The sequence below is a fragment of the Streptomyces sp. NBC_01803 genome (assembly GCF_035917415.1).
Classification (GTDB): Bacteria; Actinomycetota; Actinomycetes; order Streptomycetales; family Streptomycetaceae; genus Streptomyces.
The window spans coordinates 569,092-684,434 of the sequence record NZ_CP109073.1 but is presented as its reverse complement, the minus strand read 5'-3'; the positions used below and the strand labels follow the sequence as shown (position 1 = coordinate 684,434).

Sequence of the window (115,343 nt, the reverse complement as noted above, 5' to 3'; positions counted from 1 at the left end):
GAGTGCCGGAGCCCCTGGACTCGCTGGCGGCTCCGGGGCGCCTCGACCGGGACGGACTGATCGGGTTCGCCGCCTCCCGCGCGTCGTGGCTCGCGGACTTCTTCGCCGATCTGCGCAGGCTGAGCGAGGACGAGTCCGCGCCGCAGCTCGTCGTCGTTGAACGGGACAGCGCCGCCGTGGCCCGGTGGATCGCGCTGGCCAGCACCGTACTGCCGCGGGAGAACGCTCACCGGCTGACCTTCACCACCTACACGCGGCGGCCCCAGCTCGCCCGGCAGCAGATCCTCGGGGTACTGCCCGAGGACGGCCGGGACCTGGCCGCGCACGACCATCGCTACCGCGTGCACGACTGCACCGGCCGCGCGTCCAGCACGCGGACGGCGGACGCCTGGGCGCGGATCGCCGCGCGCGTCTGGCTGGGCAGGGCACCCGAGCTGTTCAAGGCGGCGGCCGCGCTGCCGGACGGCCACTTCGCGCCCGGCCCGCTCGCCGTCGAGGCACTGTGCGCCGGCCTGGAGCTGAACGCCGACGGCCGCACCGCGGCGGCCGACTGGGCACAGCACCACGCGGACACGCTGGGCGGCAACCGGCTGCACCGGCTCGTGAACGCGCTGGGCGCGCCCACCGGGAACCGGACGGCGGCAGAGACGGCTGCTCTGACGCGGCTGTTCGCGGCGCTCGACGGCAGGCTGCCGGTCAGCACGATCGCGCCGCTCGCCGCCCTCGTGCTGACCGTCGCCGTCCGCTCGCCCGGCGCCGGGACGGAGGCCGGGACCGGCCTCGCGGTCCTGCGGCGAGTCACGCTCACCGAGGATCTCAGGCGGCGCCTCGCCGCCGAGCTCGGCCCCGATCTGCGCGCGGGCGTCGCGGACACCGGCAACCGCTCTTCGCGGTCGGCGGAACTGCTGTGCGTCGCGGACACGCTCGGCGTGGACTGTGCGGACCTTCTGCCCGACGTGGCGCATCGGCTCTCCGTCGCCCTGCTCGCGGACCCGGACTCGGCGCGCACGCCCGCCGTACGCTTCGCGCTGGAGGACCGCTTCGACCTCCGCGCCGCGTTGCTGGCCGAACTCGACTTCCTCGCCCAGGGCGACCCGCCCGCCGCCGCCCGGCTGCTTGCCAGGGTCCCGTTGCCGTTCACCGAGAGCCAGGCCCTGCCGCACCTGCGGATGTGCGCTGAGGCTCCTCGGGTGGCGGCGGCCCGCGGCGACCGTGTCACCGTCCTGAACGCCGTCCTGCGGGCCGGCCGGGTCTCCCCGATCGCCGAGCCGACGATGCTGCGCACCGCCGTCCGACTGGTGTGGGACGGCGATCCGCCGACCGCGCGTGAGGCGAGGCTGATGCTGGGCGAGACCGGCTCCAGCGCGCACCTCGCGGCCGGCACCTGGTCCGACCTCGTCAAGGCGGCGCTCCAGGGCCCCGCCGACGATCCCGACGTACCCGATCTCGCCCACGATCTGCTGCACGCCATCTCCGACGACCTGGAGCCGCGCGAGCGCCGGGCGCTCCAGCTCCTGGAATTCGCCCGCGAACTCCGGGACGGCTCGGCGGCCCCCAAGGGCTGGATCGACCGGGCTCTGACGCTCCGGGCGGTCGCGGAGCCCGTGGAACCCGCCGTGCTCGAACGGGCCTACGGGGCGCTCGCGCGCCGGCTGCTCTCCGAGGAGCGGCCGGACGGAGAGTTGCGCGCGCTGATCCTCAGCGGTGACGCCGATCTGATCGCGGCATACGGCCGGGCCGCCCAGTCGAAGCGGGTGGGGGACCGGCTGCGCGTCGTCCCCGCCTACGTGGCCGACTGTTTCGCCGTGTGGAGTTCGCACCCGCAGGCGAGCGTGGCCTGGCAGGAGACCCGTTCCCACCTACTCGACCGGGTGCTGCGCCCCATCGTCCGGGCGCTGCCCGACGCGGACCTTTCCGCCGTCGAGAGGCAGTTGGAGCGGGCCGGAGCGCGCTGGGCGGAGGAGTTCCAGGCATTCAGCCGACCGGGGGCGTTCGGGCGGTTCGGCAGACGCCTCACCGGCCGGGGCCGCAAGGACACTGCGGCGGGACCGCGCTGGGGCGATGTGGAACCACCCCGCAAGGGTGGCCGCCCGTGAGTGAGACGACCCTGATGACGGCCGCGCTCTGGGTCACCGGCGTGGTGGCGGTGCCGCTCTGCCTCGGCTACACGCTCTGGCTGTTCCTCGGCAAGTCGATTGAGGCCGCCGGAAGGGTCCTCGGCCCCTGGCGGGTCGGCGCACCGGATCCGCGGCTGCCGGGCGTCACCCCCGGCGAGCCCGTCCACCGCGCGTACTGGTCACGGCAGATGTGGCTGGACGCCGGGTCCGCGGCACGTACCGCCCTGCGCGACATGTGGTACCGGCTGACCATGCAGTGGCTGCAGCACTGGGCCGCGCGGCTCTTACAGGGCCGCGACCCGGCCACCGGACGACCGGGTGAGAACTGGTTCACCCGTACCGTGATGCGCCTCCTGGCCCCGGGAACGGCGGCCGGGGCGGTCCTGGGAGCGCTGCTCGCGGCGCTGCTCACCTCCCTGATCATGATCGTCTTTGGGCTGTTGCTCGGCCTGATGTGGCTGTTGGCCGCGACAGCCGTCCTCGCCCTCCGCAGTACGGAACGGCTCGGGGTACTGCTCCGCCGTATTCGGATGAAGTGCCCGTATCCCGGCTGCTACCGTCCGTTCCCGCTGGCCGTTCACCGCTGCCCGAACTGCGACGTCGCGCACGGCGAGCTGCGCCCCGGCCGCTACGGCGCGCTGTGGCACGTGTGCGCGTGCGGGCGGCGTCTTGTCACCACGTCTCTGGCGGGCCGGGCGCGCCTCGCTGCCCGCTGTCCGCACTGTGACCAGCTGCTTCCCGAGGCGGTCGGCAGCACACGGGTGGTCCATGTGCCCCTGATCGGCGGCCGGTCCTCCGGCAAGACCATGCTGATGGCGGCGATGGCGGCGGGGCTGCAGTCCTGGTCGCGGCGGAGCCGGCTGACCGTCGAGTACGCTTCCGCGACCGATCAGCGGGACGCCGGGATGCTCAACCAGCAACTGAACCAGGCTGGTTGGGCGCTCAAGACGCAGGGCGGCCAGCCCCGGGCCTTCATGCTGCTCATCGGCCACGGCAGGCGACGGCGGCTGCTCTATCTGTACGACCCGATGGGCGAGTCGTTGCGCGACGCCGGGTCCCTACGCGAACAGCAGTATCTGGCCCACGCCGACGGGGTGATCCTGGTCGCCGACGTACTCGCCGAACCGCAGGTGCGACGCGCGCTGGGGGCGGCCGACGCCGAACTCGCGGCCGACGCCCGCCCCGCCGACCTGGGGCCGATGGACACCTACCAGCGCCTGACCGGCGAACTCGCGGCACTCACCGGGCGGCGTCGGCGTATACCGGTGGCCACGGTGGTCACCAAACGGGACGTCCTTGACCGGATCACCTCATTGCCCGTACCGGGCGCCAGGATCGACACCTGGCTGGAGAACATCGGCCTCGGCGCGCTGGTCCGGGGTCTGGGCCACGACTTCGGCGCGGGCCGCTACTGGGCGGTGAGCGCCTACGCGGCGACCGGAGCGGGAGCGCTCGACAGTGAGCAGCGCCGGGCCGCGGAGCCGGTGCTGTGGGTGTTGGCCCGCTCGGGGCTGCGCGGTGCGGCCGTACCCGATCGGCCGGGGCGCTGACGTGGGCACGACGGTGGTACGGAACGGGGACAACGGGATCCGAAGAAGCGACAGCCGGGAGGCGGCATGACGACGGTGGTGCCGCACATCGCGCGGGGACGGCGCCTCGTACTTGGCCTGTTCATCACCGCGGTGGTGATCACGACAGTCGTGGTCGCGGCGGTGGCCGCGTTCGGGCTGATCAGACTGGCCGGCTGAGGCGGCGTCCGCGCGGAGACGACGAAGACGACGGAATCGAAGACAACGGAATCGAAGCCGACACAACGGAGGGCACAGAATGAGTGACATCCCGGGTGGGCCGATGGCGAACCGGCCGGTCCACTTCATCTGGCTGCTGGACTGCTCGTACTCCATGCAGGGCGAGAGAATCGGCCAGCTCAACTACGCGATCCGGGAGGCGATCCCGGAGATGCGCTCGGTCGCGCACGCCAACCCCGCGGCCCAACTGCTGGTGCGTACCATCACCTTCTCCACCACCGCACGGTGGCTGCACAAGGACCCGGTTCCGGTCGACGACTTCGCCTGGCAGGACGTCCAGGTGGACGGGGTGACCAATCTGGGCGAGGCGCTGCAGTTGGTGGCGCGTGAGCTGCAGACCCCACCGATGCCGCAACGTGCGCTCAAGCCGGTGCTGGCACTGGTCTCCGACGGCGTGCCCACCGACGACTGGAAGATCGGGCTGAAGGCTGTCGACGCCACGCCGTGGGGCAAGAAAGCGGTCCGGGTGGCGATCGCCATCGGCGCGGAGGCGGACCGGAGCGTGCTGCAGGAATTCCTCGGCAATCCCGAGCTACAGCCGCTGGACGCCAACAGCCCCAGGCAACTCGCGGCGGCGATCCGGTGGGCCTCGACCGCCGCGGTGAAGGCGGCTTCGCAGCCGGTGGCGGAACCGACGGTCGTGATGGCGAAGCAGCCGCCGTACGCCCCGCCGGTGCTGGGCGACGACGATGATGACGTGTGGTGAGCGAGCCGCGGATGTCGCACTGGGAGACGCTCACCGGGAGCGTCCAGGGAGTCAACAAGCAGTGCAACCAGGACGAGTGCGCGGCCGACGGCCGCGGCACCCTGGAGGACCCGCTGGTCCTCGCGGTCGCGGACGGGCACGGCTCGGCGCGGCACGCCCGCAGCGGGGTCGGGGCCCGGTATGCGGTGGAGCTGTTCACCGCGCACGCCAGGGAGTTCGCGGCCATGGCGAACGCCGAGGGACCCGAAGGGCCGCGCAGCCTCAGCCGGCTGATGCACTACGCCCGGAACGTCATGCCGCGCCGACTGATCGTCGCCTGGCAGCGCCGCGTCCTGGACCACTGGCAGCGCCAGTACGAACAGAACCAGGGCGCGACCGAGCCGGGGACCGAGTCCCCGCCCGTGATGGGCGACGGGCGGAAGCTCGTGCTGTACGGGTCCACGCTGATCGGCACCGTGCTGACCCCGCGGTTGTTCGCGGCCTGGCAGCTCGGCGACGGCGAGTTGACGGTGATCGAACCCAACGGCGACGTCGGCCGTCCGCTCGCCCCACTGGAGGCGGACTTCGGAGACGAGACCGAATCGCTGTGCAGCCGTGATGCCTGGGACCTGGTGCGGGTGCACTGGGCGCCGATCGTGGCGCCGGACCGTACGCCGCGGTTCATCGCGCTGTCCACGGACGGCCTGTCCAAGAGCTTCGCCTCGGACGAGGGCTTCGTTCAGTTCATGACAGGCCTCGACCAGCGGCTCTCCGGGGAAAGCGCCGAGGGCGCGCGGGCCATGCTGCCCGAGTGGCTGGCGAAGGCCGCGCAGTACTCGGGCGACGACACCACCCTGGCGGCCGGCAGGCGGCCGGTACAGCACACAGCGGCCGACGGTGACACGTGACAGACAACGGAGAGATGATGACCGGCATGCTCGACACGGGCACCCTCCTCACCGCCGACAGCGGCGAAGAGATCCGGATCACCGGGATGCTCGGCGCCGGCGGTCAGGGCGAGGTGTACCGAGTGGCGACCCCGACCGGCGACAAGGCGCTCAAGTGGTACTACCCGGCGTGCGCGACACCCGGGCAGGAGGCCATCGTCCAGGAGTTGGTGACCCGGGACTTCGACGACGAACGTTTCCTGTGGCCGACGACGTTCGTCCGGGGCACCTGGCCGGACGCCTTCGGTTATCTGATGGACATTCGCCCGGACCGCTTCAAGGGCCTGCCCGCGTTGTTCCGCAGGCAGTTGCGCACCACGCCGCGTGCCCTGCTGGCCGCGAGCCTCTACACGGTGGAGGCGTATCAGGCGTTGCACTCCCGGGGCATCGCCTACCGGGACATCTCTTGGGGCAACATCTTCTTCGACCCGGCCACCGGCGAGGTCCTGGTGTGCGACAACGACAACGCCGTGGTGGAGGGTGACACCAGCGGCATCTCCGGGACGATGGAGTTCATGGCCCCCGAGCTGGTGCGCGGGGACCCCGGGGCGAAGCCCGGCACCCAGACCGATCTGCACTCTCTTTCGGTGTTGCTCTTTATGCTGCTGATGAACCATCACCCGCTGAAGGGGAAACAGGAGCTGGCCATCCGATGCCTGGACGAGGCGGCCGAGAAGAAGCTGTACGGCAAGCAGCCGCTGTTCGTCTTCGACCCGAAGGACCGCTCCAACGTGCCCGACCCCGCTGAGCAGTCCACGGTTCTGCACACCTGGAAGGCGGCCCCTGCGGCTCTTCGGGACCTCTTCACGCACAACTTCACCGTAGGGCTGGGCGACCCGTTGGCGCGGGTACGGGAATCGCAGTGGCGTGACGCGCTGCGGGCCGTGCTTGACGCGGTCGTCGACTGCGCGCACTGCGGGCGGCAGAACATGACCCAGCCCGAGGAGACCACCGCCGGGACATGCTGGTCCTGCGCCAGCCCTCTGGTACTGCCGCCCCGGCTGGTCGTGATCACCCCCCTGCCGCGCGTGGAACGCCATGTCCGGCTGCACCGTGCCGCCCGCGTGCACGCCCACCATCTGGTGCCCGAGCCGGCACGACACGACTACAGCGACGCGACGCTGGTCGCCGAGCTGACCGAACACCCGCAGAAGCCCGGTCGGTTCGGCCTCGCGAACCGTTCCGACGCGGCATGGACGGGGACGCGTTCGGACGGCTCGACCCAGCAGATCGCACCGGGCCAGACGGTGCCGCTGCGCTCCGGACTCACGCTGGAACTTGGCGGCGCGCAGGCCGTCGTACGGTCGAAGTGAGGGCCTGCGGGGAGCGCGAGCTCCCCGACGGCTTACATGTCCGTCACCCTCACAGTCCGAAGGCGCGCCCCAGCTCCTGGGCGAGGGCCAGACCGCCGCTGCCCGTGGCGAGCCCGAGCGAGATCGTTTCCAGCGCTTGTCGGACCCGCCCGCGGTCGGCGGGCCGTTGCTCCTGCTCAGCCCGCACCAGCTCGCCGCGCACCACTTCCGCCTGGTCGGCGAGCGTCGGCTGGTTCTCGGTCCGCAACTGACGTACCAGCTCGGTGGCCAGGCGCAGGGCATCGGCCGGACTCGACCCATGCTGATGAATCTCGATCTTCCCGCCGTCACCGAAGTTGCTCGGCCCGGAGATCTCACCGTGGAAGTTGAACGTGCTCATCGGTACTCCTGGAAGGTTGCCGTCGGAGGTGTGCCGTCGAGTGGACATGCGTCCGCCGGAGTCAGGGGTGTCCGCCGCCGGGGGCTCCGGACGGCTGTGCGCCCTGTCCGTACGAGGTAACCTGTCCGTTGTTGCCGAAGTTGCTCGGCCCGGTGATGTCTCCCGAGAAGTTGTACGTCTGGGTGTTGATGACCTGCTGGGCCTGGTCGAAGGAACTGGTGTCGACGTTATGGGCCTTCAGAAACCGCTCGGTGGCGATCAGTACCCCCTGCTGGAGACGGTGCAGGAAGTCCTGTGAGTCCGTGCGTTCGGAGTGGCCCAACTGGTCCCAGGCACCGACACGTTCCCGCACACTGTCCACGGCCCCGTAGTCGTACAGGGCATGGCGCTTGCTGATCTCCTTGCGCCACTTTTCCAGCGTGCGCGCCCTGCGGTTCGACTCGGAACGCCGCCGCTGGATACGGCCGGGCGCGCCGCGCAACGCGGGCCACGTCTGCCCGGTCGCGTACCGCACCAGACTCCACCAGCGCTCGAAACCGTCGATCGGCAGCCAGTCCACGCGACAGTAGTGGCTGCTCACCGGGGGAATCGCGTAGGCCGCGACCTCCCACGAGAGGCTGGGATGCCGCAGTCGGGCTCGGAGATGCATCGACACGATGACACGGCCGCCCTCGCCGATCCGCTCCAGGCTCAGGTAGGTGCGCATTCCGGCGCCGGACCGGACCAGGCCCGCCTGCACCAACTGCTTGGGGACCCGCGTGCGCGGTCTCTGGAGCGGATCGGGCAGCAGATCATCGCCGAGGTGCCGCACATGGGTCCCCAGCACATAGAGCCGGTTCCTGGCCCGCAGTCCTTCGAGGCCAGCGATGTTCGCCATCTCCTTGGCGACATACGTGTGCAGGTCCACGGCGTCGAAAGGCTTGACGGCCAGCTTGCCGCCACCGGGGGCATCGGCCGGGCGGCTGATGTCGATGGGCTGCCAGACCACCTCTTTGATCTTCGTACCACTGCCCACGAAGGGGTTGGTGCGCTCGGCGCTCGCCGTGTACGGAACGACGTTGGCCTTTTTCAGCTCCCGCAGCCGGGCCTCGGCATCCGGCGGTGCGGGCGGCACCAGATCCTCGGGCTCCCCGCTTAGGCGGAACACCTCCTGCGCGGCGGCCCGGCCCTGACTCTCCGCCGTGTGGACCACCGCCCACGCGGTACCGACGGCGATGAGTACCGCCGAGCAACCCGCCACCCCTACGGCGAACGTCCCGCTGGCGAAGCCATAGAAGGCGAGCGATACCGCCGCGCACAGCCCGGCGAACAGCCATGCCAGCCGGCGGTCCCGGGTGTCGATCCGCTCGGCAGCCGCCTTGGCGTGCCTCACCAGCGCCAGCAGATTGACACCCAGCGACAGCCCGACCGCGGTCAACCGGTCCGCCGTGAGCTCCTCGTACACTTGACGCGCGAAGCCTTCGTCCAGATGCACCGCGGCACACAATCGCCGGGTCACCGCGTCTGACCGGTACTGCGGCAACGCGGGTAACTGCCGGTTCCCCATTCGCCCTCCCCGAGGTTCGCCCGCATCACTCTAGGCGGTATCGAGCACGTCCGCTGTCGCCTCACGGGTGACCGTGACCGGTGACGGGCTCAGTTCAGCAGTTCCCCGTACCGACCCCCGCGTCGCTGCCCGCACTCCTTAAAATGGCCCGGCTCGCCGCCCAAGCACCCAACAGGCCGACGACACCGCTTCCCCCTACCCAGTAAGGAACCACGCCGTGACCACCCCGCACGCCTTCCCCCTGGAGCCCACGCCGATCCATGTGTCCGACAAGGTCCTCGATGACCTGCGCGCCCGTCTCACACTGACCCGTCCGCCGCTGGACGAGGGGAATGGGGACTGGTCCTACGGCGTCCCGGACAGCTATCTCCGTGAGCTGGTCGCCTACTGGCGGGACGGCTACGACTGGCGCAAGGCCGAGGCCGCCATCAACGTCCACGAGCACTACCAGGCGAACGTCGCCGGTGTCCCGGTGCACTTCATGCGCAAGCCCGGCCGCGGCCCCCGTCCGATCCCGTTGATCCTCACCCACGGCTGGCCGTGGACGTTCTGGCACTGGTCGAAGGTGATCGACCCGCTCGCCGACCCGGCCGCGTGCGGCGGGGACCCCGCCGACGCGTTCGACGTCATCGTGCCGTCTCTGCCCGGCTTCGGTTTCCCCGGCCCGCTCACCGGCTTTTCGGACGTCAACTTCTGGAAGGTCTCCGACCTCTGGCACACCCTGATGACCGAGACCCTGGGGTACGAGAAGTACGCCGCCGGGGGCTGCGACATCGGTGGGATCGTCTCCAGCCAGCTCGGCCACAAGTACGCCGACGAGCTGTACGGCATCCACATCGGCTCCGGGCTGCCGCTCGACTTCTTCACTGGCCCCCGCGCCTGGGACTTCGCCCGGAATCGGCCCCTCACCGACGACCAGCCCGCCGACGTCCGCGCCCGCATCATCGAGCTGGACCACCGCTGGGCGTCCCACCTCGCCGTGCACATGCTCGACGGCGCCACCCTGGCCCACGGGCTGAGCGACTCACCCGCCGGACTGCTCGCCTGGCTGCTGGAGCGCTGGAACGCCTGGAGCGACAACGGCGGCGACATCGAGTCCGTCTTCACCAAGGACGACCTGCTCACCCACGCCACGATCTACTGGGTGAACAACTCCATCGCCACCTCGATGCGTTACTACGCCAACGCCAACCGCTACCCCTGGGCCCCCGCCCACGACCGCACCCCGGTCGTGCAGGCCCCGGTCGGCCTCACCTTCGTCACGTACGAGAACCCGCCCGGCATCCAGACCGCCAACGAGCGCGTCCGGGCGTTCAGGACCGGCCCGCAGGCCGATTGGTTCAACCACGTCAACGTCAACGCCCACGACCACGGCGGCCACTTCATCCCCTGGGAGAACCCCGACGCCTGGGTGAGCGACCTGCGCCGCACCTTCCACGGCCGCAGGCCCTGAACGACCCTGCGGACTCGTCTGGTGACGGGCCAGGCGAACGTTGCCTGGCGGGCGGTGCGCGTCGGGCGTCGGCCACCAGAAACAGCCGTGCGAGGCGTGCCGATGCCGGGGGGTATGGCTCGCTGGGCCGGTCCATACAGGGGCAGGGATTCTGGGTCAGTTCTCCCTTGGCCGGGCGGTGAAAGCCGCCCACCTGTCGACGGCCTCCTCCAGGGTGAGCGTGGCTACCTCTTCGCGTCTCATGCTGGCTGTGTGGATCAGGCGGTTCGCGAGCCAGTCCGGGACGGGGTCGCCCTGCTCCTGGTCGGGCAGGTTGATGTCGCTGACCAGGCGGCCAAAGCGTTCGATCACCTCGGAGAGCTGCTGGAACTCCGGGCGGCGTGCGTCGGCCTCCCGCACCCTGGCTGCCGCCTCCGCGTACACCTCGGCGTCCGCGCGGGCTCCTACGGCCCACACCTCGCAGATCTCCACCGTCTCGTTCTCGGTGCGCGGGCCGCAGCGGGGCGCGAGGCGGGCTGCGCCAACCGTAACCCGGCCTGTCGGACCGGCGGCCGGGTCGGCTCCGTAACGGAGCAGGGCACGGGACCCCGGCCGTAGGGCCGGCGGTGATCGCGGCGTTCGCTCGCGGGGGGCGCCGCTATGATCAGGGGGAGGTCGCTCCTCTTTAACTTTCCCTGGATAGACGGGAATTGGTGGTGGGCCGTGCGCCGCGGCGGCGACCTGCTGGAATGTCGCTCGCAGCGGTGGGCCGTGATCGCTCCGCCGGTGATCCGGTGGCGGGCCCGGTGTCGCCGAGGCATCCGCCCAACGACGAGGAGGACCGGCCGACGTGGTGAGGGACAGCTGGGGCTTCGGTGCGTTCCGCCGGTGGTCGGGAGGGGAGCCCGCGTCGCTCCTCGGTGGCGTCAGCATGGGGAGGGGCAGAGCGTGGGCCTGATACAGCTCCAGTACTCATCCGCGTCGGGGTTCACGTCGGTCGGCCCCGGGGCATCCCCGTGGCTGCTCAGGGAAGCCGAGCCGCTGCTCGGGTACGAGCCCCCGCCCGGTGCGCCGCAGCGGCCCACAACCGCGGAACTCGGCGCGTTTCCCGAGACGTTCAGCCACAGCCTGCTGGCCGACGGCAGCCGGCTCGTGGCCCGTGCGGTCTGCACGGGCGGAGGGAGCTTCCAGGCCCAGGCCGTGCATCTGCCCCTGGGCACGACACTCCCCGACGGCGCGCTGCCCATCACCGCCTTCGGGGCGCGGCCGGGGGGTCTGGACCTGGACCGGCTGATCGGGTTCGCCGCCTCCAGGGCCTCATGGCTCGCGGGCTTCTTCGCCGATCTGCGCCAGGTGATCCAGGACGACGCAGCGCCGCGCATCGTCGTCGTCGAACGGGACAGCGCCGCCGTCGCCCGGTGGATCGCGCTCGCCGGCACCGTACTGCCGCGCGAGATCGCCCACCGGCTGACGTTCACCACCTACACGCGGCGCCCCGAGCTGGCCCGGCAGCAGATCATCGGGGTCCTGCCCGAGGACGCGCACGGGTTGGCCGGGCACGGCCACCGCTACCGCGTGTACGACTGCACCGGCCGCGCGTCCGGCGCGCCGACCGAGGACGTCTGGGCGCGGATCGCCGCCCACGTCTGGCTGGGCAGGGCACCGCGGCTCTTCGAGGCGGTGACCGTGCTGTCCGACGGCCCGCTCGCCGTCGAGGCCCTGTGCGCGGGGCTGGACTTGGACGCCGAGGGCCGAACGGCGGCGGCCGACTGGGTGCGGCACCACGCGGACACGGTGGACCGCGACCGGCTGCGCCGGCTTGTGAACGCGCTGAGCGCGCACGGTGGGAGCCGGACGGCGGCCGAAACGGCCGCCTCGACCCGGCTGTTCCCGGTGCTCGATGCCCGTTTGGCGGCCGTCGAGCTCGTGCCGTTCGCCTCGCTCGTCCTCACGGACGTGGTCCGCTCGCCCGGTGCCGGGACGGATCTGGACGGCCTGCGGCGCGTTCCCCTCACCGACGATCTCAGGCGGAGCCTCGCCGGCGAGCTCGGACCCGAGCTGCGCGCGGGTGTCGCGGACGCCGGGCACGGCCCCGCGCGGACGGCGGAACTGCTGTGCGTCGCCGACATCCTGGGTGTCGACTGCGCGGATCTGCTGGCCGGAGTGGCGCGCCGCCTCGCCGTGGCGCTGCTGGCCGACCCGGACGCGGCGCACGCGCCCGCCGTGCGCCTCACGCTGGAGGACCGCTTCGACCTCCGCGCCCTGCTGTTGGCCGAGTGGGAAGTGCTCGCCCAGGGCGACCCGCCCGCCGTGGCCCGGCTGCTCGCCACGGTCCCGATGCCGTTCACCGCGAGCCAGGTCCTGCCGCACCTGCGGATGTGCGCCGAAGCGCCCCGGGCGGCGGCGGCCGACGGCGGCCGTGTCGCCGTCCTGAACGCCGTCCTGCGGGCCGGCCGGGTCTCCCCGATGGCCGACCCGACGCTGCTGCGCACCGCCGTCCGGCTGGTGTGGGGTGACGACAGGCCGACCGCCGGCGAGGCCAGGGCGATGCTCGGCGAGAACGGCTCCAGCGCGCACCTCGCCGCCGGCACGTGGTCCCACCTCGTCGGCGCGGCGCTCCACGGGCCCGCCGACGACCCGGATGTGCCCGATCTCGCCCACGATCTGTTGCGCGGCTTCTCCGACGATCTGAGGCCCCGCGAGCGCCGGGTACTCCAACTCCTGGACTTCGCCCGGGAACTGCGGAACGGCTCCGCCGCCCCCGAGGGGTGGACCGACCGGGTGCTGACGCTCCGCGCGGCCGGGGCGCCGGTGGAACCCGCTGTGCTCGAACGGGTCTACGACGCGCTCGCGTACCGGCTGCTCACGGGGGAGCGGCCGGACGGAGAGCTGGCCGCGCTGGTCAACAGCGGCGATGTCGATCTGATCACGGCCTACGGCCGGGCCGCCCGTTCGAAGCGGATGGCCGACCGACTGTGCACCGTTCCTGTCCGCGTGGCTGACTGTTTCATCGCGTGGAGTTCCTATCCGCAGGTGAACGCCGTCTGGGAGGAGACCCGTTCGCACCTGCTGGACAGCGTGCTGCGCCCGATGGTCCGGACGCTGTCCAGTGCGGAACTCGCCGCCGTCGAGGAGCGGTTGAAGCGGGCGGACGTCCGCTGGGCGGTGGCGTTCCAGGACCTCGGCCGATCGGGCGCGTGGGGCCGGTTCGGCCGACGTCTCACCGGCCGGCAATCGCGCCGCTAACTCAGCAGCTCCACGTACGGGCCGAACTCGGAGGCCAGGGTGAGGCGGCCGAGTTTCTGGTATTCGCGCTGGATCGCGTGGATCAGGGTGGGCATCGTGACGGGGTGGCCGGAGTCGGCGGCCAGGTAGGCGGCGGTGATCGCGATCGAGCGGATGTTGCCGCCGGCCAGTTCGAAGGATCCGGCGCAGAAGTCCAGGTCCAGGTCGTCGGCCCGGGGGACGGCGGGGCCCAGGCAGCGGTCCCACAGGATCCGGCGGTGGGGGGCGTCGGGGAGGGGAAAGTCGACGATCAGGTCCGGGCGGGGCGCTTCCGGAGCGCCGGCCCGCCGCTACATCGGCGTGCCGGGACCGCCGAGGGACGCGCGTGCGCGGTCACGAGCGTCCGTCCGGTCGCGTGTGGTGGCTCCCTCGCGCGGGCCGACATATCCGCCCCAAGACAGCCGGTCGGTGTCGGTCGGTCCGTGAGTCGGACCCGGCGGAGAAGCCACCACACATCCTCACAGCCCGTCCTGGTCCGGGCCGCTCCAGCGCCCGCCCAGGGCCGGGGCCAGCCAGGAGGTGGCGCGGGCGCGGAACTCCTCGGGGGGCAGGGCCGCCGCGCCTTCGGGGACGCGGCCGAGCAGCGGAGCGTCGGCGGCCGAGGGGAGGTCGGCCAGGTTGCAGCGGGCGGCCAGGCCGGGCTCGGCCGGCCAGCTTCCGATGACGACGCCGACGCAGGCGAGGCCGCGGGCGCGCAGCGCCTCGGCCGTCAGGGTCGTGGTGTTGAGGGTGCCGAGCCCGGCCCGGGTGACGACCAGGACCGGCGCGTCGAGCAGCCGCGCGGCGTCCGCGAGCGTCGCGCCCGTCTCGTCGTCGAACCGTACGAGCAACCCGCCCGCGCCTTCCACCAGGACCAGGTCGTGGCCGTTCGCCAGCTCCTCGGCCGCATGGGCGATCTCCGCCGGACGCACCGGGGGCAGCCCGGCCCGGCGGGCCGCCGTGGCGGGGGCCAGTGGCTCGGGGAAGCGGGCGAGCTCGGCGGTGGTCACGGCGGCGCCCGCCAGCCGGGCGACCTCGGCCACGTCGCCGTGCTCGCCGGGCGCCATGCCGGTCTGCGCGGGCTTGAGCACCGCGACCGAACGGCCTTCCGCCAGCGCGACGGCGGCCACCGCCGCCGTCACCACGGTCTTGCCGATCTCCGTGCCGGTGCCCGAGACGACCAGGATCTCCCCGGCCGGCCTGTCCGCTCCCACCACGTCCTCCACCTTTTCCGTCGCTCACGCCACCCGCGCCGCCGCGCTCGCCGCCGCGCAGATCAGGGCGATGTCGTCGTCGTCCGTGATGTACGGCGGCATCGTGTAGACGAGGTCGCCGAAGGGGCGCAGCCACACGCCCGTGCCGACCGCCGCGCGGGTGGCCGCCGCCATGTCCGCCGGGTGGTCGAGCTGGATCACGCCGATCGCGCCGAGCACCCGCACGTCCCGCACGCCGGGCAGTCCGGCCGCCTCGGCCAGCCCCGCGCGCAGCCCGGCCGAGATCCGGGCCACGTCGCCCGCCCAGTCGCCGGCCAGCAGCAGCCCGATCGAGGCGTTCGCGACGGCGGCGGCCAGCGGGTTGCCCATGAACGTCGGCCCGTGCGCGAGCACCGGCGTCTCGCCCCGGGAGATCCCGGCCGCGACGCGCGGTGTGCACAGGGTGGCCGCCATCGTCAGATAGCCGCCGGTCATGGCCTTGCCGACGCACATGATGTCCGGCGTGACCCCCGCGTGTTCCGCCGCGAACAGCGTGCCGGTGCGGCCGAAGCCGGTGGCGATCTCGTCGAACACGAGCAGTACACCGTGCTCGTCGCACGCCTCGCGCAGGATCCGCAGATAGCCGGGCGCGTGGAACCGCATCCCGCCGGCGTTCTGCACCACCGGCTCCACGATCACCGCGGCCAGCTCGTCCGCGTGCCGCGCGATCGACTCCCGCAGATGGAGCGCGTACTCCTCGTCGGGCTCCGCGTCGAAGCCGGCCGGCGGCCGGTTCACGAAGACCTGGCGGGGCAGCGCGCCGGCCCAGATGCCGTGCATGCCGCCGTCCGGGTCGCACACCGACATCGGGTGCCAGGTGTCGCCGTGGTAGCCGCCGCGCCAGGTGAGGAGCCGCCGCTTGGCCGGCCGGCCGAGCGAGCGCCAGTACTGCAGGCACATCTTGATCGCGACCTCGACCGACACCGAGCCGGAGTCGGCGAGGAAGACGTGCTCCAGCGGCTGGGGGGTGATGTCCACCAGCCGCTTGGCGAGCAGCACCCCGGGCTCGTGGGTCAGCCCGCCGAACATCACGTGGCTCATCCGGTCCAGCTGCTCCCGGGCCGCCGCGTTGAGGACGGGATGGTTGTAGCCGTGGAGGGCCGACCACCACGACGCCATCCCGTCCACCAGCTCCCGGCGGCCCCAGGCGGGCTCGGCCAGCCTCAGGCGCACGCCCGAGGCCGACTCCACGATCAGCGGGTCCTGCCGGCCCGGCATCGGCCCGTAGGGATGCCAGACGTGTTCCCGGTCCAGGGCCAGCAGTTCGTCCGCCGAGAGCTTCGCGTCCGGGTCAGGCATTGGGCGGCAGCTCCGTGCCCGTCCCCCGGCGGCGCACCGCCACCAGATCCGCCGCGCGGTGCTCCGGCAGCGTCGTGGTCTCCGCGCCCTCCACCTCGAAGCCGGCGTCCGCGATCATCTCCAGGTCGGCCTGCCCGGCCTGGCCCTCGCTGGTCAGGTAGTCGCCCAGGAAGATCGAGTTGACCAGGTGCAGCGCCAGCGGCTGGAGCGTGCGCAGGTGCTGCTCGCGCCCGCCCGCCAGCCGCACCTCGGCGTCCGGGCAGACGAAGCGGGCCATCGCCAGGATGCGCAGCGCCCGCTGCGGGGTGAGGTTCCACTCCTTGGCGAGCGGCGTGCCCTCGAACGGGATCAGGAAGTTGACCGGCACTGAGTCCGGATCCAGCTCGCGCAGCGCGAAGATGACGTCCACCAGGTCCTCGTCGCTCTCGCCCATGCCCGCGATCAGCCCGGAGCAGGCCGACAGCCCGGCCGCCTGGGCCTGCTTGACGGTGGAGACCCGGTCGGAGAACTCGTGGGTGGTGCAGATGTCGCCGTACGTGGCCTCCGAGGTGTTGAGGTTGTGGTTGTAGGCGTCGGCCCCGGCCTCCTTCAGGCGCTCGGCCTGGCCGTCCGAGAGCAGGCCGAGGCAGGCGCACACCTCGACGTCGCCGTGGCGCTCGCGGATCGCGGAAATCGTCTCCGAGACCCGGTCCACGTCGCGGTCGGTCGGCCCGCGTCCGCTGGCGACCAGGCAGACGCGCTTGGCGCCGCCCGCCACCCCGGCGCTCGCCGCGTCGGCGGCCTCGCCCGGCTTCAGCCAGGTGTACTTGAGGACGTCGGCCTGCGAGCCGAGCCGCTGGGAGCAGTAGAAGCAGTCCTCGGGGCAGAGCCCGGACTTGAGGTTGACCAGGTAGTTGAGCTTCACCCGCCGCCCGAACCACTGGCGGCGGACCTTCCCGGCCGCCGCGACCACGTCGAGCAGCTCGTCGTCGGAGGTCGCCAGCACGGCCAGCGCTTCCTCGCGGGTGGGCAGTTCGCGGCGGAGGCCCTTGTCCACCAGGGCGTTCAGCAGGTCCATGGCGCCGATCCTGACGTATGCGCCCCTGCGGGTCCAAGGAGGAAAGCTACAAGAGCGCTTCGTGGACGTGTGTCCATCACCACATGCTCCCAGGACTCGACGGGCACTACGTTTTATGCGTAACCCACAAGAGACGAAGGACGGTCACCGGTGCACGACGAAGCGTACGGCCGGGTGTTCGACTGGCTGGAGTCCGCCCGCGGCGCGCGGCGGCGCGCCGGACTGGTCCGGGAGGTGCGGCCCAGGCTCGCTGATTCCCCCGCCCTGGACCTGGCCGGGAACGACTACCTCGGCCTGACCCGCCACCCCGAGGTCACCGCCGCCGCCGCCGACGCGGCACGGCGCTGGGGCGCCGGTGCGACCGGCTCCCGGCTGGTCACCGGCAGCACCGCGCTCCACGCCGAACTTGAGGCGGAGCTGGCCGCGTTCACCGGTTTCGGCGCGGCGCTGGTGTTCGCCTCCGGCTACGCCGCCAATCTCGCCGTCCTCACCGCGCTCAGCGGCCGGGGCTCGCTGATCGTCTCCGACGCGGCCAACCACGCCTCCCTCATCGACGGCTGCCGCCTCTCCCGGGCCGAGGTCTCCGTCGTGCCGCACGCCGACCCGGCGGCGTTCCGCAAGGCCCTCGACGGACATCCGGGGCGCGCCCTGGCCGTCACCGACTCGGTCTTCTCGGTCGACGGGGACGCCGCCCCGCTGGCCGGGCTCGCCGCCGTCTGCCGGGACGCGGGCGCGGCGCTCGTCGTCGACGACGCCCACGGCTTCGGCGTGCTCGGCGAGGGCGGGCGCGGGGCCGTGGCCGCCGCCGGGCTGGCCGGGGCGCCGGACGTGGTCGCGACCGTCACCCTCTCGAAGTCCCTGGGCAGCCAGGGCGGCGCCGTGCTGGGGCCGGCCCGGGTGATCGAGCACCTGCTCAACGCCGCCCGCACCTTCATCTTCGACACCGGGCTGGCCCCCGCCGCCACCGGGGGCGCGCTGGCCGCCCTGCGGCTGCTGCGCCGCGAGCCCGACCGGGCGGCCCTCGTCCGGGGCGTCGCCACCGAGCTGCACCGCAGGCTGGCGGCTGCCGGGCTGGCCGCCACCCGTCCCGACTCCGCCGTGGTGTCGGTGCTGGCGCCCTCGCCGGAGGCGGCGCTGAGCTGGGCGGCGCGCTGCCGGGAGGCCGGGGTCGCGGTGGGCTGTTTCCGCCCGCCGTCGGTGCCGGACGGGATCTCCCGGCTCCGGCTGACCGCCCGCGCCGACCTGACCGACGGCGAGATCGACCGCGCGGTGGAGGTGGTCGTCGCCCGGGCGCCCGGGCGCCCGTGACGAGCCCCCGCCCCGGGCGCCGCCGTCCACCGGGCGCGCCCGCGCGTACCGGGCGGCGCCGATGCCCCGTACGGCCCGGCCGCCGGAGAGCACGTCCAGCGTGGTCACGATCTTGGCCAGCGGAGTCGGATGACGGTACGTCACTCCCGTGACTGGCAGCCAGAGGTGAGCCGTCGAGGTGTGGGCGGCCAGAAAGCCCGGGGTGGTGTGGCCCTCCAGCATCGGCTGCTCGGCCGGTGCCCGGTGTTCCCTCTGGACGGAGTGGTCCATCGCGGAGATCCAGACGATCCCGGCCTCCTCCACCCGCCCACCTCCGGTCGTCGCTCGGTCGTCTCGCACCACGCACGCCAGGAGCTGGAGCGCGCTCCAAGGCAAGCCCCGACGTCGCCTTCCCCGGGTGTATAGTGGGAAGCAGCGCGTCTGTACGCCCCCACACGCGGCGTCCGTGCCAGTTCCTTCCCACCGGCTTCCCGGTGTGCTCACCGGAGCCCGTTCCCACCGAGCCGACGTATGTCCCGCGACCGGTCGCGGCCCGTCGTGCGCACGGTGCTCTCCCCCCTTTGTGTTTCGTTCCCCCGTCTCCCACACACGCTTGAGGACCAGCATGACGTCCACTCCGGACCGCGCGGCCGAACCCGTCACCGGCATCGTCGACATCACCGGCGGCAAGGCCGAGCTCCGCCGCGACGGCTACCTCCCCGGCCCCCGCGACATCCCACTGCCCCCCGCCCAGACGCGCCGCTACGGGCTGCGCCGCGGCGACCAGATCGAGGGCACCGCCGACCGGCGCGGCCTGACCCGGCTCGACACCCTCAACGGCATGCCGCCCGAAGACTCCACCGGTCGGCCCGACTTCGCCGACCTCGTGCCCCTCCACCCCAGCCGGCGGCTGCGCCTGGAGACCACGCCCCATCAGCTCGTCACCCGCCTCATGGACGTGCTGACCCCGATCGGCAAGGGGCAGCGCGGTCTGATCGTGGCGCCCCCCAAGACCGGCAAGACCACCATCCTGCGGGCCATCGCCGACGGCATCGTCCGCAATCACCCCGAGTGCCATCTGATGCTGGTGCTCCTGGACGAACGGCCCGAGGAGGTCACCGACCTGACGCGCTCGGTGCCCGCCGAGGTCATCGCCTCCCACTTCGACCGCCCGGCCCGCGACCACACCACGGCCGCCGACCTCGCCGTCGAACGCGCCAAGCGCCTGGTCGAGATGGGCCGCGACGTCGTGATCCTGCTCGACTCCCTCACCCGGTTGTGCCGCGCCCACAACTCCAGCGCCCGCTCCACCGGCCGGGTCCTCACCGGCGGCGTCGACGCCGCCGCGCTGTACCCGCCCAAGCGTCTCTTCGGTGCCGCCCGCGCCACCGAGGACGGCGGCTCGCTGACCATCCTGGCGACCGCCCTGGTCGACACCGGGTCCCGCGCCGACGACTTCTTCTTCGAGGAGCTGAAGAGCACCGGCAACATGGAGCTGCGCCTCGACCGCGTGCTGGCCGACCGCCGCGTCTACCCCGCCATCGACATCGACCCCTCCGGCACCAGGCGCGAGGAGATGCTCTTCGCGCCCGTCGAGCTGGAGCTCGTCCACAGGCTGCGCCGCGCCCTGGGCGGCGACCGTGACCCCCGGCAGGCCGTCGAAGTGCTCCTGGAGCGGATGCGGCAGACCGGCAGCAACGCCGAGTTCCTCACCCGGGTCAGCCGGACGGTGGCTCCGGTGTAGCCCGCGGGCGCCTGGCCCGGCTCGGCTGGACCCGCGTCGGCTCGCCCGCCGCCTTGGGATGGTCCGGCGGATACGGCAGATCGCCCAGACCGTGTTCGCGCTCGTCCCGCTCGGCCAGCTCCAGCACCGCCTCCAGCCGGCAGGGGTGGTCCGCCATCTCCGCGTGCACGTCGCCCACCTCCGCGAACCGGACCGGCATGGTCGCCAGGTCGAAGTCCTCGGGCACCGCGTCGGGCACCTCCTCCCACCGCAGCGGCGCCGACACCGGCGCCCGGGGGCGGGGTCGCACCGAGTACGCGCCGGCGATCGTCCGGTCCCGGGCCGTCTGGTTGTAATCCACGAAGATCCTCGCCCCGCGCTCCTCCTTCCACCACGAGGTGGTGATCCGCTCCGGCGCCCGCCGCTCCAGCTCCCGGCCGATCGCGATCGCGGCCCGCCGCACCTGCGGGAACGTCCACTCCGGCGCGATCGGCACGAACACGTGCAACCCCCGACCGCCCGAGGTCTTCGGCCAGCCGCGCAGCCCCAGCTCCTCCAGCAGCCCCCGCAGCTCGGTCGCGGCCCGCACCGCGTCCGCGTAGTCCGTGCCCGGCTGCGGGTCCAGATCGATCCGCAGCTCGTCCGGGTGATCGGTGTCGTCGCGCCGCACCGGCCAGGGGTGGAAGGTGAGGCAGCCCAGGTTCGCCGCCCACACCACCGCGGCGGGCTCGGTCGGGCAGATCTCGTCCGCGTACCGCCCGCTGGGGAACGCGATCCGCCCGGTGGGAATCCACTCCGGCAGGTTCTTCGGCGCCCGCTTCTGGAAGAACGACTCACCGGTCACCCCGTCCGGGAACCGCTCCAGCGTCGTCGGACGGTCGCGCAGCGCCCGCACCACGCCCTCGCCCACCGCCATGTAGTACCGGGCGACGTCCAACTTGGTGAAGCCGCGCTCCGGAAAGTACACCTTGTCGGGATTCGACAGCCGCACCGTCCGCTCACCCACCGTGAGCTCCAGCGCGCGCTTCCCACCGCTCGCGGGGCTCTTGTCAGCACTGGCCATGACGCCACCGTAGGCCGCCGCACCCGAACGCGCCCGCCGACGGGCGGCGGCCACCTCCCGCGCCCAGAATCCGGGACATGGACCTCCCGGTGATGCCGCCCGTCAAACCGATGCTCGCCAAGCCCCAGGCGCGCATCCCGGCGGACATGCACTACGAGGCCAAATGGGACGGCTTCCGGGCCATCGTCTTCCGCGACGGCGACGAGATCGAGATCAGCAGCCGTACGACCAAGCCCCTCACCCGCTACTTCCCCGAGCTGGCCGACGGCCTGCGCGACCAGCTGCCCGCCCGCTGCGTCGTGGACGGCGAGATCGTGATCGCCCGCGGCGGCCGGCTCGACTTCGACGCGCTGCTCGAACGCGTCCACCCCGCCGACTCCCGGGTCCGGCAGCTCGCCGAACGCACCCCCGCCAGCTTCGTCGCCTTCGACCTGCTGGCTCTCGGCGACGACTCCCTGCTGGACACCCCCCTGAGCGAACGCCGCGCCGTGCTCACCGCCGCCCTCGCCGACGCCCGGCAGCCGCTCTTCGTCGCCCCCGCCACCCGCGACCTCGCGGTGGCCCAGGGCTGGTTCGAGCGGTTCGAGGGCGCCGGTCTCGACGGCGTCGTCGCCAAGCCCCTCGACCTGCGCTACCGCCCGGACGAACGGGTGATGGTCAAGGTCAAGCACGAGCGCACCGCCGACTGCGTGGTCGCGGGCCTGCGCCACCACAAGTCGGGCCCTGTCGTGGGCTCGCTGCTGCTCGGTCTCCACGACGGGTCGGGCCGTCTCCAGCACGTCGGCGTCTGCGCGGCCTTCCCGATGAAGCGGCGGCAGGAGCTGATGACGGAGCTGGCGCCGCTGGTCCTGGACCATGTCGAGGGCCACCCCTGGGCCGACTGGGCGCGGGAGGAGGCACACGCCGGCGCCCGGATGCCGGGCGGGCCCAGCCGCTGGACCGGGCGGAAGGATCTCTCCTGGCTGCCGCTGCGCCCGGAGCGCGTCTGCGAGGTGGCGTACGACCACATGCAGGGCGACCGTTTCCGGCACACGGCGCGCTTCCGCCGCTGGCGGCCCGACCGGATGCCGGACGACTGCACCTACGCGCAGCTGGAGGAGCCGGTCCGGTTCGACCTGGACGAGGTCCTCACCCCGGGCCACCGGCACCGGCACTGAGCGCCTCCCGCAGCCGGGCGGCCACGCCCTCCGCCTCGGCGGCGTCGGCGTAGCGACCGCGCGGCCAGAAGAAGCCGCGCAGCCCGTCCTTGCGGCGGCGCGGTACGACGTGTGCGTGGAAGTGCGGCACCGACTGGCTGATCCGGTTGTTGGCGGCGACGAACGATCCGTCGGCCCCCATGCCGCGCTCCACGGCCGCCGCGATCCGCCGTACCCGGACGAAGAACGGGCCCACGTCCGGCTCGGGAAGATCGGTGAGCGTCTCGGCGTGCGCCCGGGGCACCACCAGCACGTGGCCGGGGAACAGCGGCCTGGTGTCGAGGAACGCCACCACCCGCTCGTCCTCCAGCACCCGGTGGGCCGGGGCGTCGCCGCCGGCGATCGCGCAGAAGAGACAGTCCACGGGGACAGTCAACTACCCGGGAAGCCGTGGCGCCCGCCGGCGGTTGTCAGGGCATGGACGACGTCGAGGTCGTCGTCATCGGCGCGGGCCGGGCCGGCCTGTCCGCCGCCTGCCATTCCGAGCCGCCGGCGACCGCTACCGCACCGTCTTCCCCGCCGTCGTGAACGTCGCCCGCGCCTCGCGGGGTCGGCCCGTCGGGCTCATCCTCAGCGGTGTCCTCGGCCCCATCCCGGACCACGCCGAGGCGTGCTCCCTCGTGCGGCGGCTGATGGCCGCCCTGCCCGCCGGCAGCCACCTGGCCCTGAGCGACGGCCCCCACGCCGTCCGCCCGGAATTCGTCGCGGCCCGGCGCGTGGACGACGAGAGCGGGGCCGCGCCGTATCACCTGCGCGGCTCCCGGTGCCGTGCTCGCTGGGGCGGTCCGGCCACCGGACCGGCCGGGCCGCACGACGCCCTGGACGCCTTCGGCGGCGTCGGCCGCAAGCCCTGAGCCGATCACGCCCGGCCCGGCGTTCGATAAGCTCGCACGTCGGGTCGAGGGAAAGGCGGGTGCGAGCTGCCGATGGGGTACACATACGGCCGTAGTGCCAAACACTGTCCGTACTGCGGTGCTGGCTACGCGGCTGCCCACGGATGGCCGAGGGACTGCCCCGGCTGCGGCGAGACCCAGTGGGCCAACCCGCTTCCCGTCGCCGTCGCGCTGCTCCCGGTGCTGGACGCCGCCGGGCGAGGGCTCGTCGTCGTACGGCGCGACATCGAGCCGTGCCGTGGTGAGCTCGCCCTGCCCGGCGGCTACATGGAGCTCGGTGAGACCTGGCAGCAGGCCGCCGTCCGGGAGCTCTGGGAGGAGACCGGACTGACCGCGACGGCGGCGGAGGCCACGCTCTTCGACGTGCTGAGCGCGGATCGGACGCTGAACCTCTTCGCCCTGTTGCCGAGCAGGGACGCGCACTCCCTGCCGGCTTCCTCCGCCACCGCCGAGGCCACCGAGTGGCTCGTCCTGCGGGAGCCGACGGAACTGGCCTTCCCCACCCACACCGGGGTGGTGTCGGCCTACTTCGCCCGCCGCTGACCCGCGACGCCGACGATCAGGCCACGCCGGCCTGCTGCTGCTCGGCCAGGCGCCCCGACCCCTGGCCGCCGACGGCCGGGCGGTCGGAGGTGACCCACCTGCCCAGCGCGATCTCGGCGGTGATGCCGGGGCCGAAGCCCGCGATCAGTCCCCGGGCGGAGTCGGTGACCGCGCCGTGTTCGAAGAGCCGGTCGAGAGCGTCGAAGACCACGCAACTCGCGATGTTGCCGCGTTCGGTGAGCGTGGCCCTGCTGAAGCGGAACATCTCCGGATCCACGTCCAGGAAGTAGCACAGGTCGTCGAGGATCCGGGGACCGCCGGCGTGCACGATGTGGAAATCGAGCCCGGAGACGTCCCAGTTGTGCTGGCTGGCGAGCGTGCGCAGCGCCGGGGCCAGCATCTTCATGGTCGTCGGGACCCGCTTGTCCAGCTGGAAGTGGAAGCCGGTGGCCCGCACCGCGTAGGAGATCCAGTCCTCCGTGTCCGGGACCAGGTGCGAGCCGTTCCGCTCCAGCCGCATGCCGGTGCCCCCCTGACCGCGCACGACGGCGGCGGCCACGGCGTCCCCGAAGAGACCGTTGGACAGCAGGTTCCCCACTCCGAGGTCCGTCGGCTGGTAGCACAGCGAGCAGAACTCGCAGGCCACGATCAGCACGTTGGAGTTCGGGTAGGCCAGGCAGAAGTCGTGCGCGCGGTTGATCGCCGCGCCGCCGGCCGCGCAGCCGAGCTGAGCGATCGGCAACTGCCTGGTGTCGGACGTGAATCCGAGGGTGTTGATCAGCCATGCCGTCAGCGACGGCATCATGAATCCGGTGCACGAGACGTAGACGATGAGGTCGATGTCCTCGACGCCGAGCCCGGCGTTGTCCAGAGCCCCGTAGACGACCGGAGGGACGCGGCGCTTGGCCTCGGCCTCGTAGACCTTGTTGCGGGCCTCGAAGCCCGGGTGCTTCAGTGTCTCCTCGATGGGCTGGACGAGGTGCCGGGTACGGACCCCGGTGTTCTCGATCAGTCGCAGGGCGAGGCGGAGCTGCGGGTGATCGGCGTGCATGGTGCGCGCCAGCTCCAGGGTTTCCTCATTGGTGAGCACGTTCTCCGGGACCGCGATGGACGGTCGGCACAGCGTTGCCATGATCCCCTCCCCGTGCCGCGGGCACTCACCATGGAGTCCCCCGCGGCATCGATGGCTGTTTCAGCGATAGCCCCGGTCACCAAGAGACCGGGAGCTCATACGGGTAGCGCCAGATCGATTCGGTGTTCCAGCGCAGCTCCGAGGCCGGCACCGCCAGCTCCAGCCCCGGGAAGCGGGCGAGCATCGTCCCGATGGCCAGCTGGATCTCCATGAGCGCCAGCGGCGAACCGACACAGTGGTGCGAGCCCCACCCGAAGGTCATGTGGGGCTGCGTGGGCCGGTCCAGATCGAGCTCGTCCGGGTTGTCGAAGCGGTCCGGGTCCCTGTTGGCCGCGAGATACGACACGTGGACCGTGTCGCCCGCCTTGATGGTCACTCCGCCGAGCTCGACATCCTCCGTGGCGATGCGCGGGATGCCGACCCCCTTGCGGAACGGGATGTACCGCAGCAGCTCCTCCAGCGCCCTCGGCAGCATCTCGGGCCGGGCCCGCAGCTTCGCGAGCTGCTCGGGATGAGCCAGCAGGGTGTAGGTGATGTTGCTGAGCTGATAGGTGCTGGTGTCGTGCCCGGTCATCAGCAGCACCATCGCCATGACCGTCAGCTCGTCGGCGCCGAGGATCTCGTCGCCGTCCCTGGCCGTGGCCAGCGAGCTGATCAGGTCGTCCCCCGGAGCCTCCCGGCGGATCCGGGTGAGCTCCGCGAAGTACGACCGGAGCTCGGCCTTGGCCTCGACGGCCGTCTCACGGGTCGCCGCGCCGATGGTCATCATCTCCATCGCGCGGCGCCGCAACTCCGGCCGGTCGCTCTCCGGGATGTCGAGGACCTCGCAGATGGTCGTCAGCGGCAGTCGCGTCGACACGTGCTTGACGACGTCCGCGGGCGGACCGTGATCCGCCATCTCGTCGAGCAGCGAGTCCACGATGCGCTGCGTCTTCGGCTTCATCGCCTCGACGCGCGGCGCCGTGAACGCCTGGGAGACCAGGCGGCGCAGCCGGCTGCTCTCCGGTGGGTCGAGCAGGTTGATTGATTCGGACTGCACGATCGGTTCCGGTGTCATGCGCGGGAAGTCACGTCCGGCGACGGCCGCGCGGCTGAACCGGCGGTCGGTCGTGACGGTCCTGACGTCCTCGAACCTGGTGACCAGCCACGCCTCGCCCTGGCCGTAGGCCATCGTGATACGGGCGATCGGTGCATCGGTCATTAGTTGCCTGAGCAACGGGTCAAATTCCAGGCCCTCAGCGAAATCGAACGGGCATGTCCACACAGTGTCGGAGGTTCCCACCCCAGTACTCCAATCGGTCATCCTCCTGGACTCATGAGGTGTCCCCGGTGGTTGCCAGGCTCATGCGTACAGCTACGAGATTAACCCTTTCGGGGAAGCATTACCCAAAGCTTCTTTCCGAACGTGAAGCATTGACCATAGATTGAAGATTCGGATATGCCGGGGACATGCGACGCGCCGGGCGCCGGACGGCGCCGCTCCTCGCCGCCCGGGCGGCCGTTCCGCCCCTCGTCGCCCACCAAGGCTGTGGGAACGACGGTGGTGGGGGCGGTCCGACGACTGACGGTGACGGTGCGGTACAGGGCCGTCGAGTCCTTCCGCGACGGCGAGCCGGTCCCGGTGACCGGCTGTCCGGTGCTCGACTGTGCCCGCGGTGAGGCGGAACTCGGCAGTTGTCCGCAGGACTTCGTGGCGGCCGTGGAGACTGAGGGAGCCGGCCGCGTCGACCGTGGACCGCACGCCGGCGCGTACCTCAACTGGTCCTGGGACGGGGGCTACTGGCTGGACAGCGCGCCCCGCGACAGCCAGGGCCGTCCGCCGGAGCCCATGTCTCGGCCGCCGCCGCCGATGTCCTCGCCCAGGCGGCGGGTGGGCATCCGCGACCGCGGCACGGGGGAGAACGGCGACGCCATCGAGCCGGAGGTGTGCGCGGCGCCGATGGCGGCGTCCTGGGAGTCCGGGACGAGTTCACCCGGGGCTCGGCGGCGAGCGCCACCTCGACGTCTGTCCGGGGGAGGGTCCCGGCGTCACCTCGGGGCCGCGCTCCACACCACGCTGAGCGGCGCCACGCCGGGGGTGGGCTGACGGCCCGTCCCGGCGGAGGCGAGCGTCTGCCGTGGCCAACGCCCGCCTCGTCGTCGCCGACGCCGCCCCGGGAGGGGCGGCCGGTCGTGGTGGCGGCTCCGCGGGCGGAGACCGCCGACGACGGTGATGCTCCGGACCGTCACAACGGACCCGGTCCGGTGGTGGCGACCTTCCTCACACCAACTCCCCGGCCGCCGCGAGCGCTCCGGTGCCGACCTTGGCACCGAACCCGGCGTCGCTGCCGGAGCCGGAGCCGGAGCCGGCGCCGATGCCGATGCCGATGCCGATGCCGATGCCGGAACCGACCTCGGTGGCGGTCTCGGTGACCGCCACCCGGCCGCCGAGGCGCAGCGGTGTGAGGGGACCCGGATCGCCGGTCAGCAGCAGACGTACGGCCGCCCAGGGCAGGTTGACCCCGGTGAACGCGGTCTGGAAGATGCCGGCGGAAGGCCGGGGGTTGGCCTCCAGCAGCACGGGCTGTCCGTTCCGGTGGCGCAGCTGGACGTTGGAGAGGTAGGCCAGCCGGAAATGGCCGACCAGCCGTTCCGCGATCGCCGTGTAGGCGGGGTTGTCCAACAGCAGCCGGTAACGGCCTTGTTTGGCCCGGGGGATGCCGGCCAGCAGCGTTCCTCCGGGCGTGGAGAGGCAGTCCACGCTCACCTCGGGCCCTTCGAGATAGGGCATGACGATGAACTGCGGCACGCTCTCGTGCTCGTCCGCGGCCCGCTTGAGCGCGGCGGCCACGGCGTCGACCGAGACCAGGGGCCGGGCCGGGGCGAGCAGATCCCTTATGCTGAGGGGACTGTCGTCCAGGATGCGGAACCCGAAGGCCGAGTACTCGCCGGCGGGTTTGATGCAGACGGTCTCGCCGGCCCGGGTGAGATCCTCCACCGCCGCGCGCAACCCGTCGGCATCGGAGACCACCCGCCAGTCGGGCACGGGCACACCGATGGAGCGGGCCGCCTCGTAGGTGCGGCTCTTACTCGTGAGCACGTCGACCGCCCCGGGCGATGAGCACATCAGCCGGGTACCGACAGCGGCGAAGGCGTCGGTGTGCACGGCCAGGGCGTCGAGCCGTCTGGGCGGAATGAGGACGTCGATCCCATGCCTGCGGCAGAAATCGATCGCGAACTCGGCGTAGTCGTCATTGGATACGCGATGGGGCTCTATCTCTCCCACATCGCATGCCGCTAGTGCGGGTGCGGCAGGGTCCACGTTCGTCCCGTAGACACGGACATGGGCGGCGTCAGGGTTGTCGCGCAACATCCGCATCACCTGAGTCGTGGCTGCCCCTGCGCTGCTGAGCCAAATACGTAGTGCTATCGCGACGCTCCCCTCATCATCGATGCCAACACACGGAGCGCTCATGTACCGCTGTCGGGGATCGGGCAGGCGGGAAATGCCCACGCCATATACCACGGTCGCCGGGCCATACATGATCATGTGTGAAGCGGATCATAGCTCGTTAGCATGTCGGTGATGTTTCCCGCCGGGCGGGTACGCCCTGACATCCGGTCAGCCACCCGAACTGACCTTCGGGCGACGGTGATACGCGCGGTGCGGGGGAGCGGCCGAGGGGACCCCGCGCGGGACGGCGGGGGCCGGGGAGACCGCCGGGACGGGCGGTTCGGCCCGGCGCGCGGGCAGGGGTTGGCTCGTTCTCGACGGCCGGAACGGCTGAGCCCCGTCCGTCCATCCGCCGGTCCGGTGCGCCGGGCACCGGGGCTCGCGCCGGTGTGAGCACGCGGTCACGGCGCGTTCGGTCACGCTCAGTGAGGCCCCGCGTCACCCATGAGGAGGGCCCGCGCGGGACCGGGTGGGAAAACCCCAGGGGAATACTGGCCCTCGCCCCGGTGTTGGACTCACCCTGGTACACGTGCCGTCGCCTCGACCTGTTCGCAAGGAGGGCCCGTGCCCGAAGCCACACCGGAAACCCACGTCATCGCCTACCGCGCCGCCGAACAACTTCTCCAGGCCCGCGACCCGCGCGGGGCGCTGAAGCTGCTCGACCCGCTGATCACCGCGCACCCGGAGAACACCGCGGCCCGCCTCCTGCGCGCCCGCGCGTTCTTCCTCGCCGCCCAGCTCCGCTCCGCCGAGCTGGAGTTCCAGCTCGTCGTGGAGCGCGAGCCGGACAACGCCTTCGCCCACTTCGCGCTGGCCCGGACCCTCCAGCGCGCCGGACGCGACAGCGAGGCGACCCGCCACTTCCGGCTGGCCGCCGCGCTCGACCCGCGTCCGGACTATCTCGCCGCCGCCCGCTTCGAAGAGGCTCCCTGAGGGCTTTTCCGGCCCTCTCAAGCCGCCGCCGCGTTCGTCGCGCCCGCCTCCGCGACGTGCCGGCGGGCGGCCGTCGCTATCGCCCGCGCGTCGATCCCGGCCTCCCTGAGCTGCTCGGCGGGGGTCGCCGAGCCCGGCATGGTGCCCACGGCCAGCCGGATCAGGCGCGGTACCGGACGCCCGTCCGTGAAGGCGTCGAGCACCGCGTCGCCCAGCCCGCCCTCGGGCCGGTGGTCCTCCACCGTCAGCAGACAGCCGGTGTCCTCGGCCGCCGCCCACAGGGCCCGCGCGTCCACCGGCTTCACCGAGTACAGGTCCAGCACCCGCACCGGTATGCCGTCCGCCGCCAGCTCGTCGGCGGCGGTCAGCGCCTCGTGCACGGTCACCCCGGCGGCGACGATCGTCAGCACGTCCGCGTCCGAGGACCGCGGCAGCTTGCTGCCGCCGACCGGGAAGTCCTCGTCCGGGCCGTAGATCACCGGGCTCTTGCCGCGCGAGGTGCGCAGATAGCGCACGCCCGCGCCGTCCGTCATCCCCGCCACCAGGCGCGCGGTCTGATTGGCGTCGCACGGGTAGAGCACGGTGCTGCCGTGCACCGCCCGGAACAGCGCCAGGTCCTCCAGACCCATCTGCGACGGACCGTCCTCGCCGATGGCGACCCCGGCGTGCGATCCGGCCACGCTGATGCCGGCCCGGCTGACGGCCGACATCCGCAGGAAGTCGTGCGCCCTGGTCAGGAACGCGGCGAAGGTCGAGACGAACGGTGTCCAGCCGCGCACCTGCATGCCCACGGCGGTGGCGATCAGCTCCTGCTCGGCGATGTAGCACTCGAAGAACCGGTCGGGGTGCTCCTTGGCGAAGAACTCCGACCGCGTCGAGTCGCTGACCTCGCCGTCCAGCGCGACGACGTCGGCCCGGTCGGTGCCCACGGCGGCCAGCGCCTGGCCGTAGGCGTTCCGGGTGGCGACCTGGTCGCCCGGCTTGTAGCGCGGCAGCACGGCGTGCACGCCGTGCGCCTGCCGGGGCGCCGTGGACGCGGGCGGGCGCCGCACCTCGACCGTCAGGTTCCGCACGCCGCCGAGCTCCTCGACGGCCTCGCGCTCGTCGGGCATCGGCTTGCCGTGCAAGCCCTCGCGGTCCTGCACGGCGGCCACGCCCCGGCCCTTCATCGTCCGGGCCAGGACCACGGTGGGCCGGTCCTGGACGCCGATCGCCTCCGCGTAGGCCGCGTCGATGGCCGCCGGGTCGTGGCCGTCCACCTCCACGGCGTGCCAGCCGAACGCCCGCGCCCGCCGCGCGTACGCGTCCAGATCCCACTCGTGCCGGGTCGGTCCCCGCTGGCCGAGCCGGTTGACGTCGACGATCGCGGTCAGATTGCTCAGCTTCTCGTACCCGGCGTGCTCGAACGCCTCCCAGACGGAGCCCTCGGCCATCTCGCTGTCGCCGCACAGCACCCACACCCGGTACGGCATCTCGTCCAGGCGCCGGCCGGCGAGCGCGATACCCACGCCGATGGGCAGTCCCTGCCCCAGCGAGCCGGTGGCGACATCCACCCACGGCAGCCGGGGCGTGGGATGGCCCTCCAGCCGGCTGCCGTACTCCCGGAACGTCAGCAGCTCCTCGTCCGAGATCACGCCGGCCGCCTTGTACGCGGCGTACAGCAGCGGCGAGGCGTGTCCCTTGGACAGGATCAGGTGATCGTTGCCGGGGTGGGCGGGCCAGTCGAAGTCGTAGCGCAGATACCGCGCCATCAGCACGGCCATCAGGTCCGCGGCGGACATCGAGGAGGTGGCGTGCCCGGAGCCGGCGGTCGACGTCGCGCGCACGGCGTCCACGCGGAACTGCTGCCCGAGCTCGGCCAGGTACTGGTCTGTGGTCATACGAGCCTCCTGGTTGAACCGTGCGCGTGCGGGTACCCAGGCGCCCCGGCGCCTAACGACGCCGGGGCGGGCCGGACCCGGGATGGTCAGGCCGTCGCGCGGTGGCCCCCGCCGGGCACGCCGTCCGTGTAGGGCCAGCGCAGGAGCGCGCCGAGGCCGCCGACCGGCATCGCCCCGGTGCCCGCGCCCGCCCCGCGCAGGGCCACCACGTCCGCGCCGGTCGCCGCCGCGGAGCGCAGCAGCGCGTCGTCGGCGCGCGCCGCGGCCGGTGCCGGCTCGCCGAGGTAGCGCGAGTCGGTGCGGCGCACCGCCAGCTGGTCCGGCTCGTGGCCCACCCACACGTCCTGGTGCAGGTCGGGGCCGTCCAGGCGCACCAGCAGTGTGTCGATGCGGTGCTCGCGCGCGGCGTCGACCAGCGCGGGCACGCCCTCGGCGGCGTCGACGCGGCCGTGCGCCGGCATCCGGCCGGCCTCGAACCGCTCCAGCGCCTCGGTGGTGTGCTCCCGCGCCAGGTCCTCGCGCGCCTGGGCGATGTCCGCGTCCAGCAGCCTGGGGGAGGATCCGGCGGCCCGGCCGCCGTGGTCGGATTCCACGGTCACCTCGCGCAGCGACTCGGGCAGCCGCTCGCGCACCGCGCGCCGTTCCCGCCTGTCGCCCGCGAGCACCAGCATCTCGGCGTGCGCCCGCTCGGCGTCGGCGGCCAGTCGCTCGGCGATCCGGGCCGCGTTCTCGTCCCAGGTGTTCTGGACGGCGAGCTGGAAGTGCCGCTCGGACCAGTCGGCCCGCCCGGTGCGGTGCATCGGCCACTGCCGGCCGCGCACCTCGTCGGCCGGGCGCGGTCGGCCGTGGGTGCCGCGCAGCTGCAGATCGGCGCCCCTGCGGTCGACGAACGCGACCAGGCAGGTCGGATCCCGCTCGCCGTAGTCGAGCAGCGGTCCCAGGCGCGGCAGCACGGCCCAGCTGGTCAGCGGCGGGGAGGGGGGCGGCGCGGCGAGCGGCACGTCGAGCACGGTCTCGCCGTCGGTCGCGAAGACCGCCCGGCCCGCGTCGTCCGGGGCCAGCCCGCCGAGCGTGTCGTACACCGCGCGGCACGTCGCCTCGTCCGCCCCCAGGTCGGCCAGCCGGTCGCGGGCGCCGCGCGCCTGCAACTCCCGGACCGCGGCGGCGTCCTCGGTCGCGTCGGAGGTGTCGAAGTACACCGAGGCCCAGGGCCCCGGCTTGTGCAGCAGCGGGTCGAGGAACGCTAGGTTCATGGCTTCCTCCGGTGCGTCCGGTACGTCTGGGGATCGCGGGCGGCGGCCGTCACACGGCGACCTTCCCGAACTCCCGCAGCATCGCGTCGTTGAAGAATTCCAGGTCGTCCGGCTTGCGGCTGGTGACGAGTGCGCTGGGGCCCTCGTGGCAGACCACCACCCGCTCGTCCACCCAGGTGGCGCCCGCGTTGCGCAGGTCCGTGCGCAGGCTCGGCCAGGACGTCATGGTCCGGCCGCGCACCACGCCGGCCTCGATGAGGCTCCACGGCGCGTGGCAGATCGCCGCCACGGGCTTGCGGGCGTCGAAGAACGCCTTGACGAACGCGACCGCCCGCCGGTCCATCCGCAGGGCGTCCGGGTTGGCGACGCCGCCGGGCAGGACCAGGGCGTCGAAGTCCTCCGGGGACGCGCCCTCCACGGTGTCGTCCACCGGGAAGGTGTCCGCCTTGTCCAGATGATGGAACGCCTGGACGCTGCCGGGCCTGGTGGAGATGAGCTGCGGCGTCTCCCCGGTCTCCACGAGCGCCTGCCAGGGCGACGTCAGTTCGATTTGCTCGACGCCTTCGTGTGCCATCACAAATGCGATCCGCATATTCTCACCGTTCCTTGTGCGTGCGGCGTGACCATCTCCGGCCCGCGCCCCGGGTAACCAGTGCGGCGGAAACGGAAACATCGGTAGGGTCGATGCCACAAACTGCCCTCTGTTGGGTGGTTTGGCGAAGGAGACGGCCCGGCCGTGCCAGCGGGCCGATAGGTTCCGTGCGCGTCCGGGCACATCCGCGCCGGCGCGTTCCCGATCGCATCGAATTCGGAGAATCCATGACCCAAACCGCCGCAGGTTCTGCCGCCGTGCGCTCCGTCATTCCGGGGCAGAGCACGGCCGCCGCGGCTTCGTTACCGCTCCGGGAGAGCGCCGAGATCCAGGGCGACGTCCTCGCGGGCTTCAGGAAGGATCACGTTCAGCTGCTCTTCCTCACCATCGGGGATCCGACGCAGGCCCGGCGCTGGCTGGCCAAGCTGCGCCACCGGATCGCCACCACGCGGGAGGTGGCCGCGTTCAACGCCACCTTCAGCGCCGCGCGCCGCAACGCGGCGGGCACGGACCCGGCGAGCCTGCGGGCCGTGTGGCGCTCGGTCAGCTTCACCTACCCCGGGCTGGAACAGCTCGTGGGCGGCTCGCCCATCGCTGACGTGCCGAACGGCACCACCCAGCAGGCCCTCGCGCAGGGCGCCGCCGCCCGCAAGGAGGTGCTCGGCGACACCGAGGCCAACGACCCGGCGCACTGGCTCTTCGGCGCCCAGCACAGCGAGCCGGTGCATGTGATCCTCACGGTCGCGGCCGACCGCGCCGCGGATCTGGGCGCGGCCCTGGCCAGGGAGCGGGAGGAGATCGCCGCCCACCGGCTGGCGGTCGCCTTCGAGCAGTCGGGCGCGACCCTGGAGGGCAACCGGCGGGGCAAGGAGCACTTCGGCTTCAAGGACTCCGTCAGCCAGCCCGGCGTGGCGGACTTCGACGAGCCCGACCCCGACAACCCCGAGTACCAGAAGGACAAGCCCGGGACCCGGCTCATCCCGCCCGGCGAGTTCGTCGTGGAGTACCCGGCCGATCACCGCAGGCCGGCCTCGCTGCCGGACTGGATGCGGAACGGCTCCTTCCACGTGGTGCGCCGGCTGGCCCAGGACGTGCCGGGCTGGTGGGCGCAGGTCGCCGACCAGCTCAAGGTCCTCAAGGACGCCAAGGCCGTGCCGGACACCGCGACCACCGAGTGGCTGGCCGCCCGGCTGTTCGGCCGATGGCGGTCCGGCACGCCCGTCGCCAAGAGCCCGGACGCGGACGTGCCCGCGCGCCCCGGAGCGGAGACGGACAACGACATCAGCTACCGGGACGACACGGACGGCCGCGTCACGCCGCTCTTCGCCCATGCCCGGAAGGTCAATCCGCGCGACGGCCTCAAGGTCCGGACGACGGATCCGGAGCCGCTGGCCCAGAAGGGCGCGCTGGACGGCAGGCGCCTCATGCGCCGGGGGATCCCTTACGGTATGCCGTTCGACCCGGCCGGCGGGGAGGCGAACGGGCCGGACGCGCCGAGGGGTCTCGTCTTCGTCACCTACCAGGCCGATCTCGTCCAGCAGTTCGAGTTCGTTCAGCGGACGTGGATCGAGGGATCCAACTTCCCGGAGCGTTCCCCCCAGGTGGGCAAGGACGCGGTGCTCGGCCGGGGCGGCAAGGTCGCCTTCCCCGCCGGCGGAACCCAGACGCCCACGGCGAGCGTGGAGTTGAGCCTGCGGCAGTTCGTCCGTACCGAGGGATGCGTCTACGCCTTCACGCCGTCCCTCTCGGCGCTCAAGCAACTCGCCGACGGCACCATTCCGCCGGGCGGGGGGCCGGCCAAGGAACAGGTGATCACCGCTCCCGATCTGATCCAACGCGGGGATGTGATCAGCTCGTTCAAGGCTCGTCTGCGCTTCAACGACCTGACCGGCAACCTGGTGGTGCACGACGAGAACGAGGTGGAGATCTGGAGCACGGGACTTGACCCGGAGATCGAACTGAAGGCGGTCCGCGCCGAGTTCACCAGTGACGGGGAGCTGCTGCTGCCCAACACCGAGGGCGACGTCCTGTGGCCGCCCGAGAACGAGCGGCTCGGCTCCCACCCGGGGGCCGTGCTCGTGGTCCAGACCGACGGCGACGTGGTGATCCGCGCCGCCGACGGCAGCGTCCTCTGGCACACCGACACCGCGCACTGAGGCGCGCGGGCGGGGACCGGGCGGCCGGTCCCCGCGCGCGGTTCAGTCCCGGGGCTTCAGGGCGCGCAGCCGCTGGTCGAGCTCGCGCTCGTAGAAGTCGATGAAGCCGTCCGGATCCGGTCCGGCGTTCTGTGTCACCAGGTGGTCGAAGCCCGCGTCGACGAATTGCTGCGCGACCTCGACGAACCGCTCCGGATCGGATCCGCAGGCGAACTGCTCCAGCACGTCGGACTCCCGGACGGTGGCCGAGGCCGCCTCGAAGTTGACCGGGTTGGGCAGCTCGCTCATGACCTTCCAGCCCAGCATCGACCACCGACTCGTCTCCAGCACGGCCTGGGCCGCGGTGTGTTCGTCGGGTGCCCAGGCCATCGGCATCTCGGCGTAGCGCGGCCCGGTGCCGCCGGCCTTGTGGTAAGTGGCGACGATGTCCCCCTTGGGTTCCGTCGCGAAGAGCCCGTCCCCGAGGTCCGCGGCGATGTGCGCCGCCTCCGCGCCGCCGGCGGCGACCGCGATCACGGGCGGCTCGGCGGGCAGGTCGAAGATCCGGGCGTCCTCGATCCGCAGGTGCTTGCCCTCGTACGAGCGGTAACCGCCCTGCCACAGCAGGCGGATGATGTGCAGCGCGTCGCACAGCCGCTCGTGCCGGACGTGGACGGAGTCGGGGAAGCCGATCCCCACGACGTGCTCGTTCAGCCGCTCGCCCGAGCCGATGCCGAGCGTGAAGCGGCCGTCCGAGACCAGCGAGAGGGTCGCGGCGGCCTGCGCGATGATCGCCGGGTGGTAGCGGACGGTGGGGCAGGTGACGCCGGTCGCCAGGCCGATCCGTTCGGTCTTCGCCGCGATCGAGCCCAGCACGGTCCAGGCGAACGGCGAATGGCCCTGGTTGTCCAGCCAGGGGTGGAAGTGGTCGCTGATCTCCACGAAGTCGAATCCGGCCCGCTCGGCGAGCTGTGCCTGGCGGATGAGCTCCTTGGGCCCGAACGCCTCGGCGGCCAGCTTGTATCCCATGCGCATGTGTGCCTCTTTTCCCGTGTTTGCGCACTATGTTCCTCCGGCGCCGGAGGGGCTGCCACTTGAGAGACGGGCGAGGCGGGCGAGACGGGCGAGGCGGGACATGGGTGGGCCCGGCCGGGGCGCCGCCGTGGCGACGGCCCGGCCGGGCCGGGGAAGACCGGCGCTCAGCCCGCGACTTCGGAGCGGTCGCCGCCCCACAGCGTGTGGAACGATCCCTCCCGGTCGGTGCGCAGGTAGGTGTGCGCGCCGAAGTAGTCCCGCAGGCCCTGCACGAGCGAGGCCGGCAGCCGGCCGGCCCGCAGCGCGTCGTAGTAGGCCAGCGCGGCGGAGAACCCGGGCGCGGGCACACCCAGTTCGGTGGCGGTGGCCACCACGTGGCGCCAGGCGTTCTGCGCGTCGCGCAGGGCGTCGCCGAACGTCGGGTCGGTCAGCAGCGTCACCCCGGCCTCGCCGCCCCGGTAGGCGGCGCGGATCTGGTCGAGGAACCGGGCCCGGATGATGCAGCCGCCACGCCAGATCGCGGCGACCGCGCCGCGGTCGATGTCCCAGCCGTACTGCTGGCTGCCCGTCTGGATCAGGTGCCAGCCCTGGGCGTAGGCCACGATCTTGGAGGCGTACAGCGCCTGTTCGACGTTCTCGGTGAAACGGGCCGCGTCGTCCGGGTGCAGGCGTGGCCGGACCGGGCCCGGCAGGTCACGGGTGGCGGCGCGCAGCTCGACGTGGCCGGACAGCGAGCGGGCGAAGACGGCCTCGGCGATCCCGGAGACCGGCACGCCGAGGTCGAGCGCGGTCTGCACCGTCCAGCGGCCGGTGCCCTTCTGCTCGGCCTGGTCGGCGACGATGTCGACGAACGGGCCGCCGGTGGCGGCGTCGGTGTGCGACAGCACCTCGGCGGTGATCTCGATCAGGTACGAGTCGAGCCGCCCGGTGTTCCACTTGCGGAAAACGTCGGCGATCCGCCCGGGATCGTACCCGGCGACGTTGCGCAGCAGGTCGTACGCCTCGGCGATGAGCTGCATGTCGGCGTACTCGATGCCGTTGTGCACCATCTTCACGAAGTGACCGGCGCCGTCCGGGCCGATGTGCGTGCAGCACGGCTCGCCGTCGACCTTGGCCGCGACGCTCTCCAGCAGCGGGCCGAGCGCCTCGTACGACTCGGGCGAGCCACCGGGCATGATGCTCGGGCCGTTCAGCGCGCCCTCCTCCCCGCCGGAGATGCCGCAGCCCACGAAGTGCAGTCCGCGCTCGCGCAGCGCGGCCTCGCGGCGGCGGGTGTCCTCGAAGTGCGCGTTGCCGCCGTCGACGATCATGTCGCCGGGCTCCAGCAGCCCGGCGAACTCCTCGATCACGGCGTCCGTGGGGGCCCCCGCCTTGACCATGATCACGAGCCGGCGCGGGCGCTCCAGCGAGGCGACGAACTCCTCCGCCGTCTCGGCCGGCAGGAACTCGCCCTCGTGGCCGAACTCCTCGACCAACTGCCGTGTCCTGGCGGCGGTCCGGTTGTGGAGGGCCACGGTGTGCCCGTGCCGGGCGAAGTTGCGGGCCAGGTTGCGGCCCATCACCGCCAGCCCGGTGACACCGATCTGCGCCTGCCGCGCCATGCCATCATCTCCCGTCATCACTGTTGAGCCTTGCGCCGTTGCGCCGTTGCGCCGTTGAGCTGTTGAGCCGTTGAGCTGCCGTTTTCGCACGTCGGCCCGGGTGGTCGGCGTTCCGTCGCGCGAGCGTATCCGACGTCCCCGCGCGCGCTCCGCCCGGTCAGAACTCCTCGTGGGCCCGCGGGTCTCCGCCCAGCCGGCGGTGCGGCCGGTCGGCGACGGCGGCCATCTCGGCGGCGTTCAGGGCGAATCCGAACACGTCGAAGTTCGCGCGCCGGCGCGCCGGATCGCCGGACTTGGGGAGGGGCACGGCGCCGAGCTGGACGTGCCAGCGCAGGATCACCTGGGCGCTGCTGACGCCGTGGGCCGCCGCGATCCGCGCGATCCTCTCGTCGTGCAGCAGGGCGCTGCCCCGGCCGAGCGGGCTCCAGCTCTCGGTCACGATGCCGTGCCCGGCGTGGAAGGCGCGGGCTTCCTCCTGGGGGAGCAGCGGGTGCAACTCGATCTGGTTGACGGCCGGTAGCACGCCGGTCTCCTCCGCCAGCCGCCGGATGTGCCCGGGGGTGAAGTTGGAGACACCGATGGACCGCACCAGGCCGTCGTCCCGGAGCTTGATCATCGCCCGCCACGAGTCGATGTACTTGTCGACCCGGGGGTTGGGCCAGTGGATGAGATAGAGGTCGACGCGGTCGAGCCCGAGGCGGGCCCGCGACTGCTCGAACGACGCCAGCGCCTCGTCGTGGCCGTGGTGACGGCCCGGCAGCTTGGTGGTGACGACGATGTCCTCGCGCGGCACCCCGGACGCGGCGATGCCCCGGCCGACGCCGCTCTCGTTGCGGTAGTTCACGGCGGTGTCGATCAGCCGGTAGCCGAGGTCGAGCGCCCCGGCGACCGCCCGCTCGGCCTCGGCGTCGTCCATCGGGTAGGTGCCGAAGCCGGTGGCGGGCAGGGCGTGGGTGTCGTTGAGGGTGTGGATGGGGGGTGCGGCCACTGCTTCTCCTTGATCGTTCCGGTCAGCGTATCGGCGGCTGCCGGGCGGCGGCCGGCTCCGCCGCCGCCCCCTCCGGCTCGGCCGACAGCGGGGTGGGCGATGCTCTCCAGCCCCCGGCGCCCGGTCTTCACCGCGAGGAACAGCTCGACGAGCCCGACCGCGACCATCAGGGAGGCGCCGGGACAGAACGCGAGCGCGGTGTCGCGGGGGACGCCGCTCCCGGTCAGCGAGGCGAAGAGCGGCGAAGGGCTGATCCCGCCCGCCGCCGTGCCGACCGCGGAGCGGAAGGCGATGGCCCTCGCGCGCGTCTCCATGGGGAAGATCTCGCTCACCGTGAGAGAGGCGGAACCGGCCCCGGCCGACGCGAAGAGCCCGAATCCGTCGGTTCAGCCGGCCGAGGAGGAGGACGCCGACGCGGGCGCCCGTCACACCGAGCGCGGCGGCCAGGCCCGAGATCCGGGTGGACGTGACGCTCAGGCCGCTGTCCGGCTCCGCGAGCCGCTCCGCCATGGTGCCGACCAGGGTGACGTCGAACCCGTCGAGGATCCACACCGTGCCCGGGCCGATGACGATCCGCCAGTGCCAGCCGGACCGCGGCGGCCGGTCGAGGCGGGCCGGGACGGTCGTGCGGACCACCCCGATGGTGGCGCGGTCCGCCGCCGCGGGGGAATCGCCCGTTTTCTGCTCTACGAGCATTCACCTATTCTGCGGTCGCCCCCTCGGCGGCGCATGTGCGAGCGCCGTGAACTCAGGCGTGGGAGAGGGCGAACGAGACGAGGAAACCGCAGACCAGGACCAACCCGCTGGCCAGATGCGCCTCCTCGAAAGCCTCCGGAATCATCGTGTCGGCGATCATCGCCAGGATCGCCCCCGCGGCGACCGCCGTGACCCCGGCGATCACGGCCTCGGGGAAGCCACCGACCACCGCGTAGCCCAGGACCGCCGCGACGGTGCTCGCGGCGGCGATCGCGCCCCAGACCCCGAACACGTACCCCTCGCGGCGCCCGGCCGCCCGCATGCCCGCCGAACTGGACAGCCCCTCGGGCACGTTGCTGATGAAGACCGCGGCCACCGTCACCACGCTGACCGCGCCCCCGTCGAGCAGGCTGACGCCGATCACGGCCGACTCGGGCACGCCGTCCAGCAGCGCGCCCAGCGCCAGTGCCAGGCCCGAGCCCTCCCGCTGGGACTCGGACGGCTGGGAGCGCACCCGGCCGGAGCGTTTGCGGTTCCGCGCGCCGCGGTACGCCAGCCACGCGTTGCCCGCCGTGAACGCGACGGCGCCGCCGACCGTGCCGACCACCGTCGGGCCCAGCCCGGCCTGTTCGTACGCCTCACCCACCAGCTCGAACGACACCGCGGAGATCAGCACCCCGGCGCCGAACGCCATCACGGAGGCCACGAGCCACTGCGGCACCCGCACCCGGTACCCGACGACCGCGCCCAACAGCAGCGCGGACCCCGCCACCAGTCCCCACATCCCGGCCAGTACGACGTCCGACATTCCCCTCGCCTACCCCGTGCCGGGCGGCGCAAGCGGCGTTATGCGAGGAATGCGGGGTTTCATGCCGGAGGGGCCGGTTACCCGAGGCCGAGCAGGGCGTCTCAGAGGTAAGGAGAGACCCATGAGCCAGAGCACGCAGCGTGCTCAGCAGGAGATGTCGGCCACGGCCGGGCAGGCCGGGCAGGCCGCCCGCGGGCTCGCCGGCGACGCCAGGGAACAGGCCAGATCCGTCACGGGCCAGGCCAGGGACCACGCGCGCACCACCGCCCACGACCTCAGGGGCCGGGTGGCCGACGAGGCCGGCAGCCAGGCGCGGCGCACGGTCGGCGCCGTCCGCCAGTGGGCCGACGACCTCGCCGGGCTCGCCGACAACGCCCCGGCCGACTCGCCGGCCCGGGGCATGGTGGCGCAGGCCGCCGACCGGGGCCACCGCGCCGCCGACTACCTCGACGAGCGCGGCATCGACGGCCTGATCGAGGACGTGCAGGGATTCGCCCGGCAGCGTCCCGCCGCGTTCCTGGGCGGAGCCGCGCTCGCGGGATTCGCCATCGGCCGGCTCGTCAAGATCGGCCGCGCCGACTCCACGGGCCAGGACCCCTCGGCCGGCACCGGCACCGAGCCGCGGGAGGTGTGACATGGCGCTGACATCGCGCCGCGCCGATCCCACGGCCGGTACCCGTACGCGGGAGGACGACGGCTCGATCGGCCAGATGCTGACCGAGGTCACCGCGGACACCCAGCTCCTGTTCCGGCAGGAGGTGGAGCTGGCCAAGGCCGAGATCCGCGAGGAGGTCGCCACGGCGGGTAAGGCCGCCGGGATGTACGGCGGCGCCGGCTTCGCCGGATACATGGTGGCCTTCTTCCTCTCCCTCGCCGCGGTGTTCGGACTGGCCAACGTCATGGACGGCGGCTGGGCCGCGCTCATCGTCGCCGGCGTCTGGGCGGCCCTCGGCGCCGTGCTGTTCGTCCTGGGCCGCTCCCGCATGCGGAGCGTGTCCCCCCAACCCCGACAGACCATGGAAACCCTGAAGGAGGACGCGCGATGGGCACGTCACCCGACCACATAAGGGCCGATATCGAGGCTACCCGGGCCAAGCTGACCACCGACCTGGATCGGCTGGCGGAACGTGCCAGCCCGCGTCGCATGGCCCACCGCCGGGGTGAGCACATGCGCGGCGGTCTCGCCCAGCTCAAGGAGCGCGTCATGGGCGGCGCCTCCGACCGCGTGGGCCGGGCGAAGGACCAGGCCAGGGGCGCCCGGGGACAGGCCGGCGACCAGAGCGGGCGGGCCGCCGAGTCCACCCGTGAGAGCGCCCGGCACGCCCGCGAGGCGGCGGGCCAGGCGCCCGGACAGGCGATGCGGCAGACCCAGGGCAACCCGCTCGCGGCCGGCGCGGTCGCGTTCGGCGCCGGACTCGTCGCCGCCTCGCTCGCGCCCACCTCGGACAGCGAGCAGCGGGCCGCCGGCCAGGTCTCCGACCGGGCGGGCCGGATGGCCGGCCCCGTGAAGAGTGCCGCCATGGAGTCCGCCCAGCACCTGAAGGACGACGCCACCGAGCACGCCCGGCAGGCGGCCAGTGACATCAAGGACCACTCCGCCCAGGCCGCCCGCGACACCGGGCAGCAGGCCCGCGAACGGGCCGACGACGTGGCCGGACAGGCCAGGAACTCGGCTCGCGACATGTCCGCCGAGGCACGGCGGAACGACGGGCAGCGATGAGCGCCGCGCACCACGGGCAGGCACCGGCGGAAACGCCGGGTGACCTGCCCAAGCGCTCGTGGTGGGCGGTGCTCAAGGGCACCGCCCGGGAGTTCAGGGCCGACAACCTCACCGACTGGGCCGCGGCCCTGACGTACTACGGGGTGCTGGCGATCTTCCCGGCCCTGCTGGCCCTCGTCTCCGTGCTGGGCCTGATCGGTAGCTCGGCCATCGACCCGCTGATCGACAACGTCGCGGACCTGGCCCCCGGTTCGGTGCGCGACGTGCTCACCGACGCCCTGGAACATCTCAAGGGCGGCGCGGGCGGGGCCGGGATCTCGTTCGTCGTGGGCCTCTCGCTCGCCCTGTGGTCCGCGTCCGGATACATCGCGGCCTTCATGCGGGCGGGCAACGTGGTCTACGACATCGGCGAGGGACGCCCGGCCTGGAAGACCCTGCCCACCCGGTTCGCCATCACGCTGGCCGTCGTGGTGCTGCTGGCCGCGATCGCGGTCGCGGTGGTCTTCACCGGCGGTCTGGCCGAGAAGGCCGGGGATGTCCTCGGCCTGGGCGAGACGGCCGTCACGGTCTGGGACATCGCCAAGTGGCCCGTCCTGGTGCTGCTGGTCGGACTCGTCATCGCGCTGCTGTACTGGGCCGCGCCCAACGTCAAGCGGGGCTTCCGCTGGGTCACGCCCGGCAGCTTCCTCGCCGTCGGGATCTGGATCGTGGCCTCGGCCGCGTTCACGTTCTACGTGGCGAACTTCGGCAGCTACAACAAGACCTACGGCAGTCTCGCCGCCGTGATCGTCTTCCTGGTCTGGCTGTGGCTCTCCAACACGGCCATCCTGCTGGGCCTGGAGTTCGACGCCGAGTTGGAACGGCGCCGCGCCATCGACAGCGGGCATCCTCCCGAGGAGGAGCCCTACGCCGAGCCGCGCGACACCCGCAAGCTCTGAGCACGCGCGACGACCCGGGCCCGGCGTGGCGGCATGCCGCCACGCCGGGCCCGGGTCCTCGCGGCCTCTACCAGCGATACCAGCGGGACCGCGTCCCGTGTGAGGTCGTACCGCGCATCACGAAGCCGAGCAGCCAGACGATCAGCACGGCGACCGCCAGCCACCACAGCACGTCCAGGGCGAAACCCGCGCCGAACAGCACCAGGGCGAGCAGCAGGACCAGAAGCACTACGGCCATCGTCGGCCTCCTTTCGTTACCGGTTGGGCACCGGTGGAGCGTCGTACCGAGTGACCGGAACCGGCGTATCGAAAACCTGTTGGAGACATCTCGTGGAGACCTCGCGCAGACTGGTCCCATGGAGCTCCAGATCACCGCGACCGACCCCGAGCACGTGACCACCCTGCTCGACCTCCCCTGGGACGTCCCGCTGTCGGAGTGGCCGGAGAAGCACCTCGTCGCGCTGCCGCGCGGGATCTCGCGCCACGTCGTCCGGTTCGCCCGGGCCGGCCACGAGGTCTTCGCGGTCAAGGAGGTCGGGGAGTGGGCGGCCGTCCGCGAATACGCCCTGCTGCGCGACCTCGACCGGCTCGCCGTCCCCGCCGTGGACCCGGTGGCCGTCGTCACCCGACGGACCGACGCCCACGGCCAGCCGCTCGAACCCGTCCTCATCACCCGGCAGTTGAAGGGCTCCCTGCCCTACCGGTCGATGTTCGAGACGACGATGCGGCCCGGCACCATCAAGCGGCTGCTCGACGCGCTCGCCGTGCTCCTCGTCCGCCTCCACCTCAGCGGCTTCGCCTGGGGCGACTGCTCGCTGTCCAACACCCTCTTCCGCCGCGACGCCGGCGCCTACGCCGCGTACCTCGTGGACGCGGAGACCGGGCAGATCCAGCCACGGCTCACCGACGGCCAGCGCGGCTACGACCTCGACGTCGCCCAGGTCAACATCGTCGGCGAGCTGATGGACCTGGAGGCCGGCGGCTCCCTGCACCCCTCCGTCGACCCGGTCCCCTTCGGGCGGGACCTGATCGACCGGTACGGCGAGCTGTGGCACGAGCTGACCCGCACCTCGGTCTACCCGCGCGACAAGCGCCACTACATCGACCGCCGCATCCGCCGCCTGAACGACCTCGGCTTCGACGTCGCGGAGATGCAGATCCAGCGCTCCCCGGACGGCGACGCCGTCACCTTCCTGCCGAAGGTCGTCGACGCCGGGCACCACCAGCGGCAGCTCCTGCGGCTGACCGGACTGGACGCCGAGGAGAACCAGGCGCGCAGCCTGCTCAACGACCTGGAGACGTGGATGGCCGGCCAGGAGGACTACGAGGACTACGCGCCCGGCGACTCTCCCGCGGAGGGGGGACTCGGGGGCGCCCGCCCCGAGGTGCTCGCCCACCGCTGGGTCCGCGACGTCTTCCGCCCCACCGTCCGGACCATCCCCCGGGGGCTGCGGGAGGGCCTGGACACCGCGCAGGTCTACCACGAGCTGCTGGAACACCGCTGGTACCTCTCGGAGCGCGCCCGGCGCGACATCGGCATGGAGGCCGCCGCCGAGGACTACATCGCCACGGTCCTCGCGCGCCGGGAGGGCGACGCCGCCGTACCGTGAGGGCATGCCCGAACTGCCGGATGTCGAGGGGTTCCGCCGCGTCCTGGCCGACCACGGCCGAGGCCGCCGCGTCGAGCGCGTCGAGGTGGCCGACCCCGGGGTCCTGCGCGGGGTGACCGCTCCCCGGCTGCGCCGCGCCCTCACCGGCCGCCGCCTCGCCGAGCCGGAGCGCCACGGCAAGTGGCTCCTCGCCCGCACCGACGGACCCTCGCTCCTGCTGCACTTCGGCATGACCGGGCGGCTCCTCCCGGCCGCGCCCGCCGACCCCCCGCATCCCCACGACCGGGTCACGTTCACCCTGGCGGGCGAACGCCAGCTCCGCTACCGCGACCAGCGCAAGCTCCAGGGCCTGCGGCTGGCCGCCACCGACGCGGACCTCGACGAGGTGCTCGGCGGCCAGGGCCCCGACGCGCTGACTGTCGACCGGCCCCTGCTCGACCGGCTCCTCGACGGACGCCGCGCCCGCGTCAAGGCGGTGCTCATCGACCAGTCGGTGCTGGCCGGGCTCGGCAACCTGCTCGGCGACGAGATCCTCTGGCGGGCCCGCGTCGACCCGGCGCGCCCGGCCCGCGACCTGGACGCCGGCGAGCGCGGCCGGCTCGCCGACGCGCTGCGCGGCGTGCTGCGCGACGCGGTCCGCGCCGGATGCGTGCCCGCCCGCCCGTCGTGGCTCACCGGTCACCGCGAGGGGCCCGACCCGGTCTGCCCGCGCTGCGGCGGCCCGCTCAGCAAGGACCGGATCGCCGGCCGCTCCACCACCTGGTGCCCGCACTGCCAGGCCGGCCGCGGCACTTCGGCCCGGGTCGCGGGCCCGAGGGGCCGCCCGCATAGTGGGAGCTGACCGGAAGGCCGGAAGGGAAGCGTGTCCATGAGCCATGCGATCCGGGCCGAGGGGCTGCTCAAGCGGTTCGGCCCCACCACCGCGCTCGCCGGGGTGGACCTCAGCGTCCCGGCCGGCACGGTGCTCGGCCTGCTGGGCCCGAACGGCGCCGGCAAGACCACCGTGGTGCGGGTGCTGGCCACCCTGCTGCGGCCGGACGCCGGACACGCCACCGTCGGCGGCCACGACGTGCGGCGCGACGCCCACCGGGTGCGCCAGCTCATCGGTCTGACCGGGCAGTACGCCTCCGTGGACGAGCAGCTCACCGGCATCGAGAACCTGCTGCTCATCGGCCGCCTGCTCGGCATGAGCCGCGGCGACGCGCGGCGGCGGGCCCGGGAGCTGCTGGAGCGGTTCGGTCTGGCCGACGCGGGCGGCCGGGCGGTCGGCACGTTCTCCGGCGGCATGCGCCGCCGTCTCGACCTCGCGGCCAGCCTGGTGGGCAGGCCGCCGGTGCTCTTCCTGGACGAGCCGACCACCGGCCTGGACCCCCGGGCCCGCTCCGAGCTGTGGGAGCTCATCCGGCGGCTGGTCGCGGACGGCGCGACGGTGCTGCTGACCACCCAGTACCTGGACGAGGCGGACGAACTCGCGGACCAGATCGTCGTCATCGACCACGGCGAGGTGATCGCCACCGGCACCCCAGAGGACCTCAAGGCCCGGATGGGCGCGCGGACGCTGGCCGTTCGCCCCATGGACGCCGGGCGGCTGCCCGAGGTCCGGGCCGCCGTGGCGGAGCTGACCGGCGCGGAGCCCGGCGTCAAGGGCGGGCTGGTGACCGCGCGGGTGGTGGACCCGGCCGTGCTGCCCGCCGTCGTGCGGCGGCTGGACGACGCGGGCGTGCTGGTCACCGAGCTGTCGCTGCGCGGCTCCAGCCTCAACGAGGTCTTCCTGACCCTGACCGGCCGCCCGGTGGGAAACGGGGAGGCGGGCACGGGATGAGCGGCATCAGCGACGCCGGCTCCTCCTCGGTGGCGCCCGCGTCGGCCGACCGGGAGCTCGCCCCCCGGGTCACCCCGCTCCAGGGAATCCGTCAGACCCTGACCCTGGCCTGGCGGACCGTCGTCCAGGTCCGGCACAATCCGGCGGAGCTGACGGACTTCAGCATCCAGCCGATCATGTTCGTGCTGCTCTTCACCTACGTGTTCGGCGGCGCGATCGCGGGCTCGGTCAAGGAGTACCTGACGTTCATGCTGCCCGGCATGATCGTGATGAACATGCTGTTCGTCACCCTCTACGTCGGCCAGGGCCTCAACACCGACGTCAACAAGGGCGTGTTCGACCGGCTCCGGTCGCTGCCGATCGCCCGCTGGGCGCCGCTGGCCGGCCGGATCGCCGCCGACCAGGTGAAACAGGCGTGGTCGATCGTCCTGGTGCTGGCGGTCGGCGTCATCCTCGGCTTCCGGCTCGGCGACCCCGGTCTCCCCGGGCTGCTCGGCGCCGTCCTGCTGCTGCTGGTCTTCGCGCTCGCCTTCTCCTGGGTCGCCGTGCTGGTCGGCCTGCTGGCCAAGGACGCCGAACGGGTGCAGATCTTCGGCTTCACGTCGCTCTTCCCGCTCACCTTCGTCAGCAACGTGTTCGTGCCCGCCGACACCATGCCGGGCTGGCTCCAGGCGTTCGTGGACGTCAACCCGGTGAGCGTCCTCGCCGAGGCGTGCCGGGGCCTGATGCTGGGCGGCGAGGTCGCCACCCCCGCCGCCACGTCCCTGGCCTGGGCCGCCGCCATCGCCGCCGTCTTCGCGCCGCTGTCCGTCTGGGTCTTCAAACGCAAAGTGTGAACGCGGCGCGCGCCGATCCCGCGACCCCGGCCGGGTTTCCGCTCCGGCGGCAGGGGTACTTCGCGGCGGCGTCCCCTCAGACAAGAGGCAGGAAGGAGCGGAAGGCACACCATGTCGCACATCGAGGAGTCCATCGAAGTCGCGGTCCCGGTGACCACCGCCTACAACCAGTGGACGCAGTTCGAGTCCTTTCCCGCGTTCATGGGAGGCGTCGAGCGCGTCGACCAGATCGGCGACACGCGCACGCACTGGGTGACCAGCATCGCCGGCGCCGAGCGGGAGTTCGACGCGGACATCTCGGAGCAGATCCCCGACGAGCGGATCGCGTGGGTCAGCAGGAACGGCCCCAAGCAGGCGGGGGTGGTCACGTTCCACCGCCTGGACGAGAAGCACACCAAGATCATGCTCCAACTGGAGTACGCGCCCGAGCTCTTCACCGAGGCCGTCGGCGACAAGCTCGGCCTCGTGCGCCGGCGGGCCAAGAGCGACCTGAACAACTTCAAGAGCTACATCGAGTCCCGGGGCGCCGCCACCGGTGCCTGGCGCGGCGAGGTCTGATCCGCGACCGGTCCACCCCGACCTCCGCCCCCCGACGGCCCATCGGCCGTCGGGGGGCTTCGCGCTTGCGCGGGTGCCGGTGGGGCACTGGACTGGACGGCATGACCTTCTTCGACAGACTCCACGGGCTGCTGCCCGAACCCGGCCGCCCCGGACGGGTGCTGGCCGCCATGGACCGGCTGGAGGGGACGCGGTGGGCCGACTCCCTGCTGGGCCCGCTGCGCGGCGCGGTCCGCACCACCCTGCCCGAGGGCGCCCGGGACGTCCTGCACGGCACCTGGCTCGGGCACCCCGTGCACCCGCTGATGGTCCAGGTGCCGATCGGGACGTGGATGTCCGCCGCCATCCTGGACCTGCTGCCCGGGCACCGCGGCGGCGCGGGCGTCCTGGTGGCCGTCGGGCTGGCCGCCGCGCTCCCGGCCGCGCTGGCGGGCCTGGCCGACTGGGCCGAGCTGCGCAAGCCGCAGATGCGGGTCGGGCTGCTGCACGCCGCGACCAACACCGCCGCCGTCGCCCTCTACGCCGCGTCGCTGTCCGCCCGGCTGCGGGGTCGGCGGCTGGCAGGTCGCGGCCTGGGCTTCGCCGGCCTCGCCACCGTGAGCGTTGGCGGCGCGCTCGGCGGCCACCTCGCCTACCGGCAGGCCGCGGGCGCCAACCACGGCGACTCGGTGGCCGCCGCCATGGAGCCGGGCTGGCATCCGCTGGGCGGGCTCGACGAGTTCCCCGTCGGGGTCCCCGTCCGGCACCTGCTGCGCGACATCCCGGTCCTGGTGTACCGGGAACCGGGGGAGACGCCGCGGGTGCTCGCCGACCGGTGCGCCCACATGGGCGGCCCGCTGTCCGAGGGCACGATCGAGGACGGCTGCGTACGGTGCCCCTGGCACGGCAGCGCCTTCCGTCTGACCGACGGCTGGAACGTCCACGGCCCGGCCACCGCGCCGCAGCCCGCGTTCGAGTGCCGGGTGACGGACGGCCGGGTGGAGGCCCGCCTCCCGGCGGAGGAGAAGGAGATCTGACCGCCCCGCCCGCCCTCCGGCGGCGCGGGGGGTGGATCGGCGGTAGACAGAGGGCTGTGCAGACGTTTCTCCCCTATCCCGACTTCGCCCGGTCCGCCGGGGTGCTGGATGTGCGGCGGCTGGGCAAGCAGCGGGTCGAGGCGTTGCAGGTGCTGCGCGGGCTCACCGTGCCGGGATACGGGTGGCGGCACCATCCGGCCGTCCGGATGTGGGCGGGGTACGAGGAGGCGCTGGTCCGGTACGGCCTGGAGATGTGCCGCGTGTGGGTGGTCGGCGGGCGGCGGGACACCTGCGCGGTGTCGCTGGCCGCCGACTTCGCGGCCCTCGGCGCCCGGCGCCGGATCCGCCGCCAGGAGCGGCTGGCGGCCGGCGGGGACGTGCCGCCCTGGCTGGGCGACGAGGCGTTCCACCGCGGCCACCAGTCGGCGCTGGTGCGCAAGGACCCGGCCTTCTACACCGAGCGTTTCCCCGGTGTGCCGGACGATCTGCCCTACGTGTGGCCCGTGTCCGACCGCGCGGGACACACTCCGCGCGGCCTCGACGGCGTCACCTGACGCCCCGGGGCCCCTTCAGGCCGCGGGGGCCGCCCGGCCGCCCACTGCACCGACGTCGCGGTGCCGCGGCCCGCTCGCGGTCCAGGCGATGACCTGGGCGCGGGCGTGCGCGGTTCCGCCGTGCTGCGGGATTCTGGTGATGGTCAGCGGTACGTCCCGCGTCGTGCTCAGCATCGAGGGCTCCAGCGGCGAGTCGGTGGTCGCGGTCGGGTCGCGGTCGGGTCGCGGTCGGGTCCTGGCCCGGTCGGGAGAAGGAGCGGGGCACGAGGGTCAGCGCGGGAAGCGGGCCGCCTTGCGCAGCAGGCCGGGGGAGACGCGGCTGACCAGGCGCCCGACCCTGGCCTCCGGCGTGACCGGGACGACCGCCCGGTTGCTCCGCACGGCGCGCAGGATCTGGGCGGCGACCTTCTCCGGCGGGTAGTTCCGCCGGGAGTAGGCGTCGGTGGCCCGCCGGCGCCGCTCGTCCTGCTCCTCGGCGCCCAGCCCGGAGAACGTGGTGGTCCGCGTGATGTCGGTCTTGATCACGCCGGGGCAGATCGCGCTCACGCCGATGCCCGCGCCGGCCACCTCGGCCCGCAGGCAGTCGGAGAGCATCACGACGGCGGCCTTGCTGGTGGCGTACGCGGCCAGCGCCCGGGACGGCAGATAGGCGGCGGCCGAGGCGACGTTGACGATGTGCCCGCCCTCGTTCCGTTCGGTCAGCAGGGCGCCGAAGGCGCGGCAGCCGTGGATGACCCCCCAGAGGTTGACGTCGAGGACGCGCCGCCATTCCTTCTCGGTCGTCTCCAGGAACGAACCGGCGTGGCCGACGCCCGCGTTGTTGACCACGATGTCCGGGACGCCGTGTCCGGCCGCCACCTCGGCGGCGAAGGCGTCCACCGCGGCGCCGTCGGAGACGTCCACGCGGTACGCGCTCGCCTCGGCACCCAGCAGCCGGGCCAGCGCGGCCGTGCGCTCGGCGGCCTCCGCGTCGATGTCGCAGACCACCACATCCGCGCCCTGCTCGGCGAAGGCCAGCGCGGTGGCCCGCCCGATGCCGCTGCCCGCGCCGGTGACGACGGCGAGCTGCCCGGTGAACGGCCGCTCGGCGTCCGCCTCCCGCCTGCGGCGCGCGCGGTCGAGCTGCGGCGCGGCGGGCGTGCCCTCGTGGTGCCCGACGAACTCGCGGACCATCCGGGCCACGGTCGTGCCCTTGCCCAGCAGCGCGGACCAGTGGGTGGCGGGGATGGAGCGCCGCCACAGGTTCGGCACCCAGGGCGCGGCGCCCTCGGCCAGCGCGGGGCTCACGTAGTGGTCCTTGGTCAGGGTGATGAGCTGCACCGGCAGCAGCGTCGGGCGCCGGCGCGGATTGCGCAGGCGCGGCAGCATGTTGGCGCGGTAGAGCTCGATGCCGCGCACCGCGTCGCCGGCCAGGTCCGGCCGCGGGTGCCCGGGGCGCGGCCGGACGCCCTCCAGCGTCCGCAGTACCGTGCCCCAGCGCGCGGCCAGGCCGTACCGCCACACCGCGGGGGCGAGCGCGGGCACGTGGAAGGCGGCGATGTACCAGGAGTGCGCCGCCTGGTTGAGGAGCTGGACGAGGTGGCGGGGGGTGGGGTGCCGGTAGCGGTGGCGCGTCCAGTGGGCGACGTGGTCCAGGCACGGGCCGGACAGTGAGGTGTACGACGCGATGCGGCCGGGCGCGGCGCGGTCGGTGACCGCCTCCCAGGACTGGATCGAGCCCCAGTCGTGGGCGACGACGTGCACCGGGCGGCCGGGGCTGGTGGCCTCGGCCACCGCGAACAGGTCGCGGGCCAGCGCCTCCAGGGCGTAGTCGTCGCGGTGGGCGGGATGGTCGGAGCCGCCCGCGCCGCGCACGTCGTAACGGACCACGTGGTGGTCGGCGGCGAGGTCGGCCGCCACGTCGTCCCAGACCTGATGGTTGTCGGGATAGCCGTGCACGAGGAGCACGGTGGGGTGCTCGGGCTCGCCCTGTTCGTAAACGGCGAGCGAGACGTCGCCGGACGTGACCGTGCGGCGGCGCGGCGCCTCGGTGGTGTTCATCGGTCAGCCCTTCCCACGGTGTCGTCCTGGGCCGCCGCGCGGTCCCGCCAGCGGCGGACGTGCGGCAGATCGTCGTCCAGCCAGTGGGCGTCGTCCTCGGTGACCACCAGCAGCTCCTCGAACTTCAGCCCCACGTCCCGGAACCCGATGTGCGGCTCCACGGCCCACAGTCCGGGCGTGGGCGCGTGGCGCGAGGCGCGGCCGTCGGCCCACAGCGGGGAACGGCCCCGCAACCGCTCGCCGATCAGCTCGCGGCCCAGCGTCTGGAGGGTCCGCACGCCGAACCCGAACATCGTGACCCCGGCCGGTCCGCGGGCCGTGAGACGGGTGACCTGGTGGCCGATGACCCGCCCGGGATAGACGCGGTGCCGGTTGTCGTAGCCGTGCCGGGCGATGAGCGCGTCCACCGCGCCGTACACCTCGGCCAGCGGCCTGCGCCGCCGGACCTCGCGCAGGATCAGCTCCCGGTAGGCGCCCAGGTCGCGGTCGAGGGCGTTCCACACCGGGTTGTCGCCGAGCGTGCCGCCGTAGCCGATGTCGGCGGTGTAGCCGTCCACGACGGGCGCGCAGTCCAGCACGAACGGCTCGCCCTCGGCCAGCCGCCGCCCGCCGGGGAAGAACTGGAGCGGGGTCCTGAAGTGCCGGAAGGCCGTGCGGTCGCCGAACCACGCGAACGGCACGTGGAAGAAGTCCCTGACCCCGGCCGAGGTCAGCGCGCGGCGCAGCCGGGCCGCGGCCTCGCGTTCGGTGACGCCGGGCGCGAGCCAGGCGGCGACCTCCTCCGCGCAGTGGTAGGCGAGCCGCTGGACCTCGCGGAAGCGGCCGAGGTCGTGGTCGTCGAACGGGAAGGCGGGCGGGGCGGCGCGGGAACGCGACCCACGGGCGGGTGCGGACGGGCTCATCGGCGGGCCTCTTCGGTCGGGAGATGTCGGGGAGGTCGGGGGATGTCGGGGGATGTCGGGAGGTGGCGGGAGGTGGCGGGAGTGCCGGGGGAGTGGGAGCTCGGGGGATCGGGGGATCGGGGGAGGCTAGAGGTCCAGCTCCAGGCAGGCGCCCTCGGCGGCGCGGGACACGCAGACGAGCATGTCGCCCTCGGCACGCTCGCGTTCGGTGAGCCTGCGGTCGCGGTGCTCGGGGGTGCCGCCGGTCACCCGTTGCCGGCAGACTCCGCAGAAGCCCTGGCGGCAGGAGTAGGGCGTGGCGGGGTCGCGTTCGCGCAGCACGTCGAGCGCGGAGCGGTCGGCGGGCACCGGCAGCTCCTCGCCCGTGCGGCGCAGCCGCAGCGTGAACGGGCGGCCGTCGACGATCGGCGCGGGCGCGAACCGCTCGAAGTGCAGCGCGGTCGCCGGGCCGGTGTCGAGGGCCGCGCGGACGGAGTCGAGCATGGGCGCCGGCCCGCAGCAGTAGACGGCCGCGCCGGCCGGGGCGAGGGCGAGCAGCCGTTCCCCGTCGGGCACGCCGTGCTCGTCGTCGGGCAGCGTCAGCACCCGGCCCGGGTGCCGCTCGGCCAACTCGGCGACGCGCGCCGCGAACGGCAGGGAGGCGCGGGTGCGGCCGGTGTGGACCAGACGCCAGTCCAGACCGCGCCGGATCGCCTCGGCGGCCATCGGCAGGATCGGGGTGATGCCGATCCCGCCCGCGATCAGCAGCACGGCGGGCTCGGCGGCGAACGGGAAGGCGTTGCGCGGCCCGCGCACGGTCAGCCGCGTGTCCACCGGCAGGTCCCGGTGCACCTCGGCCGAGCCGCCGCCGCCCGTGTCGACGCGGCGGACCGCGATCCGGTAGGCATGGCGGTCGGCCGGGTCCCCGCACAGCGAGTACTGCCGGGTGCGGCCGGAGGGCAGCCGCAGATCCAGGTGGGCGCCGGGCTGCCAGCGGGGCAGCTCGCCGCCGTCGGGCGCGGCCAGCAGCAGCGAGACGACGTCCTCGGCGACGCTCTCGCGGGCGGCCACCACCAGGTCGAGCGGCGGCACGGGGCGGGGACGCGCGTACCGGTCCGTCTTGGTGGCGGTGGGCAGATAGGCGTCCACCAGCCGGGTCAGGAAGCGCAGGTAGCGGTCGCCGCGTCGTCGGCCGTAGAGGTCCGGCGGCAGGATGCTGCTCATGTGCGTGACGTCCTCGGGTCGTGCGCCGGCCGCGGGAGGGTGGCCGTCGGTGTCAGTGGGCGGCGGCGCGGGCCGCGGGGGAGGTGCCGAGGTAGGCCACGGCCTGTTGGGTGGAGCCCTCCTGCGTGGGGTGGTAATCGCGGCGCAGATAGCGTCCGGCGGAGATGAGGATGCGGCCGCCTCCGGGCAGCAGGCCGCGCCGGGCGGCGGCGGCGTAGTCGCGCCAGCGGGGCCGGGCGCCGGGGCCGAGCCCGGGATCGGCGGCCATCAGGTAGCGGGTGCCGCGTATCCAGAGCTGGACCATGACCGGCCCGGTGACGACCATGGTGCGCACGCGGCGCGCGTACCGCGGGTCCAGGTGCTGGAGCAGGTCGTAGGCGACGCTGCGGTGCTCGACCTCCTCGGCGCCGTGCCAGCGCAGCAGGTCGAGCATGGTGGGGTCGGCGCCCGCCCGGTCGAGGCCGTCGGCGTTGAGCACCCAGTCGCCGAGGAAGGCGGTGAAGTGCTCGATCGCGGCTATGACCGCCACCCGCTCCAGCAGGTGCTCGCGCGACCGGACGGGGGACAGGCCGGGCCGCGCGCCGAGGATGCGGTGGAAGAGGTATTCGACCTGCCGGACGTAGGGGAGCGGGTCGAGTCCCTTGGCCAGGAGGTGGTCCTGGACGCCCTGGTGGGCCTCGGCGTGGATGGCCTCCTGCCCGATGAACCCGAGGACGTCGTCCCGCAGGCCCTCGTCGGTGATCAGCGGCAGCGCCTCCCGGAAGGTCCGGACGAACCAGCGCTCGCCCTCGGGGAGCAGCAGGTGCAGCACGTTGAGCACGTGGGTCGCCATCGGCTCGCCGGGGACCCAGTGCATGGGCAGCCGGGACCAGTCGAAGCGGACGTCCCTGGGGTGCAGCACCAGATGGTCGTGCTCCTCCCGCGTCGCCCGGGCCTTCCTGGTCGGCGGTGTCTCCGGCATGGTGGCCTCCTCCGTTGGAGTCCCTTATTGAGAGTTACTCAACAGTAAAGGCTGTTGGTGTGAAGTCAATAGGATGGACGCATGCCTCAAGCAAGTGGTGCCCGGCTGTCCCCGGTGGAGCGGAAGGCCCAGATCCTCGCCGCCGCCCGCGTCCTTCTGGAGGAGCGGGAGCTGGACACCCTCTCGGTCGACTCCATCGCCCGGGAGGCGGGCGTCTCGCCCGGCCTGCTCTTCCACTACTTCGGATCGCTGCGCAAGCTGCGCGGCGCGATCGTCCAGTCCGTGGCGGAGGAGCTGCTCGACCACGTCGCTCCCGACCCCGCGCTCAGCGCCGAGGAGCAACTACGCAACGGCATCGGCGCGTTCATCGATCAGGTGGCACTCCGTCCCTCCGTCTACCTGGCAGTCGTGCGCCTCACCCACAGCGATCCGGAGATGCGCCGGCTGCACGGCTCGGTGCGGGCCGCGTTCGTCGACTGGATCATGACGGGCCTGACCGCCGCCGGGGCGCCGCGCTCGCCGGCCCTGGCCCTGACGGTCAAGGGCTGGCAGGCGTACATGGAGGAGGTCGTGACGAGCTGGCTGGACCACCGGGCGCTGAGCCGGACCGAGCTGGTCGACCTGTGCGAGCGGAGCTGCTACCAGCTCGTCGCCGCCGCGCTGGGCGACGCGGACCTGTGGGCGCGGGTGCGGGAGCGCCTCGGCGTGCGGCCGTGAACCGGCGCCCCTCGGGCGCTGACATTCAACTGCTCACGTCGGTCGGGCCGTTGCGTGTGGCATGCCCGGCCGTTACGGTGAGTCGCGTCCGCGTGCGCCTTTTTCCGGGGGGAGACAGCATGACGTGGCGCAACGCTGCCGGGACGCCGGCGGGCACCTGTGGCTCCCGCCTGGCCCCGAGTCCCCTGGTCTTCGACCTGCGCGGGTCGGCGGCGGACGGCGGGCGGCTGGAGCTGCGCTGGCCGGCCGGCCACCGGGTCGTCGTCTCCGGGCTCCCCGGCAGTGGCAAGTCCACGCTGATGCGGCGGGCCGCGGCGGCCGTCCCGGGCTCCGCGCTGATCAGGATCGACTCCCAGGACACGCGGGAGCGCTGGGCCCGCCGGCTGCCCGGCTGGGTCCCGTACGCGGTCTACCGGCCCGCCGTCCGCCTCGCCCACTACGCGCGCCTGGGCCGCGCGCTGCGCTCCTCGGCCGGCGTCATCGTGCACGACTGCGGGCGCACGGCCTGGGTGCGCCGCTGGCTCGGCTGGGACGCCCGACGCCGGGGGCGGCAGCTGCACCTGGTCGTGCTGGACGTGCCCGCCGGCACCGCGCTGGCCGGGCAGCGCACGCGCGGCCGGACCGTGTCCGGGTACGTGTTCGAACGGCACCGGCGCGCGGTGGCCCGGCTGGTCGCGCAGGTGGCCGCCGGGCGGCTGCCCGACGGCTGCGCCTCGGCCGCGCTGCTGGACCGGGCGGCGGCCGGAGCGTTGCGCGACATCGGCTTCGGCTTCGGCGACGGGTGATCCCTGGCTGCTGGGCCGCGCCGGTGAGGGAACCCGCGCGGCGCACGGCGTGGAAGGTGCGCGGAGCCGCGGCGCCGGGGGCTCCGCGCGCGGTGCGGTGGGGTGTCCGAGCGGCGAAATTCGGCCACGTGACGCCGTGCGGCGGGCGGATGTGAGTCGTGGCCACGCTCCGGGAGCGTGCCGCGGCCCGGTCGTACGGGTCGGACGCGCGGCGATCTCCGACAGGTCCTGTCCACCGTTTGGTCACGATGGCGCCCGCCGTCCGCCGCGGGGCGGGTGTCGTCGCCCGGCGGTGCCCGCCGCCCACCGATCCCGCCGGGAGACCCGTGTGTCGCACTGTCGGCCATGGGACAACTTCCTTATTCGCCATGGAAGTTCGATGCCCCGACTGAGCACGAAGGGTCGGCCGGGCGCTCCGCCGTCCCGCATTCCGGCCGACGGCGAAACCAACGGATGGCGGCGAGAAGAATCAATGAGATAGAGGATTCACGGCGGAGCGCTCGGGGCAGGGCTAGAGGCCGCCGTATTGCAAGAGTCGCATACCGCCCTTTTATGTCGCGGCTCTTGTGAAGAAGGCGGCCGTCCGTCTCCACGTCTCCCCACGCGCTGGAAAGGGCACAAGGGCCGGTCCTCCGCCCGTGAAGGTCCAGGCTGCCGCGCTGCCGACGGGAATCGGTCAGGTCTGTCCAAGCTCTGGAGTCCCTCTTACTGAACTATCAATCAGATGCTTATCCTTCTGGCTGCGTGCGTCGAGTTGTGAACGGAATTTTGAGAGGGGGGCTTCGCGTGTCGGACATGGCAGTGAATCTCTTAGACGGAAGCCGAGCTCTTGCGCTACACCTGTTGGGCCCGGTCCGGGCGTGGCGAGGCATGGCGGAGGTGACCGTGGGACCGCCGAAGCAACGGGCGGTTCTGGCATTGCTCGCCGGGCACGCCGGGAGTGTGGTGACCCCGGGCCAGATCGTGGACGCGCTCTGGGGAAGTGACGCGCCGCTGACCGCGATCAACGGGGTCCACACCTATGTCGCGGGCCTGCGCCGGGTCCTGGAGCCGGATCGCAGTAGGCGGGATCCCGCCCGGGTGCTCGTGTCGAGCGCCGGCGGGTACCTGCTGCGGCTGCCGCCGGAGACGGTGGACGCCGTGGCGTTCGAGCGCGGTTGCGAGCAGGCGCGCCGGCTCACGGCGGAGCGGGACCGCGTCGGCGCGTGCGCGCAGTACGCGACGTCACTGGGCCTCTGGCGGGGGGAAGCGCTCGCCGGTATACCGGGTCCCTACGCGATGCTGGAGCGCACCAGGCTCAACGAGATCCGTTTCGCCGCGGTGGAGGAATGGATCGCTCTCCTCGTCGGCGCCGGACGGAGCGAGGAGGCCGTCGTCGCGGCGTCCGACGCGGTCGCCCAGGAGCCGCTGCGGGAGAAGCTGTGGTATCTGCTCATGCTGGGCCTCCACCGGTGCGGTCGTCAGGCCCACGCGCTACGCGCGTACCGGGACGCCCGGCGGCTGTTCAGCGAGGAACTGGGCATCGAACCGGGTCCCGAACTGCGCGTCTTGCACGCGCGGATCCTGGCCGGGGGGCCGGCGGACGACGTGCCGGCGCGGCGGGCGGCGAAGGGACCGGAGACCGCGTCACCGCCGGCTCCGGGGAGCGGAGGCCGGGAGCTGCGGACGCTGATCCCCAAACAGCTTCCTTCCCGGGCGGGGGTGTTCGTCGGCCGGGGGGACGAGCTGCGGTATGTCCGCCGGCTGCTCACCCAGGGCAGTCCGCGGCGGGGCCGGGCGACCCCGATTCTGGCCATCGACGGCGCCGCCGGCGTGGGCAAGAGCGCGTTCGCGCTCGAATTGGCCCACGAGTCGCTCGACCAGTTCCCCGACGGCCAGCTCTACGCCGACCTGTCCGGAACCTGCTCCCGGCGGAGGCCGTTGAGCGCGTGCGAGGGGCTGGGGCTGCTGCTGCGCGGCCTCGGTGTCGAGGAGCCGGACCTGCCCGCCGATCTCGAAGGCCGTTCCGCGCTGTACCGCAGTCTGCTGCACGGCAGGCGGATGCTCGTCCTGCTGGACGACGCGGTGGACGCGAACCAGCTTCGGCCCATGATCCCGCAGGGGCCGACCTGCGTGATCATCACCAGCCGCTGGCGCCAGGAGGGGCTGGTCGTCCGGGAGGGCGCGCACCGGATCGAGGTGGGACCACTGGACCTGGACACCTCGGTCGACCTCTTCACCACCCTGCTCGGCCGGGAGCGCTGTGCCGGGCAGCGGGCGGCCGTCGAGCGGCTGGCCGAGCTCTGCGGACGGCTGCCGCTGGCCATGCGGATCGCCGCGGGATCGCTCAGCGGCGACCCGTATCTGCGGATCGACCGGCTGGTCGGGCAGTACGAGGACCCGAGCGGTCGGCTCGATCACCTGACCGTCGAGGACGACGAGGAGGTGAGCGTGCGGGGCGCGCTGTCGGCCAGTTATCGCACGCTGACGCGGGAGGCGGCCCGGCTGTTCCGGCTGCTGGGCGAGTGCCGGGACGAGGTGGTCAACGTCTCCCACGTCGTCCGCATGCTCGATACCGAGCCGTCCACGGCCGACCGATGTCTGCGCCTGCTGGTCGACCGCCGGCTCCTGGAACGGATCGGCCCCGGCCTGTTCCGCATGAACGAGCTGGTCCGGATCTTCGCGTCGGAAGTCGCGGCGGCCGAGGATTTCGCCTCGCACCCGTGCTCGACCTGACACCGTCCCGGAGCGTGACGGCACTCGGCGCGGCAGACGTCGTGGGGTGATCCGTCGTTGGGCATGACACGGTCCTCCCACTCAACTGGCTGAATCCGCACCCCCCCTGTCGGGGTGGAGGGTGTGGGTGACGGACGGATGTGTTTTGATACGGGGCAGTCTCGTATCGAAAACTCGAGTGGGAGCGACCTGTGCCCAAACCTGACATCTGGGAAGATCCGAAGCGCTGGTGGGCGCTCGGCATCCTCGTCGTCTGCGTCCTCGTCAACGGGCTGGACACGACGATCCTGTACGTGGCCATGCCGGAGCTCGTGGAGGCACTGGGCGCCTCCAACTCCGAACTGCAGTGGTTCCACAACGCCTACCTGCTGGTCTTCGCCGGCCTGATGCTGCCCTTCGGCGCCCTCGCCGACCGCATCGGGCGCAAGCGGTTGCTGCTGGCGGGCCTGGCCGTCTTCGGTCTCGCCTCGGCCTACGCCATGGCCGTGAACAGCCCGGAGGAGCTGATCCTCGGCCGCGCGCTCATGGGGCTCGGAGCCGCGATCGTGACACCGGTCTCGCTCGCCATGCTGCCCGTGCTCTTCCCCCCGCACGAGCGCGCGCGGGCCCTGGTGATCTGGTCGGCGGGAGTGGCCCTGGGGCTGCCCATCGGCCCGCTGACCGGCGGCTGGCTGCTGGAGAACTTCTGGTGGGGATCGGTGTTCCTCATCAACATCCCGATCCTGCTGGCCGCTCTGGTCGGTGGTGCGTTCCTGTTCCCCGAGCGCAGGGAGCAGCACGAGCATCCGTTCGACTGGCTGGGTGCCGCGCTCTCGGTCGTGGGCCTGGGGTCCCTCACCTACGCCCTGACCCAGGCGCCGGAGGAGGGCTGGCTGAGCGGGGCCACGCTGGGCACCGCCGCACTGGGGCTGGTGGCGCTGGCGCTCTTCGTCGTGCGCGAGCGGAGCATCGCGCATCCCGTGCTGGACGTCTCGTCGTTCCGGAGCCGGCACCTCGGCGCGGCCGTCGTGGCGCTGCTGGTGGTGCACTTCGCCATGACCGGCTTCCTGTTCATGCTCAGCCCCTACCTCCAGTCCGTGCTGGACAACACCTCGTTCGGCACCGGAGTGCGGATGCTGCCCGTCGTGGTGGCGGTCATCGTCGGCGCGGGCACGGCCGAGCGGCTGGCTCCCAGGGTGGGGGCGCGCGGCCCCGTGGTCACGGGGCTGGTGCTGATGGCCGCGGGTCTGCTGATCTTCTCCCTCACGGGCCCCGAGTCGACCGATCTCCTGGTGGCCGCATGCCAGGTGCCACTCGGTCTCGGTATCGGCCTCACCCTCGCCCTCGCGATGCACACCGCCCTGTCCACGGCGCCGGACGAGAAGTCCGGTGAGGCGTCCGGGATGGTCAGTGCCTTCCGTCAGGTCGGTGGCGTCATCGGGGTGGCCGTCCTGGGCAGCGTCGTGAGCACGGCCTACCGGGACGACATGGAACCGGTCGTCGCCGGGCTTCCCGAGGAGGCCGCCGATGCCGCGCGGGACAACGTCTCGGGCGCCGTGCAGGTCGGCGGACACCTGGGCGAGGAGGGACGGAGCATCGTGGCCGCGGCACGCGATATCTATGTCGACAGCATGGATCTCGCGCTCGTCGGGGGCGCCGTCGTGGTCTTCGCCCTGGCGGCGGTGGTGTTCGCCTACATGCCCAGGAGTGCGCCGGGGGTGCCCGCGCTTGTTCCCGTCCCGCCGCCTGCTCGTCGGGAGGGGGAGCCCGTAGTATGAGTCTTCAGGATCCCGCCTGAGCGAGTCGGCGCGCATAGCGGAGGGTTGGCGGTAGAGATGCAGGACGTCCACAGGAATCGTCAGCAGACCGAACGACGGATGGGACGTCCCCGCAGCGCCAAGGCGGAGAGCGCGATCCTGCGCGCGACGGTCTCGTTGTTGGGTGAGTCCGGCTTTCAGGGGCTGACCATGGATCAGGTCGCGCGGCGGGCGGGTGTCGGCCGGGCGACCGTCTATCGGCGCTGGAAGTCCAAGGAAGAAATGATCATCAGCGCGCTCGATACGCTGATGGCCGACTTCGACGTCGCCGAGACCGGTGATCTCCGCCACGACCTGCTCGCCATGACCCGATGGCTCCGGGACGGTCTCCTGAACGCCCCGGAGGGACGGCTCCTGCCGCATCTGGCGGTCCAGGCCATCAGAGATCCCGACTTCCCCTCCAGCCACATGGACACCTGGGTCTGCCCCTGGCGCGACGCCGCGGAAGCCGTACTGGTCCGCGGGCGCCACGCCGGGGAGGTCCGTGAAGATGTCAACCTCACCGGCGTCGTCGACATGCTGGCCGGCGTGGTGATCCTCCGTCTCTTCCTCGGACAGGGACGACCGCTGCTGGACGATCAGATCATGGAGATGATCGACATCGTGCTCGACGGCGCCCTGGTCCACGATCAGGAGTAGGCACACGTTCCGGCCGGGCGCCGGGACGTGTGCCGCCCGGAAGGAGTCCTTCGATGACATCAGCGGCACGCTCTCCGCTCACCGATCCCCGGCCGCTCGGTGAGATCCGGGAGTGGCCCGCCTCCTTCGCGGACCGCTTGACCGCACCGCTGCCGGGAGCGGGCGACTTCCTCCGCCTGCTGTGGAGGGGGCAGCGGCTCCGGCCCTCCGGCGAGGCGCTCGCCGAGATCGCTGAACTCCCTTACAAGCCAGGGCCGTTACCCGATCCGGGGCCCGGCGGCATCGGTCTTGCCTGGGCCGGCCACGCCAGTTGGGTGGTGTATGTCGGCGGGCTGACCGTCCTGACCGACCCGGTGTGGTCGCGCCGGATCCCCGGCACCCCGCGGCGGGTCACCCCGGTCGGCATCCGCTGGGAGGATCTCCCGGCCATCGACGCCGTCGTCATCAGCCATGACCACTACGACCATCTCGACGCTCCCACCCTGGAGCGGTTGCCCCGCCACACCCCGCTGTTCGTGCCCGCGGGACTCGCCCGCTGGGCCCGCCGCCGGCGGTTCACGCATGTCACCGAGCTCGACTGGTGGGAAGCCGTGGAGCTGGAGGGCGAAGCCGGCCCGGTCCGGTTCGATTTCGTGCCCTCGCACCACTGGAGCCGGCGCGGTCTCCTGGACACCTGCCGCAGCCTGTGGGGCGGCTGGATCCTGACCGCACCGGACGGCCGGCGGATCTACTTCGCCGGCGACACCGGCCACGGCCACTGGTTCGGGGAGATCGGCCGGCGCTACCCCGGGATCGACCTCGCCCTGCTGCCGATCGGCGCCTACGAGCCGCGCTGGATGCTGGCTCCGGTCCACACCACCCCCGAGGAGGCCGTCCAGGCATGCGAGGCCGTCGGGGCCCGGATCATGGTGCCGATGCACTGGGCCACTTTCCTGCTGTCCGCCGAGGCGCCGCTCGAACCCCTGCGCCGGGTCCGCGCCGCCTGGGCGAAGACGGGCCGGCCGCGCGAGGACCTCTGGGACCTGCCGGTGGGCGCGTCCCGCGTCCGGGAAAGGAACTGACGCCGGCGGATGGCGTGATCCGGTGGCGCCATCGGTTCTGGTGCCCCATTAAACCGTCAGCCCTTTCCGGAACGGAAAATCCACCCGAGGACCCTCGTACAGGTCGTATATAGACTCTCTCCAGTTGGGCTGATGCAGACTTCCCCATGCGTTCCGCACGACAGCGCGGATACTCTTCCGCGCCGTGCTTGCACCGGATGAGGGGAAGGTCAACGCATGTCCTCCAGTCTTTTCGGTGTGCCCGCCGAATACGACGTCATAGTCATCGGGGGAGGTCCGGCCGGAGCGACGACGGCCGGGCTTCTCGCGAAGCGCGGTCACCGTGTTCTCGTTCTCGACCGGGAGCGATTCCCTCGGTATCACGTTGGTGAGTCACTCATTCCCGCTTTCATGCGACCCATGGATGAGCTGGGCCTGATCGAGCGAATGGACGAGCGGGGCTTCGAGCGGAAGTACGGCGGATCTCTCGTCTGGGGGAACAACCAGATCCCCTGGGAGTTCGCCTTCCTCAAGGGCAAGTACCCGTACGCGTTCCACACCCGCCGGGCCGACCTGGACGCCCTGATCCTGGACCGGGCCCGGGAGCTGGGCTGCTTCATCATCGAGGACGCGACCGTCAAGGAAGCCATCGAGGTGGACGGCCGGGTCACCGGCGTGCGTTACACCCTGCGCGGCACGGACGGCGTGCACGAGGCGCGCGCCGCCCTGGTGATCGACGCCTCCGGCCAGGCGCGGGTGCTCAGCCGCAAGTACACCGGCGTCAAGTGGCACGACGAGCTGCGCAACGTGGCCGTCTGGACCTACTTCGACAACTGCGAGCGGCTGGCCGGCGACGAGTACACCAACATCCTGATCGAGGGACTCGACACCGGCTGGTTCTGGGCGATCCCGATCGACAAGAACAACATCAGCGTCGGCTACGTCACCCGGTCCGAGACCGCCGGTGACGCCGGGACCTCCCTGGAGGACCTGTTCGCCTCCGAGCGGGACCGGACGACGAAGCTCAAGCACATGCTGCGCAACGCCCGTCAGTGCGCCGGTTTCCGCACGGCGCGCGACTGGTCCTACCACTCCGACCGCTTCTACGGTGACGGCTGGGTGCTGGTGGGCGACTCCGCCGCGTTCGTCGATCCCCTGTTCTCCACCGGCGTCGCTCTGGCATGCCTCGCCGGCAGCACGCTCGCGAAGATCGTCGACCAGATCATTCAGCACCCGGAGATCGAGGAGAAGGCACTCGACCGGTACGCCACCGCGTACTCGGCGTTCTTCGACGAGATCCGTGAGTTCGTCGAGCGGTTCTACGACCGCACGAAGTACAAGGAGTTCTATTTCGGCCTCGCCCAGGAAATGATCGACCCGGAGCACGAGCGCAAGCCCGCCGAGGACTTCGTCACACTGATCTCCGGCCTCAGCGGAAAGCACCCGATGTTCCATATCAACCTGGACGACCTCATTTCCGACGTGCCGGAGCCCGAGAGCGCGCAGTCCTGATCTGACACAGGTGCCGACCGCCCCACCGTCGTGGCGGTCGGCCCGTACAGACGGACCGGGTGACGCGGAGAATGGATCACGACGGGGGCTCCGGAACAAAATGACCAGCCATCAGGTACAGATATTCTTCCTCGATATCGCGCTCATCGTTCTGCTGGCCCGCGGTCTGGGCCATCTGGCGGTCCGTGTCCACCAGCCGCCGGTCGTGGGCGAGATCATCGCCGGCGTGCTGCTCGGGCCGACCCTCCTGAACGGAGCCATGAGCGACACGCTCTTCCCGGCCGACGTACGGCCGATGCTCAGCGCCATGGCCAACCTCGGTGTCGCGCTCTTCATGTTCGGGGTCGGGCTGGAAATCGAAAGCGACACCCTGCGCGGACAGGGCCGGGTGACCGCGGCGGCGGCCGTCGGCTCGACACTCGTGCCCTTCCTGCTCGGCATCGGCCTCGCGTTCTTCCTGCTCCAGCGCCATGAGAGCGGCAATCGCGCCGCGTTCGTGATCTTCATCGGTCTGTCGGTGTCCGTCACCGCGTTCCCGGTCCTCGCCCGTATCCTCACCGACCGGGGGCTGAGCAGAACCGCGGTCGGCGCCCTGGCGCTGGCCACGGCGGCGATCGTCGACGTGGTGGCCTGGGCGGCCCTGGCCGCGATGAACGCCTCGGTCGGCGGCAGCGCCGACGAGCACTGGATGGTCGTCATCACCCTTCCCTACCTCGTCGCGATGGTGTTCGTGGTGCGGCCCCTCCTGCGCGGCTTCCTCGCCCCCGGCGGCACCGGCCGGCCGTTCACACCCTGGAGATTCGCGGTCGTCATGATCGGCGCGCTGCTGTCCGCCACCGCGACCGAGGCCATGGGGATGCATTACATCTTCGGGGCGTTCCTCTTCGGGCTGGTGATGCCCAGGGAAGGCGCGCGGGCGCTGCGCGCCGAGATCCACGAACGCACCGATCACCTCACCTCGCTGCTGCTGCCCGTCTACTTCGTGGTCGCCGGATTCGGGGTCGACCTGAACGGCCTGGGCGGCGCCGAGCTCCTGGAGCTCGGGCTGATCCTGCTGGTGGCCGTGGTCGGCAAGTTCGGCGGCACCTACCTCGGGGCCCGCTCCCAGGGACTGGAGAGCCGCTCGGCGGCGACCCTGGCGACGCTGATGAACACCCGCGGGCTGACGGAGCTGGTCATTCTCGGTCTCGGGCTTCATCTCGGGCTGCTGGACAGCTCGCTGTACTCCCTGATGGTCGTCATGGCCGTGGTCACCACCGTCATGACGGGACCCCTGCTGGCATGGATCCAGAACGGAGCCGGCCGGGCGGGCGGCGACGGAGAGCGGGTCGCGCGGCGGGAACACGCCGACGCGTCGTCGCCGTGACGGCACGACCGCGACACGAGGACATCCATGGGCGGGATTTTGGGGGCAGGCGGACCATGTGCTTGGTCGAGCGCGAGCACGAACTCTCGGCTCTGTCGGACATGCTTACGAAGTGCGGCCGGGGCAGTGGCGGCGCCGCCCTGATCACGGGCGGGATCGGCTGTGGCAAGACGGCCCTGCTGACGGAGCTCGGCCGGCGCGCGGCCGAGGACGGATTCCTGGTGCTCGGCGCCGTCGGCTCGTGGGCCGAGCGGCGATCGCGGGGCGGCGTGCTGGGACAGGTGTTCCGGCAGGCCGAGATCCGGCCCGGGGACGGCGACGCCCTCACCGGGCTGCTGGACCGGCTGAACGGCCCGCCCGCCGACCCGGACGGCACGGCGCCCGGGCTCGGCCCGCGTCCCCTCGACGCGGGCACCGCGGCGGCCCTGCACCGGCTGTGCGCGGAGGTGGCGCGGATCGCCGAGCGGACCCCGTTGCTGCTGTGCGTCGACGACGTCCAGTTCACGGACCCGCTGTCCGCGCACTGGCTGCTGCTGCTGTCCCGGCGGCTGCCCGCGGCGCGGATCGTCCTGGTGATGACCGAGTGCACCCTGTCCCGGCCCGCCCACCCGGGGCTGCACGCGGAACTGCTGCGCCAACCCGGCTATCACCGGCTCCCCCTGCGGCGGCTCTCCCGCCAGGGCGTCACCGCCCTGCTGTCGGAGGTGCTCGGTGCCGACACGGCCCGGACGCTGGCCGCCGACTGTCACGCCGTCAGCGGCGGCAACCCGCTGTTCGTCAGGGCCCTCGCGGCGGACAGCGGCCACCGTGCCGACGATCCCGGGGCCGCCGCGCCGGAACTCGTCGTGGCCGACGGATACCGGGACGCCGTGGCCGGATGTCTGCACCGGGGCTTGCCGACGCTGCTGCGCCTGGCACAGGCTCTGGCTGTCCTCGACGAGGGCACGCCCGGCGGCCGGGGCGACGGGCCCCACCCGGTGGGGCGGCTCGCGGAGGTCGACGCGGCGACGCTCCGCCGGGGGATGCACGCGCTCGACAGCGCCGGTCTCCTCGACGGCGGGCGGTTGCGCCACCCCGTCGCCCGTGCCGCCGCGTTGGACAGCCTCACCGGCCCGGAGCGGTCGGCGCTGCACCGGCGGGCGGCGGAACTGCTGTACGAGGAGGGGGCGCCCGCCACCGCGATCGCCCGCCACCTGCTCGCCGTCGGCCCCTTCGCCGGGCCCGGCCCGCTGCCGTGGGCCGTGGCGCTGCTGCGCGAGGCCGCGGAGCGGCAGCTCGCCGCCAACCGGCCCGCCGAGGCCCAGGCGTGTCTGGAAGCGGCGCTGCGCGCGTGTGACGACGACGCCGAACGCCTCCGCCTCAAGGCGCTGCTGGCCGGCACGGCCTGGGTGCTCAATCCGTCGGTCAGCGCCCGGCACCTGGGAGAGCTGGCGGGCGCCCTGCGCGACGGGCGCCTGCCGGACCGGCACGCCCTGATGCTCGCGAAGTACCTGATGTGGCACGGCTGTTTCGACGAAGCGGCCGACGCCGTCGAGCGCATCGGCCGGAGCGGCGCGGAGCACGACCCGGTGACGGCGGCGGAGGCGCGCGCCACCCGGGAACTGCTCTCCGCCACCTACCCGGCCCTGGTGCCGCGGACGGCCGGGCCTGAAGGGGCGGGCGGACCGCGGCTGGTCCGGCCGGCCCGGAGCGAGCGGCCCCGCGGCCCCGCGCCGGGCGATCCGCGCGCCCGCGGAGCGGCGGCGCTGTCCCGGGTGCTCCGGCACGGGCCCGATCAGGACGCCGTCGCCGCCGCCGAGGCGGCGATGCGGGCCATGCTGCTGGGGAAGAACACGCACGAGTGGCTGACCTGCGCGGTGTCGGCGCTGCTGTTCGCGGACCGGATCACCGCCGCCGCCGACTGGTGCGACCACTGGCTGGAGGAGGCCAGGAACCGCCGGGTCCCGCTGTGGGTGGCGGAGTTCTCCTCCCTGCGGGCCGGGATCGCCCTGCGCCAGGGCGAACCGGTGCGGGCCAGGGAACTGGCCGAGACGGCGCTGACCCGGCTGTCCGCGGAGAGCTGGGGCGTCTGCGTCGGGGGGCCGCTGGCCAACCTGATCCAGGCGGCGACCGACGTCGGCGACCACCAGGCCGCCGCCGGCTATCTGGACATCCCGGTGCCGCCGGGCACGTTCCGCAGCCGGTTCGGCCTGTACTACCTGTACGCCCGCGGCAACTACTACCTGGAGACGGCGCAACCCCACGCGGCCCTCGACGACTTCACCACCTGCGCCACGCTGATGCGGCAGTGGGGCTTCGACCAGCCCGCGCTGATCCCCTGGCGCTCCGGCGCCGCCCGGGCCCAGCGTGCCCTGGGGGACACCGCACAGGCATACGCCCTGGCACGGGAACAGCTCGTACGCGCGGGTGAGGAGCAGTCCCGCACCCGGGGGATCTCGCTCCGGACGCTGGCGGCGGCCAGCCGCCCGGCCCAGCGGACAGCGCTGCTCACCAAGGCCGTGGCGGTCCTGGAGGCCAGCGGCGACCGGCTTCAGCTCGCCGGCGCCCTCGCCGACCTCGGCGAGGCGCAGGCGCGGGCGGGACATCCGGCCCGGGCCCGGGCACTGGTGGAACGGGCCGCCGACCTGGCCGAGCGGAGCGGCGCGCTGCCGCTCGCCGCCGAACTGCGGACGGCGCCCGCCGCGGCGTCCGGGCCGCCGGCGTGGGGACGTTTCCCGGCGGTCTCCCCGGGGCCGGGGGCGGACGCCGCCGCGCGTCTGCTGACCGCCGCCGAACGGCGCGTGGCCGAACTAGCCGCCCGCGGGCACACCAATCGGCAGATTTCCGAGCGCCTGGGAATCACGGTCAGCACGGTCGAACAGCACCTCACCCGGATTTTCCGGAAGCTCGGCGTGCGGACCCGCGCGGAGCTGTCAATGCCGGACACCCACCGGGCGGCGGCCGGCTAGCGGTGCGGGCGGCGCACGAGAACGGCGCGAGTAAGGCGCGGGACGAATCACCTCACGGTAAACCTCTGGCCGGACCGAACAGAATGGAAAACGATGGGCACCGATCAGTACGATGTGGCGATCCTCGGCAGCGGAATGGCCGGCGGCATGCTCGGAGCGGTTCTGGCGAGGAACGGGGTCAAGGTCCTGTTGCTCGACGCGGGCACGCATCCGCGTTTCGCGGTGGGTGAGTCGACGATTCCCTACACCTCGGGAATGACCAGGCTGGTCGCCGACCGCTACCAGGTACCCGAGATCAAGGCACTGTCCAGCTTCAAGGGCATCAGGGAGCGGGTCTCCCGCAACTGCGGCCAGAAGCAGAACTTCGGATTCGTCTATCACCGCGAGGGAGAGTCCCAGAATCCGCAGGAGATCAACCAGCTGGTCGTGCCGTCCGTGCTGAGGACCGAGACGCACCTCTTCCGGCAGGACATCGACGCGTATCTCTTCCACGTCGCCGTCAAATACGGCGCGAAGCCCAGGCTGGGTACCAGGATCAGCGACATCGAGACGGACCCGGACACCGGGGTCGTCCTGCGCACCGAGAACGGGGAGGAATTCCGGGCCAGTTACGTCGTGGACGGCAGCGGCTTCCGTTCACCGCTGGCCGATAAGTTCGGGCTGCGGGAGACGCCCACCCGGGCACGCACACACTCGCGTTGCATCTTCACCCACATGATCGGTGTGGAGCCCTTCGACAAGGCGCCGGCCGCGCGGCAGCACGACCAGCCCAACCCCTGGCACCACGGCACCCTGCACCACGTCTTCGACGGCGGCTGGCTGTGGGTCATCCCGTTCGACAACCACCCGGAGTCCCTCAACCCGCTGTGCAGCGTCGGCCTCACCCTGGACCCGCGCGTCTTCCCCAAGGGGGAGATGACCCCGCAGCAGGAGTTCGACGCCTTCCTGCGGCGCTTCCCGGACATCGCCCACCAGTTCCGCGGCGCCTCGGCGGTGCGTCCCTGGGTCTCCACCGGCCGGCTCCAGTACTCGGCCAAGCAGGTCGTCGGCGAGCGCTTCTGTCTCACCTCCCACGCGGCCGGGTTCATCGACGCGCTCTACTCCCGTGGCCTGACCAACACCCTGGAGCTCGTCAACGCCCTGGGCTGGCGCATCATCGAAGCCTCCAAGGACGGCGACTGGTCGCTGGAGCGGTTCGGGTATCTGGAGAATCTGCAGCAGGGACTCTTCGACTTCCACGACGACCTCGTCGCCAGCTCGTTCGTCGGATTCAGGGACTACGAGCTGTGGAACGCGGTGAACCGGACCTGGATGCTCGGGACCATGCTCGGGAACGTCATGCTCGAAGACGCCTACTACCGCTTCGAACGCACGGGGAACGACGCGGTGTTCCGCGAACTGGAGCAGCACGGTCACCCCGGCTCGCCGCTGCCGGTCAGCTCCGGGTTCAACGAGATGGGCGTTCTCACCCGGGATCTGTGCCGTGCTGTCGAGGACGGCACGGAACAGCCCGGAGACGCCGCCCGCAAGATTCTGGACTACATCGGCGACGCCGACTTCATCGCCCCTTCCTTCAAATTCGGCGAACGCGACACCCGTTGCTTCGCCATGTCACCGGCCAAGATGCTGTCCAACGCCCGGTGGTGCCGCAAGGACGCGCCGCCGGAGATCGGGCAGCGCATGATCAACGCCAGCAAGGGGCTGGTGCGGATGCGGCTGCGCGCCGGTAAATAGCCCGACCCCTATGCGCCTTTCAGGGGTTCCCGGGAACACCACCCGTCAAGAGGAAAAGGGGGTGTTCCCGGAGAATCCCGCCTCATAGTCTGGAAGCAGGCGCGAGGGAAATCCGGTGTCGAAGAGGACGCCGTCGAGGTCCGCAGAAGCGCGTCGCATATTCCCGGGTGGCGCGGCCAGATCCGGCACACCCTCCAGGACGAGAAGGCAGCGAATGGACGCGAACACAGCGCTTGACCCCGCAGACCTGATCGCCGTCGTCGGCATGGCCGGCCGCTTTCCCGGCGCTCCGGACGCCGACAGCCTCTGGGCGCTCATGATGGCCCGTCAGGAAGCCATCCGGCCGGTGCCGACCGACCGCTGGGACAGCACGGCCCAGCTCGACCCGGAGCTGCCGATCCCGGCCGTTGGCGGCTTCCTCGACGGCGTCGACCTCTTCGACGCCGGCTTCTTCGGCGTCTCCCCCCGCGAGGCCGCCGCGATGGACCCCCAGCAGCGCCTCCTGCTGGAGGTCGGCTGGCGTGCTCTCGAAGACGCCGGACAGCGGGCCGCCGACCTCGTCGGCACCCGCACCGGTGTCTATGTGGCGTCGGTCTGGCACGACTACGAGCTGTTGCGCAAGGCACGGGGCGCACGGCACACCTCGCACACCCTGGTGGGCTCCGGGCGCGACATCCTCGCCACCCGGCTGTCGTACTTCCTGAAGCTGCGCGGCCCCAGCATGGCCATCGACACCGGCTGCTCCTCCGCCCTCGTCGGCCTCGACCTGGCCGCCCGCGCCCTGCGCCAGGGCGACATCGAGGGGGCACTCGTCGGCAGCACCAATCTGATGCTCGACCCCCATGTGACGGTAGGACTCACCCACTTCGGCGGCCTCTCGCCGGACGGCCGCTGCGCCTCCTTCGCCAAGTCCGCCAACGGCTTCGTACGGGGCGAGGGCGTCGCCGCCGTCTATCTGAAGACGCTCCGGCGCGCGCTGGAGGACGGCGACCGGGTGCACGGCGTCCTCGTCAGCACCCTGACCAACAACGACGGCGGCGGCCAGAGCATGGTCAGCCCCAGCCTGCAGGGGCAGGAGGACCTGCTGCGCCGCACCTACGAGTGGGGCGCCGTGCCGGCCGCCGCCCTCTCCTATGTCGAGGCGCACGGCACCGGCACCAAGCGGGGCGATCCCACCGAGGCCGCCGCGCTCGGCGGGGTGATCGGCCGGGCGCGCCCGGCGGGCGATCCGCTGCCGATCGGCTCCATCAAGACCAACGTCGGTCACCTTGAGGGCAGTTCGGGCATGGCCGGACTCTTCAAGGTGCTGCTCGCCCTGCGCCACCGAGTGGTGCCCCCGACGCTGCACGCCGAGGAGCTGAACCCCGCCATCCCCTTCGACGAGCTCAATCTGAGCGTGGTGCGCGAACCCTTGCCGCTGCCCGCCGAAGGCCCGGTCTACCTGGGAGTGAACTCCTTCGGCTGGGGCGGGACCAACGCCCATGTCATCGTGGCGAGTCCGCCGCCCGTCGCCCAGCGGCGCGACACCGTCGAGCCGGTGCCCGCCACCGGACTGCCCGCCGTCGTCCCGTTGTCCGCGCACCGTCTCCCGGTGCTCGCCCGGCGGGCCGAGGAGCTGCTCGACGCGCTCCCGGCAAAGGTCACCGACTCGCAGATCGCCGAGCTGGCCGGGACCCTGGCCTGGCACCGCGACCACTTCGCCGAGCGGGCGGCGGCCGTCACCGGCACGGCGGCCGAGCTGCGGACCGCGCTGACGGCGCTCGCCGCCGGTCGTGGCACGGCGGAGGAGACGGCCTCGGACATCGTCACCGGCCGGGCCGCGCGGAAGGGCGGGACGGTCTTCGTCTTCCCCGGCCAGGGGTCGCAGTGGAGCGGCATGGGGCGTGAACTCTACCGGGACAGCCCGCTGTTCACCTCAGTCGTCGACCGCTGCGCCAAGGCGCTCGCGCCGCACACCGACTGGGACCTGATCAGCGTCTTCGCCGACGCGGAGGGAGCCGCCGAGGGCGCCGAGGAGGCGTGGATGTCCCGCACGGATGTCCTCCAGCCCGTCCTGTGGGCGATGTCGCTGGGCCTCGCCGAGCTGTGGCGGGCCTCGGGAGTGATGCCCGATGTCGTGCTCGGGCACAGCCAGGGCGAGATCACCGCGGCCACGTTCGCCGGCATCCTGTCGTACGAGGACGCGGCGCTGATCCTGGCGCGGCGTGGCTCCGTCATCACCCGGCGGGCGTCCGGACGCGGGCTGATGCTCGCGGTGGACCTGGACCGCCGGGCCGCCGAGGAGGCCCTTGAGGGCTTCGAGGACGCCGTCTCCTTCGCCGCCCACAACGGCCCCGACTCCTGTGTGCTGTCCGGCGACCGGGACCACATCCTGACGCTGCGGGAACTGCTGGAGGCCGAGGGCACGTACTGCCGGCTGGTCACCATCGACTACGCCTCGCACAGTGCCGGGATGACGGAGCTGCGCGACCAACTACTCTCGGTCCTCGCGCCTGTCCAGCCCGTCGCCGGGACCGTCCCGCTGATGTCGACCGTCGACTCGCGGATCGTGGACGGCACCGAGCTCGACGCCGCGTACTGGGTGCGGAACCTGTGCCAGCCCATCGAGTTCGTCTCCGCGATGACCGGGCTGCTCGACGACGGGGCCACCCACGTCGTGGAGATCAGTCCGCACCCCGTGCTCGCGCCCGCGCTGGAACGGATCGCGGCCGGGCGTGCCGAGCCGCCCGCCGTCCTGACCACGATCCGACGTCGGCACGGCGGAACCCGGGACATCGCCCGCTCGCTGGCCCGCGCGTACACCGCGGGGCTGGAGCCCTTCGGCGGCCTGCCCAGGAACGGGCGGTTCCCGGTGCCCGGATATCCGCTGGAGCCGGAGAGCTTCTGGCCGGCCGAGGGAGGCCGCCGCGGCACCGCGGTCTCCGGGTTCGAGGTGACCCTCACCCCCGCGCCCGGCCGCCCCGGCGACTGGCACGGCGCCGTGGAACTCGCCCTGGACGAGTTGCCCTGGCTCCGTGACCACCAGCTCTACGACACGGCGGTGCTGCCGGGCGCGGGCATGCTGGCACTGGCCCTGAGCACCGCCCGGGACAGGACCGGGGTCATGCCGCGCGGGCTGGCGGACATCGCCTTCCGCAAGGAGGTGACGCTGGACCGCGAGGCCGTACGGCTCGCCGCCGAGTGGCGCGACGTGCCCGGCGGGGGAGGAAACTTCCGGTTGCTGTCGCTGCCCGCCGGCGCCGACGCGTGGGACGTCATCGCCACCGCCCGCGCGGACTACCGCGAGCGCGCCCGCACCGCGCCGGCGTTCCCCGACTGGGCCGATGCCGATGCCGATGCCGGCGACCGCACGGGCCCCCGGACCACCGGCCCTGAGGAGTTCTACCGGCTGTGCACCGAGCGCGGCCAGGTGTACGGACCTGCCTTCCAGGGCCTGCGGACCCTGATCACCCACCCGTCCGGGACCGAGGCGCTCGGCGAGGTGCTGCTCCCCGAGCGGCTCCACGTCGGCAACCGCGCCCACGCGCCGCATCCCGCCCTGTGGGACGCGGCGCTCCAGGTCGGCCTCGCGCTGCACGACGGGGACGACGCGCTGATGCCCATCGGGGTGCGCGAGATCCACCTGCTCCACGATCCGCGGGAACCTCTCACCGCCCTCTGGTCGCACGTGGTGCGGCGTGACGACGGCACCCTGGACGTGCGCCTCTTCACCCCCGACCGCCTGCCGCTGATGGTGATGGAGGGACTGGAGCTGCGGCCCCTGCCGGGCGGCGACGGCGGGCGGGACGCCGACGAGGAACGACTGCACGGCATCCGCTGGCACGACGTCACCGGCGGGCGCGCCACGGCGGACGCCGCCGCCACCGGAAACTGGATCGTCTGCGGCAGTGCCGACGCGACGGCGGAAGCGGTCACGGCCGCGCTGGTGGCGGCCGGAGCCGAGGCCCGTCGGCTCGGCACCGGTTCCGCCGAACCGCTGGGTGGCGTCACCGAGGCCCGGGGCGTGGTGTTCGTCGCACCGCGTTCCTCGGTCGGGCTCGACGCCCAGCAACGCGGTCTGAACAGTCTCACCGCCGTCGTCCGAGCCTGCTCCGGCCTCGGCGTCCCGCCCCGGCTGACGGTGGTCACCGACCGCGGCCAGCCGGTCGACGACGATGAGACGCCGGACCCGGGCTCCGCCCTCTACTGGGGGTTCGGCCGGGTCGTTCAGCGCGAGCACGGCGAACTCGGGCCCCGCCTCATCGACGTGGACGTCTCGGAGCCCGGCTGGGCCGAGTCCTGCGCCGCGGAGATCCTTGACGACGCTTCCGGGGAGGACCAGATGGCGCTGCGCGACGGGCGCCGCCTCGCCGCCCGGATCACCCGGGGCGGGCCGGCCGGCGAGCCGGTGAGCCCGCCGCCCGCCTGGCGCACCGGGCGGCAGCCCTTCCGGATCGGTGCCGCCCGCCTCGGGGACGGACGGAACACCGCGGAATTCCTGCCGCTGGCGCGCCGCGTTCCCGGCCCCGGCGAGATCGAGATCGAGGTGACGGCCGCCGCCCTGTCCACCGCCGACGCGCGGCGGGTGCTGGACGGCGAACCGCGCGCGACGGACCGCGCGACGACCGGCGACGCGGGAGGCGGCACGCCGCTCGGCCGCGAATGCGCGGGCCGGGTGACGGCCGTCGGGCCCGATGTCACCTCGCTCCAGCCCGGTGACCGCGTGGTGGCCTGCGGTCCGGGAGCGCTCGCCAGCCACACCGTCGTACGGGCCGACCACGCCCGGCGCGTCCCCGACCACATCGGCGACGCGGAGGCGTCGGCACTGTCCCTGCCGCTCGTGACGGCCTGGCACGCGCTGGCCGAGGCCGGCCGCCTCGGCGCGGAGGAGACGGTGCTGGTCCACGCCGGGGCCGGACCCCTCGGACCGGTCGGGACGGCCGCCGTCCACGTCGCCCGTTTCCTGGGCGCGCGGATCGTCGTCGCGGCGGCGGGCACGGATGACGGACAACCCGGGCGGGAGAGCGGCGCCCACCTGGCCGTCGACACCCAGGACCCCGCCTGGGCCGACGCCGTGCGCGAGGCCACCGACGGCCGGGGCGTCGACCTGGCGCTGAGCGTCCGGGGCGGCCCGGACACCGCGCCGGTCTGGGACCTGCTGGCCGAGGACGGACGGTATGTGCAGAACGTCACCCCGGCGGCCGGGGGCACCGGAGCCGGCGCCGGGGGCACCGAGGCCGGCCGTACCGTCGTGCCGGAGACGATCCGCACCGGTCTCTGGTTCGCCTCCGTCGACGTGGACGCGCTGCGCGAGCGCAGGCCGGAGCGGTTCGCCCGGCTGCTCGGCAAGGTCTGGGACCTCGTGACCAGCGGCGCACTGGAGACCCTGCCGGTGCGCGCCTACGATCACACCGGCCTGACCGAGGCCCTGCGCGAGGTCTCCCGGGGCCACCGCCCCGAACGGCCGGTACTGACCGGCCTGGGAGCCGTCGAGCACGTCGCCCCCGAGCCGATGCCCGGCGGGCGCTTCCGGGCCGACGGCGGCTACCTGATCACGGGCGGCCTGGGCGCGCTGGGCCTGTCGCTGGCCGAATACCTCGCGGACAACGGCGCGGGCGCGCTCGTCCTGACGGGGCGTTCCGCGCCGGGCCCCGAGACGGCCGCCCGGCTGACGGCCCTTCGGGAGCGCGGGATCCGCGTCGAGACCCCGCGCTGTGACGTCACCGACCGGGCCGCCCTGCGGCGGGCCCTCGACGAGCTGCGCGCGGCCGGTCTGCCGCCGCTCCGCGGGGTCGTGCACGCCGCCGGTGTGCTCGCCGACGCCACCGTCGGGACCGTGACGCCCCGCCAGATCGCCGAGGTGCTGCAACCCAAGGTGGCCGGCGTGCGCAACCTCGACGCGGTCACCGCCGGGGAACCGCTCGACTTCTTCGTGCTGTTCTCCTCCGTCGCGGCCCTGGTGGGCAACCCGGGGCAGGCGGCCTACGCCGCCGCCAACGCCTACCTGGACGTCTTCGCCGAGGCCCGGCGCCGGCGCGGGCTGCCGGCCCTCAGCGTGCAGTGGGGACCCTTCGCGGAGATCGGCCTCGCCGCCCGCGAGGGCCGTCGCGGTGCCCGCCTGGAGGAGCGCGGCCTGGAGAGCTTCCCGGCCGGCGAGGCATGGGCGGCACTGGCCCGGATGCTGCACCGCGACCGGCCGGTGGCCGGTTACCTCCCGCTCAACCTGCGCCGCTGGTTCGACGCCTACCCCGGCACCGTGGCGCTCAGCGGCTGGCGGGACCTGTACGCCGCGCTCAAGGACGACGCCGCCACCTCGTCCGGCAGCGTGTTCCGCACCGTCCTGGCACAGGCCGACGCGGCGGAGCGGGCCGGGCTGGTGGCGGCGAAGGTGCGCGAACTCGCCGCTCAGGTGCTGCGGCTCGATCCGGAACGGGTCGATCCCGAGGCCCTGTTCGAGTCCCTGGGTCTCGATTCGCTGATGAGCCTCGAACTGCGCAACCGGCTGGAGGCCGCCTTCGGCCTCCGGCTCTCCCCGACCCTGCTGTGGACCTACGGCAGCCTGCGGACGCTCTCGGGCGCCCTGTGGGACCAGGTCGAGCCCTCCCAGTCGCCCCCGCTCCCCGGGACGGGCCGCGCGGACCGGACGGACGGCGCATGACCACGGCCGGCTCTCCCACCCCCCGCCGCTCCCTACCTTCCCTACCGCAAGGAACCGACTCGATGGCAGAGAACGCAGACACCGGCGCCTCCCCGGGAGCCAAGCAGACCCCGCTGACCCGGGCCCTCGACACCATCCGAACCCTGCGACGTCAGCTCAGCGAGCAGCAGGGCAACCAGCCCGTCGCCGTCATCGGCGCGGGTCTGCGGCTGCCCGGCGGGATCGACGACCTCGACGGCTACTGGACCGCCCTGGCCGAGGGCCGGGACGCGGTGCGCCCGATGCCGGCGGAGCGCAAGGGCCCCTTCGCGGACGCCTGGGAGGGCCTGCCGCAGCGCGGCGGATTCCTGGACGACGTCCTGGGGTTCGACGCCGACTTCTTCGGCATCAGTCCCCGCGAGGCACGGCACCTCGACCCGCAGCACCGGCTGCTGCTGGAGGTGGCCTGGGAGGCGCTGGAGAACGCCGCGCTGCCCGCCCAGCGGCTCGGTGACCTCCGCACCGGCCTCTATCTCGGCGTCATGTGGCAGGACTACCGCGAGTGGTGCGAAGGCGAACCGGACGCCTACTGGGCCACCGGCAACGGCCACAACTTCGCCGCCGGCCGCGTCGCGTACGCCCTCGGACTGACCGGGCCCGCCATGACGGTCGACACCGCCTGCTCCTCTTCCCTGGTCGCGGTCCATCTCGCCGTGCAGGCACTGCGCCGGGGCGACTGCGAGGTGGCCTTCGCCGCCGGCGCCAACCTCATCATGTCCCCCCGGACCATGCGCCTGGTCCAGGAGACCCGCTCGCTGTCCCCCGACGGGCTGTGCAAGACCTTCGACGCGCGGGCCAACGGATTCGCCCGCGGCGAGGGCATCGGCGCGGTCGTTCTCAAGCGGCTGGACCACGCCCTGCGCGACGGTGACCGGGTGCTCGGGGTGATCCGGGGCACGGCCGTCAACCAGGACGGGCGCTCCAGCGGGTTCACCGCGCCCAACGTTCTCGCCCAGGTGTCGCTCGTCGAGACGGCCCTCGCGGACGCGGGCCTGGAACCGTCCGCCATCGGATACGCCGAGACTCACGGCACCGGAACCGCGCTCGGCGACCCCATCGAGATGGAGGCTCTGGCCACCGCCCTCGGCCGGCGCAACGGCGGTGCGCCGCTGCCGGTCGGAGCGGTCAAGACCAACTTCGGGCACCTGGAGGGCACGGCGGGCGTCGCGGGACTGATCAAGGCGATGCTGTGCGTGCGACACCGCATGGTGCCGCCGGTGGTCCACTTCCGGGCCCTCAATCCGCGGATCGACCTGTCCGGGACGGGCATGACCGTGCCCGACAGCCTCCAGGAGTGGCCGGCGGGCGCGGGGGAGTGCGCCTCGGTCAGCTCGTTCGGGATGAGCGGCACCAACGCCCACGCCATCATCGGTCCGCTGCTGCCGGAGGAGGCCGCCGCCGCCCCGCGCGACGAGGCGTCAGGGGCCGTCGGAGCCGTGGCCGTCAGCGAATTCGAGATCTCCGCGAAGACCCATGACGCGCTGCGGGCCACCGCCGAGCGGTACGCCGGACGGCTGGCCTCCCTCACCCCGGCCGACTATCCCGCGTTCGCCTACAGCGCCACCGCGGGACGGGCCCGTCTGGAGGTGCGCGCGCGGGTCACCGCCGAGGACCCGGCGACCGCGGCGGAGGCCCTCCGCTCGCTCGCGGACGGGAACCCGTCGACGCGGGTGACCGTCACCGAGGGCGCGGACGCCGCCGGGCCCGGACTCGCCGACGCCCTGCCGCGCCGCGTCCTCGATCTGCCCGCGTACCCCTGGCAGCGGCGGCGTTACGCCCCCGAGTACGAGGTGGGCCCACCGGCCGCCACGTCCGGGGTTCCGGCTCCGGCCACGGCCCTGCCCACCGTCCACGAGATCGTCTGGGAGACGGGCGCGCTCCCGCCGTTGCCTCCCGGTGCCGACATCGTGCTCGCCGGGGACGACGACGCCCTCCTGGCCCGGCTGGCCGAACGCGCCGCCGCGCTCGGTCTGCGCGGCACCGTGCTCGCCCCGGTCCCGGTGACCGTCCCCGCCCCCTGGCAGGCCGGCTCGTTGCCGACCGACGCCGCGGGCTGGGGCGCGTTCTGGGACGGCCCCGCCGCCGGCCCCGGACCCCTGCTGCTGGTGATGCGCCCCGCCGCCCCCGTCGGGCCCGATCCGGTCACCCACGGCGCCGGGCTGTGCGGAGCCGTGACCACGGCCGTGGCCGCGCTCGCCGCGGCCGGCCCGCCCCGGCGGGCCTTCGCGGTGACCCGGGCCGTCTGCCGGATCGAGGCCGGGGACGACGTCCCCGCGTCGGATCACGGTCTGCTGCACGGACTCGCCCCGGTGCTCGGCCTCGAACTCGGCGCCGGCTGGGGCGGGGTCGTGGACCTGCCGGCCACTCCCGGGGCGCCGGACCTCGACGCCCTGCTGGCGTTCGCCGCCGGAGCCGACGCCGCCCGCGACGCCGCCGGAACGGTGGAGGACCGGGCGGCGATCCGCGGCGGAGCCCTGCGGGTGGCGCGGCTGCGCGCGACCGGAGCGCGGGTCTCGCCCGTGGAGGTCAGGGACGACGCCACGTACATCGTCACGGGCGGGCTCGGCGGAGTGGGCCGGGAACTGACGGCGGAGCTGGTCGAGCGCGGGGCCCGTCATCTGCTCCTCGTCGGGCGCCGGCCGCAGGCCCAGCTCGGTGCCCAGGCCACCGCCCTGCTGGGCGAACTGCGCGACGCCGGGGTCCGGGCCGTCTACCGGGGTGGCGGCTGCGACACTCCCGAGGCCCTGGCCGACGCCTTCACCGCGCTCGCGGACATGCCACCGGTCCGGGGCGTGCTGCACGCCGCGGGAACGCTGGACCTCGCCCCGGCGGCGGAGACCGGCGCCGCCGGGTTCGCGGTCGCGCTGCGCGGGAAGTTCGGCAGCGCCTGGCTGCTGCACGAGGCCTCCGCCGACTGGCCGCTGGACTTCTTCCTGCTGGTCTCCTCGGTCTCCGCGGTATGGGGGACCGAGCGGTGCGCGGGCTACTCGGCGGCGAACGGCGGCCTGGACGCCCTGGCGGCGCACCGCGTCTGTCTCGGGCTGCCCGCGGTCAGCCTGGCCTACGGGCCGTGGGACCTGGGCGACGCCGGGATGGCGGACGCCGCCGCGCGCGCGAGCTTCGCGCGGCTCGGGGTGGGCGCGCTGGACGCCGCCGCCGGACGGGCGGTCCTGACCGCGACGGCACCCGGTGACGCCGGCCATGTGGTGCTCTGCCCGCTCGACATGGCCCGGTTCAGGACGGTGATGTCGGGGCTGCGGCGGCGCGGCCTGTTCAGCGACGTGCCCGCGTCCTCCGGCACCCCCGCCCCGGCCGAGCCGTCCGTCGCGGCCGACCTGGCGGCCCTGCCGGAACGCGCCCGCGTGGGCGCCGCCCGCGCCCATGTCGCGCGGCTTCTCGCGGCCCAGCTCGGGCACAGCGGCGCGGACGCCGTCCGGGAGAACGCGGGCTTCTTCGATCTCGGCCTGGACTCCATCATGGCCGTGGACCTGGCGAACCGGCTCGCCCAGGCGTTCGAGGTCACGGTCCAGGTTTCGGACGTGTTCGACCACCCGACCGTGAGCCAACTCGCCGACCACCTGTTGACCGCACCCGCCGCACCCGCCGCACCCGCCGCCTCGGCTGTGCCCCTCGCGCCCGCCGCGCCGCCCCCGCCGCAGGCACGACCCGCGCCCGCCACCGCGCCCGCCGCGTCGGTGGCCGGGACCCAGGCCGAGACCGAGACCGCGGGCGCGGGCGCGGGCGCGGTCAACGAGCCCATCGCCGTCGTCGGCATGGCGGGCCGGTTCCCGCGGAGCGACTCCCTCGACGAGCTGTGGGACGTGCTGAGGGAGGGCCGTGACCCGGTGGGGCCGGTGCCCCCCGAGCGGTACGACACCGCCGCCTTCCACCGGGCCGGCGACGGCGCCGAGCCCGGGTGGATCACCACCGACCAGGGCGGCTTCCTGACGGACATCTCCCGCTTCGACGCCTCGTTCTTCGGCATCCCGGCCCGCGAGGCGGAGAACCTCGACCCCCAACAACGGCTGCTCCTGGAATCGGCGTGGCACGCGCTGGAGGACGGCGGCATCGACCCCCACTCCCTGAGGAACACCCGCACCGGGGTCTTCGTCGGCATCAGCTACGCCGACTACGCCCGTGTCCTGGCCGGAGCGGGCGGCGCCGAGGGGCTGGACGCCTACTACAGCACCGGCACCTCGCTCAACGCCGCCGCCGGACGCCTCGCCTACACGCTCGGCCTGAACGGCCCGGCCATGGCGGTGGACACCGCGTGCTCCTCGTCGCTGGTGGCACTCCACCTCGGGGTGCGCTCGCTGCGCTCCGGCGAGACCGACGCCGTGCTCGCGGGCGGCGTCAACGTCATCCTCGACCCGCTGGCCTCGGTCTCCGCCAGCCGCGCGCACATGCTGTCGCCCGACGGCCGCTGCCGGACCTTCTCCGCCGACGCCAACGGATTCGTCCGCGCCGAGGGCTGCGGCGTCCTCGTCCTCAAACGGCTCGGCGACGCCCGGCGCGACGGCGACCGGGTGCTGGCCGTGATCCGCGGTACCGCCGTGAACCAGGACGGCGCTTCGTCCGGCCTGACCGCGCCGAGCGGATCGGCCCAGCGGGCCCTGCTCGCCGACGCCCTCGCCGACGCGTCGGTCGGCGGCGCCCAGGTCTCCTACCTGGAGGCGCACGGCACCGGCACGGCGCTGGGCGACCCCATCGAACTCGCCGCGGCGTGGCGGGTACTCGGACCTGGCCGGAAGCCGGGTGAACCCCTGCACGTGGGGTCGGTGAAGAGCAATATCGGTCACTGTGAATCCGCGGCCGGCATGGCCGCGGTCATCAAGACCATCCTCGCTCTGCGCCACGACCTCATTCCGGCCAACCTCCACTTCGGCGAGCCCAATCCACACGTGGACTGGCCGGAGATGAACGTCAGGGTGGTGGACACCCCGACACCCTGGCGTTCAGGCACGCACCCCCGGGTGGCCGGCGTCTCCGGCTTCGGACTCACCGGAACCAACGCCCACGTGGTGCTCGCCGACGCCCCGGCCGCCGCTCCCTCCGCCACGAGCGGCGGGGCGGCCGGGGCCCCCCACCTCATCCCGCTGTCCGCGCCCGACGCGCCCGGACTGGACCGGCTGGCCGAGTCCTGGGCGCGGCGGCTGGAGGGCGCGTCCGCCGCGGAGCTGCCCGCCCTGGCCGCGACGGCGGCGGCCGGCCGCGCCCACTTCCCGTACCGGCGCGCTCTGCTGGGACAGACCCCGGAGCAGCTCAGGAAGGCCCTGCTGACCGGCTCCGCGCCGGACCGGCCCCGCGCCCGTCCGCGCGTCGCCTTCCTCTTCTCCGGACAGGGCAGCCAGCGCTTCGGCATGGGCCGCGAGCTGTACGAGACCGAGCCGGTGTTCCGCGAGGTCTTCGACACCTGCGACCGCCTGCTGGCCCCTGTCCTCGGCGGCTCGCTGGCCGAGCTGACGCTGTACGGCGACGACCCGGACGCGATCAACGAGACCTGGCTGACCCAGCCAGCCCTGTTCGTCCTGGAGGTCGCGCTGGCGGCGCTGTGGGAGTCCTGGGGAGTCACCCCGGTCCTGGTCATGGGACACAGCGTCGGCGAGGTCGCCGCCGCCGTCCACGCCGGGGTCATGGACCTGCCCTCCGGCGTGCGGCTGATCGCCGAACGGGCCCGTCTCATGCAGCGGACCGAACGCGGCGCCATGCTCTCCGTCCGGGCCCCCGAGGAGCGCGTGCTCGGCCTGATCGACGGCACCGGCCTGGACATCGCGGCCGTCAACGCGCCCGACGCCACCGTCGTCTCCGGCGAGCCCGGGGCCGTCGAGCGGCTGGCCGCCCGGCTGCGGGACGAGGGGCTGCGCGGCACGCGGCTCAGCGTCTCGCACGCCTTTCACTCCCGGCTGCTCGACCCGGTGCTCGGCGAGCTGTCCGCCGCGCTGACCCCGCTGGAATTCGGGCCGCCGCGGGGCCCCATCGTGTCCAACCTGACCGGTGCGCTCGCGGGCGCCGGCACCTTTGACGCGGACTACTGGGTGCGGCACGCCCGCCATGCCGTCCGGTTCCTCGACGGGGTACGGCAGTTGAGCGGTCAGGACATCGACATCTGCCTGGAGATCGGCCCCGACCGCACCCTGGTGAACCTGGTGCGGTCCGCCGGACTGACGCCGGCCGGCGGCGCGGTGCCCTCCCTGCGGCGCGGTTCCGGGGACCGGGCCGCCCTGCTGGCCGCCGCCAAGGCACTCTACGAAGAAGGCCAGGACCTCGACTGGCGCGCCGTGCTCGGCGCGCGGCCGGTGCCGCGGGGCGCCGCGCCGCTGTACCCGTTCGCCGCCGTCCGGCACTGGCCTTCGGCGGCCGGGCCGGAGTCCGCCGGGCCGGCGGAGTCGGCGTCGCCGGTGGCCGTGTCCGGGACGCCCGCCGGCCCCCCGTGGGGGACCGAGCTGCGCTCGCCCGCCCTCGGCGGTCGCCGGGTGTTCGTCACCGAGCGCAGCACCGTCTACCCCCCGCACCTCGACGACCACCGGCTGTTCGGCACCGTGCAGGTGGCCGGCGCGTCCCAGACGGCGACCGTGCTGTCCGCGCTGGGGAGTGCCGGGGAGCCCGTCGTCCTGGAGGACCTGCACTTCCCCCGGGCCCTGGTGCTGCACGACGGCGAGCGGTACGAACTCCAGATCATCGAGGCCGAGGAGGAGCCCGGCAGGCGGCACGTCAGCGTGCACAGCCTGCTCGACCCGGAGCGCGGGCAGTGGCAGGAGCACCTGACCGCCCGGGTATCGGTCCCCGGCACAGGGGGAGTCCGGAGCGCGCCGGACCCCGCCGCCTTCATCGCGAGCGCCGACCGCCACCTCAGCGGCGCCGCGTTCTACCGCCATCTGCGCGGCGTCGGCTACCTGCTCGGCCCGTCGTTCCGGTGGATCGGCGACGCCTGGATCCGCGGTGACGAGGCCCTCATCCGGTACGCCTGGCCCGAGCGGATGAACGAGGATCCGGCGGATTACCAGCTGCACCCGGGACTCCTCGACTCCTGTCTGCAGAGCTCGGTGACGTTCGCCGTGCGCGAGGACGATCCCGAGCCACTGGACCAGGATCAGGGACTGGTCATCCCCTTCGCCGCCGCGCGCGTCTCGTTCCCGGGCCGGCCGATCCCCGGCGCGGACCTGTGGGGCCATGTCCGGGCGGTCCGTCGGCAGGGGGCGGACGACGGTGACTTCCATCAGGTCGAGACCGCCGATCTGCACATCTTCGACGCCACCGGCGCCACGGTGCTGGCCATGGACGGCTTCCGGTTCCGGCTCGCCTCCCGGACGGTGCTCCAGTCCTCGTTGCGGCAGGGCGTCCGGCACACGTACGAACTCGTCTGGGCCGAGCCGGCGCGGCGGGAGGAGGCGGCGGAGGCCCGCACCCCTGACCCGGCGGCACGGCACATCGCCGTCGTCGGGACGGAGCACGAACACGGCCGGTCCGTGGTGAAGGCGTACGAGGAACTCGGCCACCGGGTCACCTCCCTGGCGGCGGGCGACCGGGCCGGCCTGGCGGCCGATCTGATCGTCGACGCCCGGTTCTGCGCGTCCGCCACCACCGCGCCGGACGCGGGACCCGACGCCGCCCTGGACGCGGCCGTGGCACTCTCCGCAACGCTCCGCGCCGTCCCGCGGCACATCCCCTACGCCGTACTCGGCGCCTCCGGCGCGGACACCGCGCCCGTGCGGGAGACCCTGTGGGGCCTGCTCGCCGCCCTGGAGGCGGAGCAGGGCGACCGCCGGCTGGTGCGGGTGACCCTCACCGACGGCTGGGAGGCCGCGGACCTGGCGCGTGCCCTGGACCGGTCGCTCGCCGACGGTGTGCCCGAGACCAGGCTGGAGGTGAGCGGCCGGGGAGTCCGCGTGGCCCGTCTCGCCCCGTACCGCGCGACCGGTGCCGGGCACGGCCCGGCCGATCCGGCGGCGGGCGGTGCGGGCGGTGCGGGCGGGGCCCTGATCACCGGCGGCCTGGGCGCGCTCGGCCTGAGCGCCGCCGGAATCCTGGCCCGGCACGGCGCCCGCGCGATCACCCTCATGGCGCGCTCGGCGCCCGACCCCGCCGCGCGGCGGGTCATCGGCGAACTCACCGCCGCGGGCGTCCCGGTACGGGTCGTGCGCGGTGACGTCACCGACCCTGCGGACTGCGCGCGGGCCGTGGCCGAGGCCGGCCGCGACGCGCCGCTGCGCACCGTCCTGCACCTCGCCGGGGTCACCGACGACCGGGCCTTCCCACAGGTCGGCCGCGCGTCCTTCGAGACGGTCTTCGCGGCCAAGGCGCGGGGCGCGGCGAACCTGGCGGCGGCCCTGCGCGGACAGCCGCTCGACGCCCTGCTGCTCTTCTCCTCGGCGTCCAGCGTCCTCGGCTCCGCCGGCCAGACCAACTACGCCGCCGCCAACGGCTGGTTGTCCGGCCTCGCCGAGGCGCTGCGCGCCGGGGGCGTCCCGGCGATCAGCGTGGACTGGGGGCCGTGGACCCCGGAGGCCAAGGGGGGCCTGGCGGCCACGAACGCCGTACGGCGGGCCATCGAGAAGCTCGGCGTCACCCCCCTCACGGACGGGACGGCCGAAGCGCCGCTGCTGGCGGCGCTCATCGGGCGGCCCCCGCGCCTGGTGGCGGTGGCGGTCGACGCCGGTCGCTACGCCGCGCAGCTCGCGGATCACCCGCGGGCGGCCCTCGTGGCGGACCTGGTCGCGGCCACCGAGCGGACGGGCGGCACGGCGGAGCGCGCGGCGCCGGCGGGCCGGCCACGGGGCTGGCTGCGGTCCGTCCTCGACGGGCTCGGCTCCGACGAGCGCGAGGAGGCGCTCCGGCGGTTCGTGCGCGAGACGGCGGGCGAGACGCTGGGCGAACCGGCGGCGATCAACGACGAGGCAGGGTTCGGTGACATGGGCCTGGACTCGATCATGGTCATCGATCTGCGGACCCGGCTCTCGCACGCCGTCGGCACGGACCTGCTCGCCACGGTCGCGCTCGACCACCCCACCGTGCCCCGCATCGCGGCCCACGTCCTCGGTCTGCTGTACGAGGAGGAGCCGGCCGCGGTGCTCACCGCCCCAACCGCCGAGGAAGCACCGCCCGTGCCGTCGGAGCTGTCCGAGCTGTCCGAGCTGTCCGAGCTGTCGGAGCCGTCGGAGCTGTCGTTCGAGGAACTTGTCCGCGCCGTCCGGAGTGACGTGGCGGCGGAGGAAGAGGAAGGGGAGAGGAAGGCATGAGCGGCGGCACGGAACAAGAAGCGCTGCGCGCGTTGATGGAGGATCAGCTCCGGCTGTCGCGCCGGCTGCGAGCCCGGGTCCGGGAGCTGGAGGACGAACGGCACGCGCCGGTCGCCGTCGTCGGCATGGGGCTGCGCCTTCCGCCGGCCATCAGCTCGCCCGAGGCGTACTGGGAGTTCCTGCGCGGCGACGACAAGGCGTTGTCCCCGATCCCCGAGGACCGGCCGGGACTGCGCGCCGCGTACGACCCGGTTCCGGGCCGGGCCGGACGCTCCTACGTCGACCGGGCCGGATTCCTCTCCGACATCGCGCACTTCGACGCCGACTTCTTCGGGATCTCGCAGCGCGAGGCCCGGCTGCTCGACCCGCAGCAGCGCATGCTGCTGGAGACGTCCTGGGAGGCGCTGGAGCGGGCCGGGATCGCGGTCCGGCGGGCCGACCGGCTCGACGTGGGGGTCTATCTCGGCATGATGACCTCCGAGTACAGCGAGCGGAACGAGGACCGCTCCGACATGTCCCGTGTCGACCCGTACTACATCACCGGCGGTGGGCTGAGTTTCGGCGCCGGGCGGGTCAGCTTCCTGATGGGCTTCTCCGGCCCGGTGATGGGCGTGGAGACCGCCTGCTCCTCGTCCATGACCGCGCTGCACCTCGCCGTGCGGGGGCTGCGCGACCGCGAGTGCCGTTACGCGCTCGCCGGCGGCGCGAATCTGCTGCTGTCCGCGACCCTCATGGTCTCGCTGTGCCAGACCAGGGCCCTGTCGCCGGACGGCCGGTCCAAGTCGTTCCTCGCCACGGCCGACGGCTACGGGCGCGGTGAGGGCGTGGGCGTCCTCGCCCTGATGCGGCTGGACGACGCGGAGCGCGAGGGCCGACCGGTGCTCGCCGTCATCCGGGGCACGGCCGTCAACCACGACGGGGCCGCCTCCGGCCTGACCGCTCCCAACGGCCCGGCCCAGCAGGAAGTGATCAGGGCCGCGCTGGCCGACGCCCGGGTGGCGCCGGAGGACTTGGGCTTCGTCGAGGCCCACGGCACCGGAACGGCGCTGGGCGACCCGATCGAGATCGGCGCGCTCGACGGCGTCGTGGGCAAGGCCGTACGGCGCCGCCGCACGCCGCTCGCCATCGGCAGCGTCAAGTCCCGGCTCGGCCACCTCGAAGGCGCGTCGGGTGTCGCCTCGGTGATGAAGACCGTGCTGATGCTCCAGCACGGCGAGATCCCGGCCGCCGCGGCACCGGACGACGGGCCGCTGAATCCCCACATTCCCTGGGACGGGCTGGGGTTCGACGTGCCGCGGCGGAACGAGCCCTGGCCGCGGACCCTGCCGCGCCGGGTGGCGGGCATCAACTCCTTCGGGATGAGCGGCACCAACGTCCACGCCGTGCTGGAGGCGTACGAGCCCCGCCCCGCCGACGCCGTCGGCGCCGGCCCGGCCGGGGGCACCGCGCGGTCCGAGCTGCTGACGTTGTCCGCCAAGGACCCGCTGGCCCTGGCGCACCTCGTCGGGGAGGTCGGCGACCGGCTGAGGCGGACGGCGGACTCGCTGCTGCCGTCGGTCTGCCACACCCTCCGTGCCGGACGGGCTCCCTTCGCGCACCGCCTCGCCGTCACCGGAGCCACCCCGGCGGAGCTGGCCGACGCGCTGGCCGGCGCGCTGGCCCTGGCCGAGGCGGAGGGACATCCCGTCCTCCCGGCGCCGCCGCGTGCCGTCACCCTGTCGATCACCGCCGGGGCCGACGGCGCGGCGGAGCGCCTGGCGGGCGCCGTCACCGCGCTGGCCGCCGCCTTCCCCGCGCTCGCCGACAGCCCCGGCGACGCCCCCGGCCCCGGCCCCGGCGACGCCCCCGGCCCCGAGGAGCGGCTGGTGGCCCTCCTGTCCCGGTTCGGTCTCCCGGTCCGGGTGCGGAACGACGGTGGCGCGGCGACCGGCGGCGCCGGAGACGACGCGCTCGCCCGGATCGAGTGGGAGACGGCCGGGGCGACGCACAGCCGGCCGCTCGTCGGAGCCGACCCGAACGGCGCGCCGGCGCTGCTCTCGGCCGCGCTCGGCGCGCTGTTCGCCGTGGGCGCCGACCCGCGCCTCGACGCCCTGCGCGGCCCCGGTGCCCGGTTCGTCGGCGAGCTGCCCACCTATCCCTTCCGCCGCCGCCGGTACTGGATCGACGAACCCGTCGCGGCGGCCGACGGCACCGACCGTACGGACGGGGCGGGCGGAGTGCCCGCGCCCCCTTCCCTCGACCCAGCGGACGTGGCGGACTATCTGATGGCCCAACTGGCGGACGTGTTCGAGGCGGGGGAGATCGACCCCGAGCTGTCCTTCCTCGACATCGGCGGCGACTCCTTCCTCTCGACGCTGTTCATCACCAAGGTCGAGGAACGCTTCGCCGTGGGCATGACCGCGGACGAGCTCTCGCTCGACATGCCCCTGCGGGAGCTGATGAGCAAGCTGGCCGAGAGCATCTCGGCCGCGAACGGCGGCGCCGGACAGGAGCGGGTCGCATGAGGACCGCCGACCCCTTCGTCCGGCCGCGCGCGCTCCGCGATCCCGCGCTGCGCCTGGTGGTGTTCCCGCACGCCGGCGGCTCGGGGAACGTCTACTACCCGATGACCCGGCACCTGCCCGAGAGCTGGGACCTGCTGCTGCTCGACCTGCCGGGCCGCGGCCGGCGGTACGCGTCCGCCCCGGTGCCGGACATGGCGACGCTCGTCGCCCTCGTCACCGAGGACGTGCTGTCCGAGGCGGGCGCGGGCGGGCGGGACACACCGCTGGTCCTGTTCGGCCACAGCCTGGGCGCGATCGTCGCCGCCGAGACCGCGCGGTCCCTGACGGCCCGGGGCGGCGGGCCGGCCTGGCTGGGGGTCTCCGGCCGGGTGGCGCCCGGCCGGCCACCGGGCACCGGTGAACTCGACCCGGCACTGCCGGACGCCGAGCTGGCCGGCGGGCTGGCCCGGCTGGGCGGGCTCCCGGACCGGCTCGACGAACTGCCGGAATTCCGGGACCGGTTCATCCGGCTCGTGCGCAGCGATCTACGGGCTCTCGCCTCGTACCGTCCGGACCCGCTGCGGCGCCCCCTGGACTGTCCCGTCACGGCCTTCGCCGCCGCGGACGATGCCCTGGCCCCGCCCTCGGGGCTCACCGACTGGGCGGCGGAGACCTCGGGACCGTTCCGGCACCGGGTCTTCCCCGGCGGCCACTTCCACTTCCTGGGCGAAGGCTTCCCGGCGTTCACCGAGGCCCTGGTCGCGGAGATCCGCGCCGCCGTTCCGCTGGAGGCCGCCGCGCGCGGCAGGTGACGCGCACCGGCGGTGACGGCACACGCGCCCCCGGCCCAACGGGCGCCCGATTCCTCAGGAGAAGAGAACCCGGCATGACCGCAGAGCACCCGACGGCCAGGGGCGTCGCCACCCGGCCCGGCCACCCGCCCGACCCGCCCGCCCACCGGCCCGAGCCGCCCGTCCCGTCCACCCAGCCGCAGCGGCCGGCCGACTTCCGCACGCTCATGGCCGGCTTCCCCACCGGCGTGACCATCGTCACGACCACCGGAGCCGATGGGGTCCCCTGGGGCATGACCCTGACCTCGCTGTGCAGCGTCTCCCTCGAACCGCCCATCCTGCTGGTGTGCATGCGCCGGGGCAGCCCCACGCTCGACGCGGTGCTGGACAGCGGCCGGTTCGCCGTGAACCTGCTGCGCGGCGGGGCACAGAGCACCGCGGAGCTCTTCGCCTCCGGGGCGGCGGACCGGTTCGACCGCGTGGCCTGGGGAGCGGGCGAGGGCGCGGCCGGACCGCACCTGTTCCAGGCGGCCTACACCATCGCCGATTGCTCGGTGACCGCCCACCACACAGTGGGCGACCACGTCGTGATCATGGGCGGTGTCACCCGGGTCGTCCGGCAGGGCGTCCAGCAGCCCTTGCTCTACGGACTGCGCAGCTTCGCCGTCTGGCCCGAGGCGGAGGGCTTTCTCTCGTACGACTTCATGCTGTGAGTGTCCCGGGAGGCGGAGCACGGTGATGAACGGCCACGCGCCGTCCGCGGCGGAAGCGGAATCGCTCACCCTGGACCAGATCTTCGCGCGCTCCGCGAGGCGTTTCGCCTCCAGGATCGCCGTCCAGGAGGGCAGGCACCGGTTGACCTACGCCCAGGCCGAACGCCACGCGACCCAACTGGCGTCGGCTCTCGTACGCGGCGGTGCGCAGCTCGGTGACGCGCTGATCGTGCACTGCGAGAGCCACCGGCAGGCGTTGGTGGCGCAGTTGGCCGTCCTCAAGGCGGGAGGCGTGTGCGTGCCCGTCTCCCGCTCCCCGGGTGGCCCCGAGGTCCTGCGCCTCGCGGAGTGGAGCGGCGCCCGGGCGATTTTGTGCAGCCGTTCGACGTACGTGCACGGCGGCGGGCCGGGAACCCGGGTCGCCTCGCTGGTCCTGGACGACCCGGCCACCTGGCGGAAGATCGCCGGGGTAGCGGCCGAACCGGCGCTGCCCCGGTCCGGTCCCGAGGAAGCCGCGCATCTGGTGTTCCACCGCGCCAGCGGACGGCTTGTCGACCACCGGACGTGGGGAAGCTCCCTCGCCGCTCGCGTGCGCCGGGTCGGCCGGGCCGCGCGCACCGTCATCATCGACGAGCCGCCCATGGCGCCGCTGGCGCTGGCCGCCATGTGGTGGGCCTTCGCCGGCGGCGGCACGCTACGCACCCGGTCCCCGGCCGTCGACCTCTCCTGGCCGGTCGTCGGCGGCGTATCGGACGCCGTCGTGCTGTCACCGGAACGGTACGCGCGGACCCTCGCGGCGGCCGGCGGCGGCCGGACACCCGGGCCCGGCCGGGAGCCCGGCACCATCGTGCTGTTCGGCGGCGGCCCGTGCGCGAGCGGCCTGGTCGCACGGCACTTCGCGGTCAGGCCCGGGACGGCTCTGTGGGCCGAGTTCGCCCCGAGGGGCGGCCCGGTGCCGTGGACCGCCCAGCGGCTCCTCCCCCGGGACCCGGCGCGGGCCGGGCACCAGGAGGTGGGCCGTCCCGTCTCCCCGGTCCGGGTGCGGGTCATCGGACTCGACGGACAGGCCCTGCCGCCCGGCCGGATCGGCGAGGTCGTCGCGGCCGGTCCCGCCTGGCCCTTCGAAGACTCCTGGCGGACGGGCCGCTCCGCCCGCGCCGTCCCCGGGCCGGAGGGCGCTTCGCTCCTGAGTTCGGGCTGGTACGGCCGCTGGTCCTCCGACCAGACGCTGGAAGTCGTCGGACGGCGCCTGCCGGAATCCGGGCCCACGAATCGCTTGCGCCCGCCCACCCCGTCAACGGCTCCGGAGAGGAACCGACATGGCAGTGAAGACCTCCGCGCGACATCGCGGGGCTGACACCCCCGTCCCCGACCCGGCGCACCCGGCGGTCTCCCCGAGTGCGGTGAGCCTCTTCGAGGCACCGCCGGAGGCGTCCGAACCCCTGTGCCTGCTGACCCCCGGCGGTGATCCTGTGCCGCATCCCCTCCTCGTGCCGGAGCACGACCCGGACCGGCTGCGCGAGATGTACCGCGACATGGTGATGGTCCGGAGCCTCGACGCCGAGGCGACGGCGCTCCAGCGCCAGGGCGAGCTGGGCCTGTGGACCCCGCTGCTCGGACAGGAGGCGGCCCAGGTCGGCTCGGCCCACGCCCTGCGCGCCGACGACTTCGTCTTCCCCAGTTACCGGGAACACGGCGTGGCCTGGTGCCGGGGCGTCGACCCCATGCATCTGCTCAAGCTCTTCCGCGGCGTCACCCACGGCGCCTGGGACCCCGACGAACACAACTTCCACCTCTACACCCTGGTCGTCGGCGCCCACCCGCTGCACGCCACCGGCTACGCGATGGGCCTGACCCGGGACGGCTCGGACGCCGCGGCGGTGGCGTACTTCGGGGACGGCGCCACCAGCCAGGGCGACGTGGCGGAGGCGTTCACCTTCGCCGCCGTCCACGACGCGCCGGTGGTCTTCTTCTGCCAGAACAACCAGTGGGCCATCTCCGAGCCGACCGAGCGGCAGAGCCGCGTGCCGATCTTCCGCCGGGCGTCCGGCTTCGGCTTCCCGGGTGTGCGGGTCGACGGCAACGACGTGCTGGCCTGCCTCGCGGTGACCCGCGCCGCCCTGGAGTACGTCCGCGCCGGCCACGGCCCGGTCCTCATCGAGGCGTTCACCTACCGGATGGGCGCGCACACCACGTCCGACGACCCGACACGCTATCGGCGCGCCGCCGAGGTGGACGAGTGGCGGGCCAAGGACCCCATCGAGCGGCTGCGGACCCACCTGATCCGCACGGGCCATGCCGGGGATGACTTCTTCAGCGGGGTGGCCGCCGAGGCCGCCGATCTGACGCACCGCGTCCGCCGCGAGGTGCGGACCATGCCGTCCCCCGGCCCCGAGGCCATGTTCGACCACGTGTACGCGGACGGGCACGCGCTCGTCGACGAGGAGCGGGCCCGATACGCCGGGTACCGCTCGTCCTTCGCCGAGGAGGGGGAGTAGCCATGGCCACCGAGACGATGTCCCTGGCGAAGGCGCTCAACGAGTCGTTGCGCCGGGCCATGGACACCGACCCGAAAGTCCTGGTCATGGGCGAGGACGTGGGCCGGCTCGGCGGGGTGTTCCGGATCACGGACGGACTGCAGAAGGACTTCGGCGAGGCGCGGGTGATCGACACCCCGCTGGCGGAGTCCGGCATCGTCGGCACGGCGATCGGGCTGGCCCTGCGTGGCTACCGGCCGGTGGTGGAGATCCAGTTCGACGGCTTCGTCTTCCCGGCGTACGACCAGATCGTCACCCAGCTCGCGAAGATGCGCGCGCGGTCGCTGGGCCGGGTCGGCCTGCCCGTCGTGATCCGCATCCCCTACGGCGGCGGAATCGGCGCCGTCGAGCACCACTCGGAGTCCCCGGAGGCGCTGTTCGCGCACGTCGCGGGCCTGAAAGTGGTCTCGCCCTCGAACGCGCCGGACGGCTACTGGATGCTCCAGCAGGCCATCCGGAGCGATGATCCGGTCATCTTCTTCGAACCGAAGCGGCGCTACTGGGACAAGGGCGAGGTCAGCACCGGGGCCGTCCCCGATCCGCTGCACAGCGCGCGCGTCGTCCGCCCGGGGACGGAGCTGACCCTGGCCGCGTACGGGCCGATGGTGAAGGTCTGTCTGGAGGCCGCCGTCGCGGCGGCGGAGGAGGGCCGGTCGGTGGAGGTCGTGGACCTGCGCTCGCTGTCGCCGGTCGACTTCGGCACGCTTCAGGTCTCCGTCGAGAAGACCCGCCGCCTGGTCGTGGTCCATGAGGCCCCCGTCTTCCTGGGCACGGGCTCGGAGATCGCCGCCCGGATGACGGAACGGTGCTTCTACCACCTGGAGGCCCCGGTGCTGCGGGTGGGCGGCTTCCACGCCCCGTACCCGCCGGCGCGGCTGGAGGAGGAGTACCTGCCGGACCTGGACCGGGTGCTCGACGCCGTCGACCGCTCGCTGGCGTACTGAGAGAAGGGTGCTGACGATGATGACGGAGCCAACCACCAGGGGCTCCACCGCGGAATTCCGCATGCCGGACGTCGGCGAGGGGCTGACCGAGGCCGAGATCCTCGCGTGGTACGTCCAGCCCGGTGACACGGTGACGGACGGCCAGGTGGTGTGCGAGGTCGAGACGGCCAAGGCGGCGGTGGAGCTGCCGATCCCGTTCGACGGAGTGGTGCGCGAGCTGCGGTTCCCCGAGGGCACCGCGGTGGAGGTCGGGCAGGTGATCATCTCGGTGGACACGGCGCCGGCGGCGTCCGTGACCGCCCTCGATTCCGTCGCTTCCCCCGCCCCCGCCCCCGCCGCTGCCGCCGCTGCCGCCGAGCCGTCGGCCCGTCAGCCCGTGCTGGTCGGCTACGGGGTCACCGGCGGCTCGGCGAAGCGCCGTCCGCGCAAGCCGCCCGCCGCCGCCGAGCCCGGGGCCGGCGAGCCCGGGGCCGGCGCCGCGGACCGGGGCGGGCCGGAGGACGGCGCCCGTCCCCTCGCCAAGCCGCCGGTCCGCAAGCTGGCCAGAGACCTGGGCGTCGACCTGGCGGCGGTCACGCCGACCGGCGCCGACGGAGTAGTGACCCGCGAGGACGTGCACGCCGCCGCCCGGACGGACAGCGTGGCTCCGGCGGCTCCGGCGGCTCCGGCGGCTCCGGCAGCTCCGGCGGCTCCGGCGGCTCCGGCGGCTCCGGCGGCTCCGGCGGCTCCGGCGGCGCCCGCCGGGGAACACGCCCGGGAGACCCGTGTCCCGATCAAGGGAGTGCGCAGGGCCACCGCCGAAGCCATGGTGGCGAGCGCCTTCACCGCCCCGCACGTCACCGAGTTCGTCACCGTCGACGTCACCCGGACCATGGAGCTGGTCGAGGAGCTGAAGCGGGACCCCGACCTGGCCGGCTCACGGGTGAACCCGCTGCTCCTCGTGGCGAAGGCCCTCCTGGTCGCCGTCAGGCGGAACCCGGGGGTCAACGCGGCGTGGGACGAGGCCGCGCGGGAGATCGTCGTCAAGCACTACGTCAACCTGGGCATCGCGGTGGCCTCCCCGCGCGGTCTGGTCGTGCCGAACATCAAGGACGCGGACACCATGACCCTGCCCCGGCTCGCCCGGGCGCTCGGCGAGCTGGTGTCGACCGCCCGCGAGGGCAGGACATCCCCGGCCGACATGCGGGCCGGCACCATCACCATCTCCAACATCGGCGTCTTCGGCATCGACACCGGCACCCCGATCCTCAATCCGGGCGAGTCCGCGATCCTCGCCTTCGGCGCCATCAGGCTCCGGCCCTGGGTCCACGAGGGTGAGGTCACGGCTCGCCAGGTCACCACCCTGGCCCTCTCCTTCGACCACCGCCTCGTCGACGGTGAGCTCGGATCGCGGGTCCTGGCGGACACCGCCGCGATCCTGGAGCGGCCCCAACGCCTGATCACCTGGAGCTGAGGTGACGTGTCCAGGTTTCGTGCAGATCCCGCCCAGAGGGAATGCCGCAGACTGTGACCGCCCCTGACAGGGCCGGCCGTTGACACCCCCGGTCGGCGGTCGGCCCGCCTCCCGCACGAGATGACTGAAGTCCCAAGTTCCGAAGGAGACGCTGGTGCTGGTCCGTGGTCAGGCAAAAGAGGTGCGCTCCCTGGAGCGGGTCGTCATCCGCTTCGCGGGGGACTCGGGCGACGGTATGCAGCTCACCGGCGACCGTTTCACCTCGGGGACCGCGTCGTTCGGCAACGACCTGGCCACGCTTCCCGACTTCCCGGCCGAGATCCGCGCTCCGGCCGGGACCCTTCCCGGCGTCTCCTCCTTCCAACTGCACTTCGCGGACCACGACATCCTCACCCCGGGCGACGCGCCGGACGTGCTGGTGGCGATGAACCCGGCGGCGCTGAAGGCGAACCTGCCGGACCTGCCGCGCGGCGCGGACATCATCGTCGACACGGACGAGTTCACCAAGCGAGCCCTGGCCAAGGTGGGTTGGCACGCCTCGCCGCTGGAGGACGGGACGCTGGAGGCGTACGCGGTCCATCCCGTGCGGCTCACCACGCTGACCGTGGAGGCCCTCAAGGGGGCCGGGCTGTCGCGCAAGGAGGCCCAGCGCAGCAAGAACATGTTCGCGCTGGGGCTGCTGAGCTGGATGTATCACCGGCCCACCGAGGGTGCCGAGACCTACCTGCGGTCGAAATTCGCCAAACGCCCGGAGATCGCCGAGGCGAACGTCACGGCCCTCCGGGCGGGCTGGAACTTCGGCGAGACCACGGAGGACTTCGCGGCCTCGTACCAGGTGGCCCCGGCGTCCGGGGCCTTCCCGGCCGGCACGTACCGCAACATCTCGGGGAACCTGGCGCTCGCCTACGGCCTGATCGCCGCCGCGCGGCGGGCCGACCTGCCCCTCTACCTCGGTTCCTATCCGATCACGCCGGCCTCGGACATCCTGCACGAGCTGTCCCGGCACAAGAACTTCGGCGTGCGCACGTTCCAGGCCGAGGACGAGATCGCCGCGATCGGGGCGGCGCTGGGTGCCGCCTTCGGCGGAGCCCTGGCGGTGACCACCACCTCCGGGCCGGGCGTGGCGCTGAAGTCGGAGACGATCGGGCTGGCCGTCTCGCTCGAACTGCCGCTGCTGATCGTGGACATCCAGCGCGGCGGCCCGTCCACCGGCCTGCCGACGAAGACCGAGCAGGCGGATCTGCTGCTGGCCATGTACGGCCGCAACGGCGAGGCGCCGGTCCCGGTGGTCGCTCCGCGCACCGCGGCCGACTGCTTCGGCACCGCGCTGGAAGCGGCCCGGATCGCCCTGACCTACCGGACCCCCGTCATCCTGCTCTCCGACGGCTACCTGGCCAACGGCTCCGAGCCGTGGCGCGTCCCCGACCAGGACGAACTCCCGGATTTGCGCGTCCAGTTCGCCACCGGCCCCAACCACACCCGCGCCGACGGCAGCCAGGTCTTCTGGCCCTACAAGCGCGATCCGCGGACCCTGGCCCGGCCCTGGGCGGTCCCCGGCACCCCGGGGCTGGAACATCGCATCGGCGGCATCGAGAAGGAGAACGGCAGCGGCGACATCTCCTACGATCCGGCCAACCACGCCCTGATGGTCCGCACCCGCCAGGCCAAGATCGACAACATCACCGTCCCCGCCCTCGACGTGAGCGACCCGACCGGCGACGCCGACACGCTGGTCCTGGGCTGGGGATCGACCTACGGGCCGATCACCGCCGCCGTGCGACGGCTGCGCGCCGCGGGCGAACGCGTCGCGCAGGCCCATACCCGCCACCTCAACCCGCTGCCGCGCGCACTCGGCGAGGTACTGCGCCGGTACGAGACGGTGGTGGTCCCCGAGATGAACCTCGGCCAGCTCGCCACCCTGCTGCGCGCCACGTACCTGGTGGACGTGCGGTCCCTCGCCCAGGTCAACGGAATGCCGTTCAAGGCCGAACAGCTCGCCACCGCTCTGAAGGAGGCCATCCATGGCCGTTGAGGCCCTGTCCCTGGTGCCCCGGGCGGAAGCCGCCCTGTCGGTCCGCGATCTCAAGTCCGACCAGGAGGTCCGCTGGTGCCCCGGCTGCGGCGACTACGCGATCCTGGCCGCCGTGCAGGGCTTCCTGCCGGAGCTCGGCCTCGCCCGGGAGAACATCGTCTTCATCTCCGGCATCGGCTGCTCCTCCCGCTTCCCGTACTACATGAACACCTACGGGATGCACTCGATCCACGGCCGCGCCCCGGCGATCGCCACCGGCCTGGCCACCTCCCGCCGCGACCTGTCGGTCTGGGTCGTCACCGGCGACGGCGACGCGCTGTCGATCGGCGGCAACCACCTCATCCACGCGCTGCGCCGCAACGTCAACCTGAAGATCCTGCTGTTCAACAACCGGATCTACGGCCTCACCAAGGGCCAGTACTCCCCGACGAGTGAGGCTGGCAAGATCACCAAGTCGACGCCGATGGGCTCGCTCGACACCCCGTTCAACCCGGTCTCGCTGGCCCTGGGCGCCGAGGCGTCGTTCGTCGCCCGCACCATCGACTCCGACCGCAAGCACCTGACCGGCGTGCTCCGCGCCGCCGCCGCGCACTCCGGCACCGCCCTGGTGGAGATCTACCAGAACTGCAACATCTTCAACGACGGCGCCTTCGACGTTCTCAAGGACAAGCGCGGGGCCCAGGACGCCGTCATCCGTCTCGAACACGGACAGCCCATCCGCCTCGGCGCGGGCGCCGCCAAGGGCGTCGTCCGTGACCCGGTCACCGGTGACCTCGACGTCGTCCGCGTCACCGCGGAGAACGAGCGGCAGGTGCTGGTCCACGACGCCCGCTCGGCGTCCCCCACCGCCGCCTTCGCCCTCTCCCGCCTCGCCGGCCCCGTCACTCCGATCGGCGTCTTCCGCTCCGTCGAGCGCCCGGTCTACGACGTCCTGATGGCCGACCAGCTCGAAGCCGCCGTCGCGCGGAACGGCAAGGGCGACCTCGCCGCCCTCCTGGCCGGCACCGACACCTGGACCGTCACCGGCTGACCGCCGGACGTCCACGGGGCGTGGCGGAATGCCGGGTGGGGTGGGGTGGGTTCCCAGCGTGTGGAAGAGCGAGCGGCGCGTGTGGAAGAGCGAGCGGCGTGTTCCGATGTGGACCGGCGGCGGGCGTTCGCCGAGCATGTGGTGCCCGAGGTGGAGGTGCTGCTGCGGGTGGCCCTCTCGCTGACCGCTCAGCCCGCCGACGCCGAGGATCTCGTGCAGGACACGCTGCTGCGCGCCTACCGGGCCGTGCACCGGTTCGACGGGAGGCATCCGCGGGCCTGGCTGCTCACCATCATGCGCAACGCCGAGGCGAACCGGCACCGGCGGCGCAGACCGCAGCTCCTGGATGATCCGGACGCGGACCTCGACCGGTTCGCCGTGCCGCTCGCCGCCGGGCGGGCGGCCACCCCCGAGGAACTGGTCGTGGGCGAGACCTTCGACGATGTCGTGGAGAGCGCCGTCGCCGCGCTGCCGGTCACGTACCGGCAGGCGCTGCTCCTGGTGGACGTGGGCGGGCTCGCCTACGCCGAGGCGGCGCGGGTGCTCGGGGTGCCGGAGGGAACCGTGATGAGCAGGCTGCACCGGGCGCGCAAGCGGATCCGGGACCGGCTGGCGGGCGCCGGACTGGCGCCGGGGCGAGGTGCGACATGATCAGGCGGCCATGGCGGCGGGACGCCGCGCGGCGGGCGATGGACTGCGCGGAGGCGGCGCGGGAGATCCAGGCGTTCGTCGACGGCGAGGCCGACTCGTTCGCGGCGGTGCGGCTCGCCGCCCATCTGGAGCACTGCGGCTGGTGCGCCTTCGAACTCGCCACCTACCGCGAGATCAAGGCGGCTCTCGCCCGCCGGCGGTCGCCGGATCCCGAGGCGGTGCGGCGGCTGGGCGACTTCGGCGCGTCCCTGCCGGGTGGCGGGCCTCAGCCCGGCGAGTGAGGGTGGACGGGCGGCGAAGCTCCCCGAGCGGACCATCACCGCGATATATTCGAACAGTTGGCCGAAAATGATCGCCGGATCGGGAATGCCCCGCGTGCCGTGCGGGGTTTCCACGCCGTGTTCCGGCCGGAGATCCACCGAACCGCCCGGAGAAGTCGACAAGGAGAAGGGAAACCGACACGAGGATGGATGACTGTCTGACGTTGGAAGAGGCCGAAGCGTACGTCAAGGGCGTCTGCTTCAAGACCGGACCTCCCACCAGGGTGGGCGTCGAACTGGAATGGCTGGTGCACGATCGCGCCGACGCGCGGCTCCCGGTGGCCGCCGAACGAATGGCCGAGGCACTGGCTCCCTTCGAGACACCGGGCACGCTGCCGCACCGCGGCGGCATCAGCCGGGAACCGGGCGGGCAGATCGAGTTGAGCACCGCGCCGGCCGACTCGCTCGCCGGCTGCGTCGAGGCGGCGCTGGGCGATCTGACCGTGCTCCGCGCGAGTCTCGCCGCGGCGGACCTCGAACTCCGGGGCTACGGTCTCGATCCGCACCGGGACCCGCCGCCGCGGGTGGTGCGACACCCCCGCTACCGCGCCATGGAGGCGCACTTCGACCGAGCCGGCCCCTGGGGCCGGGTGATGATGCGCGGCACCGCCGCCGTCCAGATCAGCCTGGACGCGGGCGACGACACCGACGGTCCCCCCGGCTACCGCTACCGCTGGCGCCTGGCCCACCGGCTGGGCCCGGTGCTGATCGCGGCCTTCGCCAACTCGCCGCTGTGGCGCGGCAGATCGACCGGCTGGCTCTCCACCCGGCAGGCCGTGTGGCGGCGCATCGACCCGACCCGCACGAGAGCCCCGGACGCGGGCACGGACCCGCGTGACGCCTGGGCCGACTACGCCCTGGACGCACAGCTCCTGTGCGTACGCCGCGCCGGGTCCGCCGACTGGTCCGCGCCGCGCGGGCTGACGTTCCGCTCCTGGCTCACCGGCGGCGCGGTCGGCCGCCCGCCCGCGATCGAAGATCTCGACTATCACCTGACCACCCTCTTCCCGCCCGTACGGCCGCGCGGCTGGCTGGAGTTGAGGATGATCGACGCCCAGCCGGGCGACGACGGCTGGATCGTCCCGCTCGCCGTCGCCGCGGCCCTGCTGGACGACCCGGTCGCGGCGGACGCCGCGTACGCGGCCACCGAGCCGCTGTGCGGCGACGACGGACTGCCGCCGCCCGAGGTGTGGACCCGCGCGGCCCGGCTCGGCCCGGCCGACCCCGCGATCGGCAAGGCCGTGCGCGCCTGCTTCGCCGCGGCCGACACCGCGCTCGCCGTCTCGGGCACGCTCGCCCGCACGCGCCGGACCGTGGCCGCGTTCGCCGAGCGTTATGCCGAACGGGGCCGCTGCCCCGCCGACGACCAGTTGAACGAGCTGGGCCGGAGCCCGGCGACGCACGCCCCATGGGAAGGACTGTCCTGATGAGCCGGCGACCACAGCGACTCTCACACGCCCTGGCCGAGCTGGAGACAGCCCGGAAAAGAACCCTCACCCTGACGGACTGTCTGGGCGATGACGAACTCATGGCTCAGCACTCCCCGTTGATGTCCCCGCTCGGCTGGGACCTGGCGCACGTCGGGAACCAGGAGGAGATCTGGCTGGTCCGCGAGGCCGGCCGCCGCCCCGCCCTGCGCCCCGATCTCGACGACCTGTACGACGCCTTCCGGCATCCGCGCGCCGACCGGCCCGCGCTGCCGCTGCTCAGCCCGGCCGAGGCCCGCCGTTATCTCGGGCAGGTCCGCGAACAGACCCTGGAGGTGCTGGCCGCCTCCCCGTTCGCCGGGGATCCGCTGCACGTCGACGGCTTCGTCTTCGGCATGGTCGCGCAGCATGAGCAGCAGCACGACGAGACGATGCTCGCCACGCACCAACTGCGCGCCGGGTCCCCGGTGCTGAGTGCGCCGGCGCCGCCTCGCGCGTCCGCCGCCGAGCGGCTGCCGCGCGAAGTCCTCGTGCCGGGTGGCCCGTTCACGATGGGGACCTCGACGGATCCGTGGGCGCTGGACAACGAGCGGCCCGCGCACGCGGTGGACGTTCCGGCGTTCTGGCTGGACACCGTGCCGGTGACCAACGCCGCGTACGAGGAGTTCATCGCGGACGGCGGCTACGACGACCCGCGCTGGTGGACACCCGGGGGCTGGGAGCACCGGCGGTCGGCGGAGCTGGCCGCGCCGGGGTTCTGGTTCCGTGACGGTGGACCGGCGTGGTTGCGGCGGCGGTTCGGGCAGGTGGAGGAGGTGCCGGCGGACGAGCCGGTGCTGCATGTGTGCTGGTACGAGGCGGACGCCTACGCCCGGTGGGCCGGCCGGCGGCTGCCGACCGAGGCCGAGTGGGAGAAGGCCGCCCGCCACGATCCCGCCACCGGCCGCTCGTTCACCTACCCGTGGGGCGACACCCCACCGGGCCCCGAGCACGCCAACCTCGGCCAGCACCACCTCCAGCCCGCCCCCGCCGGCTCCTACCCCGAGGGCGCCGCGCCCTGCGGCGCGCGCCAACTCCTGGGCGACGTATGGGAGTGGACCGCCAGCGACTTCCAGCCGTACCCGGGATTCGCGGTGTTCCCCTACAAGGAATACTCGGAGGTCTTCTTCGGCCCCTCCTACAAGGTGCTGCGCGGCGGCTCGTTCGCCGTCTCGCCGGTCGCCTGCCGGGGCACGTTCCGCAACTGGGACTACCCCATCCGCCGCCAGATCTTCGCCGGGTTCCGCACCTGCCGGACGGCGGAGGAGCACTGATGTGCCGTCATTTGGCCTATCTGGGGCCGCCCGTCCCGCTGGCCCGGCTGCTGACCGAGCCGCCGGGCGGCCTGTACCAGCAGTCCTGGGCGCCGCGGCGCCAGCGCTACGGCACGGTCAACGCGGACGGCTTCGGCATCGGCTGGTATCCGGCCGCGGACGGCGCGGAGCCGGCCCGGTACCGGCGGGCCGTGCCGATCTGGGCCGACGCCAACCTGCCCGACCTCGCCCGGACCATCAGCAGCGGCGCCGTCCTGGCCGCCGTCCGCTCCGCGACCGCCGGTACCAGCCAGGACGCGTCGGCCGCCGCGCCGTTCCGCTCCGGCGGATGGCTGTTCAGTCACAACGGCGCCGTCCGTGACTGGACCGGGCTGCCCGCCGACACCGGCACCGGCACCGGCCTGACCGCCGCCGACCTGCTCGGCCTGGAGGCGCACTGCGACTCCGCGCTGCTGTGGGCCATGGTCCACCAACGGCTGCGGGCCGGCGAGTCGGCCGGCGAGGCGCTGGCCACCGTGACCCGGCGGACCGCCGACGCCCGCCCGGACGCCCGCCTCAACCTGCTGCTCACCGACGGCCGCGTCATCGCCGCGACCCGCCGGGGCGACACGCTCTGGTACCGCACCGGGCCCGGCGAGGTGCTGGTCGCCTCCGAGCCCGACGACGACCGCGACGACTGGCGCGAAGTCCCTGAAGAATCCCTCCTCTTGGCCACCCCTGGGCGTGTCAGTACCACTCCGCTGCGCGCCCCCGCACCCAGGGAATCCCCTCACCCCATGAACGACCACCGCTTCGCGCTCGACAACCGCCTCCCCGACGGCTACCTCGACCGCACCCTGCGGGCCGACGTGACCGAGGGGCTGACCGCCGACCCCAAGATCCTGCCGCCCAAGTGGTTCTACGACGCCCGGGGCAGCGAACTGTTCGAGGAGATCACCCGGCTCCCCGAGTACTACCCGACCCGCGCGGAACAGGAGATCCTGGAGCACCGCGCCGATGAGATCGCCGCCGCGACCGGCGCCGACACCCTCGTGGAGCTGGGCTCCGGCTCCTCCTCCAAGACCAGGCTGCTGCTGGACGCCCTGGGCGGGCTGGGCACGCTGCGCCATTACGCGCCGCGCGATGTCAGCCCCTCCGCGCTGGCCGAGGCCGGTGAGGCGTTGTGCCGGGACTATCCGGGCCTGCGCGTCGCCGCCGCCGTCACCGACTTCGAGGCCGACCTCGCCCTGCCCGACGCCACCGGGCCGCGTCTGGTCGCCTTCCTCGGCGGCACGATCGGCAACCTGGACGCGGCGCAGCGGGCCGCGTTCTTCGCCGCCGTGCGGGCCGGACTCACCGGGGACGGTGACGCCTTCCTCCTGGGCGCCGACCTCGTCAAGGACCCGGACGTGCTGGTCCGGGCCTACGACGACAGCCAGGGCGTCACGGCGGCGTTCAACAAGAACGTCCTGCACGTCATCAACCGAGAGCTGGACGCCGACTTCGACCCGGACGCCTTCGAGCACAGGGCCGTGTGGAACGTGCCGGAGGAGCGGATCGAGATGTGGCTGCGGGCCACTGTCGCGCGGACGGTGAAGATCCCGGGCGTCGACCTGACCGTCGACTTCGCGGCGGGGGAGGAGATGCGCACCGAGATCTCCGTCAAGTTCCGCCGTAGCGGGCTTACTTCCGAGCTGGCCGAGGCGGGCCTGACGGTCCGTCACTGGTGGACGGACGAAGCCGGCCGGTTCGCCCTCCTCCTGGCCGCCCCCACCCCCGCCTGATCCCCCCCGCCGCCCGCCCACCCCCGCACGGACGGGCGGCGGGGCCGCGCACCGCCCGGGAACCGCGGCCACGCCTATCGTTCAGGCCATCGCCGACCGGCCAGGAGCAGTCGGTCAAGGCTCCGGCCGCGACACCGTGCTCGGGGGTACGGAGGCGTCGCGGCCGGAGGTTCGGAAGCCGGGCTACCGGGCGAGCCAGACGGCCGTGTCGGGCGGGAGGAGACCGTCCTCCAGGGGCCGGCTCGCGAGCAGCACCCGGGCGTGGTCCGGCAGGGCGCAGGGCTCGGCCGACAGGTTGGCCACGCAGACGAAGCCGGGCTCGCGGGCGAAGGACAGCACGTCCGCCGGCGCGTCGAGCCACTCCAGCGTGCCCTCGCCCAGGGCCGGGTGCCTGTGCCGGACGCTCAGCGCCCGCCGGTAGAGCTCCAGCATCGAGTTCTCGTCCCCGGTCTGCGCCTGGACGCCGCGGTCCTTCCAGCTCGGCGGCTGCGGCAGCCACGGCTCGGCCGTCGCGCCCTGCGGGCTGAAGCCGAACGGCGGGGACTGCCCGGCCCACGGGATCGGCACCCGGCAGCCGTCCCGGCCCCGCTCGGTGTGCCCGGACCGCTCCCAGATCGGGTCCTGGAGCACCTCCTCCGGCAGATCCTCCACCTCCTCAAGCCCGAGCTCCTCGCCCTGGTAGATGTAGGCGCCGCCGGGCAGGGCCAGCATCAGCAGGGCCGCCGCTCGCGCCCGGCGCATGCCGAGCCGCTGGTCGAGCGGGTAGTCGGAGGAGTAGGACCCGTTCCACCGCCACTCCGCGTTCTGGTCGCGCCCGAACCGGCTGAGATGGCGCGTCACATCGTGGTTGGACAGCACCCAGGTGGTCGGCGCGCCGACCACGCCGAGAGTGCGGGAGGTGAGGTCGATGGTCGCCCTGAGCTGCGCGGCGTCCCAACGGGTCACCAGATAGTCGAAGTTGAACGCGGTGTGCAGCCCGTCCGGCCGCACGTAGGCGGCCAGCCGCTCCGGGGTGTCGGGCCCCGCCTCCGCGACGAACATCCGGTCGCCGGGGAACTCGTCGGCGATCCGCCGCCAGGTCCGGTAGATCTCGTGCACCTCGTCGCGGTCCCAGTGCGGATGGTCCATGTGCTCGACCTGCTGGCCCGGGGTCCGCACCGGCAGCGGCGGGGAGTCCGGCATCTCGGGGTGCTTGATCAGACCGTGCGCCACGTCGATGCGGAAGCCGTCCACGCCCCGGGAGAACCAGTGGCGCAGGATCGACTCGAACTCGACGCGGACCTCCTCGTTGTCCCAGTTGAGGTCGGGCTGCTCCGGCGCGAACAGGTGCAGGTACCACTCGCCGGGGGTGCCGTCGGGCTCGGTGACCCGGGACCAGGCCGGCCCGCCGAAGCAGGAGACCCAGTTGTTCGGCGGCTCGTCGCCGCCGGGGCCCTTGCCGGGCCGGAAGTGGTAGCGGGCCCGCTCCGGGCTGCCCGGCTCGGTGGCCAGCGCCGCCTGGAACCAGCGGTGCCGGTCGGAGGTGTGGTTGGGCACGATGTCGGGGATGACGCGCAGGCCATGCCGGTGCGCCTCCTCGATCAGCGCCTCGGCCTCGGCCAGCGTGCCGAAGACCGGCTCGATGTCGCGGTAGTCCGACACGTCGTAGCCGTGGTCCGCCATCGGGGACGGGTACCAGGGGGTTATCCAGATCGCGTCCACGCCCAGATCCCTGAGATAGGGCAGCCGGGAGCGGATGCCGGCGATGTCGCCGACACCGTCGCCGTTCCCGTCGGCGAAGCTGCGGATGTAGATCTGGTAGATGACGGCGTCGCGCCACCACGGCGTTGCGGTGGAGGTCATGGGGTGCGTGACTCCTTGTCGATTCCTGGGGCTTGAGCGAGCTGCCCGGTCATTTCGCCGATCCAGCGGTGAGGCCGGCGACGATGCGGCGCTGGAAGACGAGCACCAGGATCACCAGGGGAACGGTGACCAGGACGCCGGCCGCCATCTGGGCGCCGAAGGGCGTGTCGAACCGCGTGACGCCGCTGAACTTGGAGATGGCGACCGGCGCGGTCTGGATGTCGGGCTTGTTCGTCATCGACAGCGCGATGAGGAACTCGTTCCACGCCGCGATGAACGTGATGATGGCCGTGGTGAAGATGCCGGGCGCCGCCAGCGGCAGGATGATCCGGCGGAACGCCTGACCCCGGGTGCAGCCGTCGACCATGGCCGCGTGCTCCAGCTCCGCCGGCATCTGCCGGAAGAACGTGGTGAGCAGCCACACCGCCAGCGGCAGCGCGAACGACATGTTCGGCACGATCATCGACTGATAGGTGTTGATCCAGCCCCAGTCCGTGAACATCTTCAGCAGCGGCACCACGATCGACACCACCGGGAACATGGTGGAGGCGATGATCAGGGTGAGCAGCAGCCGCTTGAACGGGAAGTCCAGCCGCGCCATCGCGTAGGCAGTGACGGTGGCCAGGGCCAGCGCCGCCGCCGTGGTGATCCCGGACACCACCAGGCTGTTGACCAGCGCGCGGCCGAATCCCTGGTCGGGGTCGAGGACCGCCCGGTAGTTCTCCAGGGACAGCGGGGACGGCAGCGGCGACTTCTCGAAGATGTCCGGGGTGCGGCGCAGACTGGACACCACCATCCAGAAGAACGGCGCCAGACAGAAGACGACGACGGCGGCCAGGGCGGCGTTGAGCGACCATGCGCGCAGCGTGCTGTTCGTCGTGTTCGTCGTGGTGGCAGGGGTCGGGGTGGTGGCAGGGGTCGGGGTGGTCGTGGTGGTCATGCCGTCACCTCCGAACGGCCCACGCGGCGACGCCACTTCCGGCGTCCGGCGGGACTTGCCCCGCTCGCGCCGTCGCCGAGGAGGTTGGCGCCGAGCAGCCGCACGAAGGCGAGCGCGACGAGCAGGACGTAAAGGAAAAGGATCACCGCGTACGCGGCGCCGGGCCCGAACCGGACGTTGGCCGCCTCGTTCTGGGCGAGCATGGACAGTGTCTCCACCGAGGACTTCTGCGCGCCGACGAGGATGTAGGGCAGGTCGAACATGCGCAGCGCGTCCAGGGTCCGGAACAGGACCGCGACCAGCAGGGCGGGCCTGACCAGCGGCAGCGTGATGTGCCAGAACTGGCGGGGCGCGCTGGCGCCATCGATCCGCGCCGCCTCGTAGACCTCCTTGTCGATCACCTGGAGTCCGGCCAGCACCAGCAGCCCGATGAAGGGGGCCGTCTTCCACACCTCCGCGATGATGACGGCGACCTTGGCGTGGAAGCCCTCGGTGGTCCACAGGATGTCGGTGCCGAGCACCGCGTTGGCCACCCCGTCGCCGTTGAAGATCCACCGCCACAGCAGGGCGGATATGGCTGTGGGGACCGCCCACGGCACCAGGATGCTGGCGCGCACCAGGCCGCGGCCCTTGAACGCCCGGTGCATGACCAGTGCCATGGCGACGCCGATCACGGTCTCCAGGGCCACGGTGGTGACGGTGAAGAACGATGTGTTCCAGAAGGCGTTCCAGAAGCGCTCGCCGTTGTCGCCGAAGACCTGGGTGTAGTTGTCGAGCCCGACAAAGGGGTCGGACCCGTTGAAGAAGCCGGTCTCGGGGTCGAGACCGCCGACGCCGTAGAGCGACTCCCGGAACGCCTGCACGGTCGGGTACAGCACGATCAGGCTGAGCACCAGCAGGGTCGGCGAGACCAGCAGCCCGGCCAGCTGCGCCGAGCGGCGGCCCTGCGTGGCGCCCGTCGCCGCCCGCGCGGGGCGGTGGCGGCGGACGCGGCCCGGTCGGGGCCGGCCCGCCCCGGGCGTACCCGGGGCGGTGGCGACGGGCGGGGGAGACTGGGTGTCCACCATGGCCGGTCCCCTTACTGGGAGGTGTACTGGAGCAGGGTTTCCTGGAGATCGGCCAGGGCCTGTCCGGTGCTCTTGTCACCGGTCAGCGCCGCGTACGCCTCCTCCTGGATCGCGGACGTCACCTGGCCGTACTCCACGACGCGCGGACGGGGAACGGCGTTCAGGATCGACTCCTTCAGCTCCGGCAGGTACGGGTACTGCGCGGTCAGCTCGGGGTCGTCGTACAGGGCGGCATAGGCGGGCGCGACCGAGGTGATCTCCACATTGGTGCGCGCGTTCTCCTCGTTGGAGAAGAACTTCATGAAGTCGATGGCCGTGGCCTTGTTCTCGGCGAAGGAGGACAGGGCGAGGTTGTGGCCGCCGAGGCTGGAGGAGCCGGGGCCGTCCAGGCCGGGCAGCGGCGCGACGGCGAACGCGCCGGCGACCTCGCTGGAGCCGTCCGTCGCGCTAGCGAGGCTGTACATGTACGGCCACTGCCGCATGAAGACCAGATCGCCGCCCTGGAAGGCGCGGCGGCCCTCCTCCTCCTTGAACGTGATGCCGTCCCGGGGGATCGTGCCGTCCTCGAACGCCTGGACCAGGAAGTCCAGGCCCTCGCGGGCCTCGGGGGTGTCGACGTCCGGCGCGCCGCTGTCATCGGTGATGACGCCGCCCGCCGAGTTGACGGCCTCCGCGAAGTTGACCGTCAGGCCCTCGTACTTCTCGTGCTGCCCGGCGTAGCAGGACATGCCCTCGGCCTCGGGCAGGGCGAGCACCGCGTCGCACGCCTCGCGCATCTCGGCCCAGGTGCCGGGCGGTTCGGCTATGCCGGCGGCCTCCAGCAGGTCGGTGCGGTAGTACAGCAGGCCGCCGTCGGAGGTCTGCGGCACCGCGTACAGGGTGTCGCGGTACTTCGCCGTCTCGACCGTGGGCGCCAGCATCTCGTCGAGCGGGAACTCCTCGGCGGGCAGCGGGTCGATCCATTGGTGGGCGGCGAACTCCGACGTCCACACGACGTCGAGGGACAGCACCGTATAGGCGTCGGACTCCGTCTCCGCGTTCTGGATCATCTGCTGCCGCTGGGCGTCCGCGTCCTCGGGCAGCTCGACCAGCGTGACCTCCTCGTCGGGGTGGGCCTCGTTCCAGCGGTCGATCTGCTCCTGGACCGTGCCGGTGGTGTCCCTGCCCTGGACGTAGGTGATGGGGCCGCGCCCTTCGAACGACGCGCCGCCGTCCTCGGGTTGGGCACCGTCGTCGCCGCCGGAGGAACCACAGGCGGTCGCGGCGGCGGCGAGCACGGTGAGCAGAACCAGCGGGCTCCGCAGTGGTCTTCTTCTCGTGGTCACGTTCACTCCTGTCGGGCTGGGACGGGCACGGCGTGCGCCGTCCGTGTCGCACGGGGTCATGACAGCGCTGTCATGCAGGGGTGGATGCGCTGGCATGCGGAAGAGGCAGGTCTAAGGCGTATTCATCGGGCGGCTCAGCGACCTGTCGCGCCGCTGGGTGACAACGCTGGCAAAGTAGGAGGCTTTGTGAAGGAAAGTCAATGTGTTACGTGCCGGTAATATTTGGCGCACGGATCCCCATGGCCTCGGATTCCGGCACTCGGCCCCCAACGATCGTCATGGCCCTGGGTGTTCTGGCAGCGCTTTCCCGGCGGGGCCCCATTCGTCACCCGCTGTGCTACCTTCCAGCCATGCCGGCAGCACAGGGGCACCCCACGATGGCCGATGTCGCCCAGCGCGCCGGCGTCTCCGTGTCCACGGTCTCCCGCGCGCTGCGCGGCCTGTCCACGGTCTCGCCCATGGCCAGGCAGCGGGTCGAAGCGGCCGTCCGGGAGCTGTCGTTCGTCGTCTCCCGGCAGGCCGCCAGCCTGGTCACGGGCAAGACCGGCACGGTCGCGGTGGTGACGCCGGCGCTCAACACCTGGTTCCTCGGCTCGGCGCTCACCGGCCTGTCCACCGCGCTGCGCCGGGCGGGCCGGGACCTCCTCGTCTACACCGTCACGGACATGGCCGAGCGGGACGCCTTCTTCAACCGCCTTCCCGCCCGCCGCAACGCCGACGCGCTGCTGGTGATCTCCTTCAATCTCACCCCCGAGGAGAGCCTCCGGCTGGACGGCCACGGTGTGCCCGTGGTCTACGTCAGCCAGCACGCGCGCGACCGCGCCAGCGTCTACGTGGACGACGTGGCCGGCGCCCGGCGCGGCACGCGACATCTGCTGAACCTCGGGCATCGGCGCATCGCCTATGTCCAGACGGCCACTGGCGCGTTCCGCTTCAGCTCCCCGGCCCGGCAGATCGGCTACGAACAGGCGCTCACCGAGGCCGGCATCCCGGTCGACCCCGAGCTGATCGTCCGGTCCTCGCTCGGCCGCCGGGCCACGGGGGAGGCGGTCGGCCATCTGCTGGGACTGCCGGAGCCGCCGACCGCCGTGTTCGCGGAGATCGACCAGATCGCGATGGAGGTGATCTGGACCCTGCGCGGCAGCCGCATCGCCGTGCCCGAGCAGATCTCCGTGCTCGGCTTCGACGACCACGACCAGGCCGAGTGGATGGATCTGACCACGATCGCCCAGTCCGCCGAGGAGATCGGCCGGGTCGCCGGCGAGCTGGCGTGCGAGCTGATCGACGACCCGGAGGCCGACCGAGGCCGGCATATCGTCCTCCCCACCCGCCTGATCCCCCGCGGCAGCACCGCCCCACCGGCGCCGGTCGACTAGACGGTCGTCCACGTGCCCGGCCAGGGTGACCGTGGTGACGCCCGGCCCGAACGCGAGCGTCGCCGTCCCGCGCGGCCCCGGCCGGGCGGCGATGTGGGCGCCCGGGCCGGGCGGGCGGTAGCCGGCGCGGGAGACGACGATCAGGTCTGCCGCCTCTCCGGCCTCGGTGCCCGCGTTCCCCAGCGCCCGTCCGGCCGCCCGCCCGCCCAGCTCGGTGCCGGCCGTCACTTTTCGGCCGGTGCCCGCTGTCACGTTCCGGCGGGCGCGCGCTGTCACGTTCCGGCGGGCGCGCGCGCCGAAGTCCCGGGGGCCGACGACGGTCGCGAGGGGATCGACGGTTCGCCGGGTCCGCGCGGACGTCCCGCGCGTCAGCCGTGGCACGGGCTCCGGCCGGGGGTGGCCGGCGTGCGGACGCCGTAGGTGGTCGGTGATCCGGTCCCGCGTCATGACGTGCTCGGACCGACGAGCGCGGGTCGGCGGACGACGGACGCGCCGGGCCGGTCGGTGGGTCTTCGCATGGGCCGCTCCTCATCGGGGGCACCGGCCGCCGGCCGGGGGGGCAGGGCGTCGAGGTGGGGCCACCGTACCTGGCGGGCGTCTACGCGCGTAAGTGCGCCTCAGCCCAACGGTGTTGCTCATCAGCACGAAAAGGCCGCCCGCTTCCCGGCCACCGTTCGGGAACGATGACCGGACGGAGAGCCAGGCGGGGAAGGGCCGCCGCCGGTCTCGGCGGCGGTCGCCGGAGCGGGGCGTTCGGGCGCGGTGTGCCGCGCGTGCGGGTGGCTACGCCGGGCCCGCCCGGGGTGCCGGGACCCGCGTCGCATCCGGGAGCGGCCGTCGGCCGACCGCCGCACCGATGAGTTCCGCGGCCCGGGCCGGTCTACCCCATGTCACGAGCGCCGGATTCCGGCCGAGCGAGAGGGAAGCGGCATGGGGCAGCAGAAGATCACGACGTTCCTGTGGTTCAACAACCAGGCTGAGGAGGCGGTCGAGCTCTACACCTCCGTCTTCGACGACGCGCGGGTGATCGACATCCAGCGGTACGGCGAGGCCGGGCCCGGCCCGGTGGACTCGGTCATGACCATCACCTTCGAGCTCCCGGGGCAGCGGTTCATCGCGCTCAACGGTGGGCCGGAGTTCTCGTTCACCGAGGCCATCTCGCTGTCGGTGGACTGCGCGGACCAGGAAGAGGTCGACACGCTGTGGGCGAAGCTCACCGAGGGCGGCGGTGAGGAGGGGCCCTGCGGGTGGCTGAAGGACCGGTTCGGCCTGTCCTGGCAGATCGTGCCCCGGGCGCTGCACGAGCTGATCGGCGACCCCGACAAAGCCAAGGCGAGCCGGGTGATGTCGGCCATGCTCGGGATGAAGAAGATCGAGATCCAGGGCTTGCTGGACGCCGCCGCGGCCGGGTGAACGGGGCGGATCCGCCCCGGTCCGGGGCTCGGTCCGGAGTCCGGTCCGGTCCGGGGCGGTGGGAAGGTGGGCGCGGACGCCCTCTTGTGGGGCATGTCATGCATGCACCAAAGACGGCGGGCTCTCCTCGCATAGACAGCCTCGGAGGTCCCCCATGAGACCCAGGTCCGCCGGACGGCGCGGCTTGCTCCTCCGCGTGCTTGGGTATCCGACGACGAGGCCGTTGGCGCTGGGTGCGGCAAGCCGTGGGGTGGCTCAACTGGCCTTCAGTAGGCGGGAGTCACAGTGCGACCGGCCGTGGGGCGGGCGGCGCCCCGGGGGCGGCCCGCAGCGCGACGCGGGCCGCCTCGCGCAGGGCGGCGACGGCCGGATGGGAACGCCTGTGGGGGGCCCAGGCGAGCGCCGAGGTGCACGGGGAGACGTCGGACACGTCCACGTAGGCGACGCCGGGCCGGGGGAAGAGCCGGCGGGCCGAGGCGGGCAGGAAGGCCATGGCCAGGCCGCCGGCGACCACGTGCAGCAGGGCCTCGACGTCCGTCGCCACCGGTCCGAACCGCGCGGGTGTCCCGTCCGGGCGGGGGTCGACGGCCCAGAAGTCCCGCCACGGGCGCGGTGTACGGGCGGGGAGGCCCACCACGGCGTGGTCGGCGAGCTGGGCGAGGGTGATCGGCGCGCCGGTCGCCAGCGGGTCACCGGCGGGCAGGCAGGCCACGCGGGGCTCGGTCGCCAGGTGCAGGGACTGGATGCCGGGCGGGAACGGAGGCCGCAGGAACGCCGCGTCGACGTCGCCGTTGAGCAGTGCCTCGATGTGGTCGGCGAGATCGAGCAGGCGCATCTCGACGGTGATCCGGGGGTGACGGCTGTACAGCGCGGTCAGGACGGCGTGGGTGTGGGGCATGGCGGACTCGGCGCCGACGAAGCCGATCACCAGGTGGCCGCGGATCTCCCGGGCGTGGCCATCGGCGCGGCGGCGCAGCCGGGCCAGCGCGTCCACGATCGCCTGGGCCTCGGGAAGCAGGGCCAGACCCGCCGGGGTGAGGACCACCGCGCGACTGGAACGGTCGACGAGAGGCACCCCGAGCCGCGTCTCCAGGGCACGGATCTGCTGGCTGAGGGCGGGCTGCGTCATGAACAGCCGCGCGGCGGCGCGGCCGAAGTGCAGCTCCTCGGCGAGCATCAGGAACAGCCTCAGCTGATGGGGGCTGGGCTCGCGGCGGGCGTCCGGATCCGCCGGGACTGACTTTGCTCCCGCGTCGTCGGTCATAGATCCCAGGTTATCGATCCGCTCGTGAAGACCATGGCCCGTGGGGTTCCGGCCGGGTGGGGGATCCGTGCAGGATCAGGGCACGGGAGTGCGCTGAACATGGCGCAGCGCCCGCCGGGTCGGTGCCGGGACGATGCCGCCCTCGGGCCGTTCCCGATTCGCCAGTGGGAGCGGTGCTCACGGTCGTCGGGCCATCGCCCTGATCGGCGATCCGGACAGCTCAGTCGTACGTGTGTCAGCGCGTACCGAAGGGGAGGAAAACGTCTCATGATCGCCGGTTACCTGACCAGATCCGTCGGCCTGTTGGCCGCGCTCGGCCTGGCCCTGGGCCTGACCGTCGTCGTCGGCACGCCCGCCGAGGCGGGCGCCGGCTCGGACTACCTGAACAAGGGGGAGCGGCTGTACCACGGCCAGCGCATCTGGCGGGAGGTGGCCGGCTACAACAACGCCGAGCTCGTCATGCAGAGCGACGGGAACCTGGTGCTCTACTCCTACGGTCCGGTGGAGACCAGGGTCTGCTGGGCCTCCAACACCCAGGGCAGCGGCGGCGCGTTCGTCGAGTACCAGCAGGACGGGAACCTGGTCATCTACAACGGTGACTACCGCCCGGTGTGGTCCAGCAACACGGCGGGCACGGGCGGGACGAACACCAACATCAACTACCACGGCCAGGTCTGGGTCGGTGACACAGCCCTGACGCCGTACTGCACCTGAGCGTCCGGGGGTCACCCGTCATCCGGGGGGAAATGACGCCCCATGGTGACCGCTTCTCCGGTCGCTTTCCGACGTAACGGCGTCTCCTGGCCGTTACGGGGGGCTCCGCCCACCTTCCGTGGGCGGAGCCCCTTCCCTGACCGGCACGACTGGCCGCTCGGGTTCGATACCGGCCCCTACCCGCTGTGGCCGCTGGAGGAGCTGGCCGCCGACCTCGACGCGGCCGGTGTCGGGGACCGCGTGGCGCGTGCGGCCGATGTCGCACCGAGCGGATGGCGCGCGACCTCAGACGTCGCGGGAGCGCATGCCGGGCTCGGCCGGGTCCACGTTCCAGCTGATCATCCGGCGGGGACGGACGCGGATGAAGTGCCGGCTCTGGTGGCCGTCCGGCCCGGCGGGGTCCGCGGCGGGTTCGGCGTGGCCGCGGATCTCCAGGAAGCGGACGCCCGCCGCGCCCTCCGCGCCGGGGACGGTGCCGTCGATGACGAACGAGACCCGCGGATTGACCTGGATGTCGCGGTACGTCGCGGACGTCTCCCTCCCGAAGCCGTAGATGTGGATCCCTCCGAGCCCGGCGTCGTAGCGGAATCCGGCGGGCTTGTTCTGCGGGCTGCCCTCCGGCGCCACTGTCGCGAGCCGACCGGGCTGTTCCTTCGCCACGAGGTCCTGTTCGGCACTGGTGAGAGACATGTGACGAGCCTGCGACGTCCACCGCGGTTGGGGTCAAGGGGAGACCCCCGGCCGGCGTTTCGTTCGCGGTGGATAAAAAAGCAAGCATCATTGATTTTTTGCTGGGCCCGTGGCACCGTTCCTGCCGTGACGGATACCGCAGTGCTGGCCGACCTCGAAGCGGAGGGGGACGCGCTCGACCGCGTCGTGCGCGACCTGCCGCCCGAGGTCTGGCGGACGCCCACCCCGGCCCCCGGCTGGAGCATCGCCCACCAGATCGCGCATCTGGCCTGGACCGACAGCATGGCGCTGCTGGCGGCCACGGACGACGCCGAGTTCAAGGCCGCGCTGGACCGGGCCATGACCCGGCTCGACGGCTACATCGACCGCGCCGCCGAGCGCGGCGCCGCCCGCCCCGACCTACTGGCCCACTGGCGCGAGCGCCGGGCCGCCCTCGCCGGAGCGCTGGCCGCCGTGCCCGACGGCACGAGACTGCCGTGGTTCGGGCCGCCGATGAGCGCCACCTCGATGGCGACCGCCCGGCTGATGGAGACCTGGGCGCACGGCCAGGACGTCGCGGACGCCCTCGGCGTGCACCGCGAGCCCACCGCCCGGCTCCGCAACATCGCCCATATCGGCGTCCGCGCCCGCGACTTCGCCTACCGGGTCAACGGCCGCACGCCGCCCGAGCGGCCGTTCCGCGTCGAACTGACCGGTCCCGCCGGCGAGGTGTGGACGTGGGGCCCGGCCGACGCCGGACAACGTGTCACCGGACCCGCGCTCGACTTCTGCCTCCTGGTCACCCAGCGACGCCACCGCGCCGACCTCGCCGTCACGGCCGAGGGGCCGGACGCCGACGCCTGGCTGGGCATCGCCCAGGCGTTCGCCGGCCCGCCCGGAGCCGGCCGCGCCCCCGGGGAGTTCGCATGACCCCGCCCCCGCTCCGCGTCGGGAACGCCTCCGGCTTCTACGGCGACCGGTTCTCCGCGCTCCAGGAGATGCTCACCGGCGGCGAACTCGACGTCCTCACCGGCGACTATCTCGCCGAGCTGACCATGCTCATCCTCGGCCGCGACCGGCTGAAGGACCCGGACGCCGGATACGCCAAGACCTTCCTGCGCCAGTTGGAGACCACCCTCGGACCGGCCCTGGACCGGGACGTGAAGATCGTCACCAACGCCGGCGGGCTGAACCCGGCCGGGCTCGCCGCCGCCATCCGCGACCTCGCCGAACGCCTCGGCCTGCCCGCGCGCGTCGCCCATGTCGAGGGCGACGACCTCACCGCCCGCGCCGGCGAACTCGGCCTGGACGGCGCCCTGACCGCCAACGCCTACCTCGGCGCCTGGGGCATCGCCGCCTGCCTGGACGCGGGCGCCGACATCGTGGTCACCGGCCGGGTCACCGACGCCTCTCTCGTCGTCGGCCCGGCCGCCGCCCACTTCGGCTGGGGCCGCGAGGACTACGACGCGCTGGCGGGCGCGGTCGTCGCCGGACACGTCATCGAGTGCGGACCGCAGGCGACCGGCGGCAACTACGCCTTCTTCACCGAGATCTCCGACCTGCGCCGCCCCGGCTTCCCGATCGCCGTGGTGGAGGCGGACGGCGGCAGCGTCATCACCAAGCACCCGGGCACCGGTGGCGCCGTCACCACCGGCACCGTC

Annotated in this window: 87 protein-coding genes and 4 pseudogenes (2 of these 91 only partly in view); 59 read left to right on the top strand and 32 right to left on the bottom strand. The window is 73.1% G+C overall.

Going from position 1 to position 115,343, the window contains the following annotated elements; translation table 11 throughout:
• From OIE51_RS02820 to OIE51_RS02795, 6 genes are all read left to right on the top strand, one after another.
• Window positions 1-2,096 carry the 3' portion of a GTPase-associated protein 1-related protein gene (locus OIE51_RS02820; RefSeq protein WP_326595248.1) on the top strand. The gene continues 388 nt to the left of window position 1, outside the view, so only the last 2,096 of its 2,484 coding nucleotides appear in the window; the start codon falls outside the window, past its left edge; the stop codon is at window positions 2,094-2,096.
• Window positions 2,093-3,667 (top strand): TRAFAC clade GTPase domain-containing protein, encoded by a 1,575-nt coding sequence (locus OIE51_RS02815; RefSeq protein ID WP_326595246.1) that lies wholly within the window; start codon window positions 2,093-2,095, stop codon window positions 3,665-3,667. The genes OIE51_RS02820 and OIE51_RS02815 overlap by 4 nt, the downstream gene beginning before the upstream one ends.
• Before the next feature lie 66 nt (window positions 3,668-3,733).
• Window positions 3,734-3,865: a hypothetical protein gene (locus OIE51_RS02810; RefSeq protein WP_326595244.1), complete on the top strand. Its 132-nt coding sequence runs from the start codon at window positions 3,734-3,736 to the stop codon at window positions 3,863-3,865.
• Between the two features lie 103 nt (window positions 3,866-3,968).
• Entirely contained in the window at window positions 3,969-4,631 is a 663-nt protein-coding gene (locus OIE51_RS02805; protein WP_326600471.1) for a vWA domain-containing protein, read from the top strand.
• Entirely contained in the window at window positions 4,628-5,518 is an 891-nt protein-coding gene (locus OIE51_RS02800) for a PP2C family serine/threonine-protein phosphatase (protein WP_326595242.1), read from the top strand. Before OIE51_RS02805 ends, OIE51_RS02800 begins: the two co-directional genes overlap by 4 nt.
• A 17-nt stretch (window positions 5,519-5,535) precedes the next feature.
• Window positions 5,536-6,870 (top strand): serine/threonine-protein kinase, encoded by a 1,335-nt coding sequence (locus OIE51_RS02795; RefSeq protein WP_326600469.1) that lies wholly within the window; start codon window positions 5,536-5,538, stop codon window positions 6,868-6,870.
• 49 nt (window positions 6,871-6,919) lie between these two features.
• Here the strand turns inward: OIE51_RS02795 and OIE51_RS02790 are convergent, their stop codons facing one another.
• Entirely contained in the window at window positions 6,920-7,249 is a 330-nt protein-coding gene (locus OIE51_RS02790; RefSeq protein ID WP_326595241.1) for a hypothetical protein, read from the bottom strand.
• A gap of 61 nt (window positions 7,250-7,310) precedes the next feature.
• Window positions 7,311-8,723 (bottom strand): hypothetical protein, encoded by a 1,413-nt coding sequence (locus OIE51_RS02785; protein ID WP_326595240.1) that lies wholly within the window; start codon window positions 8,721-8,723, stop codon window positions 7,311-7,313.
• Between the two features lie 289 nt (window positions 8,724-9,012).
• Between OIE51_RS02785 and OIE51_RS02780 the strand changes: the two genes are divergently transcribed.
• Window positions 9,013-10,248 carry an epoxide hydrolase family protein gene (locus OIE51_RS02780; RefSeq protein WP_326595239.1) on the top strand — a complete coding sequence of 412 codons (1,236 nt, stop codon included), beginning with the start codon at window positions 9,013-9,015 and terminating at the stop codon, window positions 10,246-10,248.
• Window positions 10,249-10,404: 156 nt separating this feature from the next.
• On the opposite strand, the gene OIE51_RS02775 is transcribed toward OIE51_RS02780, so the two are convergent.
• A complete protein-coding gene (locus tag OIE51_RS02775) occupies window positions 10,405-10,719 on the bottom strand; it encodes a hypothetical protein (RefSeq protein WP_326595237.1) in 315 nt (104 codons plus the stop codon).
• Between the two features lie 456 nt (window positions 10,720-11,175).
• Between OIE51_RS02775 and OIE51_RS02770 the strand changes: the two genes are divergently transcribed.
• A complete protein-coding gene (locus tag OIE51_RS02770; RefSeq protein ID WP_326595236.1) occupies window positions 11,176-13,473 on the top strand; it encodes a GTPase-associated protein 1-related protein in 2,298 nt (765 codons plus the stop codon).
• Here OIE51_RS02770 and OIE51_RS02765 read toward each other — a convergent pair.
• From OIE51_RS02765 to bioB, 4 genes and pseudogenes are all read right to left on the bottom strand, one after another.
• A pseudogene (locus tag OIE51_RS02765) lies at window positions 13,470-13,775 on the bottom strand (ATP-binding protein); the annotation flags it as partial. The gene OIE51_RS02770 and the pseudogene OIE51_RS02765 overlap by 4 nt on opposite strands.
• A gap of 195 nt (window positions 13,776-13,970) precedes the next feature.
• A complete protein-coding gene (gene bioD / locus OIE51_RS02760) occupies window positions 13,971-14,708 on the bottom strand; it encodes a dethiobiotin synthase (RefSeq protein WP_326595235.1) in 738 nt (245 codons plus the stop codon).
• Window positions 14,709-14,729: 21 nt separating this feature from the next.
• The gene (locus OIE51_RS02755; RefSeq protein WP_326595233.1) at window positions 14,730-16,043 is read right to left on the bottom strand and encodes an adenosylmethionine--8-amino-7-oxononanoate transaminase; all 1,314 of its coding nucleotides are present in this window, start codon (window positions 16,041-16,043) and stop codon (window positions 14,730-14,732) included.
• Window positions 16,036-17,100 (bottom strand): biotin synthase BioB, encoded by a 1,065-nt coding sequence (gene bioB, locus OIE51_RS02750; RefSeq protein WP_326595231.1) that lies wholly within the window; start codon window positions 17,098-17,100, stop codon window positions 16,036-16,038. The genes OIE51_RS02755 and bioB overlap by 8 nt, the downstream gene beginning before the upstream one ends.
• Before the next feature lie 150 nt (window positions 17,101-17,250).
• On the opposite strand from bioB, the gene OIE51_RS02745 reads away from it, so the two are divergent.
• Both OIE51_RS02745 and rho read left to right on the top strand, forming a co-directional pair.
• Complete coding sequence (locus OIE51_RS02745; RefSeq protein ID WP_442811848.1) at window positions 17,251-18,408, top strand: 8-amino-7-oxononanoate synthase; 1,158 nt, start codon at window positions 17,251-17,253, stop codon at window positions 18,406-18,408.
• 634 nt (window positions 18,409-19,042) lie between these two features.
• A pseudogene (rho, locus tag OIE51_RS02735) lies at window positions 19,043-20,131 on the top strand (transcription termination factor Rho); the annotation flags it as partial.
• Here the strand turns inward: rho and ligD are convergent.
• Window positions 20,106-21,173: a non-homologous end-joining DNA ligase gene (gene ligD / locus OIE51_RS02730; RefSeq protein WP_326595230.1), complete on the bottom strand. Its 1,068-nt coding sequence runs from the start codon at window positions 21,171-21,173 to the stop codon at window positions 20,106-20,108. The pseudogene rho and the gene ligD overlap by 26 nt on opposite strands.
• Before the next feature lie 77 nt (window positions 21,174-21,250).
• On the opposite strand from ligD, the gene OIE51_RS02725 reads away from it, so the two are divergent.
• Window positions 21,251-22,330, top strand: coding sequence for an ATP-dependent DNA ligase (locus OIE51_RS02725; protein WP_326595229.1), 1,080 nt, complete (start codon window positions 21,251-21,253; stop codon window positions 22,328-22,330).
• Here the strand turns inward: OIE51_RS02725 and OIE51_RS02720 are convergent.
• Window positions 22,302-22,733, bottom strand: a complete 432-nt coding sequence (locus OIE51_RS02720) for an HIT family protein (RefSeq protein WP_326595227.1) — start codon at window positions 22,731-22,733, stop codon at window positions 22,302-22,304. The two genes, OIE51_RS02725 and OIE51_RS02720, sit on opposite strands and share 29 nt — an antisense overlap.
• 160 nt (window positions 22,734-22,893) lie before the next feature.
• Here OIE51_RS02720 and OIE51_RS02715 point away from each other — a divergent pair, with 160 nt between their 5' ends.
• Both OIE51_RS02715 and OIE51_RS02710 read left to right on the top strand, forming a co-directional pair.
• Entirely contained in the window at window positions 22,894-23,223 is a 330-nt protein-coding gene (locus OIE51_RS02715) for an SAM-dependent methyltransferase (RefSeq protein ID WP_326595226.1), read from the top strand.
• Between the two features lie 72 nt (window positions 23,224-23,295).
• Entirely contained in the window at window positions 23,296-23,805 is a 510-nt protein-coding gene (locus OIE51_RS02710; protein ID WP_326595224.1) for an NUDIX domain-containing protein, read from the top strand.
• Between the two features lie 16 nt (window positions 23,806-23,821).
• Here OIE51_RS02710 and OIE51_RS02705 read toward each other — a convergent pair whose 3' ends face one another.
• On the bottom strand, window positions 23,822-24,937 hold the full coding sequence (locus tag OIE51_RS02705) for a type III polyketide synthase (RefSeq protein ID WP_326595223.1): 1,116 nt from the start codon (window positions 24,935-24,937) through the stop codon (window positions 23,822-23,824).
• Between the two features lie 76 nt (window positions 24,938-25,013).
• A complete protein-coding gene (locus tag OIE51_RS02700; RefSeq protein WP_326595221.1) occupies window positions 25,014-26,240 on the bottom strand; it encodes a cytochrome P450 in 1,227 nt (408 codons plus the stop codon).
• A gap of 135 nt (window positions 26,241-26,375) precedes the next feature.
• Here OIE51_RS02700 and OIE51_RS02695 point away from each other — a divergent pair, with 135 nt between their 5' ends.
• A complete protein-coding gene (locus OIE51_RS02695) occupies window positions 26,376-27,023 on the top strand; it encodes a hypothetical protein (RefSeq protein ID WP_326595220.1) in 648 nt (215 codons plus the stop codon).
• A gap of 174 nt (window positions 27,024-27,197) precedes the next feature.
• Here the strand turns inward: OIE51_RS02695 and OIE51_RS02690 are convergent, their stop codons facing one another.
• Window positions 27,198-28,391, bottom strand: a complete 1,194-nt coding sequence (locus tag OIE51_RS02690; RefSeq protein ID WP_326595219.1) for an ATP-grasp domain-containing protein — start codon at window positions 28,389-28,391, stop codon at window positions 27,198-27,200.
• Window positions 28,392-28,934: 543 nt separating this feature from the next.
• Between OIE51_RS02690 and OIE51_RS02685 the strand changes: the two genes are divergently transcribed.
• Complete coding sequence (locus OIE51_RS02685; protein ID WP_326595217.1) at window positions 28,935-29,303, top strand: tetratricopeptide repeat protein; 369 nt, start codon at window positions 28,935-28,937, stop codon at window positions 29,301-29,303.
• 17 nt (window positions 29,304-29,320) lie between these two features.
• Here OIE51_RS02685 and OIE51_RS02680 read toward each other — a convergent pair whose 3' ends face one another.
• The 3 genes from OIE51_RS02680 to OIE51_RS02670 form a co-directional block, all read right to left on the bottom strand.
• Window positions 29,321-31,183: a transketolase gene (locus tag OIE51_RS02680; protein WP_442811847.1), complete on the bottom strand. Its 1,863-nt coding sequence runs from the start codon at window positions 31,181-31,183 to the stop codon at window positions 29,321-29,323.
• Between the two features lie 86 nt (window positions 31,184-31,269).
• Window positions 31,270-32,436: a baeRF2 domain-containing protein gene (locus OIE51_RS02675; RefSeq protein WP_326595215.1), complete on the bottom strand. Its 1,167-nt coding sequence runs from the start codon at window positions 32,434-32,436 to the stop codon at window positions 31,270-31,272.
• A 49-nt stretch (window positions 32,437-32,485) separates the two neighbouring features.
• Complete coding sequence (locus tag OIE51_RS02670) at window positions 32,486-33,028, bottom strand: type 1 glutamine amidotransferase domain-containing protein (protein WP_326595213.1); 543 nt, start codon at window positions 33,026-33,028, stop codon at window positions 32,486-32,488.
• Between the two features lie 227 nt (window positions 33,029-33,255).
• Between OIE51_RS02670 and OIE51_RS02665 the strand changes: the two genes are divergently transcribed.
• On the top strand, window positions 33,256-35,184 hold the full coding sequence (locus tag OIE51_RS02665) for a Dyp-type peroxidase (protein ID WP_326595211.1): 1,929 nt from the start codon (window positions 33,256-33,258) through the stop codon (window positions 35,182-35,184).
• Between the two features lie 42 nt (window positions 35,185-35,226).
• On the opposite strand, the gene OIE51_RS02660 is transcribed toward OIE51_RS02665, so the two are convergent.
• From OIE51_RS02660 to OIE51_RS02645, 5 genes and pseudogenes are all read right to left on the bottom strand, one after another.
• A complete protein-coding gene (locus tag OIE51_RS02660; RefSeq protein WP_326595209.1) occupies window positions 35,227-36,198 on the bottom strand; it encodes a TIGR03557 family F420-dependent LLM class oxidoreductase in 972 nt (323 codons plus the stop codon).
• A gap of 164 nt (window positions 36,199-36,362) precedes the next feature.
• The gene (gndA, locus tag OIE51_RS02655) at window positions 36,363-37,799 is read right to left on the bottom strand and encodes an NADP-dependent phosphogluconate dehydrogenase (protein WP_326600466.1); all 1,437 of its coding nucleotides are present in this window, start codon (window positions 37,797-37,799) and stop codon (window positions 36,363-36,365) included.
• A 157-nt stretch (window positions 37,800-37,956) separates the two neighbouring features.
• On the bottom strand, window positions 37,957-38,787 hold the full coding sequence (locus tag OIE51_RS02650; protein WP_326595208.1) for an aldo/keto reductase: 831 nt from the start codon (window positions 38,785-38,787) through the stop codon (window positions 37,957-37,959).
• A gap of 89 nt (window positions 38,788-38,876) precedes the next feature.
• Window positions 38,877-39,155: pseudogene (locus OIE51_RS26825) on the bottom strand (MFS transporter); the annotation flags it as partial.
• Between the two features lie 380 nt (window positions 39,156-39,535).
• Window positions 39,536-40,291, bottom strand: a complete 756-nt coding sequence (locus OIE51_RS02645) for a ZIP family metal transporter (RefSeq protein ID WP_326595206.1) — start codon at window positions 40,289-40,291, stop codon at window positions 39,536-39,538.
• Window positions 40,292-40,412: 121 nt separating this feature from the next.
• Here OIE51_RS02645 and OIE51_RS02640 point away from each other — a divergent pair, with 121 nt between their 5' ends.
• The 4 genes from OIE51_RS02640 to OIE51_RS02625 are packed head-to-tail and all read left to right on the top strand — an operon-like array spanning window position 40,413 to window position 42,949.
• Window positions 40,413-40,925: a hypothetical protein gene (locus OIE51_RS02640; protein ID WP_326595205.1), complete on the top strand. Its 513-nt coding sequence runs from the start codon at window positions 40,413-40,415 to the stop codon at window positions 40,923-40,925.
• Between the two features lies 1 nt (window position 40,926).
• Window positions 40,927-41,358 carry a phage holin family protein gene (locus OIE51_RS02635; protein WP_326595203.1) on the top strand — a complete coding sequence of 144 codons (432 nt, stop codon included), beginning with the start codon at window positions 40,927-40,929 and terminating at the stop codon, window positions 41,356-41,358.
• The gene (locus OIE51_RS02630; RefSeq protein WP_326595202.1) at window positions 41,334-42,011 is read left to right on the top strand and encodes a DUF3618 domain-containing protein; all 678 of its coding nucleotides are present in this window, start codon (window positions 41,334-41,336) and stop codon (window positions 42,009-42,011) included. The genes OIE51_RS02635 and OIE51_RS02630 overlap by 25 nt, the downstream gene beginning before the upstream one ends.
• Entirely contained in the window at window positions 42,008-42,949 is a 942-nt protein-coding gene (locus OIE51_RS02625; protein WP_326595201.1) for a YihY/virulence factor BrkB family protein, read from the top strand. Before OIE51_RS02630 ends, OIE51_RS02625 begins: the two co-directional genes overlap by 4 nt.
• Window positions 42,950-43,016: 67 nt before the next feature.
• On the opposite strand, the gene OIE51_RS02620 is transcribed toward OIE51_RS02625, so the two are convergent.
• Window positions 43,017-43,187, bottom strand: a complete 171-nt coding sequence (locus tag OIE51_RS02620; protein ID WP_326595199.1) for a hydrophobic protein — start codon at window positions 43,185-43,187, stop codon at window positions 43,017-43,019.
• A gap of 118 nt (window positions 43,188-43,305) precedes the next feature.
• On the opposite strand from OIE51_RS02620, the gene OIE51_RS02615 reads away from it, so the two are divergent.
• The 7 genes from OIE51_RS02615 to OIE51_RS02585 all read left to right on the top strand — a co-directional run bounded on the left by OIE51_RS02615 (window position 43,306) and on the right by OIE51_RS02585 (window position 49,345).
• Window positions 43,306-44,559 carry a DUF4032 domain-containing protein gene (locus OIE51_RS02615; protein WP_326595198.1) on the top strand — a complete coding sequence of 418 codons (1,254 nt, stop codon included), beginning with the start codon at window positions 43,306-43,308 and terminating at the stop codon, window positions 44,557-44,559.
• Window positions 44,560-44,563: 4 nt separating this feature from the next.
• Window positions 44,564-45,400 carry an Fpg/Nei family DNA glycosylase gene (locus OIE51_RS02610; protein WP_326595197.1) on the top strand — a complete coding sequence of 279 codons (837 nt, stop codon included), beginning with the start codon at window positions 44,564-44,566 and terminating at the stop codon, window positions 45,398-45,400.
• 27 nt (window positions 45,401-45,427) lie between these two features.
• Window positions 45,428-46,381 (top strand): ATP-binding cassette domain-containing protein, encoded by a 954-nt coding sequence (locus OIE51_RS02605; protein WP_326595196.1) that lies wholly within the window; start codon window positions 45,428-45,430, stop codon window positions 46,379-46,381.
• Window positions 46,378-47,217 (top strand): ABC transporter permease, encoded by an 840-nt coding sequence (locus OIE51_RS02600; protein WP_326595194.1) that lies wholly within the window; start codon window positions 46,378-46,380, stop codon window positions 47,215-47,217. Before OIE51_RS02605 ends, OIE51_RS02600 begins: the two co-directional genes overlap by 4 nt.
• Before the next feature lie 111 nt (window positions 47,218-47,328).
• Window positions 47,329-47,775 carry an SRPBCC family protein gene (locus OIE51_RS02595; RefSeq protein WP_326595192.1) on the top strand — a complete coding sequence of 149 codons (447 nt, stop codon included), beginning with the start codon at window positions 47,329-47,331 and terminating at the stop codon, window positions 47,773-47,775.
• Window positions 47,776-47,876: 101 nt separating this feature from the next.
• Window positions 47,877-48,791: a Rieske (2Fe-2S) protein gene (locus OIE51_RS02590; RefSeq protein WP_326595190.1), complete on the top strand. Its 915-nt coding sequence runs from the start codon at window positions 47,877-47,879 to the stop codon at window positions 48,789-48,791.
• A gap of 56 nt (window positions 48,792-48,847) precedes the next feature.
• Window positions 48,848-49,345 carry an MSMEG_6728 family protein gene (locus tag OIE51_RS02585; protein ID WP_326595189.1) on the top strand — a complete coding sequence of 166 codons (498 nt, stop codon included), beginning with the start codon at window positions 48,848-48,850 and terminating at the stop codon, window positions 49,343-49,345.
• 15 nt (window positions 49,346-49,360) lie between these two features.
• Here OIE51_RS02585 and OIE51_RS02580 read toward each other — a convergent pair whose 3' ends face one another.
• The 5 genes from OIE51_RS02580 to OIE51_RS02560 all read right to left on the bottom strand — a co-directional run bounded on the left by OIE51_RS02580 (window position 49,361) and on the right by OIE51_RS02560 (window position 54,451).
• On the bottom strand, window positions 49,361-49,519 hold the full coding sequence (locus tag OIE51_RS02580) for a hypothetical protein (RefSeq protein ID WP_326595187.1): 159 nt from the start codon (window positions 49,517-49,519) through the stop codon (window positions 49,361-49,363).
• Between the two features lie 96 nt (window positions 49,520-49,615).
• Window positions 49,616-51,385, bottom strand: coding sequence for an SDR family oxidoreductase (locus tag OIE51_RS02575; protein ID WP_326595186.1), 1,770 nt, complete (start codon window positions 51,383-51,385; stop codon window positions 49,616-49,618).
• The gene (locus OIE51_RS02570; RefSeq protein WP_326595185.1) at window positions 51,382-52,287 is read right to left on the bottom strand and encodes a M24 family metallopeptidase; all 906 of its coding nucleotides are present in this window, start codon (window positions 52,285-52,287) and stop codon (window positions 51,382-51,384) included. The genes OIE51_RS02575 and OIE51_RS02570 overlap by 4 nt, the downstream gene beginning before the upstream one ends.
• A gap of 126 nt (window positions 52,288-52,413) precedes the next feature.
• Entirely contained in the window at window positions 52,414-53,490 is a 1,077-nt protein-coding gene (locus OIE51_RS02565; RefSeq protein ID WP_326595183.1) for a PDR/VanB family oxidoreductase, read from the bottom strand.
• 52 nt (window positions 53,491-53,542) lie between these two features.
• Window positions 53,543-54,451, bottom strand: coding sequence for a metal-dependent hydrolase (locus OIE51_RS02560; RefSeq protein WP_326595182.1), 909 nt, complete (start codon window positions 54,449-54,451; stop codon window positions 53,543-53,545).
• Window positions 54,452-54,532: 81 nt separating this feature from the next.
• Between OIE51_RS02560 and OIE51_RS02555 the strand changes: the two genes are divergently transcribed.
• The 27 genes and pseudogenes from OIE51_RS02555 (at window position 54,533) to egtD (ending at window position 103,072) form a co-directional block, all read left to right on the top strand.
• Entirely contained in the window at window positions 54,533-55,168 is a 636-nt protein-coding gene (locus tag OIE51_RS02555; RefSeq protein ID WP_326595180.1) for a TetR/AcrR family transcriptional regulator, read from the top strand.
• A gap of 119 nt (window positions 55,169-55,287) precedes the next feature.
• The gene (locus OIE51_RS02550) at window positions 55,288-55,953 is read left to right on the top strand and encodes an AAA family ATPase (protein WP_326595178.1); all 666 of its coding nucleotides are present in this window, start codon (window positions 55,288-55,290) and stop codon (window positions 55,951-55,953) included.
• An 885-nt stretch (window positions 55,954-56,838) separates the two neighbouring features.
• Complete coding sequence (locus OIE51_RS02545; RefSeq protein WP_326595176.1) at window positions 56,839-58,668, top strand: AfsR/SARP family transcriptional regulator; 1,830 nt, start codon at window positions 56,839-56,841, stop codon at window positions 58,666-58,668.
• 191 nt (window positions 58,669-58,859) lie between these two features.
• Window positions 58,860-60,425, top strand: a complete 1,566-nt coding sequence (locus OIE51_RS02540) for an MFS transporter (RefSeq protein WP_326595175.1) — start codon at window positions 58,860-58,862, stop codon at window positions 60,423-60,425.
• 99 nt (window positions 60,426-60,524) lie between these two features.
• Window positions 60,525-61,103, top strand: coding sequence for a TetR/AcrR family transcriptional regulator (locus OIE51_RS02535; protein ID WP_326595174.1), 579 nt, complete (start codon window positions 60,525-60,527; stop codon window positions 61,101-61,103).
• A 53-nt stretch (window positions 61,104-61,156) separates the two neighbouring features.
• Window positions 61,157-62,164 (top strand): MBL fold metallo-hydrolase, encoded by a 1,008-nt coding sequence (locus OIE51_RS02530; RefSeq protein WP_326595172.1) that lies wholly within the window; start codon window positions 61,157-61,159, stop codon window positions 62,162-62,164.
• A 216-nt stretch (window positions 62,165-62,380) separates the two neighbouring features.
• Window positions 62,381-63,655, top strand: a complete 1,275-nt coding sequence (locus tag OIE51_RS02525; RefSeq protein WP_326595170.1) for an NAD(P)/FAD-dependent oxidoreductase — start codon at window positions 62,381-62,383, stop codon at window positions 63,653-63,655.
• A 100-nt stretch (window positions 63,656-63,755) separates the two neighbouring features.
• Window positions 63,756-65,021, top strand: coding sequence for a cation:proton antiporter domain-containing protein (locus OIE51_RS02520; protein ID WP_326595169.1), 1,266 nt, complete (start codon window positions 63,756-63,758; stop codon window positions 65,019-65,021).
• Complete coding sequence (locus OIE51_RS02515; RefSeq protein ID WP_326595167.1) at window positions 64,937-67,969, top strand: helix-turn-helix transcriptional regulator; 3,033 nt, start codon at window positions 64,937-64,939, stop codon at window positions 67,967-67,969. The genes OIE51_RS02520 and OIE51_RS02515 overlap by 85 nt, the downstream gene beginning before the upstream one ends.
• Window positions 67,970-68,062: 93 nt before the next feature.
• Window positions 68,063-69,703 (top strand): NAD(P)/FAD-dependent oxidoreductase, encoded by a 1,641-nt coding sequence (locus OIE51_RS02510; RefSeq protein WP_326595165.1) that lies wholly within the window; start codon window positions 68,063-68,065, stop codon window positions 69,701-69,703.
• A gap of 214 nt (window positions 69,704-69,917) precedes the next feature.
• Window positions 69,918-76,340: a type I polyketide synthase gene (locus tag OIE51_RS02505; RefSeq protein ID WP_326595163.1), complete on the top strand. Its 6,423-nt coding sequence runs from the start codon at window positions 69,918-69,920 to the stop codon at window positions 76,338-76,340.
• A 62-nt stretch (window positions 76,341-76,402) separates the two neighbouring features.
• Complete coding sequence (locus tag OIE51_RS02500) at window positions 76,403-85,615, top strand: SDR family NAD(P)-dependent oxidoreductase (RefSeq protein WP_326595161.1); 9,213 nt, start codon at window positions 76,403-76,405, stop codon at window positions 85,613-85,615.
• Entirely contained in the window at window positions 85,612-88,119 is a 2,508-nt protein-coding gene (locus OIE51_RS02495) for a beta-ketoacyl synthase N-terminal-like domain-containing protein (protein ID WP_326595159.1), read from the top strand. Before OIE51_RS02500 ends, OIE51_RS02495 begins: the two co-directional genes overlap by 4 nt.
• The gene (locus tag OIE51_RS02490; RefSeq protein WP_326595158.1) at window positions 88,116-88,910 is read left to right on the top strand and encodes a thioesterase II family protein; all 795 of its coding nucleotides are present in this window, start codon (window positions 88,116-88,118) and stop codon (window positions 88,908-88,910) included. The genes OIE51_RS02495 and OIE51_RS02490 overlap by 4 nt, the downstream gene beginning before the upstream one ends.
• Before the next feature lie 74 nt (window positions 88,911-88,984).
• On the top strand, window positions 88,985-89,602 hold the full coding sequence (locus OIE51_RS02485) for a flavin reductase family protein (RefSeq protein WP_326595156.1): 618 nt from the start codon (window positions 88,985-88,987) through the stop codon (window positions 89,600-89,602).
• A 25-nt stretch (window positions 89,603-89,627) separates the two neighbouring features.
• A complete protein-coding gene (locus OIE51_RS02480) occupies window positions 89,628-90,959 on the top strand; it encodes an AMP-binding protein (RefSeq protein ID WP_326595154.1) in 1,332 nt (443 codons plus the stop codon).
• Complete coding sequence (pdhA, locus tag OIE51_RS02475; RefSeq protein WP_326595153.1) at window positions 90,922-92,100, top strand: pyruvate dehydrogenase (acetyl-transferring) E1 component subunit alpha; 1,179 nt, start codon at window positions 90,922-90,924, stop codon at window positions 92,098-92,100. The genes OIE51_RS02480 and pdhA overlap by 38 nt, the downstream gene beginning before the upstream one ends.
• Window positions 92,101-92,102: 2 nt before the next feature.
• Complete coding sequence (locus tag OIE51_RS02470) at window positions 92,103-93,083, top strand: alpha-ketoacid dehydrogenase subunit beta (RefSeq protein WP_326595151.1); 981 nt, start codon at window positions 92,103-92,105, stop codon at window positions 93,081-93,083.
• A gap of 19 nt (window positions 93,084-93,102) precedes the next feature.
• Window positions 93,103-94,536, top strand: coding sequence for a dihydrolipoamide acetyltransferase family protein (locus OIE51_RS02465; protein ID WP_442812031.1), 1,434 nt, complete (start codon window positions 93,103-93,105; stop codon window positions 94,534-94,536).
• Between the two features lie 154 nt (window positions 94,537-94,690).
• The gene (locus OIE51_RS02460) at window positions 94,691-96,568 is read left to right on the top strand and encodes a 2-oxoacid:acceptor oxidoreductase subunit alpha (protein WP_326595147.1); all 1,878 of its coding nucleotides are present in this window, start codon (window positions 94,691-94,693) and stop codon (window positions 96,566-96,568) included.
• The gene (locus tag OIE51_RS02455; RefSeq protein ID WP_326595145.1) at window positions 96,558-97,598 is read left to right on the top strand and encodes a 2-oxoacid:ferredoxin oxidoreductase subunit beta; all 1,041 of its coding nucleotides are present in this window, start codon (window positions 96,558-96,560) and stop codon (window positions 97,596-97,598) included. Before OIE51_RS02460 ends, OIE51_RS02455 begins: the two co-directional genes overlap by 11 nt.
• An 81-nt stretch (window positions 97,599-97,679) precedes the next feature.
• Window positions 97,680-98,249: a sigma-70 family RNA polymerase sigma factor gene (locus OIE51_RS02450; protein WP_326595144.1), complete on the top strand. Its 570-nt coding sequence runs from the start codon at window positions 97,680-97,682 to the stop codon at window positions 98,247-98,249.
• Complete coding sequence (locus OIE51_RS02445) at window positions 98,246-98,530, top strand: anti-sigma factor family protein (protein ID WP_326595142.1); 285 nt, start codon at window positions 98,246-98,248, stop codon at window positions 98,528-98,530. The genes OIE51_RS02450 and OIE51_RS02445 overlap by 4 nt, the downstream gene beginning before the upstream one ends.
• A 185-nt stretch (window positions 98,531-98,715) precedes the next feature.
• On the top strand, window positions 98,716-99,996 hold the full coding sequence (gene egtA, locus OIE51_RS02440) for an ergothioneine biosynthesis glutamate--cysteine ligase EgtA (RefSeq protein WP_326595140.1): 1,281 nt from the start codon (window positions 98,716-98,718) through the stop codon (window positions 99,994-99,996).
• Entirely contained in the window at window positions 99,996-101,309 is a 1,314-nt protein-coding gene (gene egtB, locus OIE51_RS02435) for an ergothioneine biosynthesis protein EgtB (protein ID WP_326595139.1), read from the top strand. Before egtA ends, egtB begins: the two co-directional genes overlap by 1 nt.
• Window positions 101,309-101,989, top strand: a pseudogene (gene egtC / locus OIE51_RS02430) (ergothioneine biosynthesis protein EgtC); the annotation flags it as partial. The gene egtB and the pseudogene egtC, both read left to right, overlap by 1 nt.
• A gap of 96 nt (window positions 101,990-102,085) precedes the next feature.
• Window positions 102,086-103,072, top strand: a complete 987-nt coding sequence (gene egtD, locus OIE51_RS02425; protein WP_326600465.1) for an L-histidine N(alpha)-methyltransferase — start codon at window positions 102,086-102,088, stop codon at window positions 103,070-103,072.
• Between the two features lie 183 nt (window positions 103,073-103,255).
• On the opposite strand, the gene OIE51_RS02420 is transcribed toward egtD, so the two are convergent.
• From OIE51_RS02420 to OIE51_RS02405, 4 genes are read right to left on the bottom strand one after another with little or no spacing between them, the layout of a single operon-like run.
• Window positions 103,256-104,914: a glycoside hydrolase family 13 protein gene (locus OIE51_RS02420; RefSeq protein ID WP_326595138.1), complete on the bottom strand. Its 1,659-nt coding sequence runs from the start codon at window positions 104,912-104,914 to the stop codon at window positions 103,256-103,258.
• A 49-nt stretch (window positions 104,915-104,963) separates the two neighbouring features.
• On the bottom strand, window positions 104,964-105,854 hold the full coding sequence (locus tag OIE51_RS02415) for a carbohydrate ABC transporter permease (protein WP_326595137.1): 891 nt from the start codon (window positions 105,852-105,854) through the stop codon (window positions 104,964-104,966).
• Window positions 105,851-106,921, bottom strand: coding sequence for a carbohydrate ABC transporter permease (locus tag OIE51_RS02410; protein ID WP_326595135.1), 1,071 nt, complete (start codon window positions 106,919-106,921; stop codon window positions 105,851-105,853). Before OIE51_RS02410 ends, OIE51_RS02415 begins: the two co-directional genes overlap by 4 nt.
• Window positions 106,922-106,932: 11 nt before the next feature.
• Window positions 106,933-108,246 carry an ABC transporter substrate-binding protein gene (locus OIE51_RS02405; RefSeq protein ID WP_326595134.1) on the bottom strand — a complete coding sequence of 438 codons (1,314 nt, stop codon included), beginning with the start codon at window positions 108,244-108,246 and terminating at the stop codon, window positions 106,933-106,935.
• A 350-nt stretch (window positions 108,247-108,596) separates the two neighbouring features.
• Here OIE51_RS02405 and OIE51_RS02400 point away from each other — a divergent pair, with 350 nt between their 5' ends.
• Together OIE51_RS02400 and OIE51_RS02395 are read left to right on the top strand one after the other, a co-directional pair.
• On the top strand, window positions 108,597-109,622 hold the full coding sequence (locus OIE51_RS02400; RefSeq protein WP_326595132.1) for a LacI family DNA-binding transcriptional regulator: 1,026 nt from the start codon (window positions 108,597-108,599) through the stop codon (window positions 109,620-109,622).
• 930 nt (window positions 109,623-110,552) lie between these two features.
• Complete coding sequence (locus tag OIE51_RS02395) at window positions 110,553-111,035, top strand: VOC family protein (protein WP_326595130.1); 483 nt, start codon at window positions 110,553-110,555, stop codon at window positions 111,033-111,035.
• Between the two features lie 280 nt (window positions 111,036-111,315).
• Here the strand turns inward: OIE51_RS02395 and OIE51_RS02390 are convergent, their stop codons facing one another.
• Window positions 111,316-112,299 (bottom strand): LysR family transcriptional regulator, encoded by a 984-nt coding sequence (locus tag OIE51_RS02390; protein ID WP_326595128.1) that lies wholly within the window; start codon window positions 112,297-112,299, stop codon window positions 111,316-111,318.
• Between the two features lie 267 nt (window positions 112,300-112,566).
• On the opposite strand from OIE51_RS02390, the gene OIE51_RS02385 reads away from it, so the two are divergent.
• Window positions 112,567-113,013 (top strand): hypothetical protein, encoded by a 447-nt coding sequence (locus tag OIE51_RS02385; protein WP_326595127.1) that lies wholly within the window; start codon window positions 112,567-112,569, stop codon window positions 113,011-113,013.
• 285 nt (window positions 113,014-113,298) lie between these two features.
• Here the strand turns inward: OIE51_RS02385 and OIE51_RS02380 are convergent, their stop codons facing one another.
• Window positions 113,299-113,703, bottom strand: a complete 405-nt coding sequence (locus OIE51_RS02380; RefSeq protein ID WP_326595125.1) for a PPOX class F420-dependent oxidoreductase — start codon at window positions 113,701-113,703, stop codon at window positions 113,299-113,301.
• 126 nt (window positions 113,704-113,829) lie between these two features.
• On the opposite strand from OIE51_RS02380, the gene OIE51_RS02375 reads away from it, so the two are divergent.
• On the top strand, window positions 113,830-114,612 hold the full coding sequence (locus tag OIE51_RS02375) for a TIGR03084 family metal-binding protein (RefSeq protein ID WP_326595123.1): 783 nt from the start codon (window positions 113,830-113,832) through the stop codon (window positions 114,610-114,612).
• On the top strand, window positions 114,609-115,343 hold the 5' portion of the coding sequence (locus OIE51_RS02370) for an acyclic terpene utilization AtuA family protein (RefSeq protein WP_326595122.1). The gene runs 966 nt beyond the window's last position; only the first 735 of its 1,701 coding nucleotides appear in the window; the start codon lies at window positions 114,609-114,611; the stop codon falls past the right edge of the window. The genes OIE51_RS02375 and OIE51_RS02370 overlap by 4 nt, the downstream gene beginning before the upstream one ends.

Coding starts and splice junctions, on each gene's coding strand:
- OIE51_RS02580 (WP_326595187.1), bottom strand. CDS start 49,519: ATGCTGAGCACGACGCGGGACGTACCGCTGACCATCACCAGAATCCCG.
- OIE51_RS02615 (WP_326595198.1), top strand. CDS start 43,306: ATGGAGCTCCAGATCACCGCGACCGACCCCGAGCACGTGACCACCCTG.
- OIE51_RS02505 (WP_326595163.1), top strand. CDS start 69,918: ATGGACGCGAACACAGCGCTTGACCCCGCAGACCTGATCGCCGTCGTC.
- OIE51_RS02510 (WP_326595165.1), top strand. CDS start 68,063: ATGGGCACCGATCAGTACGATGTGGCGATCCTCGGCAGCGGAATGGCC.
- OIE51_RS02660 (WP_326595209.1), bottom strand. CDS start 36,198: ATGCGCATGGGATACAAGCTGGCCGCCGAGGCGTTCGGGCCCAAGGAG.
- OIE51_RS02385 (WP_326595127.1), top strand. CDS start 112,567: ATGATCGCCGGTTACCTGACCAGATCCGTCGGCCTGTTGGCCGCGCTC.
- OIE51_RS02480 (WP_326595154.1), top strand. CDS start 89,628: ATGAACGGCCACGCGCCGTCCGCGGCGGAAGCGGAATCGCTCACCCTG.
- OIE51_RS02535 (WP_326595174.1), top strand. CDS start 60,525: ATGGGACGTCCCCGCAGCGCCAAGGCGGAGAGCGCGATCCTGCGCGCG.
- OIE51_RS02680 (WP_442811847.1), bottom strand. CDS start 31,183: ATGACCACAGACCAGTACCTGGCCGAGCTCGGGCAGCAGTTCCGCGTG.
- OIE51_RS02410 (WP_326595135.1), bottom strand. CDS start 106,921: ATGGTGGACACCCAGTCTCCCCCGCCCGTCGCCACCGCCCCGGGTACG.
- gndA (WP_326600466.1), bottom strand. CDS start 37,799: ATGGCGCGGCAGGCGCAGATCGGTGTCACCGGGCTGGCGGTGATGGGC.
- ligD (WP_326595230.1), bottom strand. CDS start 21,173: ATGGCCAGTGCTGACAAGAGCCCCGCGAGCGGTGGGAAGCGCGCGCTG.
- OIE51_RS02805 (WP_326600471.1), top strand. CDS start 3,969: ATGGCGAACCGGCCGGTCCACTTCATCTGGCTGCTGGACTGCTCGTAC.
- OIE51_RS02640 (WP_326595205.1), top strand. CDS start 40,413: ATGAGCCAGAGCACGCAGCGTGCTCAGCAGGAGATGTCGGCCACGGCC.
- OIE51_RS02400 (WP_326595132.1), top strand. CDS start 108,597: ATGCCGGCAGCACAGGGGCACCCCACGATGGCCGATGTCGCCCAGCGC.
- OIE51_RS02670 (WP_326595213.1), bottom strand. CDS start 33,028: ATGCGGATCGCATTTGTGATGGCACACGAAGGCGTCGAGCAAATCGAA.
- OIE51_RS02625 (WP_326595201.1), top strand. CDS start 42,008: ATGAGCGCCGCGCACCACGGGCAGGCACCGGCGGAAACGCCGGGTGAC.
- egtB (WP_326595139.1), top strand. CDS start 99,996: ATGAGCCGGCGACCACAGCGACTCTCACACGCCCTGGCCGAGCTGGAG.
- OIE51_RS02470 (WP_326595151.1), top strand. CDS start 92,103: ATGGCCACCGAGACGATGTCCCTGGCGAAGGCGCTCAACGAGTCGTTG.
- OIE51_RS02705 (WP_326595223.1), bottom strand. CDS start 24,937: ATGGCAACGCTGTGCCGACCGTCCATCGCGGTCCCGGAGAACGTGCTC.
- OIE51_RS02555 (WP_326595180.1), top strand. CDS start 54,533: ATGCCTCAAGCAAGTGGTGCCCGGCTGTCCCCGGTGGAGCGGAAGGCC.
- OIE51_RS02500 (WP_326595161.1), top strand. CDS start 76,403: ATGGCAGAGAACGCAGACACCGGCGCCTCCCCGGGAGCCAAGCAGACC.
- OIE51_RS02420 (WP_326595138.1), bottom strand. CDS start 104,914: ATGACCTCCACCGCAACGCCGTGGTGGCGCGACGCCGTCATCTACCAG.
- OIE51_RS02690 (WP_326595219.1), bottom strand. CDS start 28,391: ATGAGCGCTCCGTGTGTTGGCATCGATGATGAGGGGAGCGTCGCGATA.
- OIE51_RS02455 (WP_326595145.1), top strand. CDS start 96,558: ATGGCCGTTGAGGCCCTGTCCCTGGTGCCCCGGGCGGAAGCCGCCCTG.
- bioB (WP_326595231.1), bottom strand. CDS start 17,100: ATGGACCTGCTGAACGCCCTGGTGGACAAGGGCCTCCGCCGCGAACTG.
- OIE51_RS02415 (WP_326595137.1), bottom strand. CDS start 105,854: ATGACCACCACGACCACCCCGACCCCTGCCACCACCCCGACCCCTGCC.
- egtA (WP_326595140.1), top strand. CDS start 98,716: ATGGATGACTGTCTGACGTTGGAAGAGGCCGAAGCGTACGTCAAGGGC.
- OIE51_RS02560 (WP_326595182.1), bottom strand. CDS start 54,451: ATGCCGGAGACACCGCCGACCAGGAAGGCCCGGGCGACGCGGGAGGAG.
- OIE51_RS02530 (WP_326595172.1), top strand. CDS start 61,157: ATGACATCAGCGGCACGCTCTCCGCTCACCGATCCCCGGCCGCTCGGT.
- OIE51_RS02495 (WP_326595159.1), top strand. CDS start 85,612: ATGAGCGGCGGCACGGAACAAGAAGCGCTGCGCGCGTTGATGGAGGAT.
- OIE51_RS02465 (WP_442812031.1), top strand. CDS start 93,103: ATGACGGAGCCAACCACCAGGGGCTCCACCGCGGAATTCCGCATGCCG.
- OIE51_RS02790 (WP_326595241.1), bottom strand. CDS start 7,249: ATGAGCACGTTCAACTTCCACGGTGAGATCTCCGGGCCGAGCAACTTC.
- OIE51_RS02675 (WP_326595215.1), bottom strand. CDS start 32,436: ATGAACCTAGCGTTCCTCGACCCGCTGCTGCACAAGCCGGGGCCCTGG.
- OIE51_RS02605 (WP_326595196.1), top strand. CDS start 45,428: ATGAGCCATGCGATCCGGGCCGAGGGGCTGCTCAAGCGGTTCGGCCCC.
- OIE51_RS02710 (WP_326595224.1), top strand. CDS start 23,296: ATGGGGTACACATACGGCCGTAGTGCCAAACACTGTCCGTACTGCGGT.
- OIE51_RS02700 (WP_326595221.1), bottom strand. CDS start 26,240: ATGACCGATTGGAGTACTGGGGTGGGAACCTCCGACACTGTGTGGACA.
- OIE51_RS02630 (WP_326595202.1), top strand. CDS start 41,334: ATGGGCACGTCACCCGACCACATAAGGGCCGATATCGAGGCTACCCGG.
- OIE51_RS02645 (WP_326595206.1), bottom strand. CDS start 40,291: ATGTCGGACGTCGTACTGGCCGGGATGTGGGGACTGGTGGCGGGGTCC.
- OIE51_RS02525 (WP_326595170.1), top strand. CDS start 62,381: ATGTCCTCCAGTCTTTTCGGTGTGCCCGCCGAATACGACGTCATAGTC.
- OIE51_RS02485 (WP_326595156.1), top strand. CDS start 88,985: ATGACCGCAGAGCACCCGACGGCCAGGGGCGTCGCCACCCGGCCCGGC.
- OIE51_RS02665 (WP_326595211.1), top strand. CDS start 33,256: ATGACCCAAACCGCCGCAGGTTCTGCCGCCGTGCGCTCCGTCATTCCG.
- OIE51_RS02725 (WP_326595229.1), top strand. CDS start 21,251: ATGGACCTCCCGGTGATGCCGCCCGTCAAACCGATGCTCGCCAAGCCC.
- OIE51_RS02565 (WP_326595183.1), bottom strand. CDS start 53,490: ATGAGCAGCATCCTGCCGCCGGACCTCTACGGCCGACGACGCGGCGAC.
- OIE51_RS02520 (WP_326595169.1), top strand. CDS start 63,756: ATGACCAGCCATCAGGTACAGATATTCTTCCTCGATATCGCGCTCATC.
- OIE51_RS02610 (WP_326595197.1), top strand. CDS start 44,564: ATGCCCGAACTGCCGGATGTCGAGGGGTTCCGCCGCGTCCTGGCCGAC.
- OIE51_RS02795 (WP_326600469.1), top strand. CDS start 5,536: ATGACCGGCATGCTCGACACGGGCACCCTCCTCACCGCCGACAGCGGC.
- egtD (WP_326600465.1), top strand. CDS start 102,086: ATGAACGACCACCGCTTCGCGCTCGACAACCGCCTCCCCGACGGCTAC.
- OIE51_RS02395 (WP_326595130.1), top strand. CDS start 110,553: ATGGGGCAGCAGAAGATCACGACGTTCCTGTGGTTCAACAACCAGGCT.
- OIE51_RS02695 (WP_326595220.1), top strand. CDS start 26,376: ATGCCGGGGACATGCGACGCGCCGGGCGCCGGACGGCGCCGCTCCTCG.
- OIE51_RS02600 (WP_326595194.1), top strand. CDS start 46,378: ATGAGCGGCATCAGCGACGCCGGCTCCTCCTCGGTGGCGCCCGCGTCG.
- OIE51_RS02390 (WP_326595128.1), bottom strand. CDS start 112,299: ATGACCGACGACGCGGGAGCAAAGTCAGTCCCGGCGGATCCGGACGCC.
- OIE51_RS02590 (WP_326595190.1), top strand. CDS start 47,877: ATGACCTTCTTCGACAGACTCCACGGGCTGCTGCCCGAACCCGGCCGC.
- OIE51_RS02810 (WP_326595244.1), top strand. CDS start 3,734: ATGACGACGGTGGTGCCGCACATCGCGCGGGGACGGCGCCTCGTACTT.
- OIE51_RS02755 (WP_326595233.1), bottom strand. CDS start 16,043: ATGCCTGACCCGGACGCGAAGCTCTCGGCGGACGAACTGCTGGCCCTG.
- OIE51_RS02380 (WP_326595125.1), bottom strand. CDS start 113,703: ATGTCTCTCACCAGTGCCGAACAGGACCTCGTGGCGAAGGAACAGCCC.
- OIE51_RS02445 (WP_326595142.1), top strand. CDS start 98,246: ATGATCAGGCGGCCATGGCGGCGGGACGCCGCGCGGCGGGCGATGGAC.
- OIE51_RS02550 (WP_326595178.1), top strand. CDS start 55,288: ATGACGTGGCGCAACGCTGCCGGGACGCCGGCGGGCACCTGTGGCTCC.
- OIE51_RS02575 (WP_326595186.1), bottom strand. CDS start 51,385: ATGAACACCACCGAGGCGCCGCGCCGCCGCACGGTCACGTCCGGCGAC.
- OIE51_RS02595 (WP_326595192.1), top strand. CDS start 47,329: ATGTCGCACATCGAGGAGTCCATCGAAGTCGCGGTCCCGGTGACCACC.
- OIE51_RS02635 (WP_326595203.1), top strand. CDS start 40,927: ATGGCGCTGACATCGCGCCGCGCCGATCCCACGGCCGGTACCCGTACG.
- pdhA (WP_326595153.1), top strand. CDS start 90,922: ATGGCAGTGAAGACCTCCGCGCGACATCGCGGGGCTGACACCCCCGTC.
- OIE51_RS02570 (WP_326595185.1), bottom strand. CDS start 52,287: ATGAGCCCGTCCGCACCCGCCCGTGGGTCGCGTTCCCGCGCCGCCCCG.
- OIE51_RS02490 (WP_326595158.1), top strand. CDS start 88,116: ATGAGGACCGCCGACCCCTTCGTCCGGCCGCGCGCGCTCCGCGATCCC.
- OIE51_RS02515 (WP_326595167.1), top strand. CDS start 64,937: ATGGATCCAGAACGGAGCCGGCCGGGCGGGCGGCGACGGAGAGCGGGT.
- OIE51_RS02620 (WP_326595199.1), bottom strand. CDS start 43,187: ATGGCCGTAGTGCTTCTGGTCCTGCTGCTCGCCCTGGTGCTGTTCGGC.